108 protein-coding genes (2 of these 108 running past the window's edge) are annotated in these 114,433 nt (G+C 67.9%); 32 read left to right on the top strand and 76 right to left on the bottom strand.

The genetic code is table 11. The features are described 5' to 3' along the window. From ABQ271_RS12415 to ABQ271_RS12435, 5 genes are all read left to right on the top strand, one after another. On the top strand, positions 1–88 hold the final stretch of the coding sequence (locus ABQ271_RS12415; protein ID WP_349309055.1) for a sugar transferase. The gene continues 1,424 nt to the left of window position 1, outside the view; 88 of the gene's 1,512 nt are visible here — the last part of the coding sequence; the start codon falls outside the window, past its left edge; it ends in the stop codon at positions 86–88. A gap of 42 nt (positions 89–130) precedes the next feature. Then, positions 131–1,768, top strand: a complete 1,638-nt coding sequence (locus ABQ271_RS12420) for a HAMP domain-containing sensor histidine kinase (RefSeq protein ID WP_349309056.1) — start codon at positions 131–133, stop codon at positions 1,766–1,768. Further along, entirely contained in the window at positions 1,765–2,895 is a 1,131-nt protein-coding gene (locus ABQ271_RS12425) for a hypothetical protein (protein ID WP_349309057.1), read from the top strand. Before ABQ271_RS12420 ends, ABQ271_RS12425 begins: the two co-directional genes overlap by 4 nt. A gap of 37 nt (positions 2,896–2,932) precedes the next feature. Next, positions 2,933–4,732, top strand: coding sequence for a DUF4012 domain-containing protein (locus ABQ271_RS12430; protein WP_349309058.1), 1,800 nt, complete (start codon positions 2,933–2,935; stop codon positions 4,730–4,732). Positions 4,733–4,825: 93 nt separating this feature from the next. Further along, complete coding sequence (locus tag ABQ271_RS12435; protein WP_349309059.1) at positions 4,826–5,383, top strand: cell wall protein; 558 nt, start codon at positions 4,826–4,828, stop codon at positions 5,381–5,383. A gap of 1 nt (position 5,384) precedes the next feature. Here ABQ271_RS12435 and ABQ271_RS12440 read toward each other — a convergent pair whose 3' ends face one another. After that, on the bottom strand, positions 5,385–6,080 hold the full coding sequence (locus ABQ271_RS12440; protein ID WP_349309060.1) for an endonuclease/exonuclease/phosphatase family protein: 696 nt from the start codon (positions 6,078–6,080) through the stop codon (positions 5,385–5,387). Positions 6,081–6,110: 30 nt separating this feature from the next. On the opposite strand from ABQ271_RS12440, the gene ABQ271_RS12445 reads away from it, so the two are divergent. Together ABQ271_RS12445 and ABQ271_RS12450 are read left to right on the top strand one after the other, a co-directional pair. Next, the gene (locus tag ABQ271_RS12445) at positions 6,111–7,118 is read left to right on the top strand and encodes a glycoside hydrolase family 6 protein (RefSeq protein ID WP_349309061.1); all 1,008 of its coding nucleotides are present in this window, start codon (positions 6,111–6,113) and stop codon (positions 7,116–7,118) included. 64 nt (positions 7,119–7,182) lie between these two features. Further along, positions 7,183–8,235, top strand: a complete 1,053-nt coding sequence (locus ABQ271_RS12450; RefSeq protein WP_349309062.1) for a response regulator — start codon at positions 7,183–7,185, stop codon at positions 8,233–8,235. 169 nt (positions 8,236–8,404) lie between these two features. On the opposite strand, the gene ABQ271_RS12455 is transcribed toward ABQ271_RS12450, so the two are convergent. The 3 genes from ABQ271_RS12455 to ABQ271_RS12465 form a co-directional block, all read right to left on the bottom strand. Next, a complete protein-coding gene (locus ABQ271_RS12455) occupies positions 8,405–10,102 on the bottom strand; it encodes a glycosyltransferase family 2 protein (RefSeq protein ID WP_349309063.1) in 1,698 nt (565 codons plus the stop codon). 20 nt (positions 10,103–10,122) lie between these two features. After that, the gene (locus ABQ271_RS12460; protein ID WP_349309064.1) at positions 10,123–10,959 is read right to left on the bottom strand and encodes a fructose 1,6-bisphosphatase; all 837 of its coding nucleotides are present in this window, start codon (positions 10,957–10,959) and stop codon (positions 10,123–10,125) included. A gap of 195 nt (positions 10,960–11,154) precedes the next feature. Then, positions 11,155–11,781 carry a hypothetical protein gene (locus ABQ271_RS12465; protein ID WP_349309065.1) on the bottom strand — a complete coding sequence of 209 codons (627 nt, stop codon included), beginning with the start codon at positions 11,779–11,781 and terminating at the stop codon, positions 11,155–11,157. Positions 11,782–12,011: 230 nt separating this feature from the next. On the opposite strand from ABQ271_RS12465, the gene ABQ271_RS12470 reads away from it, so the two are divergent. Further along, positions 12,012–12,581, top strand: coding sequence for a hypothetical protein (locus ABQ271_RS12470; protein WP_349309066.1), 570 nt, complete (start codon positions 12,012–12,014; stop codon positions 12,579–12,581). 75 nt (positions 12,582–12,656) lie between these two features. Here ABQ271_RS12470 and truA read toward each other — a convergent pair whose 3' ends face one another. Genes truA through ABQ271_RS12485 form a run of 3 tightly spaced genes read right to left on the bottom strand, consistent with a single transcriptional unit; the run spans position 12,657 to position 15,305 of the window. Further along, positions 12,657–13,499 carry a tRNA pseudouridine(38-40) synthase TruA gene (gene truA, locus ABQ271_RS12475; RefSeq protein ID WP_349309067.1) on the bottom strand — a complete coding sequence of 281 codons (843 nt, stop codon included), beginning with the start codon at positions 13,497–13,499 and terminating at the stop codon, positions 12,657–12,659. Between the two features lie 23 nt (positions 13,500–13,522). Further along, positions 13,523–14,428 (bottom strand): PfkB family carbohydrate kinase, encoded by a 906-nt coding sequence (locus ABQ271_RS12480; RefSeq protein ID WP_349309068.1) that lies wholly within the window; start codon positions 14,426–14,428, stop codon positions 13,523–13,525. A gap of 34 nt (positions 14,429–14,462) precedes the next feature. Next, the gene (locus ABQ271_RS12485; RefSeq protein WP_349309069.1) at positions 14,463–15,305 is read right to left on the bottom strand and encodes a universal stress protein; all 843 of its coding nucleotides are present in this window, start codon (positions 15,303–15,305) and stop codon (positions 14,463–14,465) included. A gap of 195 nt (positions 15,306–15,500) precedes the next feature. Here ABQ271_RS12485 and ABQ271_RS12490 point away from each other — a divergent pair, with 195 nt between their 5' ends. Continuing rightward, positions 15,501–17,447: an acyltransferase family protein gene (locus ABQ271_RS12490; protein WP_349309070.1), complete on the top strand. Its 1,947-nt coding sequence runs from the start codon at positions 15,501–15,503 to the stop codon at positions 17,445–17,447. Between the two features lie 217 nt (positions 17,448–17,664). Here the strand turns inward: ABQ271_RS12490 and rplQ are convergent, their stop codons facing one another. The 35 genes from rplQ to ABQ271_RS12665 form a co-directional block, all read right to left on the bottom strand. Then, complete coding sequence (rplQ, locus tag ABQ271_RS12495) at positions 17,665–18,225, bottom strand: 50S ribosomal protein L17 (protein WP_349309071.1); 561 nt, start codon at positions 18,223–18,225, stop codon at positions 17,665–17,667. Between the two features lie 55 nt (positions 18,226–18,280). After that, positions 18,281–19,270 (bottom strand): DNA-directed RNA polymerase subunit alpha, encoded by a 990-nt coding sequence (locus ABQ271_RS12500; RefSeq protein WP_349309072.1) that lies wholly within the window; start codon positions 19,268–19,270, stop codon positions 18,281–18,283. Between the two features lie 117 nt (positions 19,271–19,387). Beyond that, positions 19,388–19,786, bottom strand: a complete 399-nt coding sequence (gene rpsK / locus ABQ271_RS12505) for a 30S ribosomal protein S11 (RefSeq protein ID WP_018171470.1) — start codon at positions 19,784–19,786, stop codon at positions 19,388–19,390. A 34-nt stretch (positions 19,787–19,820) separates the two neighbouring features. Then, positions 19,821–20,195, bottom strand: a complete 375-nt coding sequence (gene rpsM, locus ABQ271_RS12510; RefSeq protein ID WP_349309073.1) for a 30S ribosomal protein S13 — start codon at positions 20,193–20,195, stop codon at positions 19,821–19,823. A gap of 146 nt (positions 20,196–20,341) precedes the next feature. Further along, entirely contained in the window at positions 20,342–20,458 is a 117-nt protein-coding gene (gene rpmJ / locus ABQ271_RS12515) for a 50S ribosomal protein L36 (RefSeq protein ID WP_005050492.1), read from the bottom strand. Positions 20,459–20,523: 65 nt separating this feature from the next. Then, positions 20,524–20,745, bottom strand: coding sequence for a translation initiation factor IF-1 (infA, locus tag ABQ271_RS12520; protein WP_017201569.1), 222 nt, complete (start codon positions 20,743–20,745; stop codon positions 20,524–20,526). A gap of 139 nt (positions 20,746–20,884) precedes the next feature. Beyond that, entirely contained in the window at positions 20,885–21,562 is a 678-nt protein-coding gene (locus tag ABQ271_RS12525) for a thioredoxin domain-containing protein (protein WP_349309074.1), read from the bottom strand. A 12-nt stretch (positions 21,563–21,574) separates the two neighbouring features. Next, the gene (gene map / locus ABQ271_RS12530; RefSeq protein ID WP_349309075.1) at positions 21,575–22,408 is read right to left on the bottom strand and encodes a type I methionyl aminopeptidase; all 834 of its coding nucleotides are present in this window, start codon (positions 22,406–22,408) and stop codon (positions 21,575–21,577) included. After that, positions 22,408–23,001, bottom strand: coding sequence for an adenylate kinase (locus ABQ271_RS12535; protein ID WP_349309076.1), 594 nt, complete (start codon positions 22,999–23,001; stop codon positions 22,408–22,410). The genes map and ABQ271_RS12535 overlap by 1 nt, the downstream gene beginning before the upstream one ends. After that, entirely contained in the window at positions 22,998–24,323 is a 1,326-nt protein-coding gene (gene secY, locus ABQ271_RS12540; protein WP_349309077.1) for a preprotein translocase subunit SecY, read from the bottom strand. The genes ABQ271_RS12535 and secY overlap by 4 nt, the downstream gene beginning before the upstream one ends. 99 nt (positions 24,324–24,422) lie before the next feature. Then, entirely contained in the window at positions 24,423–24,983 is a 561-nt protein-coding gene (gene rplO, locus ABQ271_RS12545) for a 50S ribosomal protein L15 (RefSeq protein WP_349309078.1), read from the bottom strand. Then, positions 24,983–25,168 (bottom strand): 50S ribosomal protein L30, encoded by a 186-nt coding sequence (gene rpmD, locus ABQ271_RS12550; RefSeq protein WP_020098644.1) that lies wholly within the window; start codon positions 25,166–25,168, stop codon positions 24,983–24,985. The genes rplO and rpmD overlap by 1 nt, the downstream gene beginning before the upstream one ends. Further along, positions 25,168–25,854 (bottom strand): 30S ribosomal protein S5, encoded by a 687-nt coding sequence (gene rpsE, locus ABQ271_RS12555; RefSeq protein WP_349309079.1) that lies wholly within the window; start codon positions 25,852–25,854, stop codon positions 25,168–25,170. Before rpsE ends, rpmD begins: the two co-directional genes overlap by 1 nt. Continuing rightward, positions 25,851–26,210 carry a 50S ribosomal protein L18 gene (rplR, locus tag ABQ271_RS12560; protein WP_349309080.1) on the bottom strand — a complete coding sequence of 120 codons (360 nt, stop codon included), beginning with the start codon at positions 26,208–26,210 and terminating at the stop codon, positions 25,851–25,853. Before rplR ends, rpsE begins: the two co-directional genes overlap by 4 nt. A gap of 2 nt (positions 26,211–26,212) precedes the next feature. After that, on the bottom strand, positions 26,213–26,749 hold the full coding sequence (gene rplF, locus ABQ271_RS12565) for a 50S ribosomal protein L6 (protein WP_349309081.1): 537 nt from the start codon (positions 26,747–26,749) through the stop codon (positions 26,213–26,215). A 6-nt stretch (positions 26,750–26,755) separates the two neighbouring features. Beyond that, a complete protein-coding gene (rpsH, locus tag ABQ271_RS12570; RefSeq protein WP_349309082.1) occupies positions 26,756–27,154 on the bottom strand; it encodes a 30S ribosomal protein S8 in 399 nt (132 codons plus the stop codon). 134 nt (positions 27,155–27,288) lie between these two features. Further along, the gene (rplE, locus tag ABQ271_RS12575; protein WP_349309083.1) at positions 27,289–27,879 is read right to left on the bottom strand and encodes a 50S ribosomal protein L5; all 591 of its coding nucleotides are present in this window, start codon (positions 27,877–27,879) and stop codon (positions 27,289–27,291) included. 2 nt (positions 27,880–27,881) lie between these two features. Continuing rightward, positions 27,882–28,241 (bottom strand): 50S ribosomal protein L24, encoded by a 360-nt coding sequence (rplX, locus tag ABQ271_RS12580; protein WP_349309084.1) that lies wholly within the window; start codon positions 28,239–28,241, stop codon positions 27,882–27,884. Between the two features lie 2 nt (positions 28,242–28,243). Continuing rightward, positions 28,244–28,612, bottom strand: coding sequence for a 50S ribosomal protein L14 (rplN, locus tag ABQ271_RS12585; protein WP_349309085.1), 369 nt, complete (start codon positions 28,610–28,612; stop codon positions 28,244–28,246). Positions 28,613–28,615: 3 nt separating this feature from the next. After that, a complete protein-coding gene (gene rpsQ / locus ABQ271_RS12590; protein ID WP_349309086.1) occupies positions 28,616–28,948 on the bottom strand; it encodes a 30S ribosomal protein S17 in 333 nt (110 codons plus the stop codon). After that, on the bottom strand, positions 28,948–29,262 hold the full coding sequence (rpmC, locus tag ABQ271_RS12595; RefSeq protein ID WP_018187344.1) for a 50S ribosomal protein L29: 315 nt from the start codon (positions 29,260–29,262) through the stop codon (positions 28,948–28,950). The genes rpsQ and rpmC overlap by 1 nt, the downstream gene beginning before the upstream one ends. Beyond that, positions 29,262–29,681, bottom strand: coding sequence for a 50S ribosomal protein L16 (gene rplP, locus ABQ271_RS12600; protein ID WP_349309087.1), 420 nt, complete (start codon positions 29,679–29,681; stop codon positions 29,262–29,264). The genes rpmC and rplP overlap by 1 nt, the downstream gene beginning before the upstream one ends. After that, complete coding sequence (gene rpsC / locus ABQ271_RS12605; protein ID WP_036309863.1) at positions 29,681–30,436, bottom strand: 30S ribosomal protein S3; 756 nt, start codon at positions 30,434–30,436, stop codon at positions 29,681–29,683. Before rpsC ends, rplP begins: the two co-directional genes overlap by 1 nt. Next, positions 30,436–30,831, bottom strand: coding sequence for a 50S ribosomal protein L22 (gene rplV / locus ABQ271_RS12610; protein WP_349309088.1), 396 nt, complete (start codon positions 30,829–30,831; stop codon positions 30,436–30,438). Before rplV ends, rpsC begins: the two co-directional genes overlap by 1 nt. A 40-nt stretch (positions 30,832–30,871) precedes the next feature. Then, positions 30,872–31,153 carry a 30S ribosomal protein S19 gene (gene rpsS, locus ABQ271_RS12615; protein ID WP_018187348.1) on the bottom strand — a complete coding sequence of 94 codons (282 nt, stop codon included), beginning with the start codon at positions 31,151–31,153 and terminating at the stop codon, positions 30,872–30,874. A gap of 12 nt (positions 31,154–31,165) precedes the next feature. After that, complete coding sequence (rplB, locus tag ABQ271_RS12620; protein WP_018187349.1) at positions 31,166–32,005, bottom strand: 50S ribosomal protein L2; 840 nt, start codon at positions 32,003–32,005, stop codon at positions 31,166–31,168. Between the two features lie 24 nt (positions 32,006–32,029). Next, complete coding sequence (rplW, locus tag ABQ271_RS12625) at positions 32,030–32,329, bottom strand: 50S ribosomal protein L23 (protein ID WP_018187350.1); 300 nt, start codon at positions 32,327–32,329, stop codon at positions 32,030–32,032. After that, positions 32,326–32,988: a 50S ribosomal protein L4 gene (gene rplD, locus ABQ271_RS12630; protein WP_349309089.1), complete on the bottom strand. Its 663-nt coding sequence runs from the start codon at positions 32,986–32,988 to the stop codon at positions 32,326–32,328. The genes rplW and rplD overlap by 4 nt, the downstream gene beginning before the upstream one ends. 2 nt (positions 32,989–32,990) lie before the next feature. Further along, on the bottom strand, positions 32,991–33,650 hold the full coding sequence (gene rplC / locus ABQ271_RS12635) for a 50S ribosomal protein L3 (protein ID WP_018187352.1): 660 nt from the start codon (positions 33,648–33,650) through the stop codon (positions 32,991–32,993). A gap of 11 nt (positions 33,651–33,661) precedes the next feature. Continuing rightward, positions 33,662–33,970, bottom strand: coding sequence for a 30S ribosomal protein S10 (rpsJ, locus tag ABQ271_RS12640; protein ID WP_018171443.1), 309 nt, complete (start codon positions 33,968–33,970; stop codon positions 33,662–33,664). Between the two features lie 360 nt (positions 33,971–34,330). Further along, the gene (locus ABQ271_RS12645; RefSeq protein WP_349309090.1) at positions 34,331–35,809 is read right to left on the bottom strand and encodes a sugar transferase; all 1,479 of its coding nucleotides are present in this window, start codon (positions 35,807–35,809) and stop codon (positions 34,331–34,333) included. 256 nt (positions 35,810–36,065) lie between these two features. Continuing rightward, positions 36,066–37,841 (bottom strand): DUF4012 domain-containing protein, encoded by a 1,776-nt coding sequence (locus ABQ271_RS12650; protein WP_349309091.1) that lies wholly within the window; start codon positions 37,839–37,841, stop codon positions 36,066–36,068. Between the two features lie 10 nt (positions 37,842–37,851). Then, complete coding sequence (locus ABQ271_RS12655) at positions 37,852–39,978, bottom strand: hypothetical protein (protein WP_349309092.1); 2,127 nt, start codon at positions 39,976–39,978, stop codon at positions 37,852–37,854. Between the two features lie 56 nt (positions 39,979–40,034). After that, positions 40,035–41,822 carry an ATP-binding cassette domain-containing protein gene (locus tag ABQ271_RS12660; protein WP_349309093.1) on the bottom strand — a complete coding sequence of 596 codons (1,788 nt, stop codon included), beginning with the start codon at positions 41,820–41,822 and terminating at the stop codon, positions 40,035–40,037. After that, the gene (locus tag ABQ271_RS12665; protein WP_349309094.1) at positions 41,806–42,498 is read right to left on the bottom strand and encodes an ABC transporter permease; all 693 of its coding nucleotides are present in this window, start codon (positions 42,496–42,498) and stop codon (positions 41,806–41,808) included. Before ABQ271_RS12665 ends, ABQ271_RS12660 begins: the two co-directional genes overlap by 17 nt. Positions 42,499–42,534: 36 nt before the next feature. Between ABQ271_RS12665 and ABQ271_RS12670 the strand changes: the two genes are divergently transcribed. Further along, entirely contained in the window at positions 42,535–45,144 is a 2,610-nt protein-coding gene (locus tag ABQ271_RS12670; RefSeq protein WP_349309095.1) for a glycosyltransferase, read from the top strand. A 78-nt stretch (positions 45,145–45,222) separates the two neighbouring features. On the opposite strand, the gene ABQ271_RS12675 is transcribed toward ABQ271_RS12670, so the two are convergent. Continuing rightward, positions 45,223–48,663: a glycosyltransferase family 2 protein gene (locus tag ABQ271_RS12675; protein WP_349310905.1), complete on the bottom strand. Its 3,441-nt coding sequence runs from the start codon at positions 48,661–48,663 to the stop codon at positions 45,223–45,225. Positions 48,664–48,696: 33 nt separating this feature from the next. Here ABQ271_RS12675 and ABQ271_RS12680 point away from each other — a divergent pair, with 33 nt between their 5' ends. Next, positions 48,697–49,620, top strand: a complete 924-nt coding sequence (locus tag ABQ271_RS12680; protein WP_349309096.1) for a hypothetical protein — start codon at positions 48,697–48,699, stop codon at positions 49,618–49,620. A 373-nt stretch (positions 49,621–49,993) separates the two neighbouring features. After that, the gene (locus ABQ271_RS12685) at positions 49,994–51,202 is read left to right on the top strand and encodes a glycosyltransferase (RefSeq protein WP_349309097.1); all 1,209 of its coding nucleotides are present in this window, start codon (positions 49,994–49,996) and stop codon (positions 51,200–51,202) included. A gap of 48 nt (positions 51,203–51,250) precedes the next feature. On the opposite strand, the gene glf is transcribed toward ABQ271_RS12685, so the two are convergent. Continuing rightward, complete coding sequence (gene glf, locus ABQ271_RS12690; protein WP_349309098.1) at positions 51,251–52,387, bottom strand: UDP-galactopyranose mutase; 1,137 nt, start codon at positions 52,385–52,387, stop codon at positions 51,251–51,253. Positions 52,388–52,456: 69 nt separating this feature from the next. On the opposite strand from glf, the gene ABQ271_RS12695 reads away from it, so the two are divergent. Next, the gene (locus ABQ271_RS12695) at positions 52,457–53,146 is read left to right on the top strand and encodes a hypothetical protein (protein WP_349309099.1); all 690 of its coding nucleotides are present in this window, start codon (positions 52,457–52,459) and stop codon (positions 53,144–53,146) included. 6 nt (positions 53,147–53,152) lie between these two features. On the opposite strand, the gene ABQ271_RS12700 is transcribed toward ABQ271_RS12695, so the two are convergent. Then, entirely contained in the window at positions 53,153–55,573 is a 2,421-nt protein-coding gene (locus ABQ271_RS12700) for a hypothetical protein (RefSeq protein WP_349309100.1), read from the bottom strand. Between the two features lie 114 nt (positions 55,574–55,687). Here ABQ271_RS12700 and gmd point away from each other — a divergent pair, with 114 nt between their 5' ends. The 5 genes from gmd (at position 55,688) to ABQ271_RS12725 (ending at position 60,281) form a co-directional block, all read left to right on the top strand. Further along, the gene (gene gmd, locus ABQ271_RS12705) at positions 55,688–56,716 is read left to right on the top strand and encodes a GDP-mannose 4,6-dehydratase (RefSeq protein ID WP_349309046.1); all 1,029 of its coding nucleotides are present in this window, start codon (positions 55,688–55,690) and stop codon (positions 56,714–56,716) included. Then, positions 56,701–57,696 carry a GDP-L-fucose synthase gene (locus tag ABQ271_RS12710; protein ID WP_349309047.1) on the top strand — a complete coding sequence of 332 codons (996 nt, stop codon included), beginning with the start codon at positions 56,701–56,703 and terminating at the stop codon, positions 57,694–57,696. Before gmd ends, ABQ271_RS12710 begins: the two co-directional genes overlap by 16 nt. A gap of 3 nt (positions 57,697–57,699) precedes the next feature. Beyond that, positions 57,700–57,984: a Dabb family protein gene (locus ABQ271_RS12715; RefSeq protein WP_349309101.1), complete on the top strand. Its 285-nt coding sequence runs from the start codon at positions 57,700–57,702 to the stop codon at positions 57,982–57,984. Between the two features lie 135 nt (positions 57,985–58,119). Then, on the top strand, positions 58,120–59,211 hold the full coding sequence (locus tag ABQ271_RS12720; RefSeq protein ID WP_349309102.1) for a hypothetical protein: 1,092 nt from the start codon (positions 58,120–58,122) through the stop codon (positions 59,209–59,211). Further along, the gene (locus ABQ271_RS12725) at positions 59,208–60,281 is read left to right on the top strand and encodes a glycosyltransferase (protein ID WP_349309103.1); all 1,074 of its coding nucleotides are present in this window, start codon (positions 59,208–59,210) and stop codon (positions 60,279–60,281) included. The genes ABQ271_RS12720 and ABQ271_RS12725 overlap by 4 nt, the downstream gene beginning before the upstream one ends. A gap of 6 nt (positions 60,282–60,287) precedes the next feature. Here ABQ271_RS12725 and ABQ271_RS12730 read toward each other — a convergent pair whose 3' ends face one another. The 11 genes from ABQ271_RS12730 to ABQ271_RS12780 form a co-directional block, all read right to left on the bottom strand. Beyond that, positions 60,288–61,256: a glycosyltransferase gene (locus ABQ271_RS12730; RefSeq protein WP_349309104.1), complete on the bottom strand. Its 969-nt coding sequence runs from the start codon at positions 61,254–61,256 to the stop codon at positions 60,288–60,290. Then, positions 61,253–62,344, bottom strand: a complete 1,092-nt coding sequence (locus ABQ271_RS12735; RefSeq protein WP_349309105.1) for a glycosyltransferase — start codon at positions 62,342–62,344, stop codon at positions 61,253–61,255. Before ABQ271_RS12735 ends, ABQ271_RS12730 begins: the two co-directional genes overlap by 4 nt. A gap of 126 nt (positions 62,345–62,470) precedes the next feature. Next, positions 62,471–62,686, bottom strand: a complete 216-nt coding sequence (locus tag ABQ271_RS12740) for a hypothetical protein (protein ID WP_349309106.1) — start codon at positions 62,684–62,686, stop codon at positions 62,471–62,473. A gap of 144 nt (positions 62,687–62,830) precedes the next feature. Further along, positions 62,831–64,021, bottom strand: coding sequence for an elongation factor Tu (tuf, locus tag ABQ271_RS12745; RefSeq protein ID WP_349309107.1), 1,191 nt, complete (start codon positions 64,019–64,021; stop codon positions 62,831–62,833). Between the two features lie 148 nt (positions 64,022–64,169). Continuing rightward, complete coding sequence (fusA, locus tag ABQ271_RS12750; protein ID WP_349309108.1) at positions 64,170–66,284, bottom strand: elongation factor G; 2,115 nt, start codon at positions 66,282–66,284, stop codon at positions 64,170–64,172. A 77-nt stretch (positions 66,285–66,361) separates the two neighbouring features. Beyond that, positions 66,362–66,832: a 30S ribosomal protein S7 gene (gene rpsG, locus ABQ271_RS12755; protein WP_018187368.1), complete on the bottom strand. Its 471-nt coding sequence runs from the start codon at positions 66,830–66,832 to the stop codon at positions 66,362–66,364. A gap of 5 nt (positions 66,833–66,837) precedes the next feature. Further along, on the bottom strand, positions 66,838–67,206 hold the full coding sequence (rpsL, locus tag ABQ271_RS12760; protein ID WP_018171438.1) for a 30S ribosomal protein S12: 369 nt from the start codon (positions 67,204–67,206) through the stop codon (positions 66,838–66,840). 304 nt (positions 67,207–67,510) lie between these two features. After that, positions 67,511–68,920: a DUF5684 domain-containing protein gene (locus ABQ271_RS12765; protein ID WP_349309109.1), complete on the bottom strand. Its 1,410-nt coding sequence runs from the start codon at positions 68,918–68,920 to the stop codon at positions 67,511–67,513. Positions 68,921–68,956: 36 nt separating this feature from the next. Beyond that, the gene (locus tag ABQ271_RS12770) at positions 68,957–69,616 is read right to left on the bottom strand and encodes a spermidine/putrescine ABC transporter substrate-binding protein (protein ID WP_349309110.1); all 660 of its coding nucleotides are present in this window, start codon (positions 69,614–69,616) and stop codon (positions 68,957–68,959) included. Between the two features lie 65 nt (positions 69,617–69,681). Next, positions 69,682–70,149, bottom strand: coding sequence for a hypothetical protein (locus ABQ271_RS12775; RefSeq protein ID WP_349309111.1), 468 nt, complete (start codon positions 70,147–70,149; stop codon positions 69,682–69,684). Positions 70,150–70,165: 16 nt separating this feature from the next. Beyond that, positions 70,166–71,248: an ABC transporter gene (locus ABQ271_RS12780; RefSeq protein ID WP_349309112.1), complete on the bottom strand. Its 1,083-nt coding sequence runs from the start codon at positions 71,246–71,248 to the stop codon at positions 70,166–70,168. 131 nt (positions 71,249–71,379) lie between these two features. Here ABQ271_RS12780 and ABQ271_RS12785 point away from each other — a divergent pair, with 131 nt between their 5' ends. Continuing rightward, positions 71,380–71,988, top strand: coding sequence for a hypothetical protein (locus ABQ271_RS12785; protein WP_349309113.1), 609 nt, complete (start codon positions 71,380–71,382; stop codon positions 71,986–71,988). 4 nt (positions 71,989–71,992) lie between these two features. Here the strand turns inward: ABQ271_RS12785 and ABQ271_RS12790 are convergent, their stop codons facing one another. The 6 genes from ABQ271_RS12790 to pxpA all read right to left on the bottom strand — a co-directional run bounded on the left by ABQ271_RS12790 (position 71,993) and on the right by pxpA (position 83,271). Next, positions 71,993–72,604, bottom strand: coding sequence for a hypothetical protein (locus ABQ271_RS12790; protein ID WP_349309114.1), 612 nt, complete (start codon positions 72,602–72,604; stop codon positions 71,993–71,995). A 99-nt stretch (positions 72,605–72,703) separates the two neighbouring features. Then, positions 72,704–76,579: a DNA-directed RNA polymerase subunit beta' gene (rpoC, locus tag ABQ271_RS12795; RefSeq protein ID WP_349309115.1), complete on the bottom strand. Its 3,876-nt coding sequence runs from the start codon at positions 76,577–76,579 to the stop codon at positions 72,704–72,706. 41 nt (positions 76,580–76,620) lie between these two features. Beyond that, positions 76,621–80,118 carry a DNA-directed RNA polymerase subunit beta gene (locus ABQ271_RS12800; RefSeq protein WP_349309116.1) on the bottom strand — a complete coding sequence of 1,166 codons (3,498 nt, stop codon included), beginning with the start codon at positions 80,116–80,118 and terminating at the stop codon, positions 76,621–76,623. 244 nt (positions 80,119–80,362) lie between these two features. Further along, positions 80,363–80,953 carry a hypothetical protein gene (locus tag ABQ271_RS12805; RefSeq protein WP_349309117.1) on the bottom strand — a complete coding sequence of 197 codons (591 nt, stop codon included), beginning with the start codon at positions 80,951–80,953 and terminating at the stop codon, positions 80,363–80,365. Positions 80,954–80,980: 27 nt separating this feature from the next. Continuing rightward, entirely contained in the window at positions 80,981–82,522 is a 1,542-nt protein-coding gene (locus ABQ271_RS12810) for a 5-oxoprolinase/urea amidolyase family protein (RefSeq protein ID WP_349309118.1), read from the bottom strand. Continuing rightward, complete coding sequence (gene pxpA / locus ABQ271_RS12815) at positions 82,516–83,271, bottom strand: 5-oxoprolinase subunit PxpA (protein WP_349309119.1); 756 nt, start codon at positions 83,269–83,271, stop codon at positions 82,516–82,518. Before pxpA ends, ABQ271_RS12810 begins: the two co-directional genes overlap by 7 nt. A gap of 132 nt (positions 83,272–83,403) precedes the next feature. On the opposite strand from pxpA, the gene ABQ271_RS12820 reads away from it, so the two are divergent. Together ABQ271_RS12820 and ABQ271_RS12825 are read left to right on the top strand one after the other, a co-directional pair. After that, a complete protein-coding gene (locus ABQ271_RS12820) occupies positions 83,404–84,240 on the top strand; it encodes an alpha/beta hydrolase (RefSeq protein WP_349309120.1) in 837 nt (278 codons plus the stop codon). Positions 84,241–84,339: 99 nt separating this feature from the next. After that, positions 84,340–84,861: a YcxB family protein gene (locus tag ABQ271_RS12825; RefSeq protein ID WP_349309121.1), complete on the top strand. Its 522-nt coding sequence runs from the start codon at positions 84,340–84,342 to the stop codon at positions 84,859–84,861. A 67-nt stretch (positions 84,862–84,928) separates the two neighbouring features. On the opposite strand, the gene ABQ271_RS12830 is transcribed toward ABQ271_RS12825, so the two are convergent. From ABQ271_RS12830 to ABQ271_RS12840, 3 genes are read right to left on the bottom strand one after another with little or no spacing between them, the layout of a single operon-like run. Further along, positions 84,929–85,792, bottom strand: coding sequence for a site-specific DNA-methyltransferase (locus ABQ271_RS12830; protein ID WP_349309122.1), 864 nt, complete (start codon positions 85,790–85,792; stop codon positions 84,929–84,931). Then, positions 85,789–86,838, bottom strand: coding sequence for a biotin/lipoate A/B protein ligase family protein (locus tag ABQ271_RS12835; protein WP_349309123.1), 1,050 nt, complete (start codon positions 86,836–86,838; stop codon positions 85,789–85,791). The genes ABQ271_RS12830 and ABQ271_RS12835 overlap by 4 nt, the downstream gene beginning before the upstream one ends. Positions 86,839–86,842: 4 nt before the next feature. Further along, the gene (locus tag ABQ271_RS12840; RefSeq protein ID WP_349309124.1) at positions 86,843–87,745 is read right to left on the bottom strand and encodes an alpha/beta fold hydrolase; all 903 of its coding nucleotides are present in this window, start codon (positions 87,743–87,745) and stop codon (positions 86,843–86,845) included. Positions 87,746–87,818: 73 nt separating this feature from the next. Between ABQ271_RS12840 and ABQ271_RS12845 the strand changes: the two genes are divergently transcribed. Both ABQ271_RS12845 and ABQ271_RS12850 read left to right on the top strand, forming a co-directional pair. Beyond that, positions 87,819–88,265: a MarR family transcriptional regulator gene (locus ABQ271_RS12845; protein WP_349309125.1), complete on the top strand. Its 447-nt coding sequence runs from the start codon at positions 87,819–87,821 to the stop codon at positions 88,263–88,265. After that, entirely contained in the window at positions 88,262–89,626 is a 1,365-nt protein-coding gene (locus ABQ271_RS12850; protein WP_349309126.1) for an MFS transporter, read from the top strand. Before ABQ271_RS12845 ends, ABQ271_RS12850 begins: the two co-directional genes overlap by 4 nt. A 92-nt stretch (positions 89,627–89,718) precedes the next feature. On the opposite strand, the gene ABQ271_RS12855 is transcribed toward ABQ271_RS12850, so the two are convergent. Continuing rightward, positions 89,719–92,130: a glycoside hydrolase family 2 TIM barrel-domain containing protein gene (locus ABQ271_RS12855; RefSeq protein ID WP_349309127.1), complete on the bottom strand. Its 2,412-nt coding sequence runs from the start codon at positions 92,128–92,130 to the stop codon at positions 89,719–89,721. Then, positions 92,127–92,813, bottom strand: a complete 687-nt coding sequence (locus ABQ271_RS12860; RefSeq protein WP_349309128.1) for a TetR/AcrR family transcriptional regulator — start codon at positions 92,811–92,813, stop codon at positions 92,127–92,129. The genes ABQ271_RS12855 and ABQ271_RS12860 overlap by 4 nt, the downstream gene beginning before the upstream one ends. 183 nt (positions 92,814–92,996) lie before the next feature. Between ABQ271_RS12860 and ABQ271_RS12865 the strand changes: the two genes are divergently transcribed. From ABQ271_RS12865 to ABQ271_RS12900, 8 genes are all read left to right on the top strand, one after another. Beyond that, complete coding sequence (locus ABQ271_RS12865) at positions 92,997–94,526, top strand: ABC transporter substrate-binding protein (RefSeq protein WP_349309129.1); 1,530 nt, start codon at positions 92,997–92,999, stop codon at positions 94,524–94,526. 63 nt (positions 94,527–94,589) lie between these two features. Further along, the gene (locus ABQ271_RS12870) at positions 94,590–95,531 is read left to right on the top strand and encodes an ABC transporter permease (protein ID WP_349309130.1); all 942 of its coding nucleotides are present in this window, start codon (positions 94,590–94,592) and stop codon (positions 95,529–95,531) included. Beyond that, positions 95,528–97,402: a dipeptide/oligopeptide/nickel ABC transporter permease/ATP-binding protein gene (locus tag ABQ271_RS12875; protein WP_349309131.1), complete on the top strand. Its 1,875-nt coding sequence runs from the start codon at positions 95,528–95,530 to the stop codon at positions 97,400–97,402. Before ABQ271_RS12870 ends, ABQ271_RS12875 begins: the two co-directional genes overlap by 4 nt. Then, the gene (locus tag ABQ271_RS12880) at positions 97,399–98,256 is read left to right on the top strand and encodes an ATP-binding cassette domain-containing protein (protein WP_349309132.1); all 858 of its coding nucleotides are present in this window, start codon (positions 97,399–97,401) and stop codon (positions 98,254–98,256) included. The genes ABQ271_RS12875 and ABQ271_RS12880 overlap by 4 nt, the downstream gene beginning before the upstream one ends. Positions 98,257–98,332: 76 nt before the next feature. After that, positions 98,333–100,741: a glycoside hydrolase family 3 C-terminal domain-containing protein gene (locus tag ABQ271_RS12885; protein WP_349309133.1), complete on the top strand. Its 2,409-nt coding sequence runs from the start codon at positions 98,333–98,335 to the stop codon at positions 100,739–100,741. Then, on the top strand, positions 100,738–101,850 hold the full coding sequence (locus tag ABQ271_RS12890) for a serine hydrolase domain-containing protein (protein ID WP_349309134.1): 1,113 nt from the start codon (positions 100,738–100,740) through the stop codon (positions 101,848–101,850). Before ABQ271_RS12885 ends, ABQ271_RS12890 begins: the two co-directional genes overlap by 4 nt. Before the next feature lie 17 nt (positions 101,851–101,867). Further along, entirely contained in the window at positions 101,868–104,651 is a 2,784-nt protein-coding gene (locus ABQ271_RS12895) for a family 78 glycoside hydrolase catalytic domain (RefSeq protein WP_349309135.1), read from the top strand. Positions 104,652–104,670: 19 nt separating this feature from the next. Further along, complete coding sequence (locus tag ABQ271_RS12900) at positions 104,671–106,443, top strand: DUF5605 domain-containing protein (protein WP_349309136.1); 1,773 nt, start codon at positions 104,671–104,673, stop codon at positions 106,441–106,443. A 237-nt stretch (positions 106,444–106,680) separates the two neighbouring features. Here ABQ271_RS12900 and ABQ271_RS12905 read toward each other — a convergent pair whose 3' ends face one another. The 6 genes from ABQ271_RS12905 to ABQ271_RS12930 all read right to left on the bottom strand — a co-directional run bounded on the left by ABQ271_RS12905 (position 106,681) and on the right by ABQ271_RS12930 (position 112,030). Next, positions 106,681–106,866 (bottom strand): hypothetical protein, encoded by a 186-nt coding sequence (locus ABQ271_RS12905; protein WP_349309137.1) that lies wholly within the window; start codon positions 106,864–106,866, stop codon positions 106,681–106,683. 290 nt (positions 106,867–107,156) lie between these two features. Continuing rightward, complete coding sequence (locus ABQ271_RS12910; RefSeq protein ID WP_349309138.1) at positions 107,157–107,318, bottom strand: hypothetical protein; 162 nt, start codon at positions 107,316–107,318, stop codon at positions 107,157–107,159. A 147-nt stretch (positions 107,319–107,465) separates the two neighbouring features. Continuing rightward, positions 107,466–108,041, bottom strand: coding sequence for a helix-turn-helix domain-containing protein (locus ABQ271_RS12915; RefSeq protein ID WP_349309139.1), 576 nt, complete (start codon positions 108,039–108,041; stop codon positions 107,466–107,468). Next, a complete protein-coding gene (locus ABQ271_RS12920) occupies positions 108,034–109,893 on the bottom strand; it encodes a glycoside hydrolase family 3 N-terminal domain-containing protein (protein WP_349309140.1) in 1,860 nt (619 codons plus the stop codon). Before ABQ271_RS12920 ends, ABQ271_RS12915 begins: the two co-directional genes overlap by 8 nt. A 167-nt stretch (positions 109,894–110,060) precedes the next feature. Next, the gene (locus tag ABQ271_RS12925) at positions 110,061–110,750 is read right to left on the bottom strand and encodes a response regulator transcription factor (RefSeq protein ID WP_349309141.1); all 690 of its coding nucleotides are present in this window, start codon (positions 110,748–110,750) and stop codon (positions 110,061–110,063) included. Then, positions 110,747–112,030, bottom strand: coding sequence for a histidine kinase (locus tag ABQ271_RS12930; RefSeq protein WP_349309142.1), 1,284 nt, complete (start codon positions 112,028–112,030; stop codon positions 110,747–110,749). Before ABQ271_RS12930 ends, ABQ271_RS12925 begins: the two co-directional genes overlap by 4 nt. A 381-nt stretch (positions 112,031–112,411) precedes the next feature. On the opposite strand from ABQ271_RS12930, the gene ABQ271_RS12935 reads away from it, so the two are divergent. Beyond that, on the top strand, positions 112,412–112,555 hold the full coding sequence (locus tag ABQ271_RS12935) for a hypothetical protein (RefSeq protein ID WP_349309143.1): 144 nt from the start codon (positions 112,412–112,414) through the stop codon (positions 112,553–112,555). A 12-nt stretch (positions 112,556–112,567) separates the two neighbouring features. Here ABQ271_RS12935 and ABQ271_RS12940 read toward each other — a convergent pair whose 3' ends face one another. The 3 genes in view from ABQ271_RS12940 to ABQ271_RS12950 are tightly spaced (each overlapping or abutting the next) and all read right to left on the bottom strand, a layout consistent with a single transcriptional unit that may run on beyond the window. After that, positions 112,568–113,413: a transglutaminase family protein gene (locus ABQ271_RS12940; RefSeq protein WP_349309144.1), complete on the bottom strand. Its 846-nt coding sequence runs from the start codon at positions 113,411–113,413 to the stop codon at positions 112,568–112,570. Further along, positions 113,410–114,342: an alpha-E domain-containing protein gene (locus tag ABQ271_RS12945; RefSeq protein ID WP_349309145.1), complete on the bottom strand. Its 933-nt coding sequence runs from the start codon at positions 114,340–114,342 to the stop codon at positions 113,410–113,412. Before ABQ271_RS12945 ends, ABQ271_RS12940 begins: the two co-directional genes overlap by 4 nt. Continuing rightward, a protein-coding gene (locus ABQ271_RS12950) for a circularly permuted type 2 ATP-grasp protein (protein ID WP_349309146.1) crosses the window boundary here: on the bottom strand, positions 114,336–114,433 show its end. Its footprint extends 1,588 nt past the window's final position; the window shows 98 of its 1,686 coding nt (coding positions 1,589–1,686); its start codon lies off the right edge, out of view; the stop codon is at positions 114,336–114,338. Before ABQ271_RS12950 ends, ABQ271_RS12945 begins: the two co-directional genes overlap by 7 nt.

Below are 114,433 nucleotides of genomic sequence, written 5' to 3' on the forward strand. Positions count from 1 at the left end.
CGTCGAGAACTGGACGCTCGTCGGTGACTTCGTCATTCTGGTCAAGACCGCGCGCGCCGCACTGGCCCCGGGGAACACCGCCTTCTGACGCCGTTCCCGGATCCGTGCCACACTGGCGACGGAGCCCTCTATGCCGACGATCGAAAGCCGCTGGGCCGACAGTCAGCTGATCGGCACCCGCGTGCGGTCCGTGTGGCAGTGGCAGCTGATCTTCACCTTCAGCGTCGTCGTCATCACCGTCGCCGTCGGCATCCTCGACGTCGCACTCCTGGCAACGCCCGGTTTTCTCGTCGGCATCCTCGTCATCATCGTCTCCTCGATCGCGACGCTCGTGACCCCCTGGGCCCGCACCCCGAAGCACGCCGCTTTCGTCCTGCCCGTCGTCGACATCGTGGCCATCGGCTTCCTCACCCTCAGCGAGCCCAACCTCGGCTATCTGTGGGTCTTCCCGATCGCGTGGATCTCGAACTACTACGGCACTCTCGAGATCGTCGCGTCACTCCTGGCCGTCGCCCTCATGAACCTCGCCGACCCGACGCACTGGGACTTCTCGCCGCGGGTGATCGTCGAGTTGCTGATCATCCTCCTCGCGCTCGCGTTCCTCGCCATCACCATCTCGGTCGGCGCCCAGCGCATCCGCGCGTTCCGCCACCTCGCCAGCAACCAGGCCCGACGGTTGGCGACCACCGTCCACCGGGTGCAGTCCGCCGAGCAGCGCGTCAACGCGATGTTCGACTCGATCTCCGTGGCACTCGCCCGGGTCGCACGCGGCGGCGAGATCATCTCGGCCAACGCCACCTACCGCGAGCTGTACTCCCTCGACACGCAAGATCTGCGGTTCCCCGTCGGCGGCGCCGTCGAGTACTCGGGGTATCGCGGCCGGGCGCTCACGCCCTCCGAAACCGCCGTGGCGCGGGCCGGCCGCGGCGAAGTGGTCGAGCAGGAGCGCCTCTGGCTCTTCGACCGCAGCGGAACGTGGCGCGCCCTCAGCCTGTCGATCCGCTCCGCCGGGCCGAACTCCGTCGGCGAGGAGACGTTCGTGGTAGAACTCGAAGACCTGACCGCCGGCTCCGAGGCCGCCCGCGAGCGCCCCGACCTCACCCGGACCGTCGCCCATGAGCTGCGGAACCCCCTGACCGCGATCCTCGGGCACGCCGACCTCCTCATCGAAGGCGAGCCACTCACCTCCGCGCAACAGGACCACGTCGACGTCATCGAATCGGCCAGCGAGCGCATGCTCACCCTCATCCAGGGGCTCCTCGCCCAGTCGACGGATGCCGACGACCCCCGTGCCCGCTTCGACGTCGCCCAGCTGCTCGCCGCATCGATCGAGGCGTTCGAGCCCGCGGCATCCGCGTCGGCCCTCACGATCGATGCCGTCGTCGCCGCGCCGCTCGAGGTCGACGGCGACGAGTTCCGCCTGCGGCAGGTCATCGACAACATCGTCAGCAACGCCATCAAATACAGCAATCGCGGCACGCTGCGCGTCGCCGCCGTGATCGACGACGACGGGTGGGTCGCCGTCTCGATCGCCGATGAAGGCATCGGCATGTCGCCCGACGACGTCGAACGGGTTTTCACGCCCTACTTCCGCGCGCAGACCGCGCAGGAGGGCGGCGTGCCGGGCACCGGTCTCGGCATGGGCATCGCGCGCGACATCGTCGAGAGCCACGGGGGTAGCATCACCGTGGAGAGCGCTCTCGGACGCGGGACGACCGTCACGGTCCGTCTCCCCGCCGCCGGCCACGGAGAGGGGGACGACCAGTGACGCACGTCGATGTGACCATCGTCCTCGTCGCCTTGGCGACGGCCTGCACGATCATGATGCTCGGCCTCGGCTTCCTGCCGTTCCCGGGACGCGCGGCATCCATCTGGTCGGCGGGCTTCGCCCTGGCGATGCTGAGCTGCTACCTGCTCGTGGCGGCCGACGAGATCGACTCCTCGGCCCTGCGCGGCGCCGCGCACGGACCGATCCTCTGCGCAGCCGCCTACGTGTGGGTCGGCCTGCGCGCGCGCCGCTCCCGCGAGCCGATCATGCTGCTCCCCACGATCGTGGTCTTCAGCGCGTTCACCATCGCGCTCGGCGTGACGGCCGAGACCCCCGCCTACGGTGCGACATTCCTGGTCGTGTTCGTGACGGCGGCCGCAACGGCAGCGCTGTCAGCAGTGGAATTGCTGCGGCTGCGCAAGGCCGAGAGGGAGATGGCGCTCCCCCTCCTGGTCGCCTCCTTCGGCTTCGTCGGACTCGGCGGCATCGTCGCCATCGATGGGATCACCCGCCTGATCCAGGGGACGATCGGGCAGTCCGAGGCGGACATGAGGGACCTCTACGACGTCAACGAGCTTGTCGCCATGCTCTATCTCGTCTGCGCCCTCGTCAGCCTGCTGTACCTGGTGCGTCGCGGCGCGCAGAAGCCCGAGCAACAGCACACGATCGACTTCTTCAGCATCGCCCGCGACCGCCTGGCGCGGGCGAAAAATGCCGGAGACCGCTGGTGGTCCCTCCTCGATGTACGCCTCGACGATCCGACGGAACTTCTCGATGCCTCGAGCGGGCGCGCCTTCCAGCGCATCACGGCGCGTTTTGCGAACGACATCCGTGAGGTCATGCCGCCCGAAGCCGATCTGCACGCGGTGTCGCCCACGCAGATCCTCGTCCTCCTGCCGCGGCCCGACACCGCCGTCCGGGGCTATCTCTCCCGTCTGCTGGAGCAGATCGGAACGCTGACCGAACAGCCGGCCGTTCCCATCCGGCTCTCCGCGAGCATCGGTGTCGCTGCTGCCCCCCTCGCGGACTACGACCTCGACAAGCTCGTCGCCGCCGCGGCAGAAGCCGCCGCCCACGCGCAGATCTCGGGCGGCGATCGCTGGGAACGCGCAGTCTTCGCCCCCTGACGCACTCCCGCGGGCGCACCACCGTAGGATCGTGCCGATGCCCGAGACTTTCCTCCCTCCCGCCGCTCGCACGGTCGGCCGTGTCGTCGTGTGGGTCCTCGGCCTCTCACTGCTGCTGCTGGTCTTCGCGATCGGATGGATCGGCGTGCGCGGCTATCTCGCCTACGACCATCTGTCGACGGCTCAGCGGCAGGCTCCCGCGATCGCCCGCGACATCGGCAACATCGCCGCGGCCAGCGACGCGATCGACGAGCTCGCTCGCGAGACGTCCGCCGCGCGCGAGCTGACCTCCGACCCCATCTGGCAGGGCGCCGAGGGCGTGCCGTGGGTGGGGCCGCAACTCGCTGCCATCGCCGACGTCGCCGCGGCCGTCGACGACGTCGCGTCCGGCACCGCCCGCCCCCTCGCCTCGGTGGCCGACGGGTTCGGCACCGAAGCCTTCGTGCCCGTCGACGGACGCATCGACACGTCGGTCTTCTCGGCCCTCGCTGAGCCCGCCTCACGCGCGGCCGTGGTCGCGGCATCCGCTCGCGACGACGTCGCCTCGATCGACCGGGCGCCCCTCGTCGCACCGATCGCGAAAGCCGTCGACCAGCTCGACGGGCTCCTCGACCAGGTCGCGTCCGGGACGGACGCCCTCGCCCGTGCGAGTCAGCTGCTCCCGTCGATGCTCGGGGCCGACGGTCCGCGCACTCACATGCTGCTCGTGCAGAACAACGCCGAATGGCGGAGCCTCGGCGGAATCGTCGGCTCGATGACCCCGCTGCAAGCGGATAAGGGGGCGATCACCCTCGGTGATCAGATCCAAGCCCGCGCGATCGATTCCTACCCCGACTCCGTGGGCGACCTCGGCGACTACGCGGCGATCTACAACGCCAAGCCCGGTCGGTTCTTGCAGAACATCACCCAGGTCCCCGACTTCAGGTTGACGGCCCAACTGGCGCGCGAGTTCGCTGCGCGCAATGACGTCAAGATCGACGGCGTCATCTCCATGGACCCCGTCGCGCTGTCCTATCTGCTCGATGCGACGGGCCCCATCGAACTACCGACGGGCGACACGCTGACCAGCGCCAATGCCGCCGAGTTCCTTCTCAACGGCGTGTACCTCCGCTACCCCGAGGCCGACCAGCAGGACGTCGTCTTCGCCGCCGCGGCGAGCGGCGTCTTCGCCGCTCTGACGCGAGGCGACGTGAACCCCGGAAAGCTCGTCGAGGCACTGGCCCGCGCAGGCACCGAACACCGCCTCTACCTCTGGAGCGCGAAAGAAGCCGACGAAGCGGTACTCGCCGGCACCACGTTGGCGGGCGCTCCTCCGGAAGGCGACTCCGACACGGCACGATTCGGGGTCTACTTCAACGACGGCACGGGTTCCAAGATGGACTACTACATCTCCCCCGAGGTGACGCTCGGGTGGTCCGGCTGCGGTTCCGGTTCGACCCCGCGCACCCTGTCTCTGAAGATCACCCTGACCAGCACGGCTCCCGCAGACGCGGCGACCGCCCTGCCGGACTACATCACGGGCGGCGGCACGTACGGAGTGCCCGAGGGGACCGCGCGAACCGTGGGCGAGGTCTATCTGCCGGAGGGCTTCCAGGCCACGACGTCGTTCACCTCAACCGGTCGAGGCTTCGGCGGCGGGATGGTCGGGGACCGACAGGTCCTCTCCTACTCCCTCGATCTGAAGCCCGGCGAGTCGCAGACGGTGTCCATCGACGTCGTCGCCGACACCGACATCCGCTCGGCCGAGGCCTGGGTGACACCCACCGCGGACGCCGCAGTGTCGCCCGTCGTCCGCGCCTCTTGCGAGTCGAGCGGGTCGGGCGCCACCCTCAACTGATCCGCTTCGTTGCGCACACGTCACCGCACGGAAATCCCAGGTCGGAGCCCCTCGGTTACACTCAGGTAAGCACCCGGCCCGAAAGCAGCACCCATGCGCCGTTCCCCCCGCGCCCTCCTCACCGTCCTCCTCCTGACAGCGATGGCATTCGGCGCGCCCGCAGCCGCGAACGCGTCGACGCTCTACCCGCCCGTAGACGCCTGTTCATCGGATGCCGCGGGCGCAGGCCCGGGCGACACCATCACCTTCTCGTGCGACTCGAACACGTTCGGCGCCAACGAGACGGTCACGGTCACGGTCACGGGCGAGAACGGCGCCGGAGCGACGTTCGCCATGGTGCGCATGGCCACCTCGACGGCGAGCGCGCGGTTCCAGTCCGATGCCGAGGGCATGCTGCCGCCGGTGCGGATCACCCTGCCCTCCGACGCCCGCGGCGTCTACAACATCGCCGCCGTCTCAGCGACCTCTGCCGGCGGCACCTCGAGCGCCGTGATCGACACGAGCGACAGCAGCGACCCGCTCGTGCGAGCCGGGTTCGACGGCAACCAGCTGATGGGCCTCTGGATCGGCGCGGGGGCACTTCTCGCCGCCGGCGCCGTCATCCTCGTCGCGGCGAGTGTGCGACGCCACCGCGACCGCACCGACGACTGAGTCAGGCGACGTCCGACGCCTTCCGCTGGATGGGCTTCGCGGTCACCATGATCGGCAGATGGTCGCTCGCGCCCTGCGGCAGCGTCCGCACCTGCTCGATCTCGAACCCGCTCGACGTCGCGAAGTCGTAGTAGCCCTTGAAGAACTTGTAGCGCGTGTAGGTGCGCGAGTCGCTCAGGCTCAGCTCGTACCCGCTCTCGCGGATCACCTGCCCCAGGTTCTCCTTGAAGACGGGGTAGTTGAAGTCGCCGACCATGAGGATCGGTGCCCCCTTGCCGAGCGTCGAGAGCTCGCGAAGCGCGGCGCGGATCTGATGCCGCCGCAGCGAGTTGAGCGCCGTCAGGGGAGCAGCGTGGAACGAGGCGACGATGAAGTCGGTGCCCGAATCGATGTCGCGCAGGTTGAGCCCCAGCATCCGCTCGTCCGCCGGCTTCAGGACGATGTCGTGCAATGACTTCTTCAGCGAGAAGGTGCGGCTGGCGCCGGCGCGGAATCCGTTCTCGCGGTAGTAGATCGCCAGGCCCAGCCGGTTCGACCGCGTCGCATCGGCGAGCACGAGACCACCGATGCGCTCGGGCATGTCGGTCGTGTCCACTTCTTGCAGGCACAGCACATCGATGTCGTAGCGGCGCGCCAGCTCGACGAGTTCGCCCGCTGCGGCGTGCTTTCGCAGGTTGTACGAAACGACGGTGATCATCGAGCATCAGCCTATGACTAGAGTTCAAGAGTGGCTCCCAGGAAGCTGCGGATGCCGCCGGCCCGCCTACTCGTCCCCGTGGCGATCGTCGTGGCCCTCGTCCTCGTCCTGGTGCTCATCGGATTCGTCGGCGGCGCTGTGACCCGCGGCATCCACGCCCTCACCGCTCAGCCCCCTCACGTGGGGACGACCATCATCGCGCCGACCCAGGCGAAGGCCGCCGCGTCCGCCCGCGACCTGACCGGTGACGAGAAGGATGCCGCCGACTACCTGGCTGCGCAGCCCACCGCCTACTGGCTGACCCCCGAGCAGGACCCCATCGGCACCGCCGGCGGCACCGTGCTCGACCTCATCGCGCAGGCGCGCGACCAGAATCGCTCCGTGGCCCTGGTGGTCTACGGTCTGCCCGGCCGCGACTGCGGCAACCATTCCGCGGGCGGACTGTCGGAGGAGGATTATCCCGTCTGGCTGGGTGAGATCAGCGCCGCGCTCGACACGGCGCCCGAAGTCCAGAAGATCGTCGCGCTCGAACCCGACAGCATCGCGCTCTCGCAGGAGTGCGGCAACATCGCCGAACGCGCTCGTCAGCTGAGTACCGCCGTCGACGAGCTCACGACCGCGAACACGTGGATCTACATCGACGGCGGTCACAGCAATTGGCTGCCGCCGCAGCAGATGGCCGACCTGATCCGCCAGACCGGAGTCATCGACCGCGTCCGTGGATTCGTCACGAACGTGTCGAACTATCAGTCCTCCTCCGACGAGTTCGCCTACGCCGCGTCGCTGTCGTCGTTGCTCGGCGGAGCGCACGCGATCGTCGACACCTCCCGCAACGGGGCCGCCACCTCCGACGGCGAATGGTGCAACCCGCCCGGTCAGCTCGTCGGCGACCCCGGCGGAAAGTTCCACGACGACGTCGTGGACACGAACCTCTGGATCAAGCCCCCCGGCGAGAGCGACGGCGAGTGCGCGGGCGGACCTGCAGCGGGCGTCTACTGGCCGGAGGCCGGAGTCGCCCTGACCCAGGGCGTGCGATGAGCCCGACAGGGCGCTGTGTAGCATGAGGACCGACGTGAAGACTGGGATGGGGGGGCAGAGAACGATGAGCGATTCGATGTCGATGCAGAAGACAGCGGTCATCGTCGAGGACGATCCCGACATCCGCCACCTCATCGTCGAGGTGCTCGAGGCCGCAGGCTTTTCGACGGTCTCCGTCGGCAACGGAATCGACGGTGTCCGCGCCGTCCTGTCGTACCAGCCGCTCATCACGACGCTCGACGTCAACATGCCCGGAATCGACGGGTTCGAAGCGGCCCGCCGCATCCGTGCGCAGAGCGACACCTACATCATCATGATCACCGGACTCGAAGAAGAGGCCGATGTCGTCCTCGGTCTCGGTGCGGGCGCCGACGAGTACGTCGTGAAGCCCTTCCGTCCACGTGAGCTGCGCGCCCGCGTCGAGTCCTTGCTGCGCCGACCGCGCGCGACCGGGACGACCATGGCCGCCGCGCCACGACAGGATGCCGCCGGCCCGTCGTTCCCCGGTGCTCGCCCCGCCGCGGCACCGCAGTACGACGCCGCCCCGACATCGCCCGTGTTCGACGAGCGCATCATGTCTCCCGTCTACCCCGAGCAGCAGCAGGCCGCCCCGGGATCCGCGGTCGTCGTCCCGCAGCACGGCGGACAGCAGTACGGCGGCCAGCAGTACGGCGGCCAGCCGCAGCACGCCGGTCAGCCGCAGGGTGTTCCGCCGCAGGGCGCGCACCCGGGTAATGCGGTGGCCCCGGCATCCGCCACCCCGCCCGTGGGCGGCGCGGGCTGGGCGATCCACCGCGATCTGGCCGTGCACGCCGAGCACCGTGTGGTGCTGGTCGCCGGTCGCGAGCTGACCCTCACGCGGACCGAGTTCGACCTGCTGTCGACGCTGATGGAGTCGAAGCGACGCGTCCGCAGCAAGGCCGACCTGACGCTGGTGCTGCGGGGCGAGTCCTACGTCACGAGCTACTTCGTGGGCGAGGCCGACAAGCGCGCGATCGAGGCGCACATGACGAACCTCCGCCGCAAGCTCGGCGACAACCCGAACAACCCCCGCTACATCGAGACGGTCCGCGGCGTCGGTTACCGCCTGACCAGCGAGGCCGTCGCGAGCGCCTGACCCGCCCGCCGCGCCGTGCGCGGATGCAAGGGATTCTGCGCGACACCCCGCTGATCCGGCCCGGCGCCCGGCGCGTCGCCCAGAATCCATTGCAACGGCTGACGCCCCGGGAACAGAAGAACCCCCGAAGGGATGCCTCCGGGGGTTCTTTCGTGCGTCGAGAGCGGGGTCAGACCTTGAAGCCCTGGTGACGCTGGAACAGCTTGATGGCCATCGTGAGGGTCTGCAGCACCGTCACGACACCGACGATCGGCCAGCCGACCCACAGGATCGCGGACTGGGTCACCGGGTCGAGCAGGTTCCAGATCACGGCGATCGCGACCGCGACGATGGCGAAGATGATGAACGGCGTCCAGTGGCCGAAGCTCACGCCGCCCTTCTCGGCTCGCGCCTGCAGCGCCCAGTTGTCGACCTTCTTCTTGGAGAGGAATCGGGTCCACGATCGGATGAAGTGACTGATGCGGATCCACATGAAGATCTCCGCGGGGAACAGCAGCACGGCGAAGGCGATGTCGCGGGCGTTCGCTTTCTGCATCGAACGCGCCATGCGGAAGTTCAGTCCGGCAGCCACGAGGGGCGGCAGCAGCCACCACGGCGAGAAGACGAACGCGTTGATCGACAGCGACGCGATCAGGAGCGTGATGAACGCGACGCGGACGAAGAAGTTCGTGAGCATCGAGAACTGCTCGAACCAGCGCAGACGCAGGTTGGGGTGGAAGGGCTGCCCCTTCGTGTCGCCGCGCTGACCGGGCCACATGAGCTCGATGGCGCCGTACGTCCACTTGACCTGCTGAGCGTCGTAGCCCTTGAGAGTCGTCATGCCGCCGACATCCGCTCGCGCGAACGGGCTGATCTTCGTGAGGTAGCCGGCCGACTTGATCTGCAGCGACAGCAGCGAATCCTCGACCTCGGAGTCCTTGACCCACGGCGAGTTCTGGTGGTTCTCCTTCATGATGTCGCGGAGCGCCGTCGTCGAGAAGATCGAGAACTGTCCGCCGAGAACGGCCATGTTGCGCCCGCGCAGCAGGTTCTGCATGTTGAATGCCGCGAACTGAGTGCGCTGGCCGGCGATCAGCCACTTCGCGATGAAGCCCTTGATGGGCCGGTCGTCGATCGTGTAGATCGCCGAGATGCCACCGATACGCGAGTCGGCGACGGCCTCGTTCTCGAGGTACTCGACGGCGCGGCGGTCGGCGGTCGTGTCGCCGTCGACGCCCAGGAGGTAGTCGTACCCCTCGACGAGGGCGTAGCCGTAGTTGAGCGCGCCGACCTTCTTGTCGGGGTTCTTGCCGATGTCGTGGACGAAGACCTCGGTGAACTGCAGACCGAGCTCGGTCTCGACCTCGTGAGGCCCCGAGAACTCCGACGCGATCTTCACCGTGTCATCCGAGGTGTTGTTGACGACGATGTGGATGACGTCGGGCACGCGGCTCTGCTCGAGGAGGGAGCGGATGACGTCCGCGATCGACTCGGCCTCGTTGTACGCCGGCACGATGCACCCGATCGTGGACCGGTGGACGGACGTGTTCTCGAGGACGGAGGCGAAGTCGTCGGCGAACTCGTCGACGGGGACGAGCGCACCGGCACCAGCTGGGTCAGCGGCGAAGCCACCGGCCTGCTGAGGTGCGGCCTGCCAGGAGCCCTCCGGCGGCGCCTGCCACGAGCCCTGCGGGGCCGCCTCCGGCCACGTCCCGGTCGGCTGCTGCCACTGCGCGGCGGCGGGCTGCTGCCCCGCCGGAGCGGCGGGCCAGGCGGGCTGCTGCCACTGCGGCTGCTGCGCGGCCTGCGGGTCTTGACCCGGCCACGCGCCGACCGGCGGCTGCGCGGGCTGCCAGCCCTGCGGGCCGGGGATGTACGGACTGGTCACGTCGGTTCCTCGAACTGGATTCACGGAGTGGTGGGACCGCCGGTACCGCCGGTCGAAGTCCAACCGTCGGTTCCCGTAGTTCCCTGAGTGGTGTCCTCCGACGACGTTCCGTCGGACGATCCCCCCGTGGATCCGTCGGTCTCTGTCTCCCGAGGATAGATCGCAATCGGGATGACCGGGTAGACCGTCTGCTGCGCGAACGACTTCTCGTCATCCGCGGTGCCCTCGACCCAGATGTCGAGCGCGAATTGCAGGGTGATCCCGTAGGTGTCCTGCGGAAGCTGGTTGATCGTCGTCTCGGGGACGAGGAGTCCGCCCTGGAAGCTGTTGATCAGAAGGCCGCGGCTCGAGCGGATCGTGTCGGTCGGCACGAGGGTGCGCGGGTCGGCGCTGAACTGGAACGGCGAGCTGACCTGGTTCGAGGTCTGCGCCGTCTGCGAGCTGATCGTGACGTTCGACAGGAAGACGCGGCGCTTCTGCTTCAGGACGGCCTTCTCGTCGACGCGGGTGTCCTTGACGTTCACGGCGAAGCCGAAGGTCTTCGGGTTGTCGGGGTGCCACTCGCGGGTGCGCTTGGAGTCCACCGCCCAGAAGTCGAGGATGATCTGCAGCCCGTCGGCGATCTCGTACGTCATCTGCACGGAGCCGTCGTAGGTGAACTGCGAGTCGAACGGCATCTCGGCCGTCCCCGCAGCCGGAGTGGCGTTCGGCGCGGGCGTGGCCGCCGCGTTGTTGCTCGACCCGGACATGGAGTTGAAGGCCTCGACGACCTGCGCACAGCCCGACAAAGAGACCGCTGCGACGGCCGCCAGGACGACGACGGCCAGACGGCGGCTGGCTAGGGGACGGATGGGCATGCGCGAACCTCGTTCGATCTGAAGGATGGAGGGCACCAGCGGCGGGGTTCGGGTCACCGCCGCCAGTGCCACGTCTTTCACGGTAGGGGCGCTGACCCCCGTAAATACGGCACTTCGCGAAGCCTCGCGGCTGCCTTTACCGGATCTTGAGGTTCTTGAGGTTCCGCGGGGCGCCGGATTCCGGCATCCGGAGCCTTACCCGTCGGTACCGGATGCCGCCTGCTGCGCGATGGCGACCGTGACCGTGTCGGTCGCGGTCTGCTTCGCGTACTCATCGGCTTTGGGCTTCGTCTGCACGAGGAAGTCGTACGTGAACTGCAGCGTCACGTACGTGGCGTCTGCGGGCACCTGGCCGACGTTGAAGGTCTGCGAATAGCTGTACGGCTTCAGGACCAGGTAGCCGTTCTTGACCGTCGCCTCGTCGACCTGGGGGGCGAGGGCGGTGAACGTCTCGTCCGCGTTGGCCGGAACGGCGAGCATCGTCGCCTTCTGCAGGTACACCTTCTGGCCGTCGTTCGGCGTGATCGTGGTCACGAGCGACAGGCTGACGGGCTTGACGGCGTTGGGCGTCCAGCGATCCATCCGTAGGTCCGACCAGTAGTTGACAGCGACCTTCACGGCTCCCGCGTTGAGGTCGCGCTGCGTGGATCCGCTCGACAGGTCGTTCTCGACGGGAGGTGCGACGACGACCGGAGGCGCCGACGATTCGACGGGAGCCGTCGGCGCGGGGCTCTGCAGCGCCCACGGCGAGGGCCCGCATCCCGACAGGACGACGACAGCGCTCAGCAAGGCTGTGGCCGCGGCCAGACGCATGGTTCTCATCCGCATCATGACCCCTCCCCGCGGTGCCGTCAGTCTATAAGGCTGGATGCCGGCCGCCGCCCTCGCGCGATGTGACGAAGTGCGGCGTTGTTTACCAGACCGAAACCCGATTACCTTGCCGATCCTGAGCGATTCCTGGATACTGGCTATGTCCAACCAACGAGGGGCGGTCGGTTGGATCTTTTTTTGCCGTCCATGCCTCGTACTCCCGACGACCGAAAGCAGTCACCATGAAGAACAAGATCAGCAAGGCATCGGCGGCTCTCGCCCTTGCCGTCGCGGCGGTCTTCGCGGCACCGGCCGTCGCGAGCGCCTACACCCCCGACCCCATCGTCGTCTCCGCGCCGGGCGCCCTCACCCCGGGCGCTGCCGGAACCGTCAGCTTCACGGACTTCGCACCCAACGAGGGCGTGACCTTCACCCTCACGGGTGAGAACGCCTCCGGCGCAACGCTCGCTTTCGTTGCGTTCGCGGTGGAGTCGACCTCCGTGACGAAGGATGCCGACGCCGAGGGCAACGCCTCGGTCGAGGTCACTCTCCCCGAGAACGCGTCCGGCTCGTACGAGCTGAGCGCAACGGGCCAGGAGAGCGGAACCGTCGCCTCGACGACCATCCAGGTCGCCGCAACGGGCTCGGGCACCGGCACTGACGGCGGCAACGCCGGCGGCGGCGGCGTCCTGCAGAACACCGGTTTCGACGGTGACGCACTCCTCGGCCTCTGGGTCGGCGGCGGCGTCCTCGTTCTCGCCGGTGCGAGCATCGCGGTCGCCACCTCGGTGCGCCGCGCTCGTCGGGCATAAGGCACTCGCGAACCATCGCAACAGGAACTCCCCCCGGGTCACGGCCCGGGGGGAGTTCCTTTTCGTGTGCGGAGCCTACGCGTCCGGCGCGCCGAGCTCACGGCGAGCGCGGGTCTGCTCGGCTCGTGAGGCCAAGAGCTCATCGGCGGGGTAGCCGACCTCGGTCAGCGTCAATCCGCGCGCAGCGAGCACCTTGATCTCGTTCGTCCGCGCGAGCTCATCGCGGATCTCCGCCGCCCGGCTCACCTCGATCCGCCCCTCCCCCACCGCGACGCACGCTCCCACGAGGGCGCGCACCATGCTGTGGCAGAACGCGTCGGCCTTGACCGATGCGATCAGGATGCCCGACTCGTCGCGGCGCCAGCCGTAGTCGAGCAAGGTCCGGATCGTCGTCGCCTCCTCGCGCGGTCTGCAGTAGGCGGCGAAGTCGTGGAGTCCGCGGAGGCTGCGTGCCGCGGCATCCATGGCGTCCACATCGAGGGATGCCGGTACCCAGGTCGTCCGGCCGCGTTCGAGCGGGTCGTAGCCCGTCGTGCGGTCAGCGATCCGGTAGGCGTAACGCCGCCACACGGCCGAGAAGCGCGCGTCGAACCCCTCGGGAGCGACGTCGACGCGGTGCACGGCGACGTCGGGGTACGGGCCCAGCACGCCGTTGAGGCGGGCGGCGAGCGCCGTGGGCTCAGGGTGACGCCCCGACAGCAGCCGACGCTCCTGCCCCTCGGTGAGATCGAGATGGGCGACCTGCGCGGACGCGTGCACCCCGGCATCCGTCCGACCGGCCACGACCAGGCGGGGGTCGCCGCCGAGGATGCGCGCGAGCGCCGCCTCGAGCGTGCCCTGCACGGTGCGGAGGTTCGGCTGGCGCGCCCAGCCCCGGAAGTCGGTGCCGTCGTAGGCGAGATCGATCCGCAGGCGCACGATGTCAGCCTATCCGCGGCCGGTCAGAGCGCCGCGTCGACCTCGGCCCGGGTGGGCGGGTTCGCGCCCGCGCGGGACACGGTGATGCCCGCCGTCACCGCGGCACGACGAAGTGCGCGGTGCAGCGCATCGGCGTCGCCCGCGAGCAGGTCCGCGTCGTCCACGAGGCTCGTGATGAGACTCGCCATGAACGCGTCGCCGGCTCCGATCGTGTCGGCGACCTCGACCGAGAGCGGGGCGACGTCCACCGGTCCCGCCGGACCGAGCGCGAGCGCTCCCTCTCCGCCGCGCGTCATCACGACGACGCGCGGACCGAGGGCGGCGATGGTCTCGAGCACTTGCTCGGCGGGCATCCCGGGATAGAGCACCTCACCATCCTCGTCACTGAGCTTCACGAGGGTCGCGCTCGCGAAGGCGCGCTCGGCGACGGGCAGCGGGTCGTCACCGACGAGCGCGGGTCGAACGTTCGGGTCGACCGTCACGATCCGGCCGGCGCGACGCGCACGCTCGAGCGTCGCAAGGGCGACCTCTCCCCCCGGCGGGAGGAAGAGCGCGATCGAACCTGCATGGACGACGGATGCCGCACCCGCGGCCGCATCCGCTGCGGCGGCGTCGAGCGCCCACACGATGTCGAAGTCGTACGCGGCCGACCCGTCGGGACGCAGTCGCGCCCGCGCGGTGGACGTCGCGGCATCCGTCCACGAGGACTCGTCGATCGCGGCGCCCGACGCCGTCACCTGATCGGCGATGCGGCGACCGCGGTCGTCACGGCCGAGGCGCGTGAGAAGGGTCGCCGAGATCCCCTGCCGGGCGATTCCGACGGCGACGTTGGCGGGGCTGCCGCCGACGAACTCGGCGTCGCCACCCTCGTGTTGGACGATGTCGATCAGCGCCTCGCCGATGACGAGGACGGTGTCGGTGTGGGTCATGCCTTCACTTTCGCACGTCGCCCGGACTTCCGCGTCACCGCACGACGGCGGTCACCGTGGGAAGGCGCGACAGCAGCTCCTGGCTGATCGATCCGAGGAGGAACCGCGCGAGTGCACCCCGCCCATGCGTGCCGACGACGACCATGCGCGCATCGGCCGCGATGCTCGCCAGAACGTGCGACGGGTGTCCGCGCTCGACCCGTCGAACGATCCGCAGATCCGGGTAGCGGGAAGAGAGCCCGGCGAGCGACAGCGACAGAACCTCCTCCGTCGTCGACTGCATGTTCGCGAGGTACAGGTCGGGGTAGACCTCCATCGCGTTCCGCGGCGTGTGCACCGGCGTCCAGACGCTTACCGCGATGAGCGGCTCACCGAGACGGTCGGCTTCGGATGCGGCGAACTCGATCGCGTGCTCCGAGACGGGCGAGCCGTCGATCCCGACCACCACGCCCATCCCCTCACCGAGATCCCGATCCGGGATGACGACGACGGGGCACGTGGCCCCCGCAGCGATCCGGATGCCGTGGACGCCGCGGGCGGGGCCCGTTCCGGCACCGCGGTAGTCGCTTCCGATGACGAGCATGGCGGCACCCGACGACGCTTCCACCAGCTTCGTGACGGGGTTGCCCGATTCGACTCGGGTCGACACGGGGACACCGGCATCCGTCACCCGCTTCGCCTCGCCGTCGAGCAGCTGCTGCGTCGCGGTCTGGGCCGCACCCAGAACCTCGGCTTCACCAACGGCACCGATCGCCCCGCCCACGACCGAGACGAGCTCGATCGCCTGCCGCCGTCGTGTCGCACGCTCGATCGCCCAATCGACGGCTCGGCGCGAGACCGATGCCCCCGTGACTCCGACGATGATGTTGCCCGCCATGATGTCCGCCTCTGCTGAGGGACGACGCGCCTTCCGGATCGCGGTGACGTCTGCGGCGCTCGTCCGTGTCTCGGTGATGCCAACCTATCCCTCGCCTCGCCGCGCCGGAAGGGACCGGGGCGTCCTCAGGATGCGTCTTTAGACTGAACGCGGCATTCGCCCGCCCCGGCCCCGACCTCGATGCCTCTCCCCGACATGACCCGAACCACTCCTGCGCGCCTGTCAGGACTCGACGGACTCCGTGCTGTCGCCGTCCTGCTCGTCGTCGTCTACCACCTCTTCCCGGTGCTGCCGGCGGGTTTCCTCGGTGTCGATGTGTTCTTCGTGATCTCCGGGTTCCTGATCACGACGCTGCTCGTGCGCGAGCACGACGAACGCGGGCGTATCGGCCTGATGGACTTCTGGCGCCGCCGGGCCCGTCGGCTGCTGCCGGCGATCGGCGTGATGGTGCTCGTGTGCGCCTCCCTCGCGTGGATGGTCGGCGGTGACGTGCTCGTCGGCCTCGGCGGCCAGTTGGCCGGTGCCGCGACGTTCGCCTACAACTGGGTCGCCGTCGCCGCAGGCTCGTCGTACTTCGGGGGCGGATCGTTCGACTCCTCCACGCCGGAGCTGCTCCGGAACCTCTGGTCTCTCGCTGTCGAAGAGCAGTTCTACCTGCTCTGGCCGCTCCTGCTGCCGCTCGTGCTGATGTTGAAGCGCGGGCGGGTCCCCGTCGCGATCGCTCTCGCCGCGGCGTCCGCTCTCGCCGCCGTCGTCCTCTCCGGCGACGACGCGACACGCGTGTACTACGGGACCGACACGCACGCCTTCGGGCTGCTCATGGGGGTCGCGCTGGCCTTCGCGCGGCCGTCCGAGCGAGCACGCGGCGTTCCCGCGGGGGTCGGCGCGCTCGCGATCGTCGCGATCGCGACGCTGGCGTTCGTCACCCCGGGACGCGGTGCGGAGACCTTCCCCGGCCTTCTCCTCGCGGCATCCGCCCTGACCGTCGTCGCGATCGCCGCGGCGGTCCGTCCCGGGTCGCGCCTGGGACGCGTCCTCGACGTCGCACCGCTTCGCTGGGTGGGCGAACGCTCGTTCGGCATCTACCTGTGGCACTGGCCGCTCGTCGTCCTCCTGACGGTCGCGACCACCCGCTCCTCCCCCGACGTCGCCGTCCCGGTCGAGGTCGCCCTTGCCACGCTCGTCCTCACGGTCGTCGCGGCGGAGGTGTCGTACCGCTTCATCGAGCAACCCGTCCGGCGCCTCGGCTTCCGGGCTGCGCTCCGCGGTGTCGGCCGCGCCTTCCGCGGCGGCCCGGTCCGCCGTCTCACGGCCACCACGGCGGTTGCCGCCGGCATCCTCATCGTCGCCGGAACGACGGCCGCCGTTGCCGACGCACCCCGTATGGCGTCGAGTGAAGCGGTCGTCGTCAACGGGCAGGCCGCGCTCGCGGCGGGAGCGGGCGCCTCAGAGCACCCGACCCTTCCCGGCGCTGCTCTCCGCCCCGGCGACCCGCTGCTGCGACCCGAATGCCCCTCGGCGCACCTCGCCGACGAGGACGGGATCTGCACGCCGCCCGACGGCCGCCCCTCGCCTCCGGCGCCCGCTCACGTGGCTGGCGCCCGTGTGACCGCGGTGGGCGACTCGGTCATGCTGGCCTCCGCCGGCGGACTCCTCGACCGGATGCCGGGAGTCGACATCGACGCGAAGGTGTCACGCTCCATGAGCGCCGGCGTTCGCATCGTCGACGATCTCGCCACCCGGGGCGAGCTGCGCGACTACGTCGTCGTCGGGCTCGGCACCAACGGGTCGATCAGCTCGGACGAGCTGGTGCGCCTGAAGAAGGATGTCGGCCCGAAGCGCACCCTCGTCCTCGTGACGGCTCATGCGCCGCGCGATTGGATCTCCGGCGTCAACGCGGAGCTCGAGGCATTCGCCGCGCACACGCCGGGAGTCGCGATCGCCGACTGGTCAGCCGCGATCTCGCGTCACGAAGACTTGTTGGCGGGCGACGGCATCCATCCCGGCGCGACCGGCGGGACGCTCTACGCCGATGCCGTCGCCGACACGATCGACAGCGTCGAGAACAGACGCGCCGAGCTCCAGTACCGCCTGGAGCTCGCGCAATGGGCCGTCGGCCACACCTTCACCACGCCGCGCTGATCTCCCGGTTCCGGTCGCTGGCTTGGGGTCGCCGCGCTTTCCGTCGACATCATGTCCTCTCGCCGAGAACACATGATGCGCACGCGCATACCGTGTGTCCTCGGCGAGAGAACATGATCCGGACAGCGGATGCCGGGGCTCAGACGCCTCGCGGGGACGAGAAAGGGCCCGCCCCGAAACGGGGGCGGGCCCTCGGATTCCCTCCGAAGAGGGAGTCTTACTTGGCTTCGTCGGCCTTCTCGTCCTCGGACGCGGCAGCATCCTCGGCGGCGGCTTCCGCAGCGGCACCCTCAGCGGGCGACTCGGCGCCGGCGTCCTCAGCGGACACCTCTGCCTCGGTCTCCTCGACGGCGGGCTCCTCGGCGGCCGGCGCAGCGGCGGCCGGAGCAGCCTTCTTCGTCGACTTGGCCTTCGGCGTGACGGGCTCGAGAACGAGCTCGATCACAGCCATGGGGGCGTTGTCACCCTTGCGGTTGCCGACCTTCGTGATGCGGGTGTAGCCACCCTCACGCTCGGCGACCAGGGGGGCGATCTCGGCGAACAGCTCGTGCACGACGCTCTTGTCGCCGATGACCGCGAGGACGCGGCGGCGGGCGTGCAGGTCGCCGCGCTTGGCGAACGTGACCAGACGCTCGGCGAACGGACGCAGGCGCTTGGCCTTGGTCTCGGTCGTCGTGATCGACTTGTGCGTGAACAGCGAGGCGGCGAGGTTCGCCAGCATCAGACGCTCGTGTGCGGGGCCGCCTCCGAGGCGGGCACCCTTCGTGGGCTTGGGCATGTCAATTACTCCTGGGGAAAAAGTCAGTCAATGGACTCGGCGGGCCGAGATCCGATCAGACGGTCTCGTCGTCGTAGCCGCCGTAGAAGTGCGCGCCGTCGAACCCGGGAACCGAGTCCTTCAGCGACAGACCGAGCGAGACAAGCTTGTCCTTGACCTCGTCGACCGACTTCTGACCGAAGTTGCGGATGTTCATGAGCTGCGTCTCCGAGAGGGCGACGAGCTCGGACACCGTGTTGATGCCCTCGCGCTTGAGGCAGTTGTACGAGCGAACCGACAGGTCGAGGTCCTCGATCGGCATCGACAGCTCGTTCGTCAGAACCTCGGCGACCGGCGCGGGGCCGATCTCGATGCCCTCAGCCTCGACGTTCAGCTCGCGGGCGAGACCGAACAGCTCGACGAGCGTGCGACCGGCGGACGCGACAGCGTCGCGAGCCGTGATCGACGACTTGGTCTCGACGTCCAGGACCAGCTTGTCGAAGTCGGTGCGCTCACCGGCACGGGTGGCGTCGACGCGGTAGCTGACCTTCAGAACGGGCGAGTAGATCGAGTCGATCGGGATCTGACCGGCCTCGGCGTACTCGTTGCGGTTCTGGGTCGCCGACACGTAGCCGCGGCCACGCTCGATCGTCAGCTCGAGCTCGAACTTCGCCGAGTCGTTGAGCGTCGCGATGACCAGGTCGGGGTTGTGGATCTCGACACCCGCCGGAGCGGAGATGTCTGCAGCCGTGACCTCGCCGGCACCCGTCTTGCGCAGGTACGCGGTGATGGGCTCGTCGCGCTCGCTCGAGACGACGAGCTGCTTGATGTTCAGGATGATCTCGGTGACATCTTCCTTCACACCCGGGACGGTGCTGAACTCGTGCAGCACGCCGTCGATGCGGATGCTGGTGACCGCGGCACCCGGGATCGACGACAGCAGGCTGCGACGCAGCGCGTTGCCGATCGTGTAGCCGAAGCCCGGCTCGAGGGGCTCGACGACGAACCGGCTACGGAAGTCGCCGATCTTCTCCTCGGTCAGAGTGGGACGCTGTGCAATGAGCACTATGTGTTCCTTTCAGTCACGTGACCGCTATATGACACGTGCAGTTGGTGAAGTGTTGAGTTGTGTCCGGGATGCCGGGGCGCGACACACGTCGACGCCACCGGCATCCGTCGAAGATCAGACGCGGCGGCGCTTCGGGGGACGGCAGCCGTTGTGAGCCTGGGGCGTGACGTCCTGGATCGAACCGACCTCGAGGCCGGCAGCGGTCAGCGAACGAATCGCGGTCTCGCGGCCCGAGCCGGGTCCCTTGACGAAGACGTCGACCTTCTTGACGCCGTGCTCCTGCGCCTGACGCGCAGCGGACTCGGCGGCCATGCCGGCGGCGTACGGGGTCGACTTGCGCGAGCCCTTGAAACCGACGCCACCCGAGGAGGCCCAGCTGATGACCGCACCCGAGGGGTCGGTGATCGAAACGATCGTGTTGTTGAACGTCGACTTGATGTGGGCCTGGCCCAACGCGATGTTCTTCTTCTCCTTGCGGCGCGGCTTGCGCGCTGCGGACTTGGCCTGTGCCATGTGAGTGTTCTCCTAAACCTGTGGCGGCGGCGCTTTAGCGCGCCTTCTTCTTGCCGGCGACGGTGCGCTTGGGGCCCTTGCGGGTACGCGCGTTGGTCTTCGTGCGCTGGCCGCGCACAGGCAGGCCGCGACGGTGGCGGATGCCCTCGTACGAGCCGATCTCAACCTTGCGGCGGATGTCTGCGGCAACCTCACGGCGGAGGTCACCCTCCACCTTGTAGGCGCCTTCGATGTGGTCGCGCAAGGCGATGAGCTGCTCGTCGGAGAGGTCCTTGACGCGGATCGACTCGTCGATTCCGGTCGCGCTGAGGATCTCGACGGAGCGGGTACGGCCGATGCCGTAGATGTAGGTGAGGGCGATCACCACGCGCTTGTCACGCGGGATGTCAACGCCGGCAAGACGTGCCATGCGGTGTCTCCTAGGAGTTGGTGGAGGTGTGGAGCAGGATCGGTGCTCGGGCCTCCGACCCGAGGTGTCCCCCGCTGAGCGGGTTCTGATCCTGCCGAGATGTGTTCAGTTGTGAGCCTGCGGGCCGCGCGAGGCGCGGCATCCCATCAGCCCTGGCGCTGCTTGTGACGCGGGTTCGACTTGCAGATGACCATGACGCGACCGTGGCGGCGGATGACCTTGCAGTGGTCGCAGATGGGCTTGACGGAGGGGTTGACCTTCATGATGTTCCTGATTCGCTGTCTTCGCCGCCGCTCCGAGAGGAGCGAGGCGTTACTTCTCGACCGGTCTAGCGGTAGCGGTAAACGATGCGGCCGCGAGTCAGGTCGTAGGGCGAAAGCTCCACGACCACACGGTCCTCGGGGATGATGCGGATGTAGTTCTGCCGCATCTTGCCGGAGATCGTGGCCAGGACCTTGTGACCGTTGCTGAGCTCGACGCGGAACATCGCGTTCGGCAGAGCCTCGGAGATCACGCCCTCGATCTCGATGACACCGTCTTTCTTCGCCATACGCTCGCTTACAGTTGGCAGACCGGTCGGTCTGCGGTGAGTGGGGATTGTGGTGACACGCCGAAACAGGCGCAACGCACCAAAGATTTAGTGTACGTGATATCGAGACGCCCCGCCACTCGGGCGGGGAGCCGTCGAGTCAGCGCGACGAGATGTTCGCGAGGATGTCCTTCTTGGGGTCGTACGTGACCGGGACGAGCTGATCGTTCACCATGAGCGTCGGCGTACCCGTCGCTCCCTCGGGGAGTTTCTGCGACTGAGCGAACCCGACGTACTCGTGGTCCTTGATCGACTTCTCGAGCTTCGCGGTCATCGTGACGCCGGAGTCCTTGGCGATCTTGATGAGTTCCTCGTCCGTGAGACCGGGCGTCTGCTCCTCGGGCCGGTTGTCGTACAGCGCCCGGAAGAACGCATAGGCGTTGTCGGGATCCGCCTCGGCGACCGCGTAGAAGGCGGATGCCGCACGGCTCGAGTACTCCGTACCCTGCGACTGACGGTCGAGGATCGTGACGGGGTGGACCTCGAGGGTGATGCTGCCGTCGTCGACGAGGCCGGCGATGGTCTTGCCCTCGGTCTCTTCGAACTGGCCGCAGTAGGGGCACATGAAGTCGACCCAGGTCGAGACCTTGTCGGGTCCCTTACCGAAGGTGACCGCACCGGTCTCGCGGTTGATGCCGCTCGCCGCAGGCACCGGGCCCGGATCGGTCGCCCGTGAGTTCAGGACGGCGACGACGGCGACGACGCCCACCAGGACGATCACCACCCCCACGCTGATCCAGATCGCGAACCAGTTCGTTTTGCGCACGGCCGTCGCCATGGGGGTGTCCTCTCAAGAAATGGGGGCCGGGGTGACGCCGAATCGGGCAAGACCCGCGGCACCGCCGTCGGGCGCGGTGAGCACCCAGATCCCTCCATCGTGCACGGCGACGCTATGTTCCCAATGGGAGCCGTCCTGGCCGTCGACGGTGCTGACGGTCCAGTCGTCGTCCTCCACGAGGGTCGCCTCGTCGCCCGCGACGATCATCGGCTCGATCGCGACGCACAGTCCGGGGCGGACCTCGGGCCCGAGATCGGCGACGCGGTAGTTGAAGACGGTCGGACCTTCGTGCATCTTCCGACCGATGCCGTGGCCGACGTAGTCACGGAGGATGCCGTAGCCCTCCCCCGACGACTCGACATACGTCTGCACCGCGTCACCGATCTCGCCCACGCGTGACGCCGAGGCGAGCGCAGCGATCCCGGCCCACAAGGACCCCTCGGTGACGTCGGAGAGTCGCTGGCGCCGCGCGACGAGATCGGGCCGCTCCGGGTCGGGCACGACGATCGTGATCGCGGAATCGCCGTTCCACCCATCGAACTGTGCGCCGCAGTCGATCGAGACGATGTCAGCCGGCTGCAGAACACGGTCGCCCGGGATGCCGTGGACGACCTCCTCGTTCACCGAGATGCACGTCGTGTGACGGTAGCCGCGGACGAGCTGGAAGTTCGACTCGGCCCCGGCCGCGAGGATCGCCGTCTCTGCGATCGCGTCGAGCTCGGCGGTGGAGACGCCGGCGCGCACCGCCGGCCGCACCGCATCCAGCGCGGCGGCGGTGATGAGGCCGGGTGCGACCATCGCGCGCAGCTGCGCGGGCGTCTTGTACAGGGAGCGGCGGAAGACCATCAGGCGGTGATGCCGCGCGCTGCCAGAGCGGCGGTGATCCGCTCGGTGATCTCATCGAGGGAGCCGACTCCGTCGATCACGTCGACGATGCCGCGCTCGCGGTACACCTCGAGGATCGGGGCGGTCTCCGACTCGTAGATCGACAGGCGCTTGGCGATCGACTCCTCGTTGTCATCGTCGCGGCCCTGCTCCGCCGCGCGACGCGACAGGCGGTCGATCGATTCCGCGCGCGGAACCGAAAGCTCGATGACCGCAGTGAGGGGTTCGCCACGTCCGTCGAGGAACGCGTCGAGATCACCGACCTGGCCGAGGTTCCGCGGATATCCGTCGAGCAGGAAGCCGTGCGCGGCATCCTGCTGCGTCAGCCGGTCGCGGACGATTTCGCTCGTGAGGTCGTCCGGAACGAGGTCACCCGCTGCGATGAGCGCCTTGACCTTCAGCCCCAGCTCGGTGCCTTCTTTGACATTGGCGCGGAACACGTCTCCGGTCGAGATGGTCGGGATCCCGAGATGATCGGCGATCCGAGCCCCCTGCGTCCCCTTGCCCGAACCTTGCGGGCCGATGATCAGGAGGCGGGCGGGGGTCTGCGTCATCGGAGGAGTCCTTCGTAGTGGCGCTGCTGGAGCTGGGCGTCGATCTGCTTCACGGTCTCGAGGCCGACACCGACGATGATCAGGATCGAGGCGCCGCCGAACGGGAAGTTCTGGTTGGCGCCGACCGTCGCGAGGGCGAGGAGCGGAAGCAGGGCGATGAGGCCCAGGTAGATGGAACCCGGCAGGGTGATGCGGGTGAGGACGTAGTCGAGGTACTCCGCGGTCGGGCGCCCCGCACGGATGCCGGGGATGAACCCGCCGTACTTCTTCATGTTGTCGGCCACCTCGACCGGGTTGAACGTGATCGCGACGTAGAAGTAGGTGAACCCGATGATGAGCAGGAAGTACACCGCCATGTAGAGCGGGTGGTCGCCGTTGACGAAGTTCGCCTGGATCCAGGACACCCAGCCCGGAACGCTGCCGTTCGCCGCCGGGTTCGCGTTGAACTGCGCGATGAGCGCCGGGATGTACAGGAGCGACGAGGCGAAGATGACGGGAACGACACCGGCCATGTTGACCTTGATCGGGATGTAGGTGTTGCTCCCCCCGAGCGTGCGACGACCCACCATGCGCTTCGCATACTGGACCGGGATGCGCCGCTGGGACTGCTCGACGAAGACAACGAGGGCGACGGTGGCGACGCCGACCGCGAGGACGAGGAGGAAGATCTCGAAGCTGCGGGCGACCGCGATGCTCCACAGGGCGGAGGGGAAGGTCGCGGCGATGGAGGTGAAGATCAGGAGCGACATGCCGTTGCCGATGCCGCGCTCGGTGACGAGCTCGGCCATCCACATGATGAGGCCGGTGCCGGCGGTCAGCGTCACGATCATGAGCAGCTGGGCCCACCAGGCCTCGTCGGTGAGGAGCTGCTGGCACTCGGCGACGCCGGTGATGCCGAAGAGCTGACCCGAACGGGCCACGGTGACGAGGGTGGTCGACTGCAGCAGCGCCAGCGCGATCGTCAGGTAGCGGGTGTACTGGGTCAGCTTGGCCTGACCGGCCTGGCCTTCCTTGTACAGCGTCTCGAAGTGAGGGATCACGACGCGCAGGAGCTGAACGATGATCGTGCCCGTGATGTACGGCATGACGCCGAGGGCGAAGATCGACAGCTGCAACAGCGCGCCACCCGAGAACAGGTTGACGAGCGAGAGGAGCCCATCCGTGGATCCCGACTGGTCGAGACAGGTCTTCACGTTCGGGAAGTCGACGAACGGTGCCGGGATGTGCGCGCCGAATCGGTAGATGGCGATGATGCCGAGCGTGAAACCGATCTTCCGACGCAGATCCGGGGTGCGGAAGACCCGCGCGATGGCGCTGAACAAGGGGATTTCCTCCAGTGGATGCCGGGCTCGCCGAGGCGCGCCGCACTCCAACATACGGCAACAGGGGCCGGAGGTTGCCCTCCGGCCCCTGAGGCGCGATTACTTGATCGAACCGCCTGCGGCGACGATCTTCTGCTCGGCCGAACCCGAGACCTTGTCGACGGAGACCGTCAGCGCGACCGAGATGTCGCCGGTGCCGAGCACCTTGACCTTCTCGTTCTTGCGGACGGCGCCCTTGGCGACCAGATCCGAGATGGTGACATCGCCACCAGCGGGGTAGAGCTCTGCGAGCTTGTCGAGGTTGACCACCTGGTACTCGACGCGGAACGGGTTCTTGAACCCGCGCAGCTTCGGCGTACGCATGTGGAGGGGCATCTGCCCACCCTCGAAGCCCACCTTGACCTGGTAACGAGCCTTCGTACCCTTGGTACCGCGGCCCGACGTCTTACCCTTGGAGCCCTCACCGCGACCGACACGGGTCTTCGCGACGTTGGACCCGGGGACGGGACGCAGGTGGTGGACCTTCAGCACGCCGGGGCGTGCCGCATCCTTCTTTGGGGCAGCCTTGTCAGCTGCGGGCTTGGCCGCAGCCTTCCGGGTTGCCGGCTTCTTGGCCTTGGGCTCGACGGTCTCGACCGTCTCGTCCTTCTTCTCAGCCATCAGTCGATCTCCTCAACCTTCACGAGGTGCGCGACGGTCTTGATGTAACCGCGCGTCTGCGCGTCATCCGGACGAACGACGGAGTCGTTGATCCGCTTCAGACCGAGCGAACGCAGCGTGTCACGCTGGTTCTGCTTTTCGCTCACCTTGGACTTGACCTGGGTCACCTTCAGACGAGCAGCCATCATGCACCCGCCTTTGCAGCCTTGACGGCGTCAGCCTCGGCACGCACCAGACGCGCGGGCGCGACCTGGTCGAAGTCGAGACCACGACGCGCAGCGACGGCGCGCGGCTCTTCGAGCTGCTTCAGCGCTGCGACGGTCGCGTGCACGATGTTGATCGTGTTCGACGAACCCAGCGACTTCGACAGCACGTCGTGGATACCGGCGCACTCGAGCACGGCGCGAACCGGGCCACCGGCGATAACACCGGTACCGGCAGCAGCCGGACGAAGCAGCACGACACCGGCGGCAGCCTCACCCTGGACGGGGTGCGGGATGCTGGAGCCGACGCGCGGCACGCGGAAGAAGTTGCGCTTGGCCTCTTCGACACCCTTGGAGATGGCGAGGGGGACTTCGCGCGCCTTGCCGTAGCCGACACCGACGAGACCGTTGCCATCGCCCACGACGACGAGCGCGGTGAAGCTGAAGCGACGACCACCCTTGACGACCTTGGACACACGGTTGATGGTGACGACGCGCTCGAGGAACTGGTTGTCGCCCCGGTCGCGCGAGTTGCGGTCGCGGGTCTGGCTGCGCTCGCGGCCACCGCGGCGCGGCTCGCGCTCGCGCTCGGCGGGAGCCTCGGCCGTAGCTGCAGCCGCAGCGGGCTGCTCGGTCGCGGTCACTTCGTTCTCCTTGTTCTCGGTCACAGGTTCAGACCTCCTTCGCGAGCGCCGTCGGCGATCGCAGCGACGCGGCCCGCGTAGCGGTTGCCGCCGCGGTCGAACACGACCGTCTCGATGCCAGCAGCCTTGGCACGCTCAGCGACGAGTTCGCCGACCTTGCGGGCCTTGGCGGTCTTGTCACCCTCGAACGTGCGCAGGCCCGACTCGAGAGTCGAGGCGGAGGCCAGCGTGGTGCCCTTGCTGTCGTCGACGAGCTGAACGAAGACGTGGCGGGCGGAGCGGGTCACGACGAGGCGCGGACGCCCCTCGGTGCCCACGATCTTCTTACGAAGACGGGCGTGACGACGCGAACGTGCGTCGGACTTCGACTTAAGAGCCATGGTTACTTACCACTCTTTCCGGCCTTGCGGCGAACGACCTCGCCCGCGTACCGCACACCCTTGCCCTTGTAGGGCTCCGGCTTACGGATCTTGCGGATGTTGGCGGCGGCCTCGCCGACGGCCTGCTTGTCGATGCCGGCTACGGTCACCTTATTGTTGCCCTCGACGGTGAGCGTGATGCCCGCCGGAGCCTCAACCAGCACGGGGTGCGAGAAGCCGAGTGCGAACTCGACCGCCGAACCCTTCTGTGCGACGCGGTAACCGGTACCGACGACCTCGAGGCCCTTGGTGTAGCCCTGGGTCACGCCGATGATGTTGTTGTTGATGAGGGTGCGGGTGAGCCCGTGGAGCGAACGCGATTCGCGCTCGTCGTCGGGACGCGAGACCAGAACCTGGTTCTCTTCGACCTTGACCTCGATGGGCTGCGCAACGGTGAGCGCCAGCTCACCCTTGGGGCCCTTGACGGCGACGTCCTGGCCGGAGACCGAAACGGTCACGCCGGCGGGGATGTCGATGGGAAGTCGTCCAATACGCGACATGTCAGATCACCACACGTAGGCGAGGACTTCCCCGCCGACGCCCTTCTGCTCGGCCTGGCGGTCCGTGAGGAGGCCAGAGGAGGTGGACAGGATCGCGACACCGAGGCCACCGAGGACCTTGGGAAGCTCGTTCGACTTCGCGTACACGCGAAGGCCGGGCTTCGAGACGCGCTTGATGCCGGCGATCGACCGCTCGCGGTTCGGGCCGTACTTCAGGGTCAGAGTGAGGGTCTGGCCGACACGAGCGTCGGAGACCTCCCAGCCGGAGATGTAGCCCTCCTGCTGGAGGATCTCGGCGATGTGCGTCTTGAGCTTCGAGCTCGGCAGCGCGACGGCGTCGTGGTGCGCGGAGTTCGCGTTGCGCAGACGGGTCAGCATATCTGCGACCGGGTCTGTCATCGTCATAAGTGTGTTCCTTTAGTCACGAGGTTTCGACTGCCGTTACACGACAGGCGACCTTCTATGAATGAGCAATATTCAGTTGTGCAGTCGTTCGGCCCCGGAGCACGCCCCGAGGCCGAACGATCGATCTTATCGGATCACGCCTGAGCGTCGGCCGACTTGAACGGGAAGCCGAGCTGCTTCAGAAGCGCCCGACCCTCGTCATCCGTCTTCGCCGTCGTGACGATCGTGATGTCGAAACCGCGAACGCGGTCGATCTTGTCCTGGTTGATCTCGTGGAACACGGACTGCTCCTGGAGACCGAAGGTGTAGTTGCCGTTGCCGTCGAACTGCTTGGGCGACAGTCCGCGGAAGTCGCGGATGCGGGGCAGGGCGAGGTTGACGAGGCGGTCGACGAACTCCCACGCGCGGTCACCGCGGAGGGTGACGTGGGCACCGATGGGCTGACCCTCGCGCAGCTTGAACTGCGCGATGGACTTGCGTGCCTTGGTGACGACCGGCTTCTGGCCGGTGATCTTGGTGAGGTCGTCGACCGCACCATCGATCACCTTGCTGTCGCGCGCAGCCTCACCGACACCGGTGTTGACGACGACCTTGACGAGACCGGGGATCTGCATGACGTTCGCGTAACCGAACTCCTCCTGCAGGGCCTTCTTGATCTCGGCCTGGTACTTCTGCTTCAGGCGGGGCTGGATCTTGCCAGCCACCGCGGCAGGTGCGTTGCTCATGTTCAGAGGTCCTTGCCGCTCTTCTTGGCGTAACGGACGCGAACGGTGCGCTTGACGCCGTCCTTCGTCCGCTCCTCGACGCGGTGGCCGACACGGGTCGGCTTCTTGGTCGACGGGTCGACCAGCGCCACGTTGGAGATGTGGATCGGGGCTTCCATCGTTTCGATGCCGCCCGTCTTGGTGCCGCGCTGCGACTGGCCCACGCGGCTGTGCTTGGTGACGTAGTTCACGCCCTGCACGACGACGCGGTTCTGCTCGAGGAGAACCTCGAGGACCTCGCCCTGCTTGCCGCGGTCGCCGCCCTTTTCCTGCTTGCGGCCGCTGATGACCTGAACCAGGTCACCCTTCTTGATGTGCGCCATGATCAGATGACCTCCGGTGCCAGCGAGACGATCTTCATGAACTTCTTGTCGCGAAGTTCACGGCCGACCGGACCGAAGATGCGGGTGCCGCGGGGCTCCCCGTCGTTCTTCAGGATGACGGCGGCGTTCTCGTCGAACTTGATGTACGAACCGTCGGGACGACGGGTCGACTTGCGGGTGCGGACGATGACCGCCTTGACGACATCACCCTTCTTGACGTTGCCGCCCGGGATCGCGTCCTTGACGGTCGCCACGATGACATCACCCACGCCCGCGTAACGACGGCTGGAGCCACCGAGAACGCGGATCGTGAGGAGTTCCTTGGCGCCGGTGTTGTCGGCGACCTTGAGGCGAGACTCGTTCTGGATCATTTCTTACTTCGCCTTCTCGAGAATCTCGACCAGGCGCCAGCGCTTCGTGGCGCTGAGCGGACGGGTCTCGTTGATGAGGACGAGGTCGCCGATGCCGGCGGTGTTCGACTCGTCGTGAGCCTTCACCTTCGACGTGCGGCGGATGACCTTGCCGTAGAGGGGGTGCTTAACGCGGTCCTCGACCTCGACGACGATCGTCTTGTCCATCTTGTCGCTGACGACGTAGCCGCGACGCGACTTGCGGTAACCACGGGCGTTGACGTCGCGGACGTCGTGCTCCGACGACTCGTGACCAACGGCCACGGGCGCCTTGGCGGCATCCTTCTTCTCAGCCATCACTCGGCCTCTTCCTTCGCGGCCTCAGCGGACTCGTCCGCCTTCTTGGCCTTGCTCTTCTTCGCCTTCGTGGCCGTCTCTACCGGAGCGGGCGTGGCACGGATGCCGAGCTCCCGCTCGCGGATGACGGTGTAGAGCCGCGCGATGTCGCGCTTGACCGCACGGATGCGGCCGTGGCTCTCGAGCTGGCCCGTGGCCGACTGGAAGCGCAGGTTGAACAGCTCTTCCTTGGCCTTGCGCAGCTCCTCCACGAGGCGCTGGTCTTCGAATGTGTCCAGCTCGCTCGGGGCGAGCGTCTTGGTGCCGACAGCCATTACGCGTCGCCCTCCTCGCGCTTGATGATGCGTGCCTTGAGCGGCAGCTTGTGAATGGCACGGGTCAGGGCCTCGCGAGCGAGTTCCTCGCTTACGCCCGCGACCTCGAAGAGGACGCGACCCGGCTTGACGTTCGCGACCCACCACTCCGGCGAGCCCTTACCGGAACCCATGCGGGTTTCGGCCGGCTTCTTGGTGAGCGGACGGTCGGGGTAGATGTTGATCCACACCTTTCCACCACGCTTGATGTGACGCGTCATGGCGATACGAGCGGACTCGATCTGACGGTTCGTCACGTACGCGGAGGTGAGCGCCTGGATGCCGTACTCGCCGAAGCTGACGGTGGTGCCGCCGGTGGCGGCGCCGTCACGCTTCGGGTGGTGCTGCTTGCGGTACTTGACCTTGCGGGGAATAAGCATCAGGCAGACGCTCCTTCTGCGACAGGGGCCTCGTTGCGCGGGCCACGGCGACGGTCGCCACCACGGTCGTCACGACGGGACTTCGGTGCGTTGGCCTGCTCGCGAGCGAGCTCCTTGTTGGTGAGGTCGCCCTTGTAGATCCAGACCTTCACGCCGATGCGGCCGAAGGTGGTCTTGGCCTCGTAGAAGCCGTAGTCGATGTTCGCGCGGAGCGTGTGCAGGGGCACACGGCCTTCGCGGTAGAACTCCGACCGGCTCATCTCAGCGCCGCCGAGACGGCCGGAGACCTGGATGCGGACACCCTTGGCGCCGGCGCGCTGAGCACCCTGCAGACCCTTGCGCATCGCGCGGCGGAAAGCCACACGAGCGGAGAGCTGCTCGGCGATGCCCTGAGCGACCAGCTGAGCGTCGGCCTCGGGGTTCTTGACCTCGAGGATGTTCAGCTGGATCTGCTTGCTCGTGAGCTTCTCGAGGTCGGCACGGATGCGCTCGGCCTCGGCGCCACGGCGGCCGATCACGATGCCCGGACGGGCGGTGTGGATGTCGACGCGAACGCGGTCACGCGTGCGCTCGATCTCGATGTTGCTCACGCCGGCACGGTCGAGCGACGTCGTCAGGAGGCGACGGATCTTGACGTCCTCCGCCACGTAATCGGCGTAGCGCTGCCCGGGCTTGGTGGAGTCCGAGAACCAACGCGATACGTGGTCGGTGGTGATGCCGAGGCGGAAGCCGTACGGGTTGACCTTCTGTCCCATTACTTGCTCGCCTTCTTGGTGTCAGCCGCCACGGTGTCCGCGACCTCGGGGGTCGAGAGCACCACGGTGATGTGGCTGGTGCGCTTCTTGATCTGGAACGCGCGGCCCTGTGCGCGGGGCTGGAAACGCTTCAGCGTCGTGCCCTCGTCCACATAGGCGTTCTTCACGTACAGATCCTGGTCATCCAGGAACTCGTTGTCCTTGTCGGCCTTCACACGAGCATTCGCGACCGCAGCGGCCACGAGCTTGTAGATGGGCTCGCTGGCACCCTGGGGAGCGAACTTCAGGATGGCGAGAGCCTCCTGAGCCTGCTTGCCCTTGATGAGCGCGACGACACGACGAGCCTTCTGAGGGGTCACGCGGATGTGCTTCACGCGTGCGATGGATTCCACCACTTTTTCTCCTCCTCTTCCTCTCTTTGAGAGCGCCACCGCGTTAGCGGCGACGGCCCTTCTTGTCGTCCTTCTCATGGCCGCGGAAGGTGCGGGTGGGCGCGAATTCGCCCAGCTTGTGGCCGACCATGGTCTCGGACACGAACACAGGGATGTGCTTGCGTCCGTCGTGGACGGCGATCGTGTGGCCCAGCATTGCCGGGATGATCATCGATCGACGTGACCAGGTCTTGATGACGTTCTTGGTACCGGCTTCGTTCTGCGAGACGACCTTGCGAAGCAGGTGCTCGTCGACGAAGGGGCCCTTCTTAAGGCTGCGAGGCATCTTCCTCTACTCCTACTTCCGCTTCTTGCCGGCGTTGCGACGGCGAACGATCAACTTGTCGCTTTCCTTGTTGGGGTGCCGGGTACGACCCTCGGCCTGGCCCCAAGGAGTGACGGGGTGACGTCCACCAGAGGTCTTACCCTCACCACCACCGTGCGGGTGGTCCACCGGGTTCATGGCGACACCACGCACGGTCGGGCGGATGCCCTTCCAGCGGTTGCGGCCGGCCTTACCCCAGTTGATGTTGGACTGCTCGGCGTTGCCGACCTCGCCGATGGTCGCGCGGCAGCGCGCATCGACGTTGCGGATCTCGCCCGAGGGCAGACGAAGCTGCGCGTAGGGGCCGTCCTTCGCCACGAGGCGAACGGACGCACCGGCGGAACGTGCCATCTTCGCGCCGCCGCCGGGGCGGAGCTCGATCGCGTGGATCACGGTACCGGTGGGGATGTTGCGCAGCGGCAGGTTGTTGCCGGGCTTGATGTCGGCGCCAGCACCCGACTCGACGATGTCACCCTGCGACAGCTTGTTCGGGGCGAGGATGTAACGCTTCTCACCGTCGAAGTAGTGCAGCAGCGCGATGCGTGCGGTGCGGTTGGGGTCGTACTCGATGTGAGCGACCTTGGCGTTGACGCCGTCCTTGTCGTTACGACGGAAGTCGATGACGCGGTACTGGCGCTTGTGGCCACCACCGATGTGACGGGTCGTGATGCGGCCCTGGTTGTTACGACCACCGGTCTTCGCCAGCGGGCGAAGGAGCGACTTCTCGGGCGTCGATCGCGTGATCTCAGCGAAGTCGGCGACCGACGAACCGCGACGACCGGGGGTCGTGGGCTTGTACTTGCGAATAGCCATGTCTCTAGTCCTCTATCCCAGCTGTCAGCCGACGGCCGTGAAGATGTCGATGGTGCCCGACTTCAGGCTCACGATGGCGCGCTTGGTGTCCTTGCGCTTACCGGTGCCGAAGCGGGTGCGGCGGGCCTTGCCCGGGCGGTTGAGCGTGTTCACCGACGCGACCTTGACGCCGAAGATCTTCTCGATGGCGAGCTTGATCTCGGTCTTGGTGGCGCGCGGGTCCACGAGGAACGTGTACTTGCCCTCGTCGATGAGCCCGTAGCTCTTCTCGGAGACGACCGGCTTCAGGATGATGTCGCGCGGGTCCTTGTTGACGGCGGTCATGCCGAGACCTCCTCGGTGGCGCCGGCCTTCGCAGCGACGAACGCGTCGTAGGCGGCCTTGGTGAAGACGATGTCGTCGGAGACGAGCACGTCGTAGGCGTTGAGCTGGTCGAACGTCAGCACGTGAACGTAACCGAGGTTGCGGACGCTCTTGACCGTCAGCTCGTCATCACGGGTGATGACGACCATGACGTTCTTGGTCGGTGCAAGCTGGCCGAGGACCGCGACGGCGGCCTTCGTCGAGGGAGCACCTTCGATGCCGAACGAGTCGACGACGTGCAGACGTCCACCGCGAGCACGGTCACTGAGCGCACCCAGCAGGGCGGCGGCAACCATCTTCTTGGGGGTGCGCTGCGCGTAGCTGCGCGGCTTCGGACCGTGGACGATGCCACCACCGGTCATGTGCGGCGCGCGGATCGATCCCTGACGGGCGTTACCCGTGCCCTTCTGCTTGAAGGGCTTGCGGCCGGCACCGGAGACCTCACCGCGACGCTTGGTCGAGTGGGTACCCTGGCGAGCCGCCGCGAGCTGCGCGACGACGACCTGGTGGATGAGGGGGATGTTCGTCTTGACGTCGAACAGTGCGGCGGGCAGCTCCACGGAGCCGGCCTTCTTGCCGTCTGCCTTCACGACGTCGAGCGCGAGAGTCGAGTCAGCCATGATCAGGCACCCTTCACTGCGTTGCGGACGTAGACGATGCGGCCACGAGCACCGGGGACGGCGCCCTTGACGAGCAGCAGACCCTTCTCGGCGTCGACGGCGTGCACCGTGAGGTTGAGGACGGTCACGCGCTCGCCACCCATACGGCCGGCCATGCGCATGCCCTTGAAGACGCGGCTCGGGGTCGACGATGCGCCGATCGAGCCGGGCTTGCGGTGGTTGCGGTGTGCACCGTGCGAAGCCGAGACGCCCTTGAAGTTGTGACGCTTCATGACACCGGCGAAGCCCTTGCCCTTGCTGGTGCCGACGACGTCGACCAGCTGGCCGGCCTCGAAGGTGGCGTCGACGGTGAGTTCCTGACCGAGTGAGTAGTCAGCAGCGTCAGCCGTGCGCACTTCGGTGAGGTGGCGGCGGGGGGTCACACCAGCGGCGTCGAAGTGAGCCGTCTGGGGCTTGTTGACCTTGCGGGGGTCGATCTGGCCGTAAGCGATCTGAACGGCGTTGTAGCCGTCGCGCTCGGGCGTGCGCACCTGGGTCACCACGTTGGGGGCGACTTCGATGACGGTGACGGGAACGACCTTGCCGTTCTCGTCCCAGACCTGGGTCATGCCGAGCTTGGTGCCCAGCAGGCCCTTGGAAACCTTGGAGTTGATGTCAGCCATGATGATCGACCTCAGAGCTTGATCTCGATGTTGACGTCGGCCGGGAGGTCGAGACGCATCAGCGAGTCGACGGCCTTGGGCGTCGGGTCGATGATGTCGATGAGGCGCTTGTGGGTGCGCATCTCGAAGTGCTCGCGGCTGTCCTTGTACTTGTGCGGCGAACGGATCACAGCGATCACGTTCTTCTCGGTCGGAAGGGGCACGGGGCCCACGACCGTCGCGCCCGCACGGGTCACGGTGTCAACGATTTTGCGTGCCGACGAGTCGATGACCTCATGGTCATACGACTTCAGGCGAATGCGGATCTTCTGTCCCGCCATTGTCTGCTCACTCTCTTTCTCGCGTCGTACCTCGAGGGCATTGGACGCACGGGGCGCTGTCGCGCCGGGCACTTCTCCCCGCCCGGAGGCGAGGTGATCGGCACCGCTGTTCTGATGTCATTCCGCAGGCGGACCTGCGGCATCCTGCTCCCCTGCACGCACGCGTGCGAGTCCGTTTCCGGAGTGGGGTGTGGGGATGTGGTGTTCTGCTGCCCGCGGCCTAGGCTTTTCGCCTATGCACTGCCCTGGCAGTGATCCCGCGCAAGGCGCAGGAATGTGGAACCTGTACAGTCTACGTGCCGGTCGGGCGTGTCGCAAACCCGGGCGTGTCGCGGGTCGGGTTACGCTCCCCCGCTGTGGTCAGTGGGCGGTTCGACCGGGTGCGATGACCGCGCTGAGCGTTCGTACGAGAATCTGCAGATCCTGCATGAACGACCAGTTCTCGACGTAGTAGAGATCCAGGCGGAGCGCGTCCTCCCACGACAGCGTCGACCGGCCGCTGACCTGCCACAACCCGCTCATCCCCGGCTTGACCCGAAGGCGCCGGTGCGCAGCGTCGTCGTAGAGAGCCACCTCCGCCGCGCGCTGCGGCCGAGGGCCCACCAGGCTCATGGTGCCGACGAGCACATTGAACAGCTGGGGCAGCTCGTCGATCGAATGTTTGCGGATGACGCGGCCCACCTTCGTGATCCGCGGGTCGTCCGCGACTTTGAAGAGGGGACTGTCGTTCGTCCCCTGCAGATCGAGCAGGCTCGCGAGCTGGTCGTCGGCATCCGCCACCATGGAACGGAACTTGAGCATGCCGAACTCGCCGCCTCCGAGCCCGACCCGCGGCTGCCGGTAGAACACCCGACCGGGGGACTCGGCACGGATCGCGATGGCGGTGACGAGCATGACCGGGGAGAACACGATGATGAGGGCGATCGAGCCGAAGATGTCGAACGTACGCTTCGCGAGGCGCCGCGCGCCTTCGAGACGCGGGAACTCCACGTGCACCAAGGGCAGTCCCGCGGCAGGACGGGAGTGGATGCGGGGGCCCGCCACATCCGTGAGAGCCGGGGCCACTACGAGGTTGCCGTTGCGGTCGGCCACGTCCCAGCCGAGCTGACGCATCATCTCGGGATGCACCTCGTCGGCCTCCGCCACGATGATCGTGTCGGCATCGGTGGCATCCATCGCCGCCATCGCGTGAGCGAAGCCGCCGACGACGGGCACATCGCTGATGGACTGCCGTCCTCGTGCGTTCGTGACGACGCCGACGATGTCGAAGCCGGACGAGTCCGATCGCCGGATCGCGCGGATGATCATGGCCGCTTTCGCCGGCTCCCCCAGGACGAGCGCGCGGTACACGTATTTGAACCGGCGCTGCTGGCGCCGCAGCCAGATGCGCCAGATCCATCGCGAGAAGATCAGGGCGACGAGCCCCACCGGCATGGCGATGAGGAAGAGGCCGCGCGACACCTCGATGCGGAGGAAGAACGCGATCGCGACGAACAGAGCGAAAACCGCAACGGTCGCATTGACGAGTCGGCGGTACTCCTGCTCGCCGCTGCCCACGATGTTCCGGTCCCGCGTTTCGAAGACGCTCAGGGCTATCACCCAGACGAGGCCGATGAGCGCCAGCGCCGCCACGTACGGAATGCGAGGGCCGCCAGCCCAGGTCACGTAGCTCTGGTCATCGGGCAGGACGAGGTAGCGGAACGCGACGAGGACAGCGACGATCACGACGAGGTCGCTGTAGACGATGCGAGCGGAGAAGCGTGCGGGCCAGTCACGCGCGGAACGACGAGCGGGGACGAGCGCGGGAGCACGCTTCAGCCGGCGATCAGCACGATGCATCCGACGCGTTATGCCCCCGGAGGCGGCCCGTCTCAGCACGCAGCACTCCCCCGGGACTCGCGATCCGCACCGACCGCCGCCGACAGCGCCGGCGACGACATCCGTAGCGCGGTTCGGATCACGGGCGTCAGCCTTCCTTTTCGACGAGGCAGACTCGGGCGCGCCCCTCAGCGCAGGTCGCCGCGACGTTGACGACGAGTGTGCTGCCGATCTCCGAGGATCCTAGCAAACGGCTCGGATAACGCCACGCGTTGGATCAATGGCAGGTGTCGGTGACGGTCGTCTTCGTCGCGTGGATCATGGGCGTGCTCCAGACCGAGAGCGGGCCGAAATCTCCCTTTCCGGTGAACGTCGCCGTCACCGAGAACGTCTTGCCAGGTCGAAGGCGCGCCTGGAACGGCTCGACGACACGGCCCAGGTCGACGTTGCCCGTGCGGAATGTGGACGCCCCGCCCGTGGTCTCGGCGGAATCCAGCTCCATGCCCGGAGGGGCGTACATGTACACCTGCGTGCCGAAATACGCTGCGCCATGGGCGCGGCTCTGGACGTAAGTGGGAAGCGCCTCGGCATCCGCCTGGCTGATGTCGAGCGAGACGGTGGCCGTGGTCGTGAGGGTCGTGACGCCGTTCGCGCACGACATCGTCGAGTCGACCTTGGTCTTCGTGTAGTAGTCGATCTTCGACGCGGAGACGTTTCGGAAGAAGACGCCGTTCACCGTCTCCGCCTTGTTGTCGCGGGGAAGGATGCCGGAAATCCGGCCCGAGCCGGCGATGATCTTCTGCGCGTCGGCATCCTCGCTCCATGCCAGGATGCTGCCGGTTTCGATGCTGTCGCTGACGGCCCACGCCATGTCTTTGACGTTGAAGTCGCCCCCGGCGATTTTCCCGAAGACGGCGCTCGCCACCCCTGCGAAGAACGCGTCCGACTTGAGGTCGGGGTCGGTGTAGGGGTTCCACCACTCGTACACGTCACTGAGGAGCGTCTTGACGGCATTCTTGTCGTCGAGCGTCTTGCCATCGACCTCGATCGGCCCCGTGGCGCGCAGAATCCGCTGCAGCGCGACCGGGTCGACCGAGATCACGCCGTCGATGTGCGTATCGTCGATGTCGCGGTTCCAGAAGGCCTTCACCATCTTCGCGGCGCCCGGCCAGTCGGGCTGAGACGGAGCGAGGTTGATGTAGCTGCCGTATCGGTCGCCGTACAGCGTCTTCGCCGACTCGGACACGTCCTCGACGGACTTCCCCTCGACGAATGAGCCGCTACTCGCCTGGCCGGCGATGTCGAGGTTGCCCTTGTCGGCGCTGATCAGGGTCTGGGACGCCGAACTCCCACCCAACGGGAGAGCCTCCGCGTTGTTCTGGAAGACGAGGAGGTAGTTCTGCTTCTCCTGCGCGCCGAGGAGCTTCGGCAGGAGGGCGAATATGGGCCCCGCACCATCGGCCACCTCGGAGACCTGGTCGACGCCCCGGCGCACCGGGCCGATCAGATCACCGGATGACGCCACCTGCTCCAGTTCCGCACTGAGCTTCGTGATCTTGGGGGCGGCGGACTCGATGAGGGGCAGGGCGCGCGACAGGATGTTCCCCTTGCCGTCGTCCTGCATCTCGAACACGGGGCGACCGACGCCGTTGGCGAAGACGTCGAGGGTCTCCGCAGCGAGGCGCACGCCTCGCAGGTTGTCGCCCGCGGCCGGGATCATCTCCGCCATCCGCCACACGGGGTCGTTGGCGGCCCCGGCGGCATCGCCGGCACCAGAAGCGAGTCGGGGAATCGCGTCCGCGACGTTCTCGCCCTTCTGAATGGACGTGACCGCAGCCTGCGCCGATTCGAGGCCGTTCTTGGCGATCAGGACCTTCACGACCAGCCAGACCGCGAGGACGAGGATGAGGATCACGAGGGCAACGATCACCCGACCGACGATGCGCCGACGGGACGCGCGCGGCTTCGCCGCCCCTGTTTCGGCCTCGCCGGAGCGTCCGGTTGCGGCCCGGGCGGCGGCCTCTCGAGCGTCGCGACGGGTCTCAGGTGCCATGGCTCACATCCTATTCGGCGGGCGCCTGAGAGACCGTCGGAGACGGCGTAGGCGTGGGCGTCGCCGGCGCGACGGTGCTTTCGACGAACTGTGGACGAACGGTGACCGGGATCTTCGCGACACCGTCGACCGGCTGCACCGTCCGACTGCCGCCCACCATGTTCGTCACCGTCACGGGGGTGTCGCTCCGCACAGACATCTCCGTCTTTCCCTTCGGCGCCCACACGATGCGGACGGCGTCCTTCTCCTCTCCGAAACGGACGGAATGGATGCCCTTGCCCGCCGACTCCGTTGCCTCGAGCGCCCGACCGTCCAGTCGCGCGATCATGATGGCCGCGGCGTATCCCACGGGCTTCGGCGGGAAGGCCGCGACACCCGTGGCCTTCTGGTAGTACATGCCGAAGTTGCCCTCGTGCTTGGCCGGGTCGCGGTCGTCATTGATGAGGTCGTACCAGAAGAACTTCTCGGCACCGCTCGAGAGCGCCGTCACCGACGTGCGGACAAAGTAGTCGGCCTGTGCGGACACCGTCCGGCCACCGGTCTTGGAGGAGCTGCCGAGCTCGGTGATCCAGATGGGACGCGTGGTCTTGCCGTTGTCCTTCATGCTGCGATTGGCCTCATCGATGACCCCGGCGAGCGATTCGGGCTTGCTGGAGACCTCGTAGGGGTGGAAGCTCATGGCGTCCGAGTACGCCAGCCCGCCCGCGCGCCACAGACCGTTGAACCAGGGCGCGTCGTATCGGGCCGTCGAGCCGGCGATGATCGGAAGGTCCGGATCGACCTTCTCGACAGCGCTGTGCACGGACTTCAGCAGTGGAACGTAACAGGAGGGCTTGGTCCCGCAGGCGGTCTTATTGAACCGCGTGTGGTTGAACTCGTTGAAGACTTCCAGCCCGACGAGGTCGAAACGATCCGCGATGGCCGCGGCGTACTTGCCGTACGCGGCGACAGCAGCGGGACTCTCGGGCACCTTGCCGTTGCCGTAGAGCTCGTTGCCGTAGTTCACGATGCCGAGAAGGTGCACGCCCTGCGCGTGGAGCCGGTCGAAGCCGTTAACGTAGTGCTTCTCCCAGTCGTACTTCCCCTTCGTGGTCTCGTTCCAGCGCCAGAGGACGTCGTTTCGAGCGAGCCCGATCCCCAACGAGGAGGTCAGGTCCGCGGCATCCGAATAGACGCCGTCCTCGACGTGGAGCCCCACACCGAAGCGCTGGTCTGCAGCGATGCTCGTGCCGTCGTAGTCGACGACACCGAGCTGGGTCTTCACGGTTCCTGAACCCGTCTTGACGGAGAGGTTGTAGTAACCCTCCTTCAGCCCCGTGAGCGGGACCGAGTCGAGCGAGTGGGACACCTCGGCGGCGCCCTTCGCAGCGACCGCGCCACCGGCATCCGTCGCGGTCCACGAGACGGCGCCCGCAGGTGCGCGCACCGCGAGCATCGGGTCGGATGCCGGGAGGATCAGCGACCTGTTGACGATCGTGTCCTTGCCGCCGACCTTCTCGAACGAGGGGTTGGCGATGACGTTCTTGCCGTCTTTTCCGACGAGCGACACCTTGTCGACACCGAGACCGCTGACCGGCCCCTCGAGGATCAGGCGGACCTGCGCCTTCTTCGCCCCGGCAGGTGCGACGAAGGTTCCGGACACCGTGGACCAGGTGGCGCTGAGCTCGGAGAGGGCGACCCGTTGCCCTCCCACATCGAACGAGGCGCTGACGGCCTCGGGAAGCGAAGTCAGCGAGCGGACCTGCGCGGAGAATTCGTAGGTGTCGCCCGCGACGACGGCGGCGTCCACCGCGAGCGCCGCGGTCTTGCCGTCGACCACCGGGGCGTCGACATAGGCAGCGACGGCACCATCGGCGGCCTGGCCGACCTGCGGCACGACGCGCGCGATCTTGGTGGTCGGCGCCTGCGTCCAGGAGTCGAAGTCGCCGACGGCCGGCACGGAGCGCGGCGCAGCGGCGGGCTGAGGGGCGGCCTCCGCGGTCGGCGTGGGGGTCGACGCGACAGAAGGCGGGGCGGCGGTGGTCGTTCGCGGCGCAGCGGGCGGTGTCGAGTTCGCCGCCGACACAAGCGCAACGGATCCCGCTGCCGCTCCCCCGACCACGATGGCAGCGCCCACGGCGATCACACGTTTGGTCACTCGCACAGTCGAGCCTCCCTGTAGTCCGGATCAAACTCGACCATCTTCACAGATCGTCAGCCGACGGCAGAATCGCCGCCCGTCGAATCGTCGGCGGGGGGCGACACAGGATCGGTCGTCGGCGGCGGAACCTCGACTGTGGGAGGAGTAATGGGCTCCTGCGGTTCGGGCGTTTCTTCCGGAGGGGAAGTCGGCTCCGGGGATGCGGACGGAGCCGGCGCCGTCGGTTCGACCACCGGCGGAACAGTGGCCTCGGGCGTCGGGTCGGTGGTGGCGCGCGGCACGTCAGGTGCGTCCTGAGGAGTGCTGGCACGCGGAGTCGGGGTCTGAGTCGGTGCGTCAGGCAGCACACGGTCCACCGTGACCACTTCTGCGACTGCCGAACCGCCTTCGCTCCGCGCGGTCAGGGTGTATGTCCAGGAGGCCTCCGCGCACGGGTAGACCACCGAGTACTCGTCTTTGGCGGAGGGGAGTTCGTCTGCGATCCGCCCTGCTTTCGCCTCGACCCCGCCCGCGAGCGCCACATGACTTGCACTCTGGGTCTTCCAGGCGAGCTGAACGGTCGCCGTGCTGGCCGTGGTTTCACACTCCGCCGTCGATGCGGCAGCCTCGAAACGTGAGATCTGGGGGGCTGTCGGGAGTGCGCTGGGAGACGAGCGGACCAGGGCGGACGGTTCCGCATCAGCAGCCGGAACCGCAGATAGCAAGGCGATCGCTGCTCCCGCTGCGGCGGCGAGGAGCATGACACCACCGGTGATCGCGATCGCCACGATCCGTCGACGCTTCGCCGTCTTCGCTGAGCGTCGATAGAGCTCTCGGCGCAGGGCTGCGCGCGTCGAGGCGTGGGACGCCGGCACATCCACTGTGGCCGCGATCAGGAGTTCCTCGAACGGGTCGGAGCGATCAGTCCCAGCCGCGGGTCGGTGGGGCGATGGAGGGGTTCGCTGGTCACCGTCACCCCGCGACGGCGCAGCCTCCGGTACGGCTGCGGGTGCCGGCTTCTCGGTGGCAGCGGAGGTTGGCGTGGCTGCCCCGACGGCAACACTGCCCGGCTGCTTCGTCCACCTCACGTACTCGTCGATGACCTCCTTCGCGTCACCGTCTGCACGGAGTTCCCCCTTGTGCACCCACAGCACTCGCTCACACGTGTCGCGGAGCGAACCGGCCGAATGGCTCACGATCATGACGAGGCCGGCGGTATCGCGGAGCTCTCTAATCCGCTGCTCGCTCTTCAGCTTGAAGCGGCGATCACCGACGGCAAGGGCTTCATCGATGAGGAGGATGGAATGCGCCTTGGCGGAAGCGATGGCGAACCGGAGCCGCGCACCCATGCCCGACGAGTACGTCTTCATCGGGTGGTACAGAAAGTCGTTGAGCTCTGCGAAATCCGCGATCTCTCCGACATGGGCAGCCGCTTCTTCGGGCGTGAAGCCCATCGCAAGGAGCCCGAGTTTGATGTTGTTCTCACCCGAGAGTTCGGGGACGAGCGCTGCGTTCACGCCCAAGAGCACGGGACGGTCGGCCGCCCAGATCGCTCCCTGCGACGTCGGGATGAGACCGCTCATCGCCCGGAAGAGGGTCGATTTGCCGGAACCGTTGTGCCCGACGACCCCGATCGTCTCCCCCTCGGAGGCGGTGAAGGACACTCCCCTCACAGCGGGGACCGTTTGCAGATCCCGCCCACCGCGGAATGCGCGAGTGCTGAGCAAACTGTCGCGGGCGGTCATCCGTTTGCCGGATGCGTACACGCGGTAGGTGACGTGGGCGTTCTGCGCCACCACCATCGGACGCGGGCTGGTGTTGCCGTCGCCGCCCGGTCTGGAGATCTCAGTCGCTGAGGCCATATCGCGCCTCCGCCCGCCAGAAGTACACCGCACCGAAGACGAGCGCCAGAACTGCCCATACGGGAGCCGCGATGTACGCGAGCAAGGGCGCGGAATGGCTGGGGATCATGACGTCACGCACGAGGGCGATGAAATCGTAGGTAGGGATGAGATGGATGATCGTGAGGGGCACGGGCTGCTCCGCGAACACCGCATCCGCCTGGAAAAGAATGCCTGAGACGTAGAAGAGGATGCGGTTGATCGTCGGGATCAACTGCTGGATGTCTCGGGCCCACACCGAGAGTCGGGCCACGATGAGAGCGACTCCGAAGTTGAAGATCGTCATGACCACGAGGATCGGCACCACGAGGAGCCAGGACCAGCTGATGGGGATCCCGAAGACGAGAAGCAAGACTCCCAGCAGGAGAACGATCGGGATCATCCTCATCGCCTGCTCGATGACGACAGCTACGGGCAGAAGGATCCTCGGAAATCCGAGGCTCTGGACGAGCTTGGCGTTGCTCGTGATCGCTTTGGAGCCGCTCCCGAAGCAGCCTGTCCAGTACTCGAAGACAAAGACCCCGGTGATCAGGAAGGGGATCCAGTCATCGGGTCTGGCGGCGCTCGACAAGACAGCTCCGAAGATCGCTCCGTAGATCAGCACCGTCATCAACGGCTTCAGCACGATCCACAGCACTCCGAGCCGGTTCTCCAGAAGCGATCCGACAAGGCGGTGCCCCGCCAGGGTGACCGCGAACTGGCGACGGCGCCATGCTTCAGCCAGGTACGAACCGAACGGAGGACGCCGTCCGACGAGGACGAGTCCATCAGCCGGAGGTCGAAGGCGAGCTTCCACCAAGGGAATCGATACCTCTCATCATGGCGAAACAGCGCGTGCGAAGCCTCGCGCCTCGTCGATGATACTCGTCACAGCGGTTCACGCTTCCTTGGTCACCCCCCGCGTGCGCCACACGACCCCGACGGCGCTACGGATACACTCTTCTCAATGTCAGCGCCGGCCAGGATTTCCATCGTCATTCCCGTGTACAACGATGAGTCCACGATCGCTGCAGCGTTACGAAGCTGCGTATCGCAGACGCTCCCGCAAATCGAGGTCATCTGCGTTGACGATGCCTCGACGGATCGGACAGCAGCGATCATCGAGGACTTCGCGCGACGGGATTCTCGAGTGAGACTTCTCCGCCACGATGAGAACATGACCGCCCTGCAATCGCGGCGGACCGGGATCGAGGCTGCGCGCGGCGAATACGTCCTCTTCTTGGACGGCGACGATGAACTCGTTCCTTCTGCAGCGCAGACGCTGCTGCATCGAGCAGAGTCCTCCGGCGCAGACCTCGTCGGCTTCGGCGTCACGGTTGTCGAACGAGACGGCCGCACGCAAGGAGGGTACGAGCGGAAGCTGCAGCCCCGAGACGAGGAGCTTTCGGGGATCGATGTGCTCACAGGACTTTTCCCGATCGGGCGTCCCGCACAAGGCCAGCTCTGGCGTTTTCTCTTCAGAGCAGGACTGCTCACCGAGGCCTACGACCTGATCCCGCGAAACCTGAAACTGGCGCGGGTCAACGACCTTCCACTGATGTTCCTCGTCGCTGCGCTGGCCACGTCATACGTCTCGACCCGCGACAAGCTGTACCGCTATCACTTCGGGCGCGGCACGAGCGGGCACGACATCGAGGATCTCGACCGAGCAGACTTCTACATCTCGGCCATCAGATCGATCGACAGCGTGCGGTCCGCGGTCGAGCAGGTTGCGCGAGGACATGCGCACGCCCCTGCCGTTCAGGAGGCCTACGACTCTGCACGGTTGTCCCTCATCGGCTACGTGTGCTCCCAACTCATCGCGCGAACTCAGGGGGCCGACGTCTTGGCCGGAGCCATGCGACTCCTCCACGAGGCAGCTCCTGCCGCTGATGTCGCACGCGGCGCACTGCTCTTCTACCCCCGCACCATCCCCGTCCTGAAGGCCTATGCGCCATTCGTCCCACCGACCGGAGAGCGTGCCCGCAACATCCTGCTCGCTGTGTCCTCGTTGCGCACGGGCGGCATCTCAGCTGTCGTGATCGCGCAGGCGATCCACCTGCAGGCTGCCGGATACCAGGTGACTGTCGTCGCGCGTTCGGGGGGAAGCGAGCCCGATGTGCTGCCTCCGGGCATCCCGCTGATAGAAATCACCTCGACCGACCTCCTCGACCGGCTCAGAGAATGGGCAGACGTCTGCGAAGACCGACGGATCGACGTCGTCATCGACCATCAGGTGCTCTACACCCGGTACTGGCCCGAATTCGCGCTAGCGGCGCGAGCGGCAGGGGCCAGGACCATCGGATGGGTCCATAATTTCGTCGGACGGCCGATCATGGATCGAAGCGACCGGCTGTCGCTGATCGACCGGTGCGCAGGGACCCTCTCACGGATCGTCGCATTGTCACCTCTCGACGTCGCCTACTTCAAGCTTCGCGGCGTCGCACATGCGTCTTACCTCCCCAACCCTCCGTCCCACATGCTTCTCGACGCGAACGCGGTCGAGAAAAAGAGCGCTCCATCGGGGCGAATGAACCTCGTGTGGTGGGGACGCCTCGAGCAACGCACCAAGCAGGTCTACGACCTGATCGAGGTCGCCGTCCATCTCACCAGGTACGGCGTGGACTTCGAGCTTCTGGTGATCGGGCCGGACTGGAACGATGCGACTGCGAAGAAGTTCAACGCGGAAGCTCGCCGGCGAAAGGTAGACGGATCCGTCCGCGCAATCGGTGCGCTGCGCGGCCAGAAGCTCTTGGACCGTATCGATGCAGCCGACGCTTTCGTCTCGACGAGCGTGATCGAGGGCTTCCAACTCACCCTCGCCGAGGCTCAGTCGCGCGGCCTTCCCGTTTTCATGTACGAGCTCCCGTGGCTGACGCTCGTCCAGGACAACGCGGGCGTCGTCACAGCTCCACAAGGCGATGCGCCTGGTCTTGCCCGCGCCATCGCGGTCTCCCTGAGAGACCCGGGCGCATTCGATGCGTTGTCCCGCGCCTCACTGGACGCGGCACGAGGACAACTCTCCGTCGATTTCGCGGCGTTGTACTCGCAGCTGGTCCATGACCAGCTTCCGCCCGAGTACTCTCCGGAGCCCACGCTCGCCGACGCCGCCGCTCTTCTCGGCCATCTTGTGTTCTACGCGGAGCTGGCGAACGTCCCGATGCCCACACGACAGCTGGACACTTCCACCAAGGGCGCCCGGGCATGGCAATCGGCCGCACCGCTCGGGCGGGCCGTCTTGCGTCGGCTACCAGGCTTGCGTCCGTTGGCACACAGGGCGAAGGGGTGGCTTCGCGCGCATTGAGCGGGTCGTCCGAGTCCCCCCCGTCATGGGGGCGGAGGTGAAAGCCGCGCGACCGCCGCTTTCACCTCCCCATGCCCCTTAGTCGGCGAAGCTGGACTGACGTTCGAACTCGCGGCTCAGCTCGCTGCGACGCAGCTCGTAGAGCGGCCGCAGTTCCTCGGGAATGCGACTCGCCGCCCACGAGAGCAGATGCTGGGCGAAATGGTTCCATTCCTCGCGGACTCCGTCATACGAGTCCATGGCGGAGATGCGCTCGTGCGTCCCTCGCAGCGCTTCCAGAACCGCGAGGCGCCGCGCGTCATTGATGTTCGTGATCTGCTCACGGGACGTGAACTTGCGATGGACGCACACCTCGCCTTCGAAGAACGAGATTCGCGAGGCGGCGGCAATCGAATGCCAGTGGAACAGCACATCGTTGTGAACAACGGTCGGGCCGAAGAAGATGTTCGCATCGTGCAGAACACGCGTCCGGATCAGTCGGTTCCACGGATAGTTGATGAGCTGCGTCGCCTCCTGCTGCCGACGCCGGTGGCTGACGGCCTTCGACGCTCGGCTCCACACTTCGCGGTCAGCGTCGAACATCCCGCGGGAACGTCCTTCGTCGGTGTACTCGATGCGGTACTTCATGAACAAGAGGTCCGAGGATTCCTCGTCAGCCTGCCGGACGGCGGCGACGATTGCAGCCGAATCGATGACGTCATCCGCGTCGAGGAAGTAGGTGTAGCGGCCCGAAGCGAGAGGGATGACCGAGTTACGAGCTCGTCCCGCACCGCGATTGCCCTGTGAGAAGACGTGGACGTTCTCGAACCGCGCTTCGTAATCCTCCATGATCGACAACGAATCGTCGGTGGAGCCGTCATCGACGAGGAGTAGGTCGAAACGCAGTCCCTTGATCGCCAGAACCGAATCGATGGTCGGCTTCAGCAGTGCTGAGCTGTTGAAGACAGGGACCACGATCGTCAGGTCGAGGTCAGGGTACGCCGAGCGGAACGACGTCAGCTTCGTCCGAGTCTTCTCAGGGATGTCTGCGGTCGGGGCAGCTTCGATCGCGCGCTCGTACACCTCGGCGAATCCGCGACGGATCATCGCCGCGGCGGACACCTGAGTCTGCTTCGTGGCCACCCACAGGGTCCGATCCAGATAGTTCGCGAACGACGCGAACAGCACCTCTCTGTGGGCCGGGTCTGACCCGAGCAACGAGTTGAGGACCGTGTTCATGTGGTTCACGAACGCGCCGAGCTTGTACGTCTGCGCGCTCATTGTCTGACCTTCGCGTTCCATGCGGTGGAAGCTGATCACTTCATCGCACAGGACCACACGACGTGCGCGCGACAGAACGAACCAGTGGAGTGGGTTGTCTTCGTAGAAGTAGTCGCCTTCCGGATAGACGATCCCGTGCTCCTCCAGGAATGAGCGTCGGTACAGCTTTCGCCACGGCACGGGCGAGAGCCTGAACAGCGCGGTGTGATCGACCGCGGAGAGAACCTGGCCCACAGGCAGTTCCCCCCACACCTTGCGGTCGTAGGACTCGGTGCCCTCCGTGAGCTGGTCCGTGAAGGTTCGGAAGTCTCCGACGACAAGGTCAGCTTCGTGGGTCTCCGCTGTCTCGACCATCTTCGCGAGACCGGTTGCGGTCACGTGATCGTCGCTGTCCGCGAAAGCAACGTAGGCACCGCGCGCAGCGCGTAGCCCGACGTTACTCGGGATTCCTGCCCCGCCCAGCGTGTTGTGGTCGAGGGCGAACACTCGGACTCGAGGGTCTTTGCGCCAGTACTTCTGGATGATTCGACGCCCGCCATCCTTCGATGCGTCGTCCACGAGGATCAGTTCGAGATCGCGGAATTCCTGATCCAGGACAGACGAAATCGCCACGTCCAGATAGGGCTCCACGTTGTACACCGGCATCACGACCGACACAGTCGGCCTGTCGGTGACGCGAGGTTGCGAATGCCGCGCATCGAATTGGATGTCGGACGCGCCACGCGTCGCCGACATCGGGCGCTTGGGTGCCACCAGACGCGCCTGAGCGGTGATGCGGCGCGCGGCGCGCTGCATCTTCGTCGGCACGGGCGGGGCGACAAGAAGACGATCGCCGGACAGAACCTGAGGCGCCCACGTCGGAGTTCCCTCGGTCGCCACCTGCGCACCGAACCGGATCGGGTAGTGGACGATCCCCGCATTGGTTCGGAACGCGCCGTACAGGCGCCACCGGGAATCTGCGAACTTGGAGAGAGGGCGCGACCACGTGCGCCGGCCCGCGGACGTACTCGGCGTGAAATCCCGCCGGCGGATGGCGCCACCCTCCACCTCACGCTGCGCGAACACTCCCGTCAGGTAGCTCGCTGCGCCTGTCTCGATGATCAGATCGACCTGCTCGCCACTCACGCGGACCGATGCAGCCTCGGCTGCGAGGTAGTGGCGCTCGAGGTCATCAACTCCGGCGTCACCTGTCCGTTCCAGGATGGTGAGACCCTGATCCGATGTGACAGCGATGTGGCCAGCCTGGTTCCACACGATGGCATCCGCAGCCACCGGCGCGCGACGTGTCACCGTGCGACCGTCATCGGCAGCGTGGTCGACCAAAACCTCCCAGGCGCCTGGCCCCACGGAATCGGGACGAGCCGCGGCGACGACGCCAGAGACACCGCTCACAACGTCGAGGTCAACCGTCTCCGAACCGGAAGTGACTCGGACGCCACGAATGAGCTGGCTCACCGCACTCTGGATCGTCAGGCGAAGCCCGGTCGGGTCGAAAGCTGCTGCGATGACGGTGGGCGCCGGGAGCACCGGCAGGGCTCGCGCCCAGCCATCGAGTGTCCCGCACCAGCCTTTGACTATGTCCTCGACGTCGGCGGCAGCTATCGACTTCCCTCGGGCGTCACCTGCGGCGTCATCCTGAACGACGATGACTCGACCAGCGCTGAGGCGCAGCGAGGACGGGGAGTGCCCCTGAGCTGCACCGGCATGGCGCACGATGAGCAAGCGAGTATCGATCTCTTGCTCGGGGTCGAGGCGGATGGCGGTCCCGTCTTGGACGAGCGCTTCGAGAGCTGGAGCGAATCGGGCGGTGCCGTGCGGACCGAGAAGAGCATCCGACTGCAGAAGACCTACGCGGTAGCCGGCATCGGACGCCGCGATGATCTCGGCGGCAACGATCTGATGAAAGCGCTGCCAACGCGGGGACTCTCTGTTGTCCAGCACCAGGACCATGTCGAGAGTGGACGCCGTTCCGGTCGGAAGCGTCAACTCCACCTCTTGGCCCTCAGCCAGTCGAGTCCGCCGATACTTCGCGGCACTGCGATATGCCGTCAGGCTGTGGGGCTCCCAGCTCTTCACCCCGTAGTCCTCGCCCCTCACCTCGAGCTTGGGGACCGCGGTGAACTGGAGCGGGGCCCCGGGGACCAGGGCTGGCGTGGGGCGTTTTGTGACGAGCTCCAGCCGCTTCCGGAATTCGCGTGCGACGCCCACGGACACGGAGTCGTAGCGGCCGACCTCAGCGGCCCATTCGGCCCGGTACATCAGGGTCAACTCCGACTTGGCTAGTTTGACCCCGTGGTCCACCACGAAGAAGAGTTCGTCGTCGACACGCGCGTCGAAGACAAGGTTGGACGGCCTGCCCGGGTGCGCCAGAATGTCCGCCACCTGAAGTTCGAGTCGCCTCGGGTGGGACCAGCTCGACGCGTCCTGAACGGTGATCAGCTCACCCCTCGCGGCGTCGACCCCATCGTTCAGGTAGTCGCCAACGCGCTTACCGCTCTCGGACCCGACGATTCTGACTCGGTGGTCAGCCGCCGCCAGCTTCGACAACTCGTTCTCTGTGCTCGCACCGCCACCGTCGACGAGCAGCAGCTCCCAGGAGGCGTAGGTCTGCTGAACGATGGACCGTACAGCGGCGGCAAGAGTGCGCGATCTGCCCGCTCCGACCACGAGAACTACCGAGACAAGGGGACCATCGGACACCGTGGTCTGCGGCGTCGCGTGCAAACGGTCGAACGGCGCCTCGCCTTCGTCAGCGAGCCCTACCTCCTCGAGACCGAGGCGCCGGTACGGCTCGTTGAGTTGATTCAACAACCCCGCGAAGGTGCCGCCGAATCGGGGGTGACTCATCGCGAGCGAGTGAACAAGCCTGAGCCAGCCCCGTTCCTGCGCGCGAGAAAAAAGCTGATGCGCAGTCTCCACGTCATCGAACTGCAGGGCGCGTTCGATGATGCGATGACACGTCGATTTGGATGCGGCTCCTCCAGCAAGAATGCGGTTCGCAATGAAGCTCACCATCGCGCGCTCTGCTTGCTCGTCCATGTTGCGCTCGTGCAACACCTCGGACATCGCGAAGAGCCGATCCAGGGCGATCTCGTCGAGCATGGGTTCACACGACTCAACGTTCGCGGAGTGCGCAAGCAGCAGTGCACGCAGGGAGTCCCAGGTGTGAGCCTGTCGTGTCAGCCGCCCGGCCAACGCATCGAGCGCCCATCGTGAGGAGACACGCGCGCCGAATGAATGAAGGTCGCGATCGAGGAACCCCCTCGAACGGAGAACAGCGAGCCGCTCGTGACGGCGCGCGTCGGCGGCGACGAGTTCGAGAGTGACGGCTCCGAACTGCATCTCGGACGGATCCGAGATCTGGTCGCGCGGTGCTCCGGTGAAGGCATCGTGGGACGCCAACGAAACGTCGTCGTTAAACAGACGAACAAGAAAGTCGTCCTCGTGCCACGTCTGATTCGACGTCAATTCCCCCGGGTCGCGCATGGGTCCAACCCTACTCGCTCGCCCCCGCGGCGCCGTTCCGAGGCAGGCGGGAGGAGTCCCCGTAGCATGAGTCACGAGAATTGGGACCCCTGAGGAGATTCACGTGACTGAGCAGCGAAGAGATCGCATAGCCGAGCTCGAGCGTGAAGTCGCTCACCTGCGCAGCGAGTTGGAGCGCACGGCCTCGCCGAAAGTCAGGCGCCTCACCCTGGGCGGCATCCGCCGTCGCGCCAGGTCTGTCGGGGCTCAGATCAGGGGTCGATTGCTCGGCTCCGCCGGGCCGAGCGGCGCGGTGGGTCACGAAGGACCCGTTGCGAGTGCGGTCCCCCGGTTCTTCGATAACCGCGCGGCAACGACCCCGCCTGCTCGAGCAGCTCGGCCTGACGTCTCGGTCGTCATCCCCGTCTTCAATTCAGCCCCGTGGCTCGATGACTGCCTGTCGAGCGTGCTCGCACAAACAGGGGCATCGCTCGAACTCATTTGCGTGAACGACGGTTCGACAGACGCTTCCCTGGAGATACTCCAGCGATATGCCACCTCTGACCCTCGCGTGACGATTCTCGACCAACCGAACAGCGGACAGTCGGTGGCTCGAAATCGCGGCCAGCAGGCCGCGGCCGGCCGATACCTGATATTCCTCGACAGCGATGATTTTTGGCCGTCGGATTCGCTGGCGGATCTGGTAGCCGACGCGGATAGCAACGAGCTCGATGTGCTTCTGTTCGATTGCTTCTCATTCCGAGATGGAGCGGTGCCCGAGGCCGCCTGGGCGCGATACGCCGGCTATTACCAGCGGAGCCGCGAGTACGGACTGACCCGCAGCGGCGTGGAAATGATCGCGGATATGCGGGAAGGGAAGGACTACCGTCCGCATGTCGGGATGTATCTGACCCGGACTCGATTCCTGCGAGACACCGGTGCGAGCTTCATCCCGGGCATCGTCCATCAGGACAACCCCTTCACCTTCTCGCTGCTTTTGGACGCACAGCGAGTCGCACACCGCCAAGTCGACGTGTACGCCCGGCGCATTCGTCCGGGTTCTACGATCACCGCGCTCCGTGACGTCGACTCGGTGAAGGGCTATCTCCTCAGCTTCTTGTCGATGCAGGACGAACTCCGGCGCGCCCAACTGCCACCAGACCAGATCTCAACCCTCGCTCAGGTCGTGTACGGCACATTCGACGGGGCTCTCAAAAAATTCGGTCGCCTGTCATCGGAAGCGAAAGACGAGCTCCGGCGCATAGACGAATCCGCAGACTCCCAGGTAGCCTTCCGGATCCTCTCCGGCACCGAACCGAAGAGAGGCCGCTGAGCGTGAGCGGGATCCGCAGGATCACTGCAGATCCCGCCGCCCCGCGTGTCAGTTGAGCGAGTTGTTCCACATCGACAGGGCCGCCCCGATCGCCATGTGCATGTCGAGGTATTGGTAGGTCCCCAGTCGACCGCCGAAGTGAACGTCCCGCTCGCCCTTGGCGAGTTCGCGGTACGCGAGCAGCCGGGCACGATCCTCAGGAGTGTTGACCGGGTAGTACGGCTCATCCTCGCGGGTGGCGAAACGCGAGTACTCCCGCATGATCACCGTCTTGTCGGCTGGATAACGATCCGCGCGCTCAGGGTGGAAGTGCTTGAACTCGTGGATACGGGTGTACGGAACGTCGGCGTCCGCGTAGTTCATCACGCTGGTTCCTTGGAAGTCCGCGACGTTGACGACTTCCTCTTCGAAGTCGAGGGTGCGCCACCCCAGCTCACCCTCCGCGAAGTCGAAGTAACGGTCCACCGGACCGGTGTAGACGATCGGAACCTGCCCGACGGTCGCAGCCTTGTTGAGGGGCTGCGTCGTGTCGAAGAAGTCGGTCTCGAGCTTCACCTCGATGTTGGCGTGGTCCGCCATCCGCTCCAGCCACGCGGTGTAGCCGTCAAGCGGCAAACCTTCCCAGGTGTCGTTGAAATACCGGTTGTCGTAGTTGTATCGGACCGGCAACCTGCTGATGACCTCCGCGGGAAGGTCCTTCGGGTCGGTCTGCCACTGCTTCGCGGTGTAGTCCCGGATGAAGGCCTCGTACAGCGGGCGACCGATCAGAGCGATCGCCTTCTCCTCCAGGTTTGCCGCCGACGCCGCGTCGAACTCTCCCGAAAGTTCTTGAACGAGCGCGCGGGCTTCAGCGGGCGAGTGCGCCGACTGGAAGAACTGGTTGATCGTCGCGAGATTGATGGGGAGCGGGTAGACGACGCCTCGGTGGTTCGTATAGACCCGGTGCACGTAGTTCGTGAACTTGGTGAAGCGGTTCACGTACTCCCACACCGTCGAGTTCGAGGTGTGGAAGAGGTGCGCGCCGTAGCGGTGAACCTCGATACCGGTCTCGGCCTCGTTCTCTGAGAACGCGTTCCCACCGAGGTGGTGTCGACGATCAATGACGGTGACTTTGCGGCCCGCTGCAGCTGCTCGCTCCGCGATGGTCAAGCCGAAGAAGCCTGACCCGACGATAAGAAGATCCATGGTCGGCAAGCTTATCCGCCCCCGTGCTTCGCTCTATGCTGGAAAACCCACACGAAAGAGGCATGGTTCATGGCGGCTGACGAGGCTAAAGACCAGTTCCAACGGAATCAGATCTGGGTCGGGTCGTCGAGGATCCTTTCGGAGGGCGACCTGCCGTCTGGCATCTCCATCAACTTCCACGACCGGTCAACCGGCAACATCGTCCGACTCGCCGACGGTGGGTCCTGGCGGAATGTCGTCATCGATCTCGCCGCCGCGATCGAGTGCGTCGTCGAGATCGGCGCCATCAAGATTCAAGCGGGCGGTCTCCGGATCTCGTTCGTCGTGAACGCGGGCCGCTGTTCCACCGGCGCTACCGTCACGGTCGGAGAAGGATGCGTCTTCAACGGCGCCATGCACATCATCGGTCCCCTCACGCCCGGGCTGGGCGTGAACATCGGATCACACGGATTGTTCGCAACCAACGTGTCCGTCAGAGGGTCCAGCCATCACGCGATCTGGGACAGCAACACAGGGCGACTGTTGAACCCGGAAGCGGGCATCACGATCGGCGATCGCGTATGGCTGGGCGACGGAGTTGTCGTCTTGAACAAGGCCCGGATTCCCTCGGGTTCCATCGTCGGTGCGAGGAGCATCGTGAATCGTGAGTTCCTGCAGGAGAACACGCTGCTGGCCGGATCCCCTGCAGCAGTGAGGCGCGAGAACGTCATGTGGACCAACGAGTTCCCCGTCGACAACGGTGCTAGTCCGCGCGAGTGAACGAGGTCACCGGCTCCACAGAGTTCTCACACCATTCGGACGGGCGTGAACGAACGTAGGGAGCGGGTCGGCGAGCAAGGCCGACATCATCGAGAAGAACCCAACGGATCCGATGACGACTTCGCAGCGTGAGATCAGGTACGAGTCGTAGATCGAGTCGAAGTGCCGGTTCCCCTCCACGTACAGGACCTCTCCTCGGACAAGATCGAGCCCGTAATCAGCAGCGTGATCGCGGACGAACTGAATGTCGTCGGAGAACACGGCGACGTTGTGAACGTCCCCGAAGTCGCCGGAACGAAGTGCCTCCATCGCCGCTCGATAATGGTCGGTGGCGGAGTGCCAACCTTCCGTGTCAAACGCGCCCTGAAGGTAGTCGCCTCTTCGGACATGAAAAGCCGCACAGGGAGCGGCGGCTATCTTGGCGGCCATTTCCACGACCGAACGGGGCTCGCCACCGTCGATCAGATTGGCGTAGTCGAAGAGCGCTGTGATGTGCTCCGCACTCGCGCTGTCCCGCTCGATTCCGTCCTGGCTTGTGAAGAGCGTCGGCTGCGCAGGCGGCCTTTCGATGAGTGCGGCGAGTTCGGCATGCGTCCGATAAAGAAGGACGGGGAAGGCAGGATTCGCTGCGACATATCGGCGCGAATTCTCGTGGTTCTTAGCGACGACCACCGCGCCGCGCAGGCCCAGCCGATTCCATGCCTCTGACTGACGGTAGAGCCACGCTGTCGGAGGGCAACTTTCCACCGCGGTTCGGAACCGTTCCAGAAGCGGTCGCGACAGCTTTCGCGATAGACGCTTTCCCTCCAACTCGGGCGCGAGACGTCCCGCCTCGAATCCGTTGTGGCTGCGCCACCAGGTGTATCTCATGTCGTCCACCACATACGACACACCTGCCGAGCGGCACAGACTGTCGTAGAGCGAAAGGTGTTGAACTTGATCCATCAGCCCGCCGCCGACGGTCACCACGCGAGTGCCTGGGTCGAAGAGAAATGTGAGGTCGGTCTTCGCCTGCGTGACCCGCGGAACGTCAGCATCAAGGGAGATGGAGACGTTCTCCTCGTGAAGGATGCTCCGCCAGTCCAGCCAGGAGCAGCTATCCATGAGCTCATCCGCCGATGCAACGTGCGCAGTGAAGCCCGAAGCGTCGCCGCGCCGAGCCCGTGCGAGATAGAACTCCCAGGAGGACAGGGCAGGTACGACCTGGCGGAGGGACACGGATGCCGGCTCCGTCGCCGTTGAGCTCTCGCAGTCCGGTTGCAGGAATTCGATGCGCTCATGAGAGCCATCCAGGTTGAACCGGAACACGACTCCTTGGCCGCTGTCTACACGGATGTGAGGCTGAAACTCAGGGTCGCGAGGGAGAGGGACTGCGTTGACATCGGATTCCCTCAACGCGCGCCAGGAATCGGTTGCTCGCTCGACGCTCCGACGGACGAGTTCGGCGCCGGATGCCGAAACAGCGAGCCGAACGCATGTGCGGACCACGTCGCTGTCCTCGGGACGATCAGAGGCCAGGGCGGCCAGCGCGACCAGGTCACCCGGCGTGATCTGGGTCGTGGAGAAGGCCCGCTCCAGTCTTTCCCGGTCGATATCGGCACCGTGGCGCAAGTACCACGAGATCAACGAGGCCGGCGATTCGGATCGAGAGGGAAATGCGCGGTGGGGTGACGAGTCGCCGACTCGTACCGCCCGCATGATCGAGGCTTCGATGGCGACGCGAACGGCAGGGTCCGGTGCGATCCAGTTCTCGTGTCGGGGGAACCAATCGAAGGCGGCGTCGACGACGACGCATCCCGTGGCGTCTGCGAAACGCGAGTCCAAGTCGTTCAGAAGCCGATCGGTCGCATCATCGGCGTTCGTTGTGCCCAGCTCGCCATCTTGACCCACCCAGAATCGAGCGACGTGGGAGCGGATGAGAACTATTCGCGATGGCGGGAACACATCCAGGCACGCCTCGATGAACTGGCCGTACAAGGCGGCGAGACGCTCATCCAGTCCGGTGCGGTTCGGCCGGACCACGTCCGCCTGAGCACGCTCAGCATCGTCGTTCCACAACCAGTCCATGAGGTCGGATGACTCTTGTGCATCCACCGTGTAGAAACGGCCACGCATCTCCCGGAGGTTCATGAGAGCCGATGTGTTGTCGACGACCAGAAAGTCCGCCCCTGAGTCGACGAACGTCCGGCGAAGGTCCTTCCTCGTGTCGATCTTCGATCTCGAGGTCGTCCGGGGTGATGTCGTGAAGAAGCCGACCGCGTCGTCCTTGGTCTCCATCGCGCTGAACGGCGAGACCCCGTCAATGGGTTCGCAGGTTTTCACACCCTCACGGGTAAGGAGATCCGCGCGAGCAGCGAAGTATCGCCCGAAAGGAAGAATCACCAGGCGTTTGAGTTGCTCATCGAGCGTTTCCTGGGGTTCGGCCACGGCTAGAACCCTAGCCGATAGCCCCTGAGCCTCAGCGATCACGCTTCCCGCCCTGGTGAGAAGTACACCCGCTTGTCGCCATAATGGAAGTCGCACTCACCGAGGGGGAAGTACTTGACCAAGCGCGCACTCATCACCGGCATCACCGGCCAGGATGGCTCGTACCTCGCCGAACTGCTGCTCTCGAAGGGCTATGAGGTGCACGGTCTGATCCGTCGCGCGTCAACCTTCAACACGCATCGCATCAACCACCTCTACGTCGACCCGCACGACCCCACCGCGAAGCTCTTCCTTCATTACGGAGACCTCAGCGACGGCGCCCGCATGGTGACGCTCATGAGCGAGATCAACCCGGATGAGGTGTACAACCTTGCCGCTCAGTCGCACGTGCGCGTCTCGTTCGACGAGCCCGAGCACACTGCCGACACGACCGGTACCGGTACGGTGCGTCTGCTCGAGGCGGTCCGCCTGTCGGGCATCAAGACGCGGTTCTATCAGGCATCCACGTCGGAACTGTTCGGTGCGACCCCTCCGCCGCAGGGCGAAGACACCCCGTTCTACCCCCGCTCCCCCTACGGTGTCGCGAAGTTGTACTCCTATTGGATTGTGAAGAACTACCGCGAGGCGTACGACATGTTCGCCGTCAACGGGATCCTCTTCAACCACGAGTCCCCGCGGCGTGGGGAGACGTTCGTGACGCGCAAGATCACCCGCGCCGTCGCCCGCATCAAGGCGGGTGTGCAGAAGGATCTGTATCTCGGCAATCTGGAGTCGATCCGTGACTGGGGCTACGCCGCCGAGTACGTCGAAGGCATGTGGCGGATGCTGCAGGCCGATGAGCCGGAGGACTTCGTCCTCGGCACCGGGGTCGGCTACACGATCAAGGACTTCCTCGAGACGTCGTTCGGTCACGTCGGACTCGACTGGCAGGAGTTCGTGCGCTTCGACGAACGCTACCTGCGTCCCACCGAGGTCGACGCTCTCATCGGCGACCCGTCGAAGGCTGCCGACAAGCTCGGCTGGGTTCCCACCATCCACGGGAAGGAACTCGCGACCCTCATGGTTGACGCCGACGTGGAAGCACTCGACAAGGGCCCGGAATGGATCGACACCGTGAAGCTGGCCTCATGGGGGACCGCGTGAGCACCGCCGTCGACGGCGTCGCCTACGCACCCGGCGAACTCGACCGGGATGCGACGTTCTACGTCGCCGGCCACCGGGGCCTCGTCGGCTCGGCGATCGTCCGCAAACTCGAGGCCGAAGGGTTCACCCACGTCGTCGGCAAGACCTCTGCCGAGCTCGACCTGAAGAACCGTGACGACGTCTTCGCCTACATGGCGGAGATCAAGCCGCGGTACGTGGTGCTCGCGGCTGCGAAGGTCGGCGGGATTCTTGCGAACAGCACGTACCCGGTCGATTTCCTTTCCGACAACATGCGCATCCAAACGAACGTTCTCGATGCGGCCCTCGCTCAGGAGGTCGAGCGGGTCGCGTTCCTCGGATCGTCGTGCATCTACCCGAAGTTCGCGGAGCAGCCCATCCGCGAGGACTCGCTGCTCACCGGGCACCTCGAGCCCACGAACGACGCGTACGCGATCGCGAAGATCGCCGGCATCCTCCACACTCAGGCGGTCCGCCGCCAGTACGGGCTGCCCTGGATCAGCGCGATGCCCACCAACCTGTACGGACCCAACGACAACTTCTCCCCGAAGGGCTCCCACGTCCTCCCCGCGTTGATTCGCCGGTACGACGACGCCGCGAAGACCGGTGCCGACACGGTGACGAACTGGGGCACCGGCACCCCGCGCCGTGAGTTCCTGCACTCCGACGACATGGCCGACGCCGTCCTGCACCTCATGGAGCACTACGACGGGCCCGACCAAGTCAACGTCGGCACCGGCAGCGATGTCACCATCCGAGAAATCGCCGAGACCATCGCAGGCGTGACGGGCTTCGCTGGTGAGACCGAATGGGACACCACGAAGCCCGACGGCACACCGCAGAAACTCCTCGACGTCTCCAAGCTCGCCGACGCCGGCTGGACCGCGAAGATCAGCCTGCAAGAGGGCCTCGAACGCACCGTCGCCTGGTACCACGACCACACCGACACCATCCGCGAGTAACCCGTGGGCTACCGCCACGTCGTACTCTTCCGCATCCACCACGACGTCGAAGAGAACGATGTCACCGGGGCCATAGACCAGCTCCGCACGCTCGCCGACCTGCCCGGCATCACGAAATGGGAGGTCGCGCGCTCCCTCGACGAACGCAAAGGCCGCATCATCATCGAAGAGGCCACGTTCACCGACATCACCGCGTTCACCGCGTTCCGGACCCACCCGCGACACCAGAGAGTTGCCGCACACATGGCGACCATCTCCGACTGGTGGATCGGCGACCACCTCACCTGAGAAAGGCGCGTGCGCAGCAGGGCCACCTCGGAGCGCGCGGGAGAGCGCAGGCGCCTCCTGTAGATTCCACTCATGCACAAAGTGGGGGCAGGACTGCCGCGCGGCGCCCAGGTCTCTGTACGAAAGACGGTCTGAGTGTCCCCCGCTTCATCTCACCATTCCCCCACCCGCACCCTCGTCTCCGCGACCGGACCCGCCGGCAACATCGGCGACGCGCTCATCCGCCGCGAAGCACTCGCGTGGGCCGTCGGGACGTCGGATGAGCTCATCGTCTACGTGGGCGACGCGCCCGACGTCTGGCTGCATCAGCTGGGCGTCCCCTCCGGCACCCGCGTCCTCCGCTCCAAACGGAGCGTCGGCCGCTGGCTGTGGCTGATCGCGACCGCGCCGCGCCACCCCGTTCTCATGTTCGAGTCCGGCGAGATCCCGCTCGACCGCGGCAATGTCCTCCGCGAACTCGTCTTCCTCGCTGAAACAGTCCTCGTACGGCTGAAGGGCGGCATCGTCGTCCGCCCGCCGCGCGGCATCCGGGCACCCACTCAGCCAGCCGGGGCCCTCCACGCGCTCGCGGCGCGATGGTCGCAGTTCGCCCTCTGGCGGGATGCCGAGAGTGCCGCTCTCGCGAAGGGAACCCGCGTCGTCCCCGACATCGGATTCGGCGCCGGGATCCGAGCCGGACTGCCCGCGACCGAGCGTCGCGAGCTGATCGTGAGCCTGCGCGGCGCCCGCCCCTTCCCCAGCGATGACTGGTGCGAGGCGATCCGTGCGTTCGCCCGCGCGGAAGGCCTCGGCATCCGCACCGTCGTCCAGGTCCGCGAAGACGAGGACCGGGCCCGTGACCTGGCCGACGCGCTCGGCGGGATCTTCGAGCCGTGGGGGGACACCGCTCCGCTCGTTCAGGAAGAGCGCCTGCGGGAGCGCTACGACGCAGCCCGCCTCGTCGTCAGCGACCGCATGCACGTGCTGGTCCTCGCGGCGCTGTCTGGCGCCGTTCCTCTGGAACTGGTGCCCTCCCCCACGCGCAAGATCACGGCGGCGTTCGAAACGATCGGAGTTCGCGATGTCACGGCCGACACAGAGAGACTGACCGCGGCACAGATGGCGGAGCGCCTGCAGTGGCAGATCGCACGCGTCGACGAGATCACCGCCCGGATCGCCGCCGCAGCCACCGAACTGGCGGCCGTCGAGACGGAGATCCGGGACACCATCCGCGAGGCACGCGCGTGACGCGGCCCCGCATCCTCTTCCTCTCCCACAGTCACGTCTTCGGCGACTTCCGCGTCGGGAGCCACCACTACGCCCGGGAACTCGCCCACCTCGACGTCGAGGTCGTGCACCTGTCCACGCCATTGTCACTCGCGCACCGCGTCACCGGACGCGTCTCGCGAGCCGCCGCGGACGCCGTTCCGACGCGTCCGTTCCGAGACGACGACGGCGTCACCCACGTCGTCCCGCGCACGCTCCTCCCCCGCCCGTGGGGTCGGTTCCGGGTGAGAGGATTCCTCGAACGACTCGGAATCGGCACGCTTTTCGACGCCGTCCTCATCGATCAGCCGCTCCTCTGGGACGACTCCGTCCGCGGCCTCGCCGACACCCTCATCTACCGACCGACCGACCTCTACCCCGACGGCGTGAAGCGCAGCCTGCAGACACGCATCGTCGCCGCCTCCGACGCCGTCGTCGCCACGTCCGGCGCCGTCCTCCGAGACCTCGGTCGACTCACCATCCCGTCGCTCGTGATCGAGAACGGTGTGGACCTTGCCGCGTTCCCTGCTCCCGCAGCGGATGCCGAGGCCCGCCCCGCGGCGTGCGTGTACGTCGGCGCGCTGGACTCGCGCTTCGACTGGGATCGTACGCGCTCGTGGGCCGGTCGGAACCCCGGCATCCGTTTCATCATCGCGGGGCCGGATCCCGCCCCGCCGGTTCCCCTCCCCGACAACGTCGAGCTGCGCGGCGCGGTCCACTACGCGGACCTGCCTGATCTCCTGCAGGGCGCCCGCGTCGGCCTCCTGCCTCTGTCGGACGATCCGTCGAATGCGGGACGCAGCCCCATGAAGCTGCACGAGTACCTCGCCGCGGGGCTCGCGGTCGTGTCCCGCGAGACGCCGGGCATCGGCCAGGATCCGGACGCGGGTATCTACGTCTACGACTCGCCGGAACGTGCCGACGCCGCGCTGGCGGCCGCGCTCCGGCATCCGTCGCCCAACATCGCGGGCCGTCGAGTCGCCGAGAATCACACGTGGACTGCGAAGACGCGCGAGCTCACGACCTTCGTCAGCGGACTCGCCGACGCCTGAACTGGCTCAGCCGAGAGCGCGGCGGAGCGTCTCCGTGACGACTCCCGCGGTGCGGTCCCAGTCGTACGCGCCGGTCGGTGGCTCGACCGCGCGCGGCGACGCGGCAGCCTCGACCATCGCGGCCGCCCACTCGTGGGCGTCGTACGCATCGGCCACAGCCCAGCCGCGCCCTGCCACGATCTCGGCGACGGCGCGGCATCCGCTCCAGTGGATGACCGGCGTCCCGCTCGACACGGACTCGAGTGCGGGCAGCCCGAACCCCTCCAACAGAGACGGCATCGCGGTTGCCGCCGCGCCCCGGTAGAGCTCGGCCAGCCGCTCGTCGTCGACCCCGGTGATCACGTCGACGCGTCCCGCGATCCCGATCCGCTCTGCGGCAGCCCGCACGGCGGCGGTCTCGCTCTCGGGCACGACGGCGAGAAGGCGGATGCCGGTCGCCACCGCCATCGCTCGAAGCACCACGTCGAGGTTCTTGTGCGCGCGGGTGTTCCCGACGAACAGGACGTACGGGTCGGATGCGACCTCGCGCGGCCCGTCGGGGGTGAAGGCGGCGGAGCACCCGTTGCCCGCATTGACGACGTCGACGGCGTCGTCGCGCAGCCAGGCGCGGATCGCGTCGGCCGACGTCTCCGAGACCGTCAAGACGACGCCGGCACGACGCACGACCCGACGCACCGGCCCGCCGTAGTAGGCGACGAACTTCGCTCGCCCCGGCCAGGGCACCTCGAGCTGGATCAGATCGTGGACGGTCAGGATCTGCCGCGGCGCGCGGACCAACGCTCCGTAACCGGGTGAGTAGACGAGCGACTCTCGACCCAGCCCCGGAAGTGCGCGCAACGAATCGAACGGGCTGTAGGGCGTCCCATCGAGGCTGAGCCCTCGCCACGGCAGATCCAGACGCCCGAGCACCTCGCGGGCGTAGCGTCCGATGCCGTGGGCGCCGCGGTACCGGTCGTCGACGAGGAGCCCGCTCACGCCGTCTCTCCCGCGACCCAGTCGGCGATGCGCGCTTCGAACACAGGGCGGTCGAACTCGAACGCACGCTGCACGCACGCCTCCCGGCTCGAGGCAATCGCGCGCTCGACGGCGTCCGCCAGTTCGGTCCCCGACCAGTCGTGCACCAGAGCACCGCTGACCCCGTCGACGACGCTCTCACTCACGCCGCCGAACGCGTTTCCGACGACGGGTGTGCCGGTCGCCATGGCCTCCACCGGCATGATGCCGAAGTCCTCGACGGCGGGGAACACGAGGGCCAGCGCGTTCCGGTAGAGCGCGGCCAGGAGCGTCGAAGACGGATCGCGCACGAACGTCACCGGGTGGCCGCGTTCCTCCGCGTAGGCGCGAAGCCTGCCCTCGTCCGCTCCCCCGCCCGCCAGCACCACGGGAAGACCCGACACCGCGCCCGCCTCGATGACGAGCTCCAGACGCTTGTACGGGACGAACCGCGACACCCCGAGCAGATACTCCGGAGGGAGGCCGGCGACCGCGGCATCCGTCTCGTCCGTCGGCTGCGCGTCGGCGAAGCGCGCGACATCGATCGGAGGATGGATGACGGTGGCCTCCCGTTCCCATGCCCACGCCACCCGCTCGGCGATGAACTTGCTGTTCGCTGCGATCGCCGTGGGCTCGGTGGCGCGACGCCGATCGAGCGGTTTGAGAAGCGACGACGCCGCGCGCGCAGCGAACCCCTGGCCGCGCCCGTCGAGCTCGGGCGTCCAGATGTAACGCGCCGGCGTGTGGGTGTACACGAGTTTCGGAGCGTCACCCGCCGGACCGCGGAAGCGCGCATGATGCGCGAAGAGATGACTGCTGCAGAGCACCCAGTCCGCATCACGGGACGGGAGCATCCGCCAGGCGAGCGGCATGAGCGGAAGGGAGGCGGCCTTGCGTCCCCGCAACGGCGTTCGCGCGAGCACCGTCTCCTCGACGCCCGCGAACCTGCCCTCGCTGTCGTTCCACAGACACCAGCGCTCGGCATCCGGGAACACGCCGCCGAGAACGTCGAACACGTTCTCAGAGCCACCACGCCGCGAGAGCCACTCGTGGACCAGGATGCCGCTCACGACCCGGCTCGCTTCACCTGCGTCATCCGATCTTCTTCATCCGACGTTCATTCTGTCAGACGCCGGGACGGCGGCCGGAAACGCCGGAGGGGGCGGACGCCGCAGCATCCGCCCCCTCCGAAAACGTCACTCGTTGCCGATGCGCCGATCCACGTTGTCGCGGACCTCGTCGACCTTCGCGTCGACCGAGTCGGGTGCGACCTTCTTCACGAACTCCGCCGCCGCATCGAGGACTTTGTCGCTGACGCCCTCCGCCTTCTCGGACTTCAGGTTCTTCTCGATCTCGTCCTTGTGCTGCTCGAGGAACTGCTTCCCCTTGCCCACCACGTCGTCGATTCCCATGGACTCCCTCATCTCCGTCGATGTCCGCGCAGCTGTCGCGGCGCCGCCAGTCTAAAACGGCGCTCCACGACTCGGCACCCCTTGCGGAAACGACGAAGGGGCCGGACCCGAAGGCCCGACCCCTGTCGGTGAGTCCGAAAGGACTTACTTGATGATCTTGGTCACCGTGCCGGCGCCGACGGTGCGGCCACCCTCACGGATCGCGAAGCCGAGGCCATCTTCCATGGCGATGGGCTGGATGAGCTCCACCGTCATGTCCGTGGTGTCACCGGGCATGACCATCTCGGTGCCCTCGGGCAGCGAGATGACGCCGGTGACGTCCGTGGTACGGAAGTAGAACTGCGGGCGGTAGTTCGTGTAGAAGGGGTTGTGACGGCCACCCTCCTCCTTCGAGAGGATGTACGCAGTGCCCTCGAAGTTGGTGTGCGGCGTAACCGAACCCGGCTTCACGACGACCTGGCCACGCTCGACGTCGTCACGCTTCAGACCACGAAGCAGCAGACCACAGTTCTCGCCGGCCCATGCCTCGTCGAGCTGCTTGTGGAACATCTCGATACCCGTGACCGTGGTCTTCTGCGTCGCGCGGATGCCGACGATCTCGACCTCGGAGTTGATGGCGAGGGTGCCACGCTCGGCGCGACCGGTGACGACCGTTCCACGACCGGTGATCGTGAAGACGTCCTCGATCGGCATGAGGAAGGGCTTGTCCTTGTCGCGCACGGGGTCGGGGATGTGCTCGTCCGCGGCCTCCATGAGGTCGAGGATCGACTGCACCCACTTCTCGTCGCCCTCGAGAGCCTTGAGGCCCGAGACGCGGACGACCGGAGCGTCCTCAGCGAAGCCCTGCGATGCGAGGAGCTCGGAGACCTCGAGCTCGACGAGCTCCAGGATCTCCTCGTCGTCGACCATGTCGGCCTTGTTGAGCGCGACCATCAGGTACGGAACGCCGACCTGCTTGGCGAGCAGAACGTGCTCACGCGTCTGAGCCATCGGGCCGTCGGTGGCGGCGACCACGAGGATCGCGCCGTCCATCTGAGCAGCACCGGTGATCATGTTCTTGATGTAGTCAGCGTGACCGGGCGCATCGACGTGCGCGTAGTGACGCTTCGGGGTCTCGTACTCGACGTGCGAGATGTTGATCGTGATGCCGCGCTGACGCTCCTCGGGAGCCGAGTCGATCGACGCGAAGTCACGCTGAACGTTGGTCGCGGACGGGAACTTGTCGGCGAGCACCTTGGAGATCGCCGCGGTGAGCGTCGTCTTGCCGTGGTCGACGTGACCGATCGTTCCGATGTTCACGTGCGGCTTGGTCCGCTCGAACTTGGCCTTAGCCACTAGGTCCTCCTCAGGACGTCATGTAGATCTTCCGGGCACTGGATTGCGACCGGTCGCCTACGGGGATGTTGTCAGTGTAGTTGACGTGACGATATTCAGTTTGGGCGGATGCCGAGGGCCGGGGCCCCCGGCATCCGAAGAGCGAGTGTTACTCGCCCTTGGTCTTCTGGACGATCTCGTCGGCCACCGCGCGGGGGACCTCGGAGTAGCTGTCGAACTCCATCGAGTAGACCGCGCGACCCGAGGTCTTCGAGCGCAGGTCACCGATGTAGCCGAACATCTCCGACAGCGGGACGAGAGCGCGGACGATCTTGATACCCGCGCCGTCCTCCATCGACTGGATCTGGCCACGACGCGAGTTCAGGTCGCCGATGACGTCGCCCATGTACTCCTCGGGAACGCGCACCTCGACCGCCATGAGCGGCTCGAGGATGACGGGGTTCGCCTTGCGGAGAGCCTCCTTGAAACCCATCGAGCCGGCGATCTTGAACGCCATCTCGGAGGAGTCGACGTCGTGCGACGCGCCATCGAGCAGGATCGCCTTGACACCCACGATGGGGTAGCCGGCGAGGACACCGACGTTCATGGCGTCCTGGAAGCCCTGGTTGGTCGGCTCGATGTACTCACGCGGGATGCGGCCACCGGTGACCTTGTTCTCGAACTCGTACGTGTTGTCCGAGGCGAGGTCGAGGGGCTCGAGCGCGAACTGGATCTTCGCGAACTGACCCGAACCACCGGTCTGCTTCTTGTGCGTGTAGTCGTGACGCTCGACGGTCTTCTTGATCGTCTCGCGGTACGCGACCTGGGGCTTGCCGACGTTCGCCTCGACGTTGAACTCGCGCTTCATGCGGTCGACGAGGATGTCGAGGTGCAGCTCGCCCATGCCCTTGATGACCGTCTGACCGGTGTCGACGTTCAACTCGGTGCGGAAGGTCGGGTCCTCTTCGGCGAGCTTCTGGATCGCGACGCCGAGCTTCTCCTGGTCGGCCTTGGTCTTCGGCTCGATGGCGACCTCGATGACGGGCTCGGGGAAGGTCATCGACTCGAGGACGACCGGCGCGGTCGGGTCGGTCAGGGTGTCACCGGTCGTGGTGTCCTTCAGGCCGATGACGGCGTAGATGTTGCCGGCGGAGACAGCGGGAACCGGAATCTCCTTGTTGGCGTGCATCTGGAAGATCTTCCCGATGCGCTCCTTCTTGCCCTTGGTCGAGTTGATGACCTGAGCGCCGGAGTCGAGGCGACCCGAGTAGACGCGGATGTAGGTGAGGCGACCGAAGAACGGGTGCACCGCGACCTTGAAGGCGAGCGCCGAGAACGGGTCGTTCGCGTCGGGGTGACGCTCGATGACCGTGTCGTAGTCCTTCGGGTCGTGCGCCTCGATGGCGCCGACGTCGAGGGGGTTCGGCAGATAGTCGATGACAGCATCGAGCATCGGCTGCACGCCGCGGTTCTTGAAGGCCGAGCCGCACAGGACCGGGTAGATCTCGGACGCCACGGTGAGCTTGCGGATCGCACCCTTGATCTCGGGGACCGTGAGCTCCTCGCCACCGAAGAACTTCTCGAGCAGCGCGTCGTCGGTCTCCGCGACCGTCTCGAGCAGGATCTGGCGGTATTCGGCCGCCTTCTCGGCGAGGTCGGCCGGGATCTCCTGGATCTCGTACTTCGCACCCATGGTGACGTCACCCTTGGAGTCACCGGGCCACACCAGCGCGCGCATCTCGACGAGGTCGATGACCCCGAGGAAGCCGTTCTCCGCGCCGATGGGCAGCTGGATCACGAGCGGCTTGGCGCCGAGGCGCTTCACGATCGTGTCGACGGTGAAGTAGAAGTCGGCGCCGAGCTTGTCCATCTTGTTGACGAAGCAGATGCGCGGGACGTTGTACTTGTCGGCCTGACGCCAGACGGTCTCGGACTGGGGCTCGACGCCCTCCTTGCCGTCGAAGACGGCGACGGCGCCGTCGAGGACGCGGAGCGAGCGCTCCACCTCGACGGTGAAGTCCACGTGACCGGGGGTGTCGATGATGTTGATCTGGTTCTTGTTCCAGTAACAGGTGACGGCGGCAGACGTGATCGTGATGCCGCGCTCCTTCTCCTGCTCCATCCAGTCGGTGGTCGAGGCACCGTCGTGCGTCTCACCGATCTTGTGGTTGACACCCGTGTAGAACAGGATGCGCTCTGTCGTCGTCGTCTTGCCGGCATCGATGTGCGCCATGATGCCGATGTTGCGGACCTTGTTGAGGTCGGTGAGCACTTCTTGTGCCACGGGGTGTCCTTACGTGTAGTGACGGATGTCGCGGGGCGGCCGGCCGGGGGTTGCCCGGCCGGCCACCGAGGTGCTGTTTACCAGCGGTAGTGCGCGAACGCGCGGTTCGACTCGGCCATCTTGTGGGTGTCTTCGCGGCGCTTCACCGCGGCACCGAGGCCGTTCGAGGCATCCAGGATCTCGTTCTGGAGGCGCTCGGTCATGGTCTTCTCACGGCGACCCTTCGCGTACGAGACGAGCCAGCGCAGCGCGAGCGTGTTCGCACGGTGCGGCTTGACCTCGACGGGAACCTGGTAGGTCGAGCCACCGACGCGGCGGCTCTTGACCTCGAGGGTGGGGCGGACGTTGTCGAGCGCCTTCTTCAGCGTTGCGACGGCGTCCTGGCCGTTCTTCGCCTCGACACCCTTGAGGGCGTTGTAGACGATGGCCTCAGCGATGGACTTCTTGCCATCGACGAGGATCTTGTTCACCAGCTGGGTGACGATCGGAGCACCGTAGACCGGGTCGTTGACGACGACGCGGCGGGGTGCGGGTCCCTTGCGAGGCATCTAACTCAACCCTTCTTCGCGCCGTAGCGGCTGCGAGCCTGCTTACGGTTCTTGACAGCCTGGGTGTCCAGAGCGCCACGGACGATCTTGTAACGCACACCGGGGAGGTCCTTGACACGACCGCCACGGACGAGCACGAGCGAGTGCTCCTGCAGGTTGTGACCCTCACCGGGGATGTACGCGGTGACCTCGGTGCCGTTGCGGAGCTTCACACGGGCGACCTTGCGCATCGCCGAGTTGGGCTTCTTGGGCGTGGTCGTGTACACGCGGGTGCAGACACCCGCCTGCTGCGGGTTCGCCTTCAGGGCGGGCGCCTTGGTCTTCGAGACCTTCGGCGAGCGACCCTTGCGAACCAACTGCTGAATGGTTGGCACGTTCTCTCCTTGTCGATCTGCGCGCGGCTCTCGCCTTGCACAGGTGCTGCACGGTGACAGCGTTCGTGGTTTCACCACAAATCCATCGGTAGGCCGCGACTGCGGCGAACGGGGTGATGGATATGCCGTGGGGGTGACCTGTTCGCAGGCCCTGTCCCTGGATGCGTTCGCCTCGCCTGCTGCGAGCCGAGGCACGTCGCAGGGCGCGCGTATGCGCACACCCGCTCAATGATACGCGGGATCGCGAACCCTGGTCAAACGCGGCCAGTGTTCACCGCGACTGCTCAGGTGAGGGGGATGCCGGTCAGGAACCGGCATCCACTCGCTGCAGTCGGATCGCCGCGTCGCCCAAGAGGAACCGGTCGGAGACCTCGGCCTCGGAGCCCGGCCCGACCTCGATGTCCGCGCCGAGCAGACTCGGCAGCAGGATGCCGTTGGTCGACCCGAGATCCGTGATGTACCAGGTGTCGCCGCGGCGCTCCAGCCGTGCGTGCGTCTTCGACACGGTCCGGGTCGCATCGACGATCGCAATGAGCTGCGCGTCAGGGCGGGCGGGGTCAGGCACCGGGTGCCGACCGAGGACGACGACGTCGGCCGACAGCTGCGCCGCCGATCCGTCAGGAAGCACGAGCTCCCAGCGGGCGTGCCCGCGCCTCACCACGACGGTGCGCTCGAGGTCATCGCTCCATGACGGAGCCTCGGCTTCTTCGCGATGCCGCTCCTGCGCCGACACCGAGGAGGTCGCCGACACAGGTGCACCCGCCGCGGGAGATCCGGCGACAGCGGATACCTCGCCCGTCAGCTCCGGGAAGACGTCCCGCTCGTCGCGCTCCGCGCCCGACGACGCCGGACGCAGTCGTGTCACGGGGGCGTCTGCGCGCCCGGGCACGGAGGAGATGATCCCGGCGTCGGCGGCGGAGACGGGAGGGCTCACCTCGGAACGACCGCGCGCCGCGCTCGGCGGAAAAGGGGCGGGTGAGACGGCGGAGACCTCGTCGACGTCGTTCGGCCACGCCGCCGCCGAGCGGACCGTCGGAGTGGGGGACGTCGGGTCGGGCTGAGCCGGTTCGGCGATCGGCGGCGGCGTGGGGACCACGGGGTCTTCGGCGGGCGCACCGGCGGGCTGCGGCGTCCACGGCTGGGGCGCGACGGATGCCGGTGCGACGGGCAGTGTCGCAGCGGCGCCCTCACGCGGGGTCGCGGGATCGCGCTCCGCCGTCGCGGGGAAGGGAGGGGGTGGAAGCGGCGCGCCGAACTCCGACGCGAGAGACCCGAACGGCGGATACGGGGGTGAAGCCGGACGCGGCTCGGAGCGCGGTCGGGCGTGCGCCGGCCGCGCACCGCGCCACTCGGCCGGACCGAACCCGACGATCGTGGCCCACACCGGGAAGAGAAGGGCACCGACAGCCGTCATCCCACCGCCGTATCCGAAACCGGGGTTCAGGCGGTGGACGGTGAGGACGAGCAGGACCCAGATCGCGAGCGTCCCCGGGCCCGGGACGAGCAACAGGAGCGCCAGCCACGGCGAGAATCCGCCCCAGCGCAGGAGCACGGCGACGTTGACGCCCGGCACCCAGGCCCGCCACGACTCATCGCCCATCTTGCGGAAGGCCGCGGCGAGAGCCAGTGCAACCCAGACGTAAACCGCGATACCGAGGATGACGGACAGCAGTCCCAGGACGACACCGGCACCGCTGTCGACTCCCGTGTTCATCCCCCCACCCTAAATCAGCAGGGAAGGAGGGGCCGGTCAGACCCCGGGCAGCCCTTCGCCCGCGTCGAACGGCGCATCCAGGGAGCGGGTGAGTTCGTCGAGCATCGCGGCGATCTGCGGCTCGACGTACTGCGCGACCGCGGTCTGGATCCGCAGCCGATGGCGGAGCAGGATCGTGCAGACCTCGCGGCCGACCATGCTCGCGTACTCGTCGGCCAGGCGGACCTCCTGCCGGAGCGCCGCCTTCGCATCCTCTGTCAGTGGCGGGAGCGCGGGCACCGCGGCATCCGCCTCGTCAGCCAGCCCGGCGATCGTGAACAGGAACGGCGCGCCGGGAACGGGATCGGGGTCCATCGGCAACCCCTCGAACTCGGGTTCGAGGCCTTCGGCGGGACGGTAGGTCCGCGAGCGGTTGCGATCGGCCTGGTGGTCGAGTTCCGCCTGGAGCATGGGAAGGTTCCGCGCGGTGTACTGGGCGACGGAGGTGTCGACGATCGTCTTGACACGCGTCGACAGACCGTGTTGAACGCCGTGCGGAACATCGGAGCCGAGGCCCGCCGCTGAGAGGATCGGCGACCCGAGGCATCGCCTGCAGGGAGCGACCCGGCCCCGGTGCGTGGCGGGCTCCCAGCGCGGCAACCAGCGCAGCCAGGCCTCGACGGCCTGGCTGACCTGCGTCTCGAGCGAGCGCTCCACGGGTCCATTGTCGCGGAGATCCGTCGCGATCGGGGGTATTTCAGGGCATCAGGATGCCGCGGCCCTCACTCCTCGTCGTCCTCGTGCTCCCACGGCCACTCGGGACGACGCGCGCGCGTCCGCCGAAGGGCGATCCCGGCCCAGGCTGCCGCACCGGCCGTGACCGCAAGGACGATGGTGTACCAGGACAGGGCGAACTCCCCTGCCGCGCTCACCGCCAGTGCCGCGTCGGCGCCGGTCACGACACCCCCGAGAACGATCCCCGCCAGATACGCCGCGACCGTCGCGACCATGACCCACGCCGCCGCGGCATACCGCGCCCTGCGCACGGCGCCGAACTCGGTACCCGCGAATGCGGATGCAGCCAGCAGCATCGCGACGATGCCCGCCCCCTGCCCGAGCCCGGGGGCGGCGATGGCGTCGGTATCGGTGAGGAGGCTCGTGAAGCCGAATCCGCAGATAGCCAGCGCCGCGAAACCGATCGTCGCGAAGAACGCGGCGGTCGGTGGCGCGACACCAGCGGGCTGCGTCATCAGCCGCAGCCGAGCATCAGTACTGGTGGAGCTGCGGGCCGGCCTCGAGGGTGCGCTCGTACTCGCGCTGCGCCTCGTCGTTGAGCTCCGTCATCCGGCGACCGCGCTTCGACACCCATGCGCCGAACCAGATCGTGATCTCGCGACCGAGAATGAAGGCGATGACCGCGAGAGGCGCGAGGAGCTGGTCGCCGACGATCTCGCCGGCGCGCGACGGCGCGATCGACCAGAACGGCGCCTGGAACAGCTGTCCGAGGATGTGACCGCCGTACGCGACCGCACCCACGAGCAGACCGAACACGACCCAGAGGCCCCACCGGCCGCGGTTGATGAACGCGCCGAGCAGCCAGAAGCCCAGGAAGAACACCGCGACTGGAACCCAGAAGGCCCACGTCGTGACCACGGCGACGACCTGCTGACCGAGCTCGTCGACAGCGACCCCATCGTTGAGCACACCGAGCCCCAGAATGGCGCCGAGGTAGAGGATCGCGAACAGCAGGGCCGCGAGGAGCCCGATCGCACCGGCGGCACCGCGGTTGCCGCGCGGGCGCGGCGCCTCGGGCGCCTGGACGAAGATCGGCTGCTGCGAGTAGACGGCGGTCGGGGCGGGAGCCGCCGATCCGGCCGGCTCGCTCGGGGTCACCGTCGTCGGGGTCTGATCGGCGTGCGAGTAGACAGCCGTCGCGGCAGCGGCCGAGGCTGCCGGAGCCGCGGCATCCGTCGCGGGCTCCACCGAATCGTTCACGCGCGTGGGGGTGTCGTCTGCGGCGGACGAGGCCTCGGGCTCCCCGGCGGCGGGACGGTACAGCGGCTCGTCGCTGACGGCAGTGGATGCCACGGGAGCGTCCGGCTCGCTGTACTTGCCGTAATCGATGGACAGATCCGATCCGCGGTCGGTCACATCGAAGGCTGCATCGCCACGGGGGCGGTCGTCTGCGGCACGGGAAGCGGCTTCCGCCTCGGCCAGGCTGTCGTTCGCGCTGCCGACGACCTCGTCGACACCGCGGGACTCCTCGGGAGACGTCGGCTCGTCGATCGGCTCACCGTAGGCGGGCTCGCTCGTCTGGTCGTCTCGCTCGCCGAACTTGGGGTCGCTCATTGCCGTGTCACTCCTCACGCGGGGGCGTGCGCCACCGCTGAAGCGAGCGTATCCCCGCGTTCGGCGGCGCCCGCGGAGGCGCCCCGACGTGTCTCGAGGCGGCGTGCCACTCGATGCGTATCGTGGACTCCATGACGAGGCGGCGCAGGGTGATCGGACGAGCGATCGGCGCGCTGCTCGCAGGCGCCGTGCTCGCGTCGACCGCTTCCGGCTGCGCGCCCGAGCCCGATTCTCTCCGGCCCCCGCCGACGGACGCGGCGTCGGCGACGCCCACCCCGACCGCCACCCCGGTCGCGATCGCGGACTTCCCGTTCGGGCCGTCGACGTCGACGACCCCGTTGCCGTCGGACTGCAAGAGCATCCTGACCGACGGCATCCTCGAGACACTCGCCGACATCCCGCTGAATGCACCGGGGATGGGTGGGGGCATCCGGCCCGACAGCAGCCGCGTCTGCGTGTGGGCGGACCCCGGCGCCAGCCGCACGAGCCTCGTCACGGTGGTGGGGTACTCCCCCGAGCGCGAGGCCCGCGACGCCCTCTATCTGCTCGGTGTCGACGACGGCTACCTCTGCTACGAACCCGACGAGGGCCTCCGCTGCGAGAAGAACGGCACCGACGACCTGGGGCTGTCCCAGGGCCGGACGGTCTACTGGCGCGACGGCGTCGCGATCGACACGCAGTACTCGAACCTTGCCCCGCAGGGGTACACGGCGGCTATCGTGGCGAAGATCTGGGGCTGACGCCTCACCCCTCGCGGGCCCACACGGACGCCGCCACACCATCGGCATAACGTTTCGGATGCCACTTCTCTTGCGACGTCGACACCCACAGTCCCCCGCCGGCCTCGATCGTTTCGATGAGGTCCTTCGCAGTGCGCGTGCAACGGATGCGATCGTCCTCCACACACTCGAAGCCCTGACCGGGCAACGATGCGGCGGCGATGGCCCCGGCATCCGTGGGGACGGTCGCGACCGTCGTCGAGATCTCACCCTTGTCGGAGGTCCAGCGGCAGGTCACGGTGACGTCCGGATCGAGAGCCGTCACGAAGTCGGCGGCGCTCGTGACCGGTGGGTCCATCGAGGGCGTGAGCTCAGCGCCGTCCGTCCACCGGAGGCCGGCCCAGGCCGCCTCGTTGTAGAGGTCGCGGCACTGCAGCGGGGTTGAGGTCGCATCTGCGGTGGCAGCCGGATCATCGGGGTCGCCTGCGCGCTGCGCGGAACCGCCGGCCTGAGCGATCCACTGTGTCGCCGCGGGGAACATCGGTGCGGCGAGGACGAGCAGCGTCACCACGACCGCGGCACTCACGATGCCGACGAACCATGCGAACCCTGCGTTTCGCCCACCCACCCGTGCCATGACTCCACGGTAGTGGCCGTCCGCGCGGGATCGCGGAGGAGAACGCCGAAGGCCCCCGGGGTGTCCCGGGGGCCTTCGGTTCAGACGTTCACAGCTCGATCAGTTATAGCTGCCGGGGGTGAAGTCGTCGGTCGAGAAGCTGTCGAAATCGACGTAGCTCAGGTCGGCGTCGCTGTACGCGCCGTCCGAGGCGAAGATGCGGTTGGGGTACCGCTCGCTCTTGGCCTCTTCCGTTGCCTCGACAACGACATTGCGGTACTTCGCAAGGCCGGTGCCGGCGGGGATGAGCTTTCCGATGATGACGTTCTCCTTGAGGCCGACGAGCGGGTCGCTCTTGCCCTCCATGGCCGCCTGCGTCAGAACGCGGGTGGTCTCCTGGAACGATGCGGCCGAGAGCCACGACTCCGTCGCGAGCGACGCCTTCGTGATACCCATCAGCTCGGGACGGCCCGATGCGGGACGCTTGCCCGCCGCGACCGCCTCGCGGTTCATCTGCTGGTAGCGCTTGAAGTCGACCAGCTCACCCGGCAGAAGGGTCGTCTCGCCGTGATCGACGACCGTGACCTTCCGCAGCATCTGACGCACGATGACCTCGATGTGCTTGTCGTGGATCGGCACGCCCTGCGACCGGTACACGCCCTGCACACCGCCGACGAGGTACTTCTGCACCTCGCGGGCGCCCATGACACGCATGACCTCCTTGGGGTCCAGCGTGCCGACCTGCAGCGGCTGACCGACCTCGACGCGCTGGCCGTCCTCGACGAGGAGGGTGGCGCGCTTGAGGACCGGGTAGACGTGCGGCTCGTCGCCGTTGTCGGGGGTCAGGATGAGCTTCTTGGCCTTGTCGGTCTCATCGATCTTGATGACACCGTCGGCCTCGGCGATCGGGGACGCACCCTTGGGGGTACGCGCCTCGAACAGCTCCTGCACACGGGGCAGACCCTGCGTGATGTCGTCTGCCGACGCCGAACCACCGGTGTGGAACGTACGCATCGTCAGCTGGGTACCGGGCTCACCGATCGACTGGGCCGCGATGATGCCGACGGCCTCGCCGATGTCGACGAGCTTGCCGCTGGCCAGCGAACGGCCGTAGCACTTGGCGCAGACACCGACAGCCGAGTCACAGGTCAGGACCGAGCGCACCTTGATGCTCTCGATGCCACCGGCGACCAGCTTGTCGATGAGGACGTCGCCCACGTCGTCGCCGGCCTCGGCCAGGACGGTGCCCTGAGCGTCGACCACCGCGGCGGCGAGCGTACGGGCGAACACCGAGTTCTCGACGTTCGCGTCGCGGACGAGCTCGCCGTCAGCGCCGGGAGCGGCGATCGTGAACTCGAGGCCCTTGGCCGTGCCGCAGTCCTCCTCGCGGATGATGACATCCTGCGAGACGTCCACGAGACGACGCGTGAGGTAGCCCGAGTCGGCCGTACGGAGAGCCGTGTCGGCCAGACCCTTACGGGCACCGTGCGTCGCGATGAAGTACTCCGCCACCGACAGACCCTCGCGGTACGAGGAGATGATCGGACGGGGGATGATCTCACCCTTGGGGTTGTTCACCAGGCCTCGCATACCCGCGATGTTGCGGATCTGCAGCCAGTTACCACGGGCGCCGGAGCTCACCATGCGGTTGATGGTGTTGTCCTCGGGGAAGTTGTCCCGCATCGCCTTCTGGACCTCATCGGTCGCCTCGGTCCAGATCTTGATGAGCTCCTGACGACGCTCGGCGTCGGTCGTGAGGCCCTTCTCGAACTGTCCCTGGACCTTCGCTGCCTGCTTCTCGTAGGCGGCGACGATCTCCTTCTTGTTCGGCGGCGTGAGGACGTCGCTGAGGGCGACGGTCACACCCGAACGAGTGGCCCAGTAGAAGCCGGCGTCCTTAATCCGGTCGAGGGATGCCGCGACCTCGGTCTTCGGGTACTCCTCGGCCAGCTTGTTGACGATCTGCGACAGCTTGCCCTTGTCTGCCTGCTCGCGAACGAACGGGTAGCCCTTGGGAAGGGTGTCGTTGAAGATCGCCTGACCGAGCGAGGCATCCACGAGACCGTGGCGCTCGTAGCCCTCGGGGGCTTCGCCCTCGAGGAAGGTCAGGCCGGGAACGCGGATGCGGACCTTGGCCTGCAGGTCGAGGGTGCCCTCGTCCTTGGCCAGGATCGCCTCGCCGACGGAACCGAACACGCGGCCCTCACCGGCAGCGCCCACCTTGAGCGTCGTCAGGTGGTGCAGACCGATGATCATGTCCTGCGAGGGCAGGGTCACCGGACGGCCGTCCGACGGCTTCAGGATGTTGTTCGACGCGAGCATCAGCACGCGGGCCTCGGCCTGAGCCTCGACCGACAGCGGCAGGTGGACGGCCATCTGGTCACCGTCGAAGTCCGCGTTGAACGCGGCGCAGACGAGCGGGTGGAGCTGGATGGCCTTGCCCTCGACGAGCTGCGGCTCGAACGCCTGGATGCCGAGACGGTGCAGGGTGGGTGCACGGTTCAGCAGCACGGGACGCTCGCGGATGATCTCCTCGAGCACGTCCCAGACCTCGGGACGGGTGCGCTCGACGGCACGCTTGGCGGCCTTGATGTTCTGCGAGTGACCGAGGTCGATGAGGCGCTTGATCACGAACGGCTTGAAGAGCTCCAGCGCCATCTGCTTGGGCAGACCGCACTGGTGCAGCTTCAACTGCGGGCCGACGATGATGACCGAACGGCCCGAGTAGTCGACGCGCTTGCCGAGCAGGTTCTGGCGGAATCGACCCTGCTTACCCTTCAGCATGTCGCTGAGGGACTTGAGGGCGCGGTTGCCGGTACCCGTGACGGGACGACCGCGGCGACCGTTGTCGAACAGAGCGTCGACGGCCTCCTGCAGCATCCGCTTCTCGTTGTTGACGATGATCTCGGGAGCACCGAGATCGATCAGACGACGGAGGCGGTTGTTGCGGTTGATCACGCGGCGGTACAGGTCGTTCAGGTCGCTCGTGGCGAAACGGCCACCGTCGAGCTGGACCATCGGACGAAGCTCCGGCGGGATGACCGGGACGACGTCCAGGACCATCGAGGCGGGGCTCATGCCCGTCGACAGGAACGAGTTGACGACCTTCAGGCGCTTGATCGCGCGGATCTTGCGCTGACCCTTGCCCTCGGAGATCTGCAGGTGGAGCGACTCGGCCTCGGCGGCCAGGTCGAACGCCAGGAGGCGACGCTTGATCGACTCGGCGCCCATGTAGGCCTCGAAGTACTGGCCGAAGCGGTCCTGCAGCTCCTGGAAGATGTCGTCTTCCTGCTTCAGCTGACCGACCTCGAGTCCGCGGAACTCGTCCCACATCCGCTCGAGCTTGGCGACCTGCTCGTCGCCGCGCTTGCGGATGGTGGTCATCTCCTTCTCGGCGGCGTCCTTGGCCTTCTTCTTCTGGTCGGCCTTGGCACCTTCGGCCTCGAGAGCGGCGAGCTCGTCCTCCAGCTTCTGGAGGCGGTCGGCAACGCGCGCATCGCGACGGTCGGCGATGTTCTTGATCTCGAGGCGCAGGTTCGCCTCGTGGGTCGGGAGGTCGCGGTGACGCGCATCCTCATCAACCGAGATCACCATGTAGGCGGCGAAGTAGATGACCTTCTCGAGGTCCTTCGGCGCCATATCCAGCAGGTAGCCGAGGCGCGAGGGCACGCCCTTGAAGTACCAGATGTGGGTGACGGGTGCGGCGAGCTCGATGTGGCCCATGCGCTCACGACGGACGGAGGACTTGGTGACCTCCACGCCGCAGCGCTCGCAGACGATGCCCTTGAAGCGGACGCGCTTGTACTTACCGCAGGCGCACTCCCAGTCGCGGGAAGGACCGAAGATCTGCTCTCCGAAGAGACCGTCCTTCTCGGGCTTCAGCGTGCGGTAGTTGATGGTTTCGGGCTTCTTGACCTCGCCGAACGACCAACGACGGATGTCGTCGGCGGTGGCGAGACCGATGCGAAGCTGATCAAAGGTCTGTGACTCGAGCACTGATTCTCCTGTGTCGGAATTCTGTTCGTTGCCGGTACGGGTCAGATCTCGTCGATCGACGTCGACTCGAACCGGGTGGAGATGTTGATGCCGAGCTCTTCCGCTGCACGGAAGGCCTCGTCGTCACTGTCACGCAGGTTCACCTCGGTGCCGTCGGCCGAGAGGACCTCGACGTTCAGGCAGAGGGACTGCATCTCCTTCATGAGGACCTTGAACGACTCCGGGATGCCGGGCTCCTGGATGTTCTCGCCCTTGACGATCGCTTCGTAGACCTTGACGCGGCCGACGATGTCGTCCGACTTGATCGTCAGCAGCTCCTGCAGTGCGTATGCGGCACCGTAGGCCTCGAGCGCCCAGACCTCCATCTCACCGAAGCGCTGGCCACCGAACTGGGCCTTACCGCCGAGCGGCTGCTGGGTGATCATCGAGTAGGGACCCGTCGAGCGTGCGTGGATCTTGTCGTCGACAAGGTGGTGCAGCTTCAGGATGTACATGTAGCCGACCGAGATCGGAGCCGGGAACGGGTCGCCGGAGCGGCCGTCGAACAGCTTCGCCTTGCCGGAGCTGTCGATGAGACGCTCTCCGTCACGGGTCAGGATCGTGGAGTCGAGCAGACCTGCGATCTCCTCCTCGAACGCGCCGTCGAACACCGGGGTGGCGACCTTCGTGCCGGGGGCGGCTTCGCGAGCCTGCTCGGGGAGCTTCGCAGCCCACTCCGGCGAGCCTTCGACCTTCCAGCCCTGCGTGGCGACCCAGCCGAGGTGCGTCTCGAGAACCTGGCCGAAGTTCATTCGACCGGGGATGCCGAGCGGGTTCAGGACGACGTCGACGGGGGTACCGTCCGCCATGAACGGCATGTCCTCGACGGGCAGGATCTTCGCGATGACGCCCTTGTTGCCGTGACGACCGGCGAGCTTGTCACCCGCGGTGATCTTGCGCTTCTGGGCGATGTAGACCACGACGCGGCGGTTGACGCCCGAGCCGAGCTCGTCGTCGCCGTCCTCGGCGTTGAACTCCTTGACGGCGATGATCGTGCCCTGCTCACCGTGGGGCACCTTCAGCGAGGTGTCACGGACTTCGCGGCTCTTCTCGTTGAAGATCGCGCGGAGCAGTCGCTCCTCGGCCGACAGCTCGGTCTCGCCCTTGGGCGTGACCTTGCCGACGAGGATGTCGCCGGGGCGGACCTCGGCACCGATGCGGATGATGCCTCGCTCGTCGAGGTCCTTCAGCAGGTCGGGGCTGACGTTGGGGAGGTCACGGGTGATCTCCTCCTTGCCCAGCTTGGTGTCGCGAGCATCGACCTCGTACTCCTCGATGTGGATCGAGGAGAGCGTGTCGTTCTTGACGAGCTCCTGGCTGAGGATGATCGCGTCCTCGAAGTTGTGACCCTCCCACGTCATGAACGCGACGAGGAGGTTCTTGCCGAGCGCGAGCTCGCCGTCCTCCGTGGCGGGACCGTCGGCGATGACCTCGCCGATCTCCACGCGGTCGCCGGCCGAGACCACGACGCGCTGGTTGTACGACGTGCCCTGGTTGGAGCGGTCGAACTTCCGGAGGAAGTAGTCCTGCGTGCCGCCCTCGTCGAGCTGGACCGTGACGACGTCGGCCGAGACCTCGGAGACGACACCGGGCTTCAGCGCGGTGATCACGTCACCCGCGTCGATGGCGGCGTAGCCCTCCATACCGGTTCCGACGATCGGCGACTCGCTGCGCAGCAGCGGGACAGCCTGACGCTGCATGTTGGCACCCATGAGGGCGCGGTTCGCGTCGTCGTGCTCGAGGAAGGGGATGAGCGACGTCGCGACGGACACCATCTGGCGCGGCGAGACATCCATGTAGCCGATCTCGTCGACCGGGAACAGGTCGACCTCGCCACCCTGACCACGGCGGGCGAGGATGCGGTCGTTGACGAACGCGCCATCGGCCTTGAGCTCGACACCGGCCTGCGCCACGATGTAGTCGGCTTCTTCCGCTGCCGTCAGGTAGTCGATCTGGTCGGTGACCTTGTTGCCCACGACACGGCGGTACGGCGTCTCGATGAAGCCGAACGCGTTGATGCGCGCGAACGAGGCGAGCGAACCGATGAGGCCGATGTTCGGGCCTTCCGGGGTCTCGATCGGGCACATGCGGCCGTAGTGCGAGGGGTGGACGTCACGGACCTCGACGCCGGCACGCTCACGCGACAGACCACCGGGGCCGAGCGCGGAGAGGCGACGCTTGTGGGTCAGACCCGCGAGCGGGTTGTTCTGGTCCATGAACTGCGACAGCTGCGACGTTCCGAAGAACTCCTTGATCGCGGCCACGACGGGACGGACGTTGATCAGGGTCTGCGGGGTGATCGCCTCGATGTCCTGCGTGGTCATGCGCTCGCGGACGACGCGCTCCATGCGGGACAGGCCGGTGCGGACCTGGTTCTGGATGAGCTCGCCGACGGCGCGGATACGACGGTTGCCGAAGTTGTCGATGTCGTCGATGTCCAGGCGGATCTCGGCGGGCTTGCCGCTGCGGACGCCGTCGTAGCTGACGTCGCCGCGGTGCAGGCGGACCAGGTACTTGATCGTCGCGACGATGTCCTCGACGGTCAGGACCGAGTCGCTCAGCGCCTTGTCGATGCCGAGCTTCTGGTTGATCTTGTAGCGACCGACCTTCGCGAGGTCGTACCGCTTCGAGTTGAAGTAGAAGTTGTCCAGCAGCGCGCGGGCAGCCTCAGCGGCGACCTGCTCGCCCGGACGGAGCTTGCGGTAGATGTCGCGGAGCGCATCTTCCTTCGTCAGGATCGTGTCCTTCTCGAGGGTCTCCTCGATCGAGCTGAAGCCCGCGAACTCCTGCATGATGTCTTCGCTCGTGAGGCCGAGAGCCTTGAGGAACACGGTGACCGACTGCTTGCGCTTGCGGTCGATGCGGACGCCGACCTGGTCGCGCTTGTCGATCTCGAACTCGAGCCATGCACCACGGCTGGGGATGACGCGAGCCGAGACGATGTCCTTGTCGGACGTCTTGTCGGGGGTCTTGTCGAAGTAGACACCGGGGGAACGCACCAGCTGCGAGACGACGACGCGCTCGGTGCCGTTGATGATGAAGGTGCCTCGGGCGGTCTGGAGCGGGAAGTCGCCCATGAAGACCGTCTGCGTCTTGATCTCACCCGTGAGGTGGTTCATGAACTCGGCCTCGACGTAGAGCGGGGCGGCGTACGTCTTGCCGCGCTCCTTGCACTCCTCGATGGAGTACTTCTCAGGCTCGAGGTAGGGGTTCGTGAACGAGAGCTGCATCGTCTCGCCCAGATCCTCGATCGGGGAGATCTCCTCGAAGATCTCCTCGAGGCCGCTGATCTCGGGAACGTCGGTGCGCCCCTCGGCTTGCGCCTCGGCGACGCGTGCCTTCCAGGCCTCGTTGCCGACGAGCCAGTCGAACGACTCGGTCTGCAGCGCGAGGAGGTCGGGGACCTCCAGCGTGTCGGAGATCTTGGCGAACGAGAGGCGGGATGCGCCGCGACCGTTCTTGATGGTGGTGGTGGGAGTTGCGTTGCGCGCAGCAGCCAAGGGAATTACCTCCGTGAGCCCGGGGAGGGCTGGTTTTCCTTGTCGTCAGGTGGAGTACTCCCGATCCACGCCTGCGGCGCGCGCCGACGGAGGAGTCCGTCGGGGGCACAGGCACAAGCCGACCACCATATGAGGGCAAGTAGAAGGGAGCGCAACTACCTACTATAGGACGGGCGACGCGCCGTGTCCAGTCGAATCGTTGACGAGTTCCGCAGGCTGCGGTATAACTCGCGCTCGCGTCGACTCAGTTCCACTGCCAGGTGACGAGCACCGACTGCGCGAGCGCGTCACGGTCGGCCTGTGGCACATCGACGCTCGCCGAGAAGGTGACGATGTAGGTCTGCCCCGCATCCACGAGGTAGTACTGGTCGATGACGTACGGGACGTCGCCCTGCTCCACGCGGGCCGTCAGGTGCGCGGACTCGGACCCGGCCGCCGTCACGCGATCGAGCGCCTCCACATCGACGGCGCCGGCTCCTTCGAGCTCAGCGACGCCGGCCTGCTCGACCTGCTCAGAGGTGACTTCACCGCCGGGCGAGACGAGGATGTTGACGTTGTCGCTGTAGCCGTCGGCGTCTTGCAGGTCGGCGGCGAACGTCGTCTCGTCGAAGCCGGCGGGGGCGCCGTCGGGGAAACCCCAGCCCTCGGGGAGCGTGAACGTGTACTGCTCGGCAGTGACCGTGTCGCCGGTGGCCGGCGCGAATTCCACCGCCTCGCTCTCCGGGGCAGGCGCGGCCGGGGTCAACGGCGTCGTAGGAGCGGACTGCCCCGTGCAGCCGACCAGTCCGAGGCCCGCAGCGAGGACGAGGGCGACGGACGCGCGACGGAGGAGCATGCCGCCGACCCTACGCGCCGGCGCCCGTCACCCGCGGGGGCTTGCGCTCCGGAAGAGAAGATGAGAGCCGGGCCGCGCCTGTGCCAGCGCGGCGCGGCCGGCCGCGGTGACGACGCCGATGACGGGATAGCCGCCGGTCACCGGGCCGTCGGGACCGAGGACCACGGGAAGACCGTCGGGCGGGACCTGCACGGCGCCCGGCAGCATCCCCTCGCTGGCGAGCTCGCGGGACCCGGCATCCGATGCGCGCTCCAGCGGCGGTCCGTCGAGACGGATGCCGACGCGATCCGCACGGGCTCCGACGACCCACCGGGTGTCGAGCAGCGACCGCCGCGCCGCGGGGGTGAACCAGTCCGCCCGGGGGCCCGCCGCGACGGGGACGACGATCGTGTCGGGCGGCGGCGTCCACGGCCAGAGGTCGACCGCGGGGACGGGATGCCGCGCGGCATCCGACGTCGCGATCTCGTCGCCCGCGCGAAGCGACTCCGGTCCGATGCCGGCGAGGGTGTCGGTCGCGGCGGAGCCGAGCACGGGGTGCGTTGCCACTCCCCCACGGACGGCGAGGAGGGCGCGGACTCCGGCGCGGAACGCGCCGATCTCCAGCTCCGTCCCGGCCGGCCATCGCTGCGGGCGGTACGGGTCGACCTCGCGGCCCGCGACGCGGATCGGCCCCCACGCTCCGGTCACCGCGATCCAGAGGTCGCCGGACGCGGTCGCGCGGAATCCGCCCACGGTCACCTCGATCGCCGCCGCATCGGGCGTGTTGCCGACGAGCCGGTTGGCCGCGGCGAACGCCGGGCGATCCGCCGCGCCCGAGAGGGCGATTCCCTCGGCCAGCCGACCGGGGCGACCGGCATCCTGAATCGTCGCGAGCGCGCCCGGGTCGGTGACGGTGAACGCTCTCGGAGCGAGCGGCCGGGTGAGCACGCCGGCGGCGGCGACGCTCGCGGCCGCCACGCGCCGAAACCGCACCCGCGTCCCGGGGCGCAGCAGCACGGGACGCTCCGCGTCGGGGTCGAAGAGCGGTGCATCCGTCGTGCCGATCAGTTGCCAGCCGCCGGGGGTCTCGCGGGGGTACGCGCCGGTGAAGCCGCCCGCGAGCGCCACGGCCCCGCGCGGCACTCGGGTGCGCGGTGTCGCGCGGCGGGGGACGTCGAGGTCCCAGTCCTCGCTCGTGAGGTAGCCGAACCCGGGGGCGAACCCCGTGAACGCCACCGTCCACCGCGCCGCGAGGTGACGTTCGACGAGGTCGTCGACGGTCAGCCCCAGAAGGGATGCCGTCTCGGCGAGGTCCGCGCCGTCGTACGCGACGGCGAGCTCGACGTCCGCGGGCGGGACGCTCGCTGCGGGCGGGCGGGGCGCGGCATCCGTCCCTCCGATCCACGCACGGGCGGAGGAAAGGGGAAGGACGGACGGATCGACGTGGACCAGCACCGTCCTCGCCGCGGGGACGAGATCCCGCACCCCGCGCGGGCGCGTCTCGGCCAACCGCTCGTAGAGGCTCAGGATGTCCGCGAGCGACTCGACCTCGACGAGGAGGGCGCTGTCGCCGAACGGACGGATCACCACGGGGCGCGGATCCCGATGCCCGCAGCGTCGAGGGCGGCGCGGACGGCCCGGGCCATCGCGACCGATCCGGGGGTGTCGCCGTGGAGGCAGAGGGATGCCGCGGCGACGCGGATCATCGACCCGTCGACCGCCTCGACCACACCGTCCCGCACGAGCGTCACGGCTCGCGCGGCGACCGCGGCGTCGTCGTGCAGCAGGGCGCCCGGCTCGGTGCGCGGCACGAGCGCGCCGGACGGGAGGTACCCGCGGTCGAGGAAGGCTTCGACGACGAACGGGATGCCGCGATCCTCGGTCGCGCGGGCGATGGCCCCCGGCATCCCGAGCACGGGAAGCGGACGGCCGAGGTCGCTCGACGCATCCGCGACGGCAGCAGCGACCGCGCCGGCCGCCTCGGAGTCCGCCGAGACCGCGTGATAGAGCGCGCCGTGCGGCTTGACGTAGCGGAGGTCAGCGCCGACAGCGGCGAGCGCAGCGATCTGCTCCCGCACCTGCTCGCGGAGGAGCGCCGGGGGGACCGCGAGCGCCACGCGGCCGAACCCCGCGCGGTCGACGAAGGACGGGTGAGCCCCGACAGCGACCCCCCGCGCGGCTGCGCGGCGGACGGCATCCGTCATCGAAACGGCGTCGCCCGCGTGACCGCCGCACGCGACGGAGGCGCTCGAGACGACGGCGAACATCGCCTCATCGTCGGCGGTGGGGACGCCGTCGACGGTCTCACCGAGGTCCGCGTTCAGGTCGATCGACGCCATGAGGCCACGGTACCGGCGAGGCGATGGTGAACGGCGGGCGAAGCATCCGTCAACCTGTGCGCCGTCCGAGGGTGACGGCCGTAGCGTCGGGGATGTCGCCGGAGGTCCGCTCCGGCCGGAAGGAGTACCGCTGTGGCGTACATCACCGTCGGGACCGAGAACTCGGTCGACATCGACATCTTCTACACCGACCAGGGGTCGGGTCAGCCCGTCGTGCTGATCCACGGTTTCCCTCTGAACGGCGAGTCGTGGGGCAAGCAGCAGGCCGCGCTGCTGGATGCCGGCTATCGGGTCATCGCGTACGACCGACGCGGCTTCGGCGCGTCGACCAAGACGGCGTCGGGCTCGGACTACGACACCTTCGCCGCCGACCTGCACGCCCTCGTCGAGGAACTCGAACTGACGGATGCCGTCCTCGTCGGGTTCTCGATGGGCACCGGCGAGATCGCGCGGTACCTCTCGCGCTACGGCGCAGACCGCATCGCCAAGGTCGCCTTCCTCGGTTCACTCGAGCCGTGGCTCCTGAAGACCGACGAGAACCCCGACGGTGCGGGCGATCAGGCGTTCTTCGACGGCACGGCTGCGGCGGTCGCCGAGGACCGGTACGCGTTCTTGACCGGGTTCTTCCAGAACTTCTACAACCTCGACGACAACCTCGGCACTCGCATCTCGCAGGAAGCAGTCGACGCCTCGGTCGCCGTCGCGAACCAGGCCGGCAACGCCGCCATCGCCGCCGCGCCCCTGACGTGGCCGACGGATTTCCGTGCGGACATCCCCGCGGTGACGGTTCCCGCGCTCATCGTCCACGGGACGGCGGACAACGTCCTCCCGATCGACGCGACCGCACGTCGATTCCGTGAGCTCCTGCCCGAGGCGACCTACGTCGAGATCGAGGGCGCCCCGCACGGCCTGCTCTGGACCCACGGCGCCGAGGTCAACGAGGCACTGCGGGGGTTCCTGCAGGCCTGATGCCTCCTGCCGGCAGCCCGCCCGTCGCCGGGTGGGCTGCCGGCGCTGGTGCGTGGGCAGGCCGCATGCCACGATGAAGGCACGAGCGAGGGGGTCGCCATGGCGGATGCTGCAGTGCAGGAGACGACGACGGGGAAGTCGATGGTCATCAACCGTGCGCTGACCGCACGGCTGGCACGCGACCATCAGCGGACGAAGGAGCCCGGGCTATGGGCGGCCGGGATCGCCCTGTTCCTGCTGCTCGGCGTCGGGATGTTCGCCCTGAACGGCAACTTCCGCTCCCTCGTGATCGCCGGGTTCTGGGCCGTGATCCTCGTCATCGCCCTCTTCTCCGTCCGCCGGATGGGGTCGCAGAAACTCACCCGCGTCATCGAGGGGATCTACCCGCACGGAGACCGCCTCACCGTCGCGGCGACCGACGCCGGCCTGACGGTGACCACCTCGGCCACGAGCCTCACGGTCGCGGCATCCGCCATCTGGCGCGTCTCGACGGCGCCGAACTCGGTCATGGTGCGGATCACCGGACTCACGGGACCGGCGATCATCGTGCCGCGGGAGCTCCTCGACGACGCCGACGTGTCGCGCCTGCGCGCTGCGGCTCCCCGCATCCGTCGCCCCTGACGACGCTCCCCTGTCCCGAACCGCGCCCGCCGACGGCGCGTCGTGACAGGCGAGCGGATGCCGGGGCTCAGCCGACGACGACGGCCTCGGGGATGCGCGCCTGCATGACGGCGAGCGCGTCGGGACTGTGGTCGACGAGGACGGCGTCACGGCCGAGCGCATGGGCGACCGCACCGGTCGTGCCGGACCCGGCGAAGAGGTCGAGCACGCGGTCGCCGGGACGGCTCGACGCCTGCACGATGCGGCGCAGGATCCCCTCGGGCTTCTGCGTCGGGTAGCCGGTCTTCTCGCGCCCGGACGTGGGGACGATCGTGTGCCACCAGACGTCGGTCGGCAGCTTGCCGCGCGCGGCCTTCTCGGGCGTGACGAGACCGGGCGCCATGTAGGGCTCTCGGTCGACGGCATCCGAGTCGAAGAAGTACGCGGACGGGTCCTTCACGTAGACGAGGATCGTGTCGTGCTTGCTCGGCCAGCGCTTGCGGGACTTCGCACCGTAGTCGTAGGCCCAGATGAGTTCGTTGAGGAAGCAGTCGCGGCCGAAGACGGCATCCAGCATCACCTTGGCATAGTGCGCCTCGCGGTAGTCGAGGTGCAGGTAGAGGGTGCCGTCGTCGGCGAGCAGCCGCCACGCCTCGCGCAGCCGCGGCTCGAGGAAGCCCCAGTAGTCGTCGAACCGGTCGTCGTAGAGCTTCAGCGCGCCGCGGGTGCGGGCGTAGGACGTGCCGCGGAATCCGCCCTTGACCGGGCCGCCGGCCGGTGCGGGCGCGTCGGGGTCGGGCTGCAAGCCCTCCGTGCGGACCGCGGACTCGATCGCGCGTTCCTGCGTGCGCCCCGTGTTGAAGGGCGGGTCGAGGTAGACGAGCGTGAACGACGCGTCCGGCAGTCGCCGGGCGACCTCGAGGTTGTCGCCGAGGTGGATCTCGACGGTCACGGAACGCGGCGGAGCCAGGCGTCCGTCGAGAACTTCGACTCGACGAGTGCCTCGGCTTCGGCGTACTCCTCCGCGGAGATCGACCCCGGCTTCGCGCCGTAGAGCGAGGTGAAGGTTTCGATGAAGCGCTCGATGATCTCGGCGCGCGGCAGGCCGGTCTGACTGCGGAGGGGGTCGACCCGCTTCGCCGCGGAGGCCGTGCCCTTGTCGGAGAGCTTCTCACGCCCGATCCGGAGGACTTCGGTCAGCACCTGGCCGTCCATGTCGTAGCTGAGGGTCGCGTGGTGCAGCACTCCCCCGTTGGCGAGACGCTTCTGCGCGGCGCCGCCGATCTTGCCCTTCGACGACGCGATGTCGTTGAGCGGCTGGTAGGTCGCGTCGATCCCGAGCGAGCGGAGCGCGTGCAGCACCCAGTCGTCGAGGAAGGCGTACGAGTCCGCGAAGGTGAGCCCTGCGACGAGGGATGCCGGCACGTACAGCGAATAGGTGACGATCGACCCCGCTGCCATGAGCATCGCTCCGCCGCCGGAGATCCGGCGGACGACCTGGAAGCCGTGCTTCGCGGCGCCGTCGGGGTCGACCTCGTTGCGAAGGGACTGGAACGAACCGATGACGACAGCGGACTGATCCCATTCCCAGATGCGGAGCGTGGGTGTCCGGCGACCGTCGCCGACGCGAGCGGTCAGGACCTCGTCGAGCGCGAGGTTCATCGCCGGCGAAACGGCCTTCTCGTGGATGACCTCCCACTCGAACTCCGACCAACCGGGCGCGACGATGAGTGCCCGGCGGACGGCGGTGGCGACGGCCTCGGGCGTGAAGCCCAGCAGCTGGGCGCCCTCGGGGAGCGCACCGCGGACGGCGGCCGCGATCGTCGCGACATCGGCCTCAGTGGGCAGGCCCGTCACCGCCGCGTCGATGTCGGCGAGCGCGTCGTCGGGTTCGAGGAAGAAGTCGCCTGCGAGGTGGAAGTCCGCGATGCGGCCGTCCTCCACCTCGAGGTCGACGACGACCAACTTGCCGCCAGGGACCTTGTACTCGCCGTGCATGGTCTTATTCTCCCGTGTCCGCGGCGGGCGCGGGTGCACTGTCGGCGACGGATGCCGCATCCCGGCGCGCGATGCGCGCATCGAGCCAGGCGACGAGGTCGGCGAAGGCCTCCGGGGCACAGCGCTCGTTGAAGATCTCGTGCCGGGCGTCGGGGTAGACGAGCGTCGTCACGTCGGTCAGCCCGGAGCGGGAGCGGTAGGCCTCGGCGAGGCGGTGGACGCTCCGCGGGCCGCCGACCGGATCGTCCCGGCCGACCAGGAGGAGCACGGGAAGGGCGACGCCGAGGTCCTTGCGGGGCTTGCCGATGAGCCGCAGCGTATCGAGCGGCCCGAAGAGCTTCGGGAGGGGGACGAGGGTCGTGAGCGGGTCGTCGAGGAAGGCGCGGCCGACCGCGGCATCCGTCGAGAGCCACTCGGCCCCGGTCGCACCGGGTCCCGCCCAACGCTTGTTGAGAGGCGCGGCGTTGAGGGCGCCGGGCCAGAGGAGGGACGACCCGGAGAGGACGACGGCGTCGTAGGCGCGCGGGTCGAGGTTCACGAGCTTCTGCGCGAGGAACGAGCCCCACGAGTGCCCGAGAAGGACGAGCGGCAGCCCGGGGTTCTCGTCGCGGATGATCTGGGTGAACTGCTGCAGGCCGGTGACCGTGGCGCGAAGGCCGCCGGCTCCGAGCCGCCCGAGACGAGAGTGGTCGCCGCCGTGCTGGCGGAGTCCGGTGCGGCCGTGGCCGCGGTGGTCATCGGCGTAGACGGTGAAGCCGTCGGCCGTGAGCGCGGCGATGACGCCGCCGTAGCGGCCGGCGTGCTCGCCGACGCCGTGGAGGAGTTGGACGACGCCGCGCAGTGCCCCTTGGGCCGGATGGACGTCGTAGACGATCGCGATGCCGTGTGCATCGATGAACTCGGGCATGGGTCGAATCCTAGGGGCCGGGAGAGCTCTCCTCCCAGCCGTTAGCCAAACTAATGAGCTATGCTAACGATCTATGAGTAGCGCACCCGACGACACGACGACGGATCTGGCCCATGCGGCATCCGATTTCCGCATGGCGACGTTCCGCCTCGCTCGTCGCCTCCGGTCGCAGCGTGCGGTCGACACGATGAGCGACGGTCAGTTCGCCGTCCTCGCCGCCCTCAACGTCCACGGGCCCCACACCCTCGGCGAGTTGGCGGAGCGGGAGCGCGTGTCGGCACCGTCGATGAACCGGACGGTCAACTGTCTCGAAGAACTCGGGTATCTCACCCGCACCCCCGACGAGAACGATCGGCGGAAGGTCGTCATCGACCTCACGGAGCCCGGGCGCGACGTCGTCGTCGAGACCGTCCGCCGCCGAGACTCGTGGCTCGAGCACGCCTTCGAAGAGCTGTCGGCGTCGCAGCGCGCCACGCTCGCCCGGGCCGCCGCGATCATGCAGGAGGTGGCCGGCCGATGAGTTCCGCCATGTTCCGTTCGTTCTCGGTGTTCAACTATCGGGTCTGGTTCATCGGCGCCCTCGTCTCGAACGTGGGCGCCTGGATGCAGGCGACCGCCCTCAGCTGGGTCGTCCTGACGCAGCTGACCGACAACGACGCGACGGCCATGGGCATCACCATGGCGCTGCAGTTCGCGCCGCCGCTGCTGCTCGTGGGCGTCACCGGGCTCGTGGCCGACCGGTTCGACCGCCGCAAGCTGCTGTTCTTCACGCAGGGCTCGCTCATGCTGCTGGGTCTCACCATCGGCGTCCTGCTGCTGATGGGCAGCATGAACCTCTGGACCATGTACGCCTTCGCCTTCGCGCTCGGCGTCGTCGCCGCCTTCGACAACCCCACGCGCCAGGCGTTCGTGTCCGACCTCGTCGCCCGCGAGAACGCATCGAACGCGGTCGCCCTGAACGCGGCATCCTTCAACACGGCCCGCATGATCGGGCCCGCCGTCGCGGGCCTCGTCATCGTCGCCGTCGGCACAGGGTGGGTGTTCCTGCTCAACGCCCTGACGTTCCTCGCCATGCTGATCGCCCTGAGCCTCATCCGCAGCGCGGAACTCGCGCCCCGGCCGAAGCTGCGGAGCGCCGCGCGGATGGCGGACGGCCTGCGTTACGTCGGCGGCCGACCCGACCTCATCGTGACCTTCATCATGGTGTTCCTGCTCGGCGCGTTCGGCATGAACTTCCCGATCCTCGCCTCGACGATGGCGATCGAGTTCGGGCAGCAGGCCGACGGGTACGGCATCCTCAGTTCGATCCTCGCCATCGGGTCGCTCGCGGGAGCACTGCTCGCCGCGCGCCGCGACCGCGCACGGCTGCGCCTCGTCATCGGCGGGCTCGGACTGTTCGCCGTCGCGTCAGCGCTGTCGGCGGCGATGCCGGTCTACATCGCCTACGCCGCGACGCTCATGCTCATCGGGTTCGCCACGGTCACGACGCTGACCACCGCCAACGGCTACGTGCAGACGACCACCGAACCGGCCCTTCGCGGCCGGGTGCTCGCCTTGTACATGGCGATCCTCATGGGCGGCACCCCGTTCGGCGCTCCCATCGTGGGCTGGGCGGCCGACGAGTTCGGCCCGCGCGCCGCGATCCTCCTCGGTGCGGCCGCCGCCCTCATCGCCTTCGCCGTCGGCGGCGGGTGGCTGCTGTTCTCGGGTCGACTCCACCGTCACGAGTCGCGTCGCTTCGCAGTGACGATCGACGAGACCCGGCCGATCAGCGTCGTCGCTCCCGAGGAGTTCAGCGACGAGGTCGCCGCGACTACTCCGATCCGACTGCCCGGTGCCGACACGGCGACCCCGAAGGATGCCGCGGCTCGACGGACGTGACCGCCGCCGCCTCGGCGGTTCCGGGGACCCCACGTGCCGTTCGCGAGGCATCCGAGCGACATGAAGCGTCCCTTGAACAGCGGCAGCCCGCGTCAGACGCCGCGCACCGCCGCGCGAACGTCCTCGTAGCCGTCAGCCGATGCGGTGATGACGACCTCGCCCGGCCCGTCCACGCGGACCACCGCGAGCACGCGACCGTCGTACGTCGTGTACGAGGAGGCGCCGAACGACTCCTCGGTGCGCGCCCGCCCCGACCCGAGACCTGCCAGGACAGCCGGGCCCGAGACGGAGACCTCGACCGGCAAGTCGCGGTCGGCGACGGCGATGCCGTCGTCGTCCGCGAGGGTGATCGCGACGAAAGCGAGCCCGCCGACCGCGACTTCGTCGCGTTCGGCGCGGACGTGGAGGCGCGGGGTGCCGGCGGCGCGGAGGACGTGCCTGCCGATCTCCTCGCCCGCGCGCCGGGCGACGGCGACGAGCTCGCCGGGGCGGAACTCGGTCTCGAACCGGGCGATGAAGGCCTTCTCGACGCCGACGGCCGCCGATCCGATGCTCCTGCCATCGAGCAACAGTTCGACCTCGTCGGCGTCCGCATACACGTCCACCGTCACCGGGGCGCCCGGCGCGGCATCCCAACTCCACGTCGACACGGTGTCGGTCCACGACCACGGTGTCGTCTCGGTCGGACGGCCATGATGCTGCGGACGGTGGACGGCGATGTAAGGATCGGTGCGCAGGCCGTAGACGACCTCGCGGTAGTACGAGATCGTCCGACGGTGACCCGTGATGTCGATGTCTCCGGACTCGGCGAGACGGTAGGGGTAGGGCCCGGCGGTGCCGGTGGACTCGTACCCGGGCTCGTCCGTGTAGTCGACGCGGCCGATCCCGGCCTCGCCGAGGTAATCCCACCCTGTCCAGGTGAAATCCCCGATCACGTGCGGCAGCTCCGTCACGAGCGACCACATCACGTCGATGCGCTGCGGGAAGGTCTCGGATCCGACGATGATGCGGTTCGGGTGGTCGACGGCATCCTGCCGGTACCGGGAATCCGCGTAGTTCAGGCCGACGATGTCGAGCACCGCGGCGGACTCCTCGATCGAGGCGCTGACCAGCGGCGAGGCGTTCATGAGTCCCATCGCGTCGCCCATGTTCGCCATCATCGTGTTGGCGTCCTCGACCTGCTCGCGCGCCTCCGCCATCCTCGGCAGGTTGGCGATGACGCCGTTGATGCCGTTCGTCACGAAGCGGGTCGGGTCGAGGTCACGGACGCGCTCGGCGAGCCGGCGGCTCCACGTGGACCCGACCGGGGTGCCGAGCTCGAGGATCTCATTGCCGATCGAGTACATGACCACGCTCGGATGGTTGCGGTCCTTCGCGATGAGACCGGCGACATCCCGCTTCCACCGCTCGGGGAAGGTGGTCGTCGCATCGTGCGGCGCCTTCGCCCGGGTCCACGCATCGGCGAGCTCGTCCATCACGACGAGACCGTGACGATCGCACGCATCGAGCATGGCCCGGCTCATCGGGTTGTGGGCGCTGCGGAGGGCGTTGAACCCGGCAACCTTCAAAAGACGTACGCGACGGTCCTCCGCGTCGTCGAAGGTCGCCGCCCCGAGAGGGCCGTTGTCGTGGTGCACGCACGCGCCGCGGAGCTTCACGGTCCGCCCATTGATTCGCAGACCGTTCCGCGGGTCCAGCTGCAGAGTCCGGATGCCGAAGACGGTGACCTCCTCGTCGAGGACGGCACCGGCGGCATCCGTCACCGTCGTCCGGAGGGAGTAGAGGTGCGGATGATCGGGGTGCCAGCGGAGCGGCCGATCCACCACGAGGCGAGCTCGGGCGACGGCATCCGTTCCGGGGAGGACCGTGACCGGAGAGGAGCCGGATGCCGCGACCGTGCCGGTGGGCCCCGTCACCGTCCAGGCCATCCGCGTCTCGCGCGTGTGCCGCGTCGCGTTGCGGACGGCGACTGCGACCGCGACGACGGCGCGCTCGTCGTCGACGTCGGGCGTGGTCACGACCACACCGTCCTTCGCGATGTGTACCGGATCGGAGACGACGAGGTGGACGGGCCGATAGATGCCTGCTCCGCTGTACCACCGGCTGTCGCGGTGCGCTCGCGCTTCGACGGTGAGCGTGTTCGTCTCGCCGAAGCGCAGGAACGGGTCGAGCTCGGCGGAGAAGCCGGCGTAGCCGTTGGCCTCGTGCGTGACGACCTCACCGTTGAGGAACACGACGGCGTCGCGGTAGACGCCCTCGAACTCGATGCGCACCGTCTTGTCGCGCCAGGACTCCGGAACCTCGAGCGGGCGGACGTACTCGAACGCTCCGCCGGGGGTGTACCCGCTGTGGACGCCCTGGACCTCCGAGGCCGAGCGCGGGAGGTCACGGAGCGCGTCGTGCGGGAGCCCGACGGCGACGGGACCGGCGCCGTCGGGGTGGGATTCGAAGGGGCCGAGCTTGGGTGCGACGGTCCAGCCGTCGTGCAGCGTGGTGCGGGTCATGAGGGGGTGTCCTCCGCGGGGTCGTCTTCTTCGGCGCCGGAACCGCCCGGCTCGGCATCCCAATCGATGTCGGCGAACGTCATGAACAGCGCTCGGAGCTCGTCGGCCATGTCGAGAACGGAGCGATCAAGCAACCACTGGATCTGGAGACCGTCCATGAGCGCGATGATCGTGATCGCTGCGCGCCGAGGCGTCATCCCGTGGCGGAGACGACCGTCGCGCTCGAGGTTGGTGAGCGCGCGCTCGATGGTGGTGCGCGTGAACGCGTACCGCCGGACGAAATACGCGTGCGCAGGATGGTCGGGCGCCGTCGCCTCCGCGGAGAGCGTCGCGAAGAGTTCGACGACCCCGGGGATCGACATGTTGTACTCGGCGAGGGTGATGAGGCCGCGGAGGACAGCCGCGCCGTCCTCCGAGTCCGACGGCACGATCGAGCGCGCACGGTCGTCCTTGGCCGCGAGGACCGCCTCGAGGAGCGCGCTCTTGTTGCGGAAGTGGTGGAGCAGACCGGCTTCGCTCATGCCGACGCGGACCGCGATCTCCCGCAGCGATCCGGATCGGTAGCCGGAGCCGGAGAAGACCTCCAGGGCCGCGTCCAGGATCGCCTGTCGCGTCGCCTCCGTCTTGGCATACGTGCCCCGTCGCCGCACGTGCGCCGGCGCTATCGAGTCCGTGTTCGTCATCACCATCGATTCTCTGAGACCGCTCCCGTGAACGATCATCGGGGCCAGTTTGCACGGTTCGATAACAAAAACCTAGCGATGGCTAGATTTTCATTCTGAAAACCTAGTGCCCACTAGAAATTGCTGCTAGCGTCCGGGCCAGAGCGATCCGCAGGGGTATCGCCACCCGAAATGAGGACAATGATGTTCCGATGGAAGGCCACAGCAGCCGTCGCCGTCGTCGCAGCTCTCGCACTGACCGGATGCGCCGGTGGAGACACGACGAACACCAGCGGTGAAGGAGGGAAAGCCGATCGGCTCACCCTCATCTCGATCGCCGCGCCGACGAGCTACGACATCGGCGCCGGCGCCGAATGGGGTAACCGCAGCGAGTTCTTCGAGGCCGTGTTCGACACGCTCCTGCGCAAAGACTCCTCCGGCGAGATCCAGCCCAACCTCGCCACCAAGTGGGAGTACAACGAGGACAACACCGTCCTGACCCTCACCCTTCGCGACGACGCGAAGTTCACCGACGGCACGGCGGTCGACGCCGACGCAGTCGTGGGCAGCCTCGAGCGCTTCCGCGACGGCACCTCACCGCAGGCCGCCACCCTCGCGGGCAAGGAGTTCGCCGCCCCCGACGCGACCACCGTGACGATCACGCAGGACGCTCCCGACCCCTCGCTCGAGAACCTCCTCTCGATCGCCCCCGGCCTCGTCCAGGCACCGTCGAGCTTCGACGACGACAACTCGGCGACGGCGCCGGTCGGCTCGGGCCCCTACATCCTCGACACCGCGTCGAGCGTCACCGGCACCACGTACAACTACACGGCCAACCCCGACTACTGGAACAAGGACGCCGTCAAGTACGAGAACCTGACGATCAACGTGATGGAAGACACCACAGCGATCCTCAACGCCATCCGTGCGGGCGAAGCCAATGGCGCCAAGATCGCGGACAACAACACGATCGCCGATGTCGAAGCCGCGGGCTGGACGATCGAGTCCAACGAGCTCGACTTCCAGGGGCTGCTGCTGCTCGACCGTGCCGGCACGATGGCGCCCGAGCTCGCCGACCTCAAGGTCCGCCAGGCGATCAACATGGCGTTCGACCGTGAGGCGCTCCTGCAGTCGCTGCAGAGCGGGTACGGCTCCGTCACCGAGCAGGTCTTCCCCGAGACGTCCGCCGCGTACGACGCTGCGCTCGACAGCACCTACGCGTACGACCCGGATGCCGCGAAGGCCCTCCTCGCCGAGGCCGGCTACCCCGACGGGTTCACGCTGAACATGATGTCGACGCCGGCTTTCCAGACAACGTTCGACCTGGTCGCCCAGCAGCTGTCGGACATCGGGATCACCGTCAAGTACACCGACCCGGGCGCGAGCAACTTCATCACCGACATGCTCGCCCCGAAGTACCCGGCGACCTGGATGGCGCTGGAGCAGAACCCCGACTGGCAGTTGATCAACTTCATGATCGCGCCGAACGCCACGTTCAACCCGTTCAAGTACCAGGACGACACCGTCGACGGATACATCGAGACGATCCAGCGGGGCACCGAGGAGGAGGCCACGGCCGCCGCCAAGGAGCTCAACAAGTACATCGTCGACCAGGCCTGGTTCGCGCCGTTCTACCGCGTGCAGGGTTCGTTCGCGACCGACGCGACCACGGACCTCACCTTCTGGCCCACCAACGCCTACCCGTCGATCTTCGACTTCGCGCCGAAGAACTGATCGATCCGTCGGGTGGCGGCGGCCCCGTCGCCGCCACCCGACGACCACTCTCGGGAAGGCATCATGCTGTCATTCATCATCAGGCGCGTCGTCTCCGGCGTCGTCCTCGTCGCGGTCATCTCCGCGCTCTCCTTCTTCCTGCTGTACGCAGGAGGCGGTGACATCGCCCGCCGCATCCTCGGTGAGAATGCGACCGCCGAGACGGTCGCAAAGAAGACCGAGGAACTCGGGCTCAACCGCCCCCTCCTCGTGCAGTTCGGCGACTGGCTCTCCTCCGCCCTCACGGGAAACCTCGGTCGCAGCTGGTTCACCGGCGAACTGGTCAGCGTCAGCGTGAGCACCCGCCTCGCGGTCACACTGTCGCTCGTGGTCGGCGCCACCCTCATCTCGGCCGTCATCGCGATCGTCCTCGGCGTCCTCGCGGCCCGCCGCGGCGGCGCCGTCGACGGAGCCGTCCAGCTCGTCTCCCTCGTCGGCTTCGCGATCCCGGGCTTCCTCATCGCCCTCATGCTCGTGCTCGTCTTCGCCGTCAACCTCCAGCTGTTCAAGGCAACCGGGTACATCCCCATCGGCACCTCGCTCACCGGCTGGCTCTCGTCGGTGACGCTCCCGATCACCGCCCTGTCGATCGGGGCGATCGCCTCCGTCGCGGTGCAGGTGCGCGGGTCGGTCATCGATGCGACCTCCCGCGACTACGTCCGCACCCTTCGAGCGCGCGGGCTCAGCGAGCGGTCGGTGATCTACAAGCACGTGCTCCGCAACGCCGGCGGCCCCGCCCTCGCCGTCCTCGCCCTGCAGTTCGTCGGGCTCCTCGGCGGCGCCGTCGTCGTCGAGCAGATCTTCGCGATCCCGGGGATGGGGCAGCTCAGCGTCCGCTCGACGGTGCTCGGCGACATCCCCGTCGTGATGGGACTCGTGATCGCATTCGCGATCCTCGTCATCATCGTCAACCTGCTGATCGACCTCGCCCAGGCCGCTCTGAACCCGAAGGTGAGACTGTCATGAGCGAACTCTCCACACCCCTCGCCGTGCCGGCTCCCGGCAAGGCACCCGTCAGGATGAACCTCTTCCGGCGCATCCTCAAGCGCCCCCTCGGAGTCGCGGCAGCCGCCTTCCTGCTCCTGGTCGCGATCATCGCGATCATCGGTCCGCAGTTGGCTCCCCTCGACCCGAACTACGTCGACATCCGCAATGTGCTCGCCGCACCGGGCGGCCCGAACCTGCTCGGCACCGACTCGAGCGGCCGCGACGTGTGGTCACGCCTGCTCGCAGCCACTCAGACGAGCATCGCCGCCGCTCTCCTCGCCGTCGTCGTCGCGATCGTCATCGGCGTCATCAGCGGCCTCATCGCCGGCTACTACCAGGGCTGGTTCAACACGGTCGCGACGTGGATCACCGAGCTGAACATGGCACTGCCCGGCATCGTCGTCCTCCTCGCCGCACGCGCGGTCCTCGGGCCCTCGGTGTGGACATCGATGTTCATCTTCGGCCTGCTCCTCGCCCCCTCGTTCTTCCGGCTCGTCTACGCGGCGGTCACGGCGGTACGAGACGAGCTGTACGTCGATGCGGCCCGAGTCTCAGGCCTCAGCGACACCCGCATCATCGGGCGCCACGTCCTCTCGGTCGTGCGGGCGCCGATCATCATCCAGGCTTCGGTGATCGCGGGCATCGCGCTCGCGATCCAGTCCGGACTCGAGTTCCTCGGGCTCGGCGACCCGCAGGTGCCCACCTGGGGAGCGATGCTCAGCGACGGCTTCAAGAGCATCAACCGGACGCCGTTCCTGCTGATCTGGCCGTCCATCGCCATCGCCCTCGTCTGCATCGCTCTCACCCTGCTCGCCAACGTCATGCGCGACGAGCTCGAGCGCACCGTCTCGGTGCGCCGCAAGCGCCGCCGCGCCGTGTCGACGGCGACCGGATCGATCGCCGCTGTGACCACGTCGATCTCGACCGGCGGCGGAGACCCCATCGAAGACCTCGACGAACTGCCGGTCATCGAGAACGCGGAGGTCATCCGCCACCCCGAGGACGCGCGCAGCAAGGCGAGCGAGAAGGTCCTCGAGGTGCGCGACCTGAAGGTCGGCTACGACCAGCCCGACGGCTCGCACATCGAGGTCGTCCACGGCGTCTCGTTCGACATCCGCCGCGGCGAGGTCCACGGCCTCATCGGCGAATCGGGATCGGGCAAGACCCAGACCGCCTTCGGCGTGCTGGGACTCCTCCCCCGCGGCGGTCACGTCACGGGGGGCTCGATCCTCTACGAGGGCACCGAGCTCGCCGACGCGAACGACCGGGCGTACGCCGGCATCCGCGGCAAGCGGATCGGGTACATCCCGCAGGAGCCGATGAGCAACCTCGACCCGTCGTTCACGATCGGCAGCCAGCTCGTCGAGCCGCTGCGGGCGCACATGGGTCTGTCGAAGAAGGATGCCACTCAGCGCGCGCTCGATCTGCTCGCCCGCGTCGGCATCCCGCAGCCGCAGCGCACCTTCGAGGCCTACCCGTTCGAGGTCTCGGGCGGCATGGCCCAGCGCGTGCTGATCGCGGGGGCGGTGTCGACCGATCCCGACCTGATCATCGCGGACGAGCCGACCACGGCGCTCGACGTCACGGTCCAGGCAGAGGTACTCGATCTGCTCCGAGACCTGCAATCCGAACGGAACATGGCCATGCTCCTGGTGACGCACAACTTCGGCGTCGTCGCCGACCTCTGCGACCGGGTCACGGTCATGCAGAACGGCCGGTTCGTCGAGCAGGGCCCCGTCCGGGCGATCTTCAACGACGCCCGCCACCCCTACACCCAGGCACTGCTGGACGCGATCCTCGACGAGGGTCCCGCCCGCGGTCCGCTCGTCACGAAGGGAGCACGGGCATGACCGCTCCGCTGCTCGAGGTCACGGATCTCGTCGTCGAATACCCCGGCAAGGGTTTCCGCGCCGAACCGTTCCGCGCCCTGAAGGGCGTCTCGCTCGACATCCTGCCCGGCGAGACCGTCGGCCTCGTCGGCGAGTCGGGATCGGGGAAGACGACCCTGGGCCGTGCGGCGCTCGGGCTGGCACCCGTCACCGGCGGCACGATCACCTACGACGGGCGCGACATCTCGCATCTCACCCGACGTCAGCGCCGCACGCTGACCAGTGAGATCCAGGTGGTCTTCCAGGACCCGTACTCGTCGCTCAACCCGTCGATGACGATCGAGGAGATCCTCATCGAGCCGCTGAGGGCCGCCGGCATCGCGAAGACGACGGCACGGACCCGCGTGCGCGACCTGCTCGACCAGGTGGGCCTCCCCGCCGACGCGCGCGACCGGCTCCCACGCGAGTTCTCGGGCGGGCAGCGGCAGCGCGTCGCGATCGCCCGCGCGCTCGCGCTGGAGCCCCGACTGATCGTCTGCGACGAGCCCGTCTCGGCGCTCGACCTGTCGACGCAGGCACGCGTGCTCGACCTGTTCGTCGAGATCCAGGAGCGCACCGGCGTCGCCTATCTGTTCGTGACGCACGACCTCGCCGTCGTGCGACACGTCAGCCACCGCGTCGCCGTGATGTACCGGGGCGAGATCGTCGAGTACGGCGACGGCGACCGTGTGACCTCGGAACCCGAACACCCGTACACCCAGCGGCTCTTCATGGCCGCTCCGGTGCCCGACCCGGACAAGCAGGAAGAACGTCGCGCCGCGCGACGCGCCTTCCTCGCCTCCGAGGCCGCGGCATCCGCTCCGGGCGCCGCCTGACCGGATGCCGGCGCGCCGACTCTCGCGCGCCGGCATCCACCACCCCTTCTTCTCACTTTCGATCACAGGAGATCGCATGACCGCGTCCACCGACCACCTCCGCCCGCTTCTCGAGAAGCTGACCCTGGAGCAGAAGGCCGCGCTCGTGCAGGGCGCGGATTTCTGGACCACCGTCCCGATGCCCGAGATCGGCCTCCGTGCGATGACCCTCTCGGACGGCCCCGCCGGTGTCCGCGGGCCCCGCTGGGACGAGCGCGATCCGTCGCTCAACATGCCGTCGGGCTCGGCGCTCGCCGCGTCGTGGGATGTCGACCTCGCGCACCGCTACGGTGCCGCCGCGGCGAGCGAAGCCCGCCGGAAGGGCGTCGACGTCGTGCTCGGCCCGACCATCAACCTCCACCGGTCCCCGCTCGGCGGGCGCCACTTCGAGTGCTTCTCGGAGGACCCGCAGCTCACCGCCGACCTCGGCGCGGCGTACGTCCGCGGCCTGCAGGACAACGGCGTCGCCGCGACGCCCAAGCACTACGTCGCCAACGACTCCGAGACCGACCGCTTCACGGTCGACGTGCAGGTCGGCGAGCGCGCGCTCCGCGAGCTCTACCTGGCCCCGTTCGAGGCGACCGTCGAGGCGGGCGCCTGGAGCATCATGAGCGCCTACAACGCGGTCGACGGCGTGACCATGACCGAGAACGACCTGCTCGAGACCCCTCTCAACAGCGAGTGGGGTTTCGACGGTGTCGTGATCAGCGACTGGACCGCCGTCCGCTCGCTCGATTCCGTCCCCGCCGCCCAGGACCTCGCCATGCCGGGGCCGGCACCCGCCTGGGCGGACCTCGTCGCCGCCGTCCGCGACGGTCGCGTACAGGAAGCCGACATCGACCGCAAGGTCCTGCGCCTGCTGCTGCTCGCCGAGCGCGTCGGTGCGCTCGAGGGCACGGCGCCGCTCGAGACGACGCCGATCGACGGCGTCGCGTTCGTCCGCGAGGCCGCTGTCGAAGGCTCCGTCCTCCTGCAGAACAACGGCGTCCTGCCCCTGGATGCCGGTGGTCTCCGCCGCGTCGCGGTGATCGGCCAGAACGCCCGCGACGCCCGCACGCAGGGCGGCGGCTCGGCCACGGTGCTGCCCGAGCGCACCGTGTCGCCGCTCGCCGGCATCCGTGACGCCCTTCCCGATGCCGACATCGTCTACGAGATCGGTGCTGTGGTCCAGGAGGGTGTCGCGGAGCTCCCGCTCGAGCAGATGACGAATCCGGTGACGGGTGGGCCCGGCCTCCGGGTGACGTTCCTGGGCGCCGCAGGCGAAGAACTGTTCACCGAGGACCGTCGGGCGAGCGCACTCGTCTGGTTCGGTGGCGACGCCCCCATCGCCGCCAGCCGCACGGTCATCTTCGAGACCCGCTACACCCCGGATGCGACGGGGGAAATCGAACTCGGCTTCGCCGGTGGCAGCCGGGCGCGCGTCCTGGTCGACGGCGAACTGCGCATCGACGACGCCCCCGTGATCGAGGGCACGGACCTCGGAGCGGCGTTCTTGAACCCGCCGTCGCTGACGACACCGGTGTCGGTGACGAGCGGCATCCCGATCGACATCCGTGTCGAGATCTTCCCCGCCGACGCGGGCGCGCTCGCCGGCGCCCTGTCTGCCACCGTCGGCATCGCTCCCGAGCGGACCGATCCGGCCGAGCTGATCGCCCGTGCGGTCGACGCGGCGCGGGCGGCTGAGATCGCGATCGTCGTCGTCGGCACGAACGCGAAGGTCGAGTCCGAGGGCTACGACCGCGAGAACCTCGATCTGCCCGGCCGCCAGGACGACCTCGTCCGCGCCGTCGCGGCGACCGGGACCCCGGTCGTCGTCGTGGTCAATGCCGGCTCCCCCGTCGTCCTGCCGTGGGCGGGCGACGTCGATGCGATCCTGCAGGGCTACTTCGGCGGCCAGGAGTTCGGCAACGCGGTCGCCGACGTCCTCACCGGCGCCACCGAGCCCGGCGGCCGCCTCCCCACCACCTGGCCCGCCGCACTCGCGGACGTGCCGGTGACGCAGGTCACCCCCGACGACGGTGTGCTGCGCTACACGGAGGGCATCCACATCGGCTACCGGGCGTGGCTGCGCTCGGTAGCCGAACCCGCCTTCGCCTTCGGGCACGGCCTCGGCTACACCTCGTGGGAGTGGGATGACGCGGTCCGCCGCGGCGACCAGCTGACCGTGAGAGTCCGCAACGTCGGCGATCGCGCCGGCAAGCACGTCGTGCAGGTCTACGCCGAGCGCCCCGAGTCCACGATCGAGCGACCGGTCCGCTGGCTCGTGGGTCACGCCGTCGTGCGAGCGGATGCCGGGGCCACAGCGACCGCGACGATCGATCTGCCGACGCGCCGGTTCGCGCACTGGGCCGCCGGCTGGGAGGTCGAACCGGGCGTCTTCACGCTGCGGATCGGGGCCTCGGCCGTGGACCTTCCGCTCTCGTTCGAGTGGGAGGCCGGAGCATGACGCGCCTGCAGGGAACCGTCGACGAGCGCCTGACCGGCATCGCCGACCGCCTCGAGGGCTGGCTCGCCGCCGACCCCGATCTGTCGTTCCAGGTCGCCGCCCGTCACAACGGCGAGGTCGTCCTCGACGCCTGGGGCGGCCCGCACCTCGACCGCGATTCGGTCATCGTGCCGTACTCGGTGACGAAGAACACGATCGGCCTCGCGATCGGATTGCTCGTCGAACGCGGCGAGCTCGACCTCGACGAGCGCGTCGCGACGTACTGGCCGGAGTTCGCCGCCAAGGGCAAGGGCGCCGTCACGGTCCGCCAGCTGCTCTCGCACCAGGCGGGTCTCCCCCAGGCCGACACGGTCCTCACGTGGGACGAGCTGCTCGACCACCACGCTGCGGCGGATCGCCTCGCGGCATCCACTCCGTTCTGGCACCCCGGCAGCGCGTTCGGCTATCACGCCATCACGATCGGCAACCTCGGCGACGAGCTCGTGTACCGCGTGACGGGGCGGACGCTCCACGACTTCTACGAGCAGGAGATCCGCGCCCCGCACGACGTCGACTTCTTCCTCGGCCTGCCCGAGGATCACGAGGAGCGTCGCGCGGCCGTCCTGCCGATGATCCGCCCGGTCTCGGACACGGCCCCGCGGGAGATGTCCGCGCTCGGCCCGCTCGTGTTCGGTTCCACGCCCGGCGACGTCGACCTCGGCAACTCGCCGCAGAGCTGGCGCTACGGCCACCCGGCCGGCAGCGGCACGGGCAGCGCCCGCGGGCTCGCGCGCCTGATGGCCGCCGCCGTCACCGGCGTCGACGGCGGGCAGCCGTTCCTCTCGGCGGACACCGTCGCCACGATCGGGCAGCAGCAGGTCCGCGGGTACGACGAGGTGCTGCACCAGTACGACCGCGCTCACGCGATCGTCTTCCAGAAGCCGTCGCAGCAGCTCGCTTTCGGCGGCCCCCGCGCCTTCGGTCACGACGGCGCGGCCGGCGCCCTCGCGTGCGTCGACCCCGACACCGGTGTCTCCTTCGCATGGACGATCGCGCGCGGCCCCTGGCCCGGGGGCGCGGATCCCCGCGCCGTTGCGCTCGCCGCGGACCTCGGCCGCCGCCTCCGCTGACTCCTGAGAGGAACCCCGTGAACGCCCGCATCGACACCCTTCGCGCCGAGCACCGCACCGGCACACCCTTCGTCGCGACGCCCGCGCCGCGCCTGACCTGGACCGTCGCGACCGACGAGCCGGAGTGGATCCAGGCCCGCGCCGAGGTGACCGACGGGGTCGACACGGTCGCTCTCGACAGCGCCGAGAGCGCGCTCGTCGCGTGGCCGTTCACGCCGCTGCAGGCGGGTGAGCATCGCGCCGTCCGCGTGCGGGTGCAGGCGGCATCCGGCACCTGGACCGGGTGGTCGGAGCCGTCGCCGGTCGCGGCAGGGTTCCTCGCGGCGGGTGAATGGGTCGCTCAGCCCGTGGGTCTCGCGGACCCTCCGCGAGACGCGATGCCGACCGTCGTGAAGACGCGGTTCCGTCTCGGGCGGCCCGTGACGCGCGCGCTGCTGTTCTGGACGGCCCTCGGTGTCGCCGAGCCCGAGATCAACGGCACTCCCGTCTCGGATGACGTCCTCTCGCCGGGGTGGACCGCTTACCGGGACCGCCTCGTCCACGAGACCGTCGACGTCACCGGTCTCGTCCGCGTGGGCGAGAACGAGCTGTCGGCGACTCTCGCCGGCGCCTGGTACACCGAGAAGTACGGCTTCTTCGCGTTCGCCGACCGCCTCTACGGCACGCAGCCGTCGTTCCTCGCCCAGCTGCGGGTGACCTTCGACGACGGCACCACGACGACGGTCGCTGCAACCGGAGACGGGTGGGATGCCGCGGCCCAGTGCCCCGTCGTCGACAGCGGCATCTACGCCGGTGAGCACCAGGACCTGCGCGTCACGGTCGGCGAGTTCCGGCCCGCTCGGGTGGGCGCTGCCGCGAAGCCCGGGTACGAGAACATCCCCGTGCCCGAAGCCCGCATCGCCCCGCCCGTGCGGCGGATCGAGGCGCTTCCCGTCGCGGCGACGCTCCCCACACCGTCCGGCGCCACGATCCTCGACTTCGGGCAGAATCTCGTCGGTCGACTTCGCCTGCGGGTCCGGGGCGACGCCGGTACCCGCGTGACAATCCGTCACGCGGAGGTCCTCAACGAGGGTGAACTCGCGCTGCGCCCTCTCCGGAACGCCGCGGCGACGGCGACGTTCGACCTCTCCGGCGGTGACGACGTCCTCGAGTCCCGCTTCAGCTTCTACGGCTTCCGCTACGCCCAGGTCACCGGGATCGACATCGATCCGGCCGACGTCGAGGCGGTCGTCCTCCACACCGACATGACGCGGACCGGGTGGTTCGAGGCATCCGACCCGCTCATCGAACGCCTGCACGAGAACGTCGTCTGGGGCATGCGCGGGAACTTCCTGTCGATCCCCACCGACTGCCCGCAGCGCGACGAGCGGCTCGGGTGGACGGGCGACCTGCAGGTGTTCGCCCCGACCGCGTCGTTCCTCTACGACTGCGCGGGGTTCCTCACGTCGTGGCTCCGCGATCTCGCCCACGAGCAGACGCGCGACGGCGGATCGGTGCCGGTCGTGGTGCCGTCCGCCCTCGGCGGGTTCGCCTCGTTCGGCGGGGCGTCACCGGCCGCGTGGGGTGACGCCGCCACCGTCGTCCCCACCGTCCTCCACGACCGCTTCGGCGACCGAGCGGTCCTCGCCGCGCAGTACGACAGCATGCGCGACTGGGTGGATGCCGTCGGTCGCGACGCGGGCGAGAGCGGCTTATGGGCCGGCCGGATGCAGCTGGGCGACTGGCTCGATCCGACGTCGCCGCCCGACAAGCCGGGCCAGGCGCAGGTCGACAGCGACATCGTCGCCTCGGCGTACTACGCGCGGTCCCTGCGCCAGGTCGCCGATGCCGCCCGCCTCCTCGGACACGACACGGATGCCGCTCATTACGGTGCCCTCGCGGAGCGGAGCCGCGCGGCGTTCGTCGACGAGTACGTGACCGCCGCGGGGCGCATGATGAGCGACGCTCCGACCGCGTATGCCCTCGCCCTCGAGTTCGACCTCGTCACCGACGGTGCCGTCCGGACCGGGCTCGCGGACCGCCTCGCGGCGCTCGTCCGCGAGGGCGGCTACCGCATCGGAACCGGCTTCGTCGGGACCCCCCTCGTCGCCGATGCGCTCACCCGCAGCGGGCACCTCGCCACGGCCGAGCGGCTGCTCACGCAAACCGAATGCCCCTCGTGGCTGTACCCCGTGACGCAGGGCGCGACGACGGTGTGGGAGCGCTGGGACTCGCTCCTGCCGGACGGCTCGGTCAACCCGGGTGAGATGACGTCCTTCAATCACTATGCGCTCGGCGCCGTCGCGGATTGGCTGCACCGGACCGTCGCCGGCCTCGCGCCCGCGGCACCCGGGTACCGGCGTCTCCGCATCGCGCCCCAGCCGCTCGACACCCTGTCGTCGGCGTCGGCGCGCCATCTGACCCCCTACGGCGAGGCCGCTGTGGCATGGCATCGGGAGGGAGCCGAGATCGTGGTGCGAGCTGTCGTGCCGCCCGGCACCCGTGCCGAGATCGCTGTTCCGGGTGCACCCGAGGAGGTCGGATCCGGCCGCTACGAGTGGCGCTTCACGCCCGCCGCTGTCCCCCCGCGTCCTGCGCTCGATGGCCTGCAGGCGTCGCTCGCCGACGTGATCGACGACCCGCGCGCGTACTCCGCCTTCCTCGATGCCGTGGCGTCGGCGGATCCCGACCGCGCGGAGGCGATTCGCGCCGAGACGCGCTGGGGAGCGCGCCGAGCCGTCACGAGCGCGCTCATGTTCGCGCCGCCCGCGCTGCTCGCGTCGGTGGACGACGCGATCCGGCGCGCGACGGCATCCGTCTGACCTGCCCGAGGAGGCCCCCGTGTTCGACCGTGCCAGTACGTTCGGTGATGCCATCGACGACCCCGAAGCCCGCGCGATCCTGGAGCGGTACCTGCCCGGGGTGGCAGCCTCGCCCATGGCGACGCAATTCCGGAGCGGTCGCCTCGGTCAGCTGGTCGCGATCGTGCCCGCCCTCGAGGACCTCGAGGAGCGCGAGCGCTTCTTCGCGGCGCTCGCCGAGGTCGGGTCGGGGGCCGGACGCGCACCGTATTCCCCCGCGATCGCCGCCGACCCCGGTTACGAGGGCGACGACGTGCCGCGAGCCTCGGCCGTCGTAACACTGCCGGCACCGTCGCCGCAGTGGGATCCGCTCGAGGTGCGCTTCGCCGGCCCCGCGCACGGCAACCCGTTCGTCGACGTCGAACTCGACGCCGTGTTCCGCCGCGGCGGCCGGGAAGTGCGCGTCGGCGGGTTCTACGACGGCGACGGTGTCTACGTCGTTCGGGCGCTCGCCGATGAGCCCGGCACGTGGACCTTCGAGACCCGGTCGACCGCGCGCTCGCTCGACGGCCTGACCGGCTCGGTCGAGGTCGTCGAGGCGCGCGAGGGCTCGCGCGGCCCGGTGCGCGTCGACGGGCTGCACTTCCGGCACGCCGACGGCACGCGGCATCGCCCGGTCGGAACGACCGCTTACGCCTGGACGCACCAGCCCGAGGAACTGCAGCAGAAGACGCTCGCGACCCTCGCCGACGCCCCGTTCGCGAAGCTCCGGATGTGCGTGTTCCCGAAGTCGTACCTCTACAACGCGAACGAGCCGGCCGACTTCCCGTTCGTCGGCAGCCTCGCCGACGGCTTCGACCTCACCCGCTTCGACCCCGCGCACTTCCGCCGCCTGGAGCAGGGCATCGCGGAGTTGGCGGCCCTCGGCATCCAGGCAGACCTCATCCTCTTCCACGCGTACGACCGGTGGGGGTTCGCCGATCTCGGTCCCGCCGTCGACGAGCGCTACCTGCGGTACGTGGTGCGGCGGCTCGCGGGGTTCGCGAACGTGTGGTGGTCGATGGCGAACGAGTACGACCTGATGTGGTCGAAGGACCTCGACGACTGGGAGCGCCTCGCCGCGGTCGTGGGAGAAGAGGATGCCTTCGGTCACCTCAACTCGATCCACAACTGCCGGCCCTTCTATGACTACGCGAAGCCGTGGATCACGCACGTCAGCGTGCAGCGGGTCGACGTGTACCGCACGGCCGAGAACACCGACCAGTGGCGCGAGCAGTGGGGCAAGCCAGTCGTCATCGACGAGTGCGCGTACGAGGGCGACATCGACCAGGGCTGGGGCAACATCACCGGCGAGGAGATGGTGCGCCGGTTCTGGGAGGGTGCCGTCCGCGGCGGGTACGTCGGCCACGGCGAGACCTACTACCCGCCCGCGCTCGACGGTGCGGCATCCGTCGGCGATGACGACGAAGTGCTCTGGTGGGCGAAGGGCGGCGCACTGCACGGCACCTCACCCGCACGGATCGCCTTTCTCGAACGACTGCAGTCCGAGGCGCCCGGCGGGGTCTGGGACCCGCTGCCGAGCGACTGGGACGTGCCGTGGGGTGGCGTCGCCGGGCAGCAGAAGATCGCGTACTTCGGATTCAACCGGCCGCGGTTCCGCAATGTCATCCTCGACGAGGGCGACTGGCGCGTCGAGGTCATCGACACCTGGGGGATGACGGTCGACGAACTGCCCGGGACGTATCGCGGTCAGGTGCGCGTCGAACTGCCGGGACGGCAGTTCATGGCGATCCGGGTGACGCGGGTGGAGTGAGGTGGGCGCGGCTCGTTGGTGGCTCGGCGATATAACGATGATTATCGGTGACCTGTCTGGAGTGGCGCCCAAACTCAGGGGCCGTACCCCCGAGGATCTCTCCGCCGGCTTCGGTAGCCGTCTGGTTCGATTTCCGAGTGAATCCACAACTAGTCGGGCGTCGTCATCATTTCGGTCGCGTTAGTGCCGCATGCCATTCGTCCGGCCCGTTGCGGATCAGCCCCCGCGTGGCTTGATTCATTCAGGACGATTCTTCTCACTGTGCGCAGCACGAGCGAACAACGCCGTAGAGCCTGCCCCGAAGAGAACTATCACCCATACCCAAAAAGATGTCTCCTGAAATATCAGCAGCTGGAACACCGCCACTAGTAAGACGCTTGCAGTCAGGGCGCCAATCACCGTCGCCGTGATTTGCATGGTCACTGACACTCCTCCCGGATTCCGCCGATAGCAGAACCTGCTCCCCATATGGACGCTGCCAAATCGATCACTGCTCCGGCGCCAACAGAATTGATGGCCGCGAACCGTAGCGCTGTTGCGCCGCCTGCAGGGTCTCATCGGCTATCACTTTCGCTTCCTCCGAGCTTTCACGAGGAGAACGAGGACGAACGCTACGCTGCCGAGACACAGAAGGACGCACGCGATTGCAACAACCAAGGCCGTTGTGTTCTCGCCTGGGCGCACAGCCTGTCCGGCGAATATGGCGCTCATCACTAGGAAGATGACCGCCAGAACAGCGAAGAGGCCGATCGACTGGCCTGCTGCTGCTGGAGGACTTCGACCTGGCTGGTGCCGGCGTACTTGTACGCGAACGAACCGGACGCGTTGCTGACGCCGGTCATCTGCTGGGCACCACGCACAGCCGTAGAACGCACTCAGGCCCCAACCTGTCGTCGTGAAGCCGCAGCAACAGTGCCCGCGGTTGCTCGAACCGTAGCGTTCCCTATGTCAAACCGCGAGAGAAAAGACTTACTGGCCGTGCGCACCTGCATGGCGACCAGCCCCAGGAGTCGCTGCAGCTCTCAGTCCTGCACGGCCAGCCGCTCCCACACCCACGCGAGCACCTCGGCGATGTCGATCGACGGGTCGACGCTCTGCTGCAGCTGCAGCCCGTCCGAGAGGGCGAGCAGCACCGTCGCCGCCATGTCGGCATCCACTCCCGCCGGCATCCCGCCCGCCTCCTGCCGCGCGCGGATATCCGCCGCGACGACGGCGTGCACACTCTCCTGCCGCTCCTCGAAGAATGCTCGAGCGGGATGCTCCGAATCGGATGCCGCGACCAGCAGGTTCGTGTACAGGTGCACCAGCGCGGGCGACTCGGCATTGCGCCGCGCGACGCGCACCGACGGCGGTTCGCCACCGGCCTGGTCGGCGAGGGCCTCCCGGGTCGCGGCATCCCGTCGGCGCAGCACCTCGACGAGCAGGTTCTCCTTCGTGCCGAAATGGTGCAGCATGCCGGCCTGCGTCATCCCGACCTCGGCAGCGATGTCGCGCAGCGAGGTCGCCCCGTACCCGCGACGACCGATGACCTCGAGCGCGGTGTCGAGGATCAGCTCGCGGCTCTCCCGGCCCTGCGCCGAAACACGGCGCTCACGCATCTGCGCGAACCTCGAGCGTCGCCCGCCCGCCCTCGAAGACCGGGTCCGCGGTTCCGCCGGGGACGTCGGAGTGACCAGCGAGAACGGCCTCCGTACTGCGCGGGATCTCGAACGGCAGGCGCCCCTCGGCGGGCACGCGTCCGGTAAGCGCGTCGAGGATCGCCCCCTCCGACGCGCCGAACGTCGCGACGACAGCGTGCGCATGCGGCAGCAGCGGTGCGAGCAGCAGCGGACGCTCGAGGTGCACGGTGACGACGGTCGGCGCCGCGGCGGCGACCTCGGCGACGGTCGCCACGACCTCGTCGTCGAACGCGAGCGACCCCGCGTGGAAGCTCGACTCGAGCATGAAGTGATCGCGCGGCTCGAACGGCGGCGCGAGCCGCAGGATCGCCACGTCGGCGTCCGCCGGCTCCGCGACGGGCTCGAGTCCTGCCTCGCGCAGCGCCTCGTCCGAGATGTCCGGGGCGTGCACCGCCGTGCCGGGCCGCAGGGGCAGAACGGATGCCGCATCCCCGGACCCACCCGGAAGGATCACCGTCGACCGCGATTGGGCCTGCGTGCCGATTGCGCGGAACTCGGCGCTGCCGACGACCTCGGCCGCGGCATCCTCGTCGACGAACGGATCGTCGAACAGTCCGAGCTCGAACTTCACGCGCAGCAGGCGCGCGACCGAGACGTCGAGGCGCGACTCGGGCACGGCACCCGAGCGCACGAGCTCGATGAGGAGCGCCGGGTCGTCCTCGCCGCCGAACTGGTCGCAGCCGGCGTCGAGGGCCTTTCGGAACCGCTCGATCTCGCTGAGGTGCTCGACGCCCCACGACCGCGGCGGCAGGACTTTGCCCATCATCCGCGATTCGGTGACGAGTCCCCAGTCGGTGCAGACGACGCCGTCGAAGCCGAGCTTCTCGCGCAGCAGCCCCGTGATGATCTGGTGGTTGAAGCCGAAGCCGACCTCCTCGACCCGCTCGCCGTCGAGGACAAGCCCGCGCGGCACGCCGTACGAGGGCATGATCGCCGAGACCCCGCGCTCGATCACCCGGCGGAACGGCTCGAGGTGGTATTCGAACATGCCGCCCGGGTACACCTGGTCGGTGCCGTAGGGGAAGTGCGGGTCCTCGCCATCCTTCTCCGGCCCGCCGCCGGGGAAGTGCTTCGCCATGCAGGCAACGCTCGCGGACGTCAGCCGGTCGCCCTCGAACCCGTCGAGGTAGGCGACACCGAGACGTCCGACGAGGTCGGCATCCTGCCCGAACGTGCTGTACTGCCGGGCCCACCTCGGCTCCGTCGCGACGTCGAGCGTCGGGTGCAGGGCCGAGCGGATGCCGACGGCCGTGTACTCGCGACGCGCGATGTCGGCGAACTCGCGCACGACGCCCGGGTCGGCGATCGCGCCGAGCCCGAGGGGCTCGGGCCACGCGGAGAGGTGACCGGCGGTGAACGAGGCGCCCCAGTTCTCGGTGAACGAGTGGCGGGGGTCGGTGGAGATCGTGACCGGGATGCCGTGGCCCGACGCCGCAGCCACCCGCTGCAGCGCGTTCACCCACCGCGCCATGGCGCGCGGGTCGGGGATCTGGTGGATGTTCAGGTGCGTGATGTGCGAGCCCTCGACGAACTCGCGGGCCGTCGTGCGCCCGGGCATGAACGCCGGCCCGTCGACCTCGCCGTCGGTGGTCGTCGACACGATCGTCTGGATCATGAGCCCGGCCTTCTCCTCCAGCGAGAGGCGCGAGACGAGGTCGGCGACGCGCTCGGCGATCGGCAGGCGCGGGTCCTCGTACGGATCCATGACGCCGTTGCGGTTGAGGTCGCGGTAACGCGTCCCGTCGGGCGCGGTGGAAAGGGATGCGGTCATGGCGGTCTCCTGCGACGTCGTCGTGGCGTGGGTGCGCGCGGCACCCGATGTCGAAAGACTAAATAACGTTCAGTGGTTTCCGCAACGCTCCGGGGACGCGCGATGTCGCGTGCCGTCGACGCAAACGGCACGACGCGTCCCCGGAACGGGATTGCCGCGAGACCAGCTCAGTCGAACGCGCGAGCACCCTCCCCGTCGAGCCGGTTGCGCGCACCCCACAGGGCGAGTTGCGTGCGGTCCGCGACACCGACCTTGCGGAGTGCGGACTGCAGCTGCGTCCGCACCGTGTGAACCGACAGGTGCAGGGACGACGCGATCGCCTCGTTGGCGGTGACCCCTGAGGCGAGCATCGACACGACGCGCCTCTCCGCAGGGCTCAACGACGCCAGACGCTCGATGTCGGGATCCGGGCCGCGGCGACGGACGAACTCTCGCAGCACCGGCGCGATGGCACGCGTGGACACGATCGCCTCCCCGCGAGCTGCGGCTTCGACGGCGCTGACCACCTTGTCCGAGTCATAGCTCTTCAGCAGGTACCCAACCGCACCCGCGTCGATCGCATCGGTGATGTAGGCGTCCACCGCGAAGCTCGTCATGACGATGACCGCCGGCTGGTCGCCCTCCTCGGCGAGCAGCTGCCGCGTGGCATCCGCGCCGTTCAGGCCCGGCATCTGCATGTCCATCAACACGACGTCCAGTGCCTCGGCCTGTGCCACGCGCACGGCATCGAGGCCGTTGGCGACCTCGCCGACGACACGGATGCCGCCCGCGGCCTCGAGCTGGAGCCGGAGGCCCTTGCGGACCGACCGATTGTCGTCGGCGATGAGAACCCGAATCGGCGAACGACCGGCCGTCATCCCCGCTCCGCTTCGCTCGAGGAGACAGGGATCGAGACGTCGAGCGTCCAGCCCCCGCCGGCATCCTGACCCGCGGAAAGGGACCCGCCCAGGATCTCGACGCGCTCCCGGATGCCGCTGAGCCCCCACCCGAGCCCGATCCCCGAGAGGTCGCCGATCGGCACCGCCGCGGAGTTCGCGACGACGACGCGGATACGGTCCGGCGTTCGTGAGACGCGAAGATCCACGGGCGCGCCGGGAGCGTGCTTGGCTGCATTCGTCAGGGCCTCTTGGATGCAGCGGAACGCCGTCGCCGACACCACCGCGGGAAGCGAATCGAGGCGCCCGGTCACCTCGAGCGCAACGATGGCTCCGCGCGCCCGCCAGAACGCGACGAGTTCGTCGAGCTGGCGCAGGTCCCGCGTCGTGTCGGACGGGACGACATCGCCCGCCCGGAGATCGGCCAGCGCGCCCGCGAGCCCGGCGGCGGCGAAGCGCCCCTCGTCGCGCACGTCCTGAAGCAGCTCCAGGGCCTGGTCCGCCCGCGTCGGGGCGACCTTGAGAGCCGCGTCGGCGAGGGTGATGAGGCCCGCGAGGTGCTGCCCGGCGATGTCGTGGAGCTCCTGAGCGATGCGAGCGCGCTCCCGACGCTGGGCATCCGCCACCCGCTCGTCGTGCTCACGCGTCGCACGCTCGGCGGCTTCGCGTGCGAGCCGCATCCGCCTCACTTTCGCCGACCACCACAGCCCGAGCGCGGTGCCACCCACGGCGGGAGCCGCCATCGACGTGATCTGGGCCGCGAGCCACCCGATGCTGACGCCGAGGCTCTCGCCCGTCCCCAGAACCCAGCAGAGCAGCACAGCCGACTCGGCGACGATCGTGCCGACGCACCATGCGACCGCCTCGGCGACGGCCATACCGGCCGCCGCGAGGAACAGCGCGACGGAGATGACCAGCGACATGCCCGCCACCCACGTCGGCACGGCGAGCCCCACCGCCAGTGCGAGATGGATCACCACGACCGCCGTGAGCGTGACCCGCGGCATCCGCTGGGAGAGAAGGAGGGCACCTGCCTGAGCGGCGCATCCGCCGATGAGGAGCGCATACGTCCCGGCGACCGAAACAGGCAGGGGCCACTCGCCCGCGCCCTCGAGAAGTCCCCACGTGGGCGAGACGAGAGCCTGGACCACCGTCGTCAGGAAAACCGTGACCACGAAGAACCAGGATGCCCGCGACGAGCCGCGCAGGGCGAGGGGCGGGCTCGGCGGCGCTGCGGGAGAGGCGAGCTGCGCTGAGGTCATCGAGGCGGGCTTCCGGGTGGGACGGTCGGGTCGTCTAGGAGCTTGCCACGACCCACAGGGTTGCCGGGTGACCCCGAGCGGGGCGACCGCAGGTCTCACTCAATCGGATGAATCTCGCGGACGGATCCCCGCCGCTGTCGGGTCGATACCTGCCCGTCTCCGGGGCGGAGGTGGACTCGTGGCCTCCGGCGGGCGATTCGAGCGCCCTATGGTGACACGCGAGGGGAACCGTCGGATCATGGCTTCGATCCGGCGGCTCGGGGCCCGGTCGACGTCGGGGGACGTCCCGGCCCCGAATCCCTCCCCCGTCCGTCGAGGCTGTCTCCGTCGAACCTGTCAAGGGGGCGGATGCCGCGTCGCACCGTGCGTAGCGTCGCGGCCATGAGCGACACCGACGCGAACCCGACACCCGAGCAGGACGACCCCACCGGCGGCGACGAGGGCACCGAGAACCAGCTCGACGCCGACAACGCCGTCGAGGAGGACACCCTCAAGACGCTCGACCCTGACGACTCCCCCGCCTGAGCGGATGCCGCGTCACGCCTCGCGCGTGATGAGCACCTTCACGTCGAGCCGGCTCTTGAACGGGCCCGCGTAGACGCCGCGGAGGGGCGGCACGTCGTTGTAATCGCGGCCTCGGCCGACCGTCACATGGCGGTCGCCGATCTCCGCGTCGTTCGTCGGGTCGTAGCCGTGCCACGACCCGGCGTACCACTCGATCCACGCGTGCGACTCACCGACGACCGGCACGCCGACCTCTGCCGTCGGATTCGGGTGCAGATAGCCCGAGACGTAGCGCGCCGGGATACCGACGGAGCGCAGCGCGCCGAGCGCGATGTGCGCCATGTCCTGGCAGACGCCCTTGCGCTCGACCCACGCCTCGGCGCCGGTGGACTGCACCTCGGTCGCCCCCGGCACGTACTCGACCGCCTCGCCGACCGCCATCGTGATCGCGAGCGCCGCGTGCGAGGGGTTCTCGTGCTGCGCCGCGATCCCGGCGGCGAGATCCGCGACCTCGGGATGCGGGGCGGTGCGGAGCGTCTGCGACAGCATCTCGACCGTTCCGATCGAGCGCTGCGCGTCGCGGGCCAGCGCCTCCCACGAGGTGTCGGGGTGGGTGAGCGGCCGCGCCCGCACCTCGACGAGCGAGCGCGCCGTGATCGCGAGCGCCGAGTGCTTCGCGAGCACGTCGAACGCGGCCACCCGCGTGCCGAAGTAGTCGACGTAGTAGTTCACGTTCGTCGACGGGTCGATGTCGAGCTGCGAGCTGAGGACGAACTGGCTGTCGCTCGTCGTCGGCAGCATCCGTGCCTCGTTGTACGACGCACCCACCTCGCCCGGGTAGTCGAAGCCCGTCGTGTGCTCGATGCGCAGCCGCTTCATGAGGTCTCTCCGATCCAACTGGGTTCGGCCTGCGTGGGGAAGAACCGCCCCCGGATGGCCTCGGATGCCTCGCGCGTCACCGACTGCACGCTCTGCATGTGGGCAGGGAGCTCGGCGAGCACCTGATCGATCGGCTGGTACTCGAGTTCGTTGCGCATGCGCCCGAGAGCGCGGAGCACCGCGTTGGAGTGCCCGACGCGGTCCTCGACCGGATCGATCGCGCTCATGCACTGCTCGGCGGTCCGGATCGAGTGGATGATCGAGCGCGGGAACAGGCGGTCGAGCAGCAGGAACTCGGCGGCGTTCTGCGAGCTCGGCATGCCCCGGTAGGTGCGCAGGTACGCCTCGTAGGCGCCGCAGGAGCGGAGGATCGTCGTCCACGACGGACCGGATGCCTCGGTCAGCGACCTCGTCGCCAGCATCCGCGCGGTCATGTCGGTGCGCTCGATGGCGCGACCGAGCGTGAAGAACTGCCAGGCCTCATCGTGACTCGACGAGTTGTCGGTGACGCCGACGGCGAGCGCCGCACGTTCGCGGACCCACTGGAAGAACTCGTGCGTCTTCTCGTCGTTGAGCCGCCGGGGCATGCGCGAGTACGTCGTGTTGAGGGTCTCCCACAGTTCCGTCGACACGATTTCGCGGGCACGGCGGGCGTTCTCGCGCGCCGCCTGCAGGCAGTACGCGATCGACGACGAGTTGGTGCGGTCCACGGCGAGGTCGGTCAACACGTCGGCGCGGGTGACGGGTCGGTCGCCCGGCGGCGTGACGGTACCCATGACGCCCATCAGCGAGCGACAGGCCGTGTCCTCGTCGATCCACGGATCCTCGAGGAGGAGCTGCAGGTGCACGTCGAGGATGCGGGCGGTGCCGTCGGAGCGCTCGATGTAGCGCCCGATCCAGAACAGGCTCTCGGCGATGCGACTCAGCATGCCTCGTCACCTTCCTCGGCGTCGCTGCCCTGCTGCTGCTGCTCCTGCTGCTCGGACAGCGTGCGGGGGCGGTCCTGCGGCGAGTGGTCCG

Origin of the sequence: Microbacterium sp. MM2322 (genome assembly GCF_964186585.1) — a bacterium.
In the GTDB taxonomy this organism is placed as follows: domain Bacteria; phylum Actinomycetota; class Actinomycetes; order Actinomycetales; family Microbacteriaceae; genus Microbacterium.

Excerpts from the sequence above, each read along its gene's own strand:
- ABQ271_RS12420 (WP_349309056.1), top strand. The coding sequence starts at position 131 with ATGCCGACGATCGAAAGCCGCTGGGCCGACAGTCAGCTGATCGGCACC.
- ABQ271_RS12430 (WP_349309058.1), top strand. The coding sequence starts at position 2,933 with ATGCCCGAGACTTTCCTCCCTCCCGCCGCTCGCACGGTCGGCCGTGTC.
- ABQ271_RS12435 (WP_349309059.1), top strand. The coding sequence starts at position 4,826 with ATGCGCCGTTCCCCCCGCGCCCTCCTCACCGTCCTCCTCCTGACAGCG.
- ABQ271_RS12440 (WP_349309060.1), bottom strand. The coding sequence starts at position 6,080 with ATGATCACCGTCGTTTCGTACAACCTGCGAAAGCACGCCGCAGCGGGC.
- ABQ271_RS12450 (WP_349309062.1), top strand. The coding sequence starts at position 7,183 with ATGAGCGATTCGATGTCGATGCAGAAGACAGCGGTCATCGTCGAGGAC.
- ABQ271_RS12460 (WP_349309064.1), bottom strand. The coding sequence starts at position 10,959 with ATGCCCATCCGTCCCCTAGCCAGCCGCCGTCTGGCCGTCGTCGTCCTG.
- ABQ271_RS12465 (WP_349309065.1), bottom strand. The coding sequence starts at position 11,781 with ATGAGAACCATGCGTCTGGCCGCGGCCACAGCCTTGCTGAGCGCTGTC.
- ABQ271_RS12470 (WP_349309066.1), top strand. The coding sequence starts at position 12,012 with ATGAAGAACAAGATCAGCAAGGCATCGGCGGCTCTCGCCCTTGCCGTC.
- ABQ271_RS12480 (WP_349309068.1), bottom strand. The coding sequence starts at position 14,428 with ATGACCCACACCGACACCGTCCTCGTCATCGGCGAGGCGCTGATCGAC.
- ABQ271_RS12485 (WP_349309069.1), bottom strand. The coding sequence starts at position 15,305 with ATGGCGGGCAACATCATCGTCGGAGTCACGGGGGCATCGGTCTCGCGC.
- ABQ271_RS12490 (WP_349309070.1), top strand. The coding sequence starts at position 15,501 with ATGACCCGAACCACTCCTGCGCGCCTGTCAGGACTCGACGGACTCCGT.
- rplQ (WP_349309071.1), bottom strand. The coding sequence starts at position 18,225 with ATGCCCAAGCCCACGAAGGGTGCCCGCCTCGGAGGCGGCCCCGCACAC.
- rpsK (WP_018171470.1), bottom strand. The coding sequence starts at position 19,786 with ATGGCACAGGCCAAGTCCGCAGCGCGCAAGCCGCGCCGCAAGGAGAAG.
- rpsM (WP_349309073.1), bottom strand. The coding sequence starts at position 20,195 with ATGGCACGTCTTGCCGGCGTTGACATCCCGCGTGACAAGCGCGTGGTG.
- rpmJ (WP_005050492.1), bottom strand. The coding sequence starts at position 20,458 with ATGAAGGTCAACCCCTCCGTCAAGCCCATCTGCGACCACTGCAAGGTC.
- infA (WP_017201569.1), bottom strand. The coding sequence starts at position 20,745 with ATGGCGAAGAAAGACGGTGTCATCGAGATCGAGGGCGTGATCTCCGAG.
- ABQ271_RS12525 (WP_349309074.1), bottom strand. The coding sequence starts at position 21,562 with ATGGCGACGGCCGTGCGCAAAACGAACTGGTTCGCGATCTGGATCAGC.
- map (WP_349309075.1), bottom strand. The coding sequence starts at position 22,408 with ATGGTCTTCCGCCGCTCCCTGTACAAGACGCCCGCGCAGCTGCGCGCG.
- ABQ271_RS12535 (WP_349309076.1), bottom strand. The coding sequence starts at position 23,001 with ATGACGCAGACCCCCGCCCGCCTCCTGATCATCGGCCCGCAAGGTTCG.
- rplO (WP_349309078.1), bottom strand. The coding sequence starts at position 24,983 with ATGGCTGAGAAGAAGGACGAGACGGTCGAGACCGTCGAGCCCAAGGCC.
- rpmD (WP_020098644.1), bottom strand. The coding sequence starts at position 25,168 with ATGGCTGCTCGTCTGAAGGTGACCCAGGTCAAGTCCAAGGTGAGCGAA.
- rplR (WP_349309080.1), bottom strand. The coding sequence starts at position 26,210 with ATGGCTCTTAAGTCGAAGTCCGACGCACGTTCGCGTCGTCACGCCCGT.
- rplF (WP_349309081.1), bottom strand. The coding sequence starts at position 26,749 with ATGTCGCGTATTGGACGACTTCCCATCGACATCCCCGCCGGCGTGACC.
- rpsH (WP_349309082.1), bottom strand. The coding sequence starts at position 27,154 with ATGACGATGACAGACCCGGTCGCAGATATGCTGACCCGTCTGCGCAAC.
- rplE (WP_349309083.1), bottom strand. The coding sequence starts at position 27,879 with ATGAGCAACGCACCTGCCGCGGTGGCTGGCAAGATCCAGCCCCGCCTG.
- rplX (WP_349309084.1), bottom strand. The coding sequence starts at position 28,241 with ATGGCGCACATCAAGAAGGGTGACCTGGTTCAGGTCATCAGCGGCCGC.
- rplN (WP_349309085.1), bottom strand. The coding sequence starts at position 28,612 with ATGATCCAGAACGAGTCTCGCCTCAAGGTCGCCGACAACACCGGCGCC.
- rpsQ (WP_349309086.1), bottom strand. The coding sequence starts at position 28,948 with ATGGCTGAGAAGAAGGATGCCGCCAAGGCGCCCGTGGCCGTTGGTCAC.
- rpmC (WP_018187344.1), bottom strand. The coding sequence starts at position 29,262 with ATGGCTGTCGGCACCAAGACGCTCGCCCCGAGCGAGCTGGACACATTC.
- rplP (WP_349309087.1), bottom strand. The coding sequence starts at position 29,681 with ATGCTTATTCCCCGCAAGGTCAAGTACCGCAAGCAGCACCACCCGAAG.
- rpsC (WP_036309863.1), bottom strand. The coding sequence starts at position 30,436 with ATGGGACAGAAGGTCAACCCGTACGGCTTCCGCCTCGGCATCACCACC.
- rpsS (WP_018187348.1), bottom strand. The coding sequence starts at position 31,153 with ATGCCTCGCAGCCTTAAGAAGGGCCCCTTCGTCGACGAGCACCTGCTT.
- rplB (WP_018187349.1), bottom strand. The coding sequence starts at position 32,005 with ATGGCTATTCGCAAGTACAAGCCCACGACCCCCGGTCGTCGCGGTTCG.
- rplW (WP_018187350.1), bottom strand. The coding sequence starts at position 32,329 with ATGACCGCCGTCAACAAGGACCCGCGCGACATCATCCTGAAGCCGGTC.
- rplD (WP_349309089.1), bottom strand. The coding sequence starts at position 32,988 with ATGGCTGACTCGACTCTCGCGCTCGACGTCGTGAAGGCAGACGGCAAG.
- rplC (WP_018187352.1), bottom strand. The coding sequence starts at position 33,650 with ATGGCTGACATCAACTCCAAGGTTTCCAAGGGCCTGCTGGGCACCAAG.
- rpsJ (WP_018171443.1), bottom strand. The coding sequence starts at position 33,970 with ATGGCGGGACAGAAGATCCGCATTCGCCTGAAGTCGTATGACCATGAG.
- ABQ271_RS12645 (WP_349309090.1), bottom strand. The coding sequence starts at position 35,809 with ATGCATCGTGCTGATCGCCGGCTGAAGCGTGCTCCCGCGCTCGTCCCC.
- ABQ271_RS12650 (WP_349309091.1), bottom strand. The coding sequence starts at position 37,841 with ATGGCACCTGAGACCCGTCGCGACGCTCGAGAGGCCGCCGCCCGGGCC.
- ABQ271_RS12660 (WP_349309093.1), bottom strand. The coding sequence starts at position 41,822 with ATGGCCTCAGCGACTGAGATCTCCAGACCGGGCGGCGACGGCAACACC.
- ABQ271_RS12675 (WP_349310905.1), bottom strand. The coding sequence starts at position 48,663 with ATGTACCGGGCCGAATGGGCCGCTGAGGTCGGCCGCTACGACTCCGTG.
- glf (WP_349309098.1), bottom strand. The coding sequence starts at position 52,387 with ATGGATCTTCTTATCGTCGGGTCAGGCTTCTTCGGCTTGACCATCGCG.
- ABQ271_RS12695 (WP_349309099.1), top strand. The coding sequence starts at position 52,457 with ATGGCGGCTGACGAGGCTAAAGACCAGTTCCAACGGAATCAGATCTGG.
- ABQ271_RS12710 (WP_349309047.1), top strand. The coding sequence starts at position 56,701 with ATGGGGGACCGCGTGAGCACCGCCGTCGACGGCGTCGCCTACGCACCC.
- ABQ271_RS12740 (WP_349309106.1), bottom strand. The coding sequence starts at position 62,686 with ATGGGAATCGACGACGTGGTGGGCAAGGGGAAGCAGTTCCTCGAGCAG.
- rpsG (WP_018187368.1), bottom strand. The coding sequence starts at position 66,832 with ATGCCTCGCAAGGGACCCGCACCCCGCCGCGTCGTCGTCAACGACCCG.
- ABQ271_RS12765 (WP_349309109.1), bottom strand. The coding sequence starts at position 68,920 with ATGAACACGGGAGTCGACAGCGGTGCCGGTGTCGTCCTGGGACTGCTG.
- ABQ271_RS12775 (WP_349309111.1), bottom strand. The coding sequence starts at position 70,149 with ATGACGCAGCCCGCTGGTGTCGCGCCACCGACCGCCGCGTTCTTCGCG.
- ABQ271_RS12780 (WP_349309112.1), bottom strand. The coding sequence starts at position 71,248 with ATGAGCGACCCCAAGTTCGGCGAGCGAGACGACCAGACGAGCGAGCCC.
- ABQ271_RS12785 (WP_349309113.1), top strand. The coding sequence starts at position 71,380 with ATGACGAGGCGGCGCAGGGTGATCGGACGAGCGATCGGCGCGCTGCTC.
- ABQ271_RS12790 (WP_349309114.1), bottom strand. The coding sequence starts at position 72,604 with ATGGCACGGGTGGGTGGGCGAAACGCAGGGTTCGCATGGTTCGTCGGC.
- ABQ271_RS12805 (WP_349309117.1), bottom strand. The coding sequence starts at position 80,953 with ATGCTCCTCCGTCGCGCGTCCGTCGCCCTCGTCCTCGCTGCGGGCCTC.
- pxpA (WP_349309119.1), bottom strand. The coding sequence starts at position 83,271 with ATGGCGTCGATCGACCTGAACGCGGACCTCGGTGAGACCGTCGACGGC.
- ABQ271_RS12825 (WP_349309121.1), top strand. The coding sequence starts at position 84,340 with ATGGCGGATGCTGCAGTGCAGGAGACGACGACGGGGAAGTCGATGGTC.
- ABQ271_RS12835 (WP_349309123.1), bottom strand. The coding sequence starts at position 86,838 with ATGCACGGCGAGTACAAGGTCCCTGGCGGCAAGTTGGTCGTCGTCGAC.
- ABQ271_RS12840 (WP_349309124.1), bottom strand. The coding sequence starts at position 87,745 with ATGCCCGAGTTCATCGATGCACACGGCATCGCGATCGTCTACGACGTC.
- ABQ271_RS12845 (WP_349309125.1), top strand. The coding sequence starts at position 87,819 with ATGAGTAGCGCACCCGACGACACGACGACGGATCTGGCCCATGCGGCA.
- ABQ271_RS12850 (WP_349309126.1), top strand. The coding sequence starts at position 88,262 with ATGAGTTCCGCCATGTTCCGTTCGTTCTCGGTGTTCAACTATCGGGTC.
- ABQ271_RS12855 (WP_349309127.1), bottom strand. The coding sequence starts at position 92,130 with ATGACCCGCACCACGCTGCACGACGGCTGGACCGTCGCACCCAAGCTC.
- ABQ271_RS12860 (WP_349309128.1), bottom strand. The coding sequence starts at position 92,813 with ATGACGAACACGGACTCGATAGCGCCGGCGCACGTGCGGCGACGGGGC.
- ABQ271_RS12865 (WP_349309129.1), top strand. The coding sequence starts at position 92,997 with ATGTTCCGATGGAAGGCCACAGCAGCCGTCGCCGTCGTCGCAGCTCTC.
- ABQ271_RS12870 (WP_349309130.1), top strand. The coding sequence starts at position 94,590 with ATGCTGTCATTCATCATCAGGCGCGTCGTCTCCGGCGTCGTCCTCGTC.
- ABQ271_RS12875 (WP_349309131.1), top strand. The coding sequence starts at position 95,528 with ATGAGCGAACTCTCCACACCCCTCGCCGTGCCGGCTCCCGGCAAGGCA.
- ABQ271_RS12880 (WP_349309132.1), top strand. The coding sequence starts at position 97,399 with ATGACCGCTCCGCTGCTCGAGGTCACGGATCTCGTCGTCGAATACCCC.
- ABQ271_RS12885 (WP_349309133.1), top strand. The coding sequence starts at position 98,333 with ATGACCGCGTCCACCGACCACCTCCGCCCGCTTCTCGAGAAGCTGACC.
- ABQ271_RS12890 (WP_349309134.1), top strand. The coding sequence starts at position 100,738 with ATGACGCGCCTGCAGGGAACCGTCGACGAGCGCCTGACCGGCATCGCC.
- ABQ271_RS12915 (WP_349309139.1), bottom strand. The coding sequence starts at position 108,041 with ATGCGTGAGCGCCGTGTTTCGGCGCAGGGCCGGGAGAGCCGCGAGCTG.
- ABQ271_RS12920 (WP_349309140.1), bottom strand. The coding sequence starts at position 109,893 with ATGACCGCATCCCTTTCCACCGCGCCCGACGGGACGCGTTACCGCGAC.
- ABQ271_RS12925 (WP_349309141.1), bottom strand. The coding sequence starts at position 110,750 with ATGACGGCCGGTCGTTCGCCGATTCGGGTTCTCATCGCCGACGACAAT.
- ABQ271_RS12930 (WP_349309142.1), bottom strand. The coding sequence starts at position 112,030 with ATGACCTCAGCGCAGCTCGCCTCTCCCGCAGCGCCGCCGAGCCCGCCC.
- ABQ271_RS12935 (WP_349309143.1), top strand. The coding sequence starts at position 112,412 with ATGAGCGACACCGACGCGAACCCGACACCCGAGCAGGACGACCCCACC.
- ABQ271_RS12940 (WP_349309144.1), bottom strand. The coding sequence starts at position 113,413 with ATGAAGCGGCTGCGCATCGAGCACACGACGGGCTTCGACTACCCGGGC.
- ABQ271_RS12945 (WP_349309145.1), bottom strand. The coding sequence starts at position 114,342 with ATGCTGAGTCGCATCGCCGAGAGCCTGTTCTGGATCGGGCGCTACATC.